Origin of the sequence: Sphingobacterium sp. xlx-96 (assembly GCF_011007365.1) — a bacterium.
Classification (GTDB): domain Bacteria; phylum Bacteroidota; class Bacteroidia; order Sphingobacteriales; family Sphingobacteriaceae; genus Sphingobacterium; species Sphingobacterium luzhongxinii.
The window spans coordinates 1-115,343 of the sequence record NZ_WFKM01000001.1; the positions used below are offsets into that span (position 1 = coordinate 1).

General features: G+C 39.2%; 101 protein-coding genes and 3 tRNA genes (1 of these 104 running past the window's edge). 44 read left to right on the forward strand and 60 right to left on the reverse strand.

All coding sequences use genetic code 11. The features are described 5' to 3' along the window. Positions 1-117: 117 nt before the first annotated feature. The 4 genes from G7B20_RS00005 (at position 118) to aroQ (ending at position 3,638) form a co-directional block, all read left to right on the forward strand. Positions 118-753 (forward strand): hypothetical protein, encoded by a 636-nt coding sequence (locus tag G7B20_RS00005; protein WP_164107996.1) that lies wholly within the window; start codon positions 118-120, stop codon positions 751-753. Between the two features lie 301 nt (positions 754-1,054). Continuing rightward, positions 1,055-1,441, forward strand: coding sequence for a hypothetical protein (locus G7B20_RS00010; RefSeq protein ID WP_164107997.1), 387 nt, complete (start codon positions 1,055-1,057; stop codon positions 1,439-1,441). Between the two features lie 136 nt (positions 1,442-1,577). Further along, positions 1,578-3,197 (forward strand): gliding motility protein RemB, encoded by a 1,620-nt coding sequence (locus G7B20_RS00015; protein ID WP_164107998.1) that lies wholly within the window; start codon positions 1,578-1,580, stop codon positions 3,195-3,197. A 27-nt stretch (positions 3,198-3,224) separates the two neighbouring features. Further along, on the forward strand, positions 3,225-3,638 hold the full coding sequence (aroQ, locus tag G7B20_RS00020) for a type II 3-dehydroquinate dehydratase (RefSeq protein WP_205600168.1): 414 nt from the start codon (positions 3,225-3,227) through the stop codon (positions 3,636-3,638). A 76-nt stretch (positions 3,639-3,714) separates the two neighbouring features. Here the strand turns inward: aroQ and G7B20_RS00025 are convergent, their stop codons facing one another. After that, the gene (locus G7B20_RS00025) at positions 3,715-4,893 is read right to left on the reverse strand and encodes a multidrug effflux MFS transporter (RefSeq protein ID WP_164108000.1); all 1,179 of its coding nucleotides are present in this window, start codon (positions 4,891-4,893) and stop codon (positions 3,715-3,717) included. Positions 4,894-4,934: 41 nt separating this feature from the next. After that, a complete protein-coding gene (gene lgt / locus G7B20_RS00030; RefSeq protein ID WP_164108001.1) occupies positions 4,935-5,792 on the reverse strand; it encodes a prolipoprotein diacylglyceryl transferase in 858 nt (285 codons plus the stop codon). A 114-nt stretch (positions 5,793-5,906) separates the two neighbouring features. Between lgt and G7B20_RS00035 the strand changes: the two genes are divergently transcribed. From G7B20_RS00035 to G7B20_RS00045, 3 genes are all read left to right on the forward strand, one after another. Then, positions 5,907-7,022 carry a M42 family metallopeptidase gene (locus tag G7B20_RS00035; protein WP_164108002.1) on the forward strand — a complete coding sequence of 372 codons (1,116 nt, stop codon included), beginning with the start codon at positions 5,907-5,909 and terminating at the stop codon, positions 7,020-7,022. 125 nt (positions 7,023-7,147) lie between these two features. Continuing rightward, the gene (locus G7B20_RS00040) at positions 7,148-7,471 is read left to right on the forward strand and encodes a DUF3467 domain-containing protein (protein ID WP_164108003.1); all 324 of its coding nucleotides are present in this window, start codon (positions 7,148-7,150) and stop codon (positions 7,469-7,471) included. Between the two features lie 139 nt (positions 7,472-7,610). After that, on the forward strand, positions 7,611-9,119 hold the full coding sequence (locus G7B20_RS00045) for a bifunctional GNAT family N-acetyltransferase/carbon-nitrogen hydrolase family protein (protein ID WP_164108538.1): 1,509 nt from the start codon (positions 7,611-7,613) through the stop codon (positions 9,117-9,119). Between the two features lie 35 nt (positions 9,120-9,154). Here G7B20_RS00045 and asnA read toward each other — a convergent pair whose 3' ends face one another. From asnA to G7B20_RS00060, 3 genes are all read right to left on the reverse strand, one after another. Beyond that, positions 9,155-10,159 (reverse strand): aspartate--ammonia ligase, encoded by a 1,005-nt coding sequence (asnA, locus tag G7B20_RS00050; protein ID WP_164108004.1) that lies wholly within the window; start codon positions 10,157-10,159, stop codon positions 9,155-9,157. A gap of 276 nt (positions 10,160-10,435) precedes the next feature. Then, positions 10,436-10,762 (reverse strand): HesB/IscA family protein, encoded by a 327-nt coding sequence (locus G7B20_RS00055; RefSeq protein WP_164108005.1) that lies wholly within the window; start codon positions 10,760-10,762, stop codon positions 10,436-10,438. A 76-nt stretch (positions 10,763-10,838) separates the two neighbouring features. After that, positions 10,839-12,011 (reverse strand): cysteine desulfurase family protein, encoded by a 1,173-nt coding sequence (locus tag G7B20_RS00060; protein ID WP_164108006.1) that lies wholly within the window; start codon positions 12,009-12,011, stop codon positions 10,839-10,841. A gap of 294 nt (positions 12,012-12,305) precedes the next feature. Between G7B20_RS00060 and G7B20_RS00065 the strand changes: the two genes are divergently transcribed. After that, positions 12,306-13,169, forward strand: a complete 864-nt coding sequence (locus G7B20_RS00065; RefSeq protein WP_164108007.1) for a mechanosensitive ion channel family protein — start codon at positions 12,306-12,308, stop codon at positions 13,167-13,169. 219 nt (positions 13,170-13,388) lie between these two features. On the opposite strand, the gene glpT is transcribed toward G7B20_RS00065, so the two are convergent. From glpT to G7B20_RS00105, 8 genes are all read right to left on the reverse strand, one after another. Next, on the reverse strand, positions 13,389-14,729 hold the full coding sequence (gene glpT / locus G7B20_RS00070) for a glycerol-3-phosphate transporter (protein ID WP_164108008.1): 1,341 nt from the start codon (positions 14,727-14,729) through the stop codon (positions 13,389-13,391). Between the two features lie 12 nt (positions 14,730-14,741). Continuing rightward, complete coding sequence (locus G7B20_RS00075; RefSeq protein ID WP_164108009.1) at positions 14,742-15,656, reverse strand: glycerophosphodiester phosphodiesterase family protein; 915 nt, start codon at positions 15,654-15,656, stop codon at positions 14,742-14,744. Between the two features lie 64 nt (positions 15,657-15,720). Then, positions 15,721-16,977, reverse strand: a complete 1,257-nt coding sequence (locus tag G7B20_RS00080) for a DUF5689 domain-containing protein (protein ID WP_164108010.1) — start codon at positions 16,975-16,977, stop codon at positions 15,721-15,723. A gap of 7 nt (positions 16,978-16,984) precedes the next feature. Continuing rightward, positions 16,985-18,469 carry a SusD/RagB family nutrient-binding outer membrane lipoprotein gene (locus G7B20_RS00085; protein ID WP_164108011.1) on the reverse strand — a complete coding sequence of 495 codons (1,485 nt, stop codon included), beginning with the start codon at positions 18,467-18,469 and terminating at the stop codon, positions 16,985-16,987. A gap of 10 nt (positions 18,470-18,479) precedes the next feature. Continuing rightward, entirely contained in the window at positions 18,480-21,725 is a 3,246-nt protein-coding gene (locus G7B20_RS00090; protein WP_164108012.1) for a SusC/RagA family TonB-linked outer membrane protein, read from the reverse strand. 77 nt (positions 21,726-21,802) lie between these two features. Next, a complete protein-coding gene (locus G7B20_RS00095) occupies positions 21,803-22,528 on the reverse strand; it encodes an MIP/aquaporin family protein (RefSeq protein WP_164108013.1) in 726 nt (241 codons plus the stop codon). A gap of 35 nt (positions 22,529-22,563) precedes the next feature. Further along, positions 22,564-24,063 carry a glycerol kinase GlpK gene (gene glpK, locus G7B20_RS00100; RefSeq protein WP_205600164.1) on the reverse strand — a complete coding sequence of 500 codons (1,500 nt, stop codon included), beginning with the start codon at positions 24,061-24,063 and terminating at the stop codon, positions 22,564-22,566. A gap of 33 nt (positions 24,064-24,096) precedes the next feature. Next, the gene (locus G7B20_RS00105) at positions 24,097-25,662 is read right to left on the reverse strand and encodes a glycerol-3-phosphate dehydrogenase/oxidase (RefSeq protein WP_164108014.1); all 1,566 of its coding nucleotides are present in this window, start codon (positions 25,660-25,662) and stop codon (positions 24,097-24,099) included. A 236-nt stretch (positions 25,663-25,898) separates the two neighbouring features. On the opposite strand from G7B20_RS00105, the gene G7B20_RS00110 reads away from it, so the two are divergent. Further along, positions 25,899-26,660 carry a DeoR/GlpR family DNA-binding transcription regulator gene (locus G7B20_RS00110; protein ID WP_164108015.1) on the forward strand — a complete coding sequence of 254 codons (762 nt, stop codon included), beginning with the start codon at positions 25,899-25,901 and terminating at the stop codon, positions 26,658-26,660. A gap of 98 nt (positions 26,661-26,758) precedes the next feature. Here the strand turns inward: G7B20_RS00110 and G7B20_RS00115 are convergent, their stop codons facing one another. The 13 genes from G7B20_RS00115 to G7B20_RS00175 all read right to left on the reverse strand — a co-directional run bounded on the left by G7B20_RS00115 (position 26,759) and on the right by G7B20_RS00175 (position 34,128). Then, the gene (locus tag G7B20_RS00115; RefSeq protein WP_164108016.1) at positions 26,759-27,514 is read right to left on the reverse strand and encodes a hypothetical protein; all 756 of its coding nucleotides are present in this window, start codon (positions 27,512-27,514) and stop codon (positions 26,759-26,761) included. 20 nt (positions 27,515-27,534) lie between these two features. After that, positions 27,535-27,939: a hypothetical protein gene (locus tag G7B20_RS00120; RefSeq protein ID WP_164108017.1), complete on the reverse strand. Its 405-nt coding sequence runs from the start codon at positions 27,937-27,939 to the stop codon at positions 27,535-27,537. A 17-nt stretch (positions 27,940-27,956) separates the two neighbouring features. Next, positions 27,957-28,892, reverse strand: a complete 936-nt coding sequence (locus G7B20_RS00125; RefSeq protein WP_164108018.1) for a hypothetical protein — start codon at positions 28,890-28,892, stop codon at positions 27,957-27,959. Positions 28,893-28,971: 79 nt separating this feature from the next. Further along, positions 28,972-29,604, reverse strand: a complete 633-nt coding sequence (locus G7B20_RS00130; RefSeq protein ID WP_164108019.1) for a WG repeat-containing protein — start codon at positions 29,602-29,604, stop codon at positions 28,972-28,974. 7 nt (positions 29,605-29,611) lie between these two features. Continuing rightward, complete coding sequence (locus G7B20_RS00135; protein WP_164108020.1) at positions 29,612-30,022, reverse strand: T6SS effector amidase Tae4 family protein; 411 nt, start codon at positions 30,020-30,022, stop codon at positions 29,612-29,614. 63 nt (positions 30,023-30,085) lie between these two features. Continuing rightward, positions 30,086-30,403: a hypothetical protein gene (locus G7B20_RS00140; protein WP_164108021.1), complete on the reverse strand. Its 318-nt coding sequence runs from the start codon at positions 30,401-30,403 to the stop codon at positions 30,086-30,088. A 34-nt stretch (positions 30,404-30,437) separates the two neighbouring features. Next, positions 30,438-31,070, reverse strand: coding sequence for a WG repeat-containing protein (locus G7B20_RS19270; protein WP_205600163.1), 633 nt, complete (start codon positions 31,068-31,070; stop codon positions 30,438-30,440). Positions 31,071-31,087: 17 nt separating this feature from the next. Further along, positions 31,088-31,651: a hypothetical protein gene (locus tag G7B20_RS00150; RefSeq protein ID WP_164108022.1), complete on the reverse strand. Its 564-nt coding sequence runs from the start codon at positions 31,649-31,651 to the stop codon at positions 31,088-31,090. A gap of 256 nt (positions 31,652-31,907) precedes the next feature. After that, positions 31,908-32,216 carry a hypothetical protein gene (locus G7B20_RS19705; RefSeq protein ID WP_410528433.1) on the reverse strand — a complete coding sequence of 103 codons (309 nt, stop codon included), beginning with the start codon at positions 32,214-32,216 and terminating at the stop codon, positions 31,908-31,910. After that, entirely contained in the window at positions 32,156-32,647 is a 492-nt protein-coding gene (locus G7B20_RS00160) for a hypothetical protein (protein WP_164108024.1), read from the reverse strand. Before G7B20_RS00160 ends, G7B20_RS19705 begins: the two co-directional genes overlap by 61 nt. 173 nt (positions 32,648-32,820) lie before the next feature. Further along, positions 32,821-33,507: a DDE-type integrase/transposase/recombinase gene (locus G7B20_RS00165; protein ID WP_164108025.1), complete on the reverse strand. Its 687-nt coding sequence runs from the start codon at positions 33,505-33,507 to the stop codon at positions 32,821-32,823. A 91-nt stretch (positions 33,508-33,598) separates the two neighbouring features. Then, positions 33,599-33,757 carry a helix-turn-helix domain-containing protein gene (locus G7B20_RS00170; RefSeq protein WP_164108026.1) on the reverse strand — a complete coding sequence of 53 codons (159 nt, stop codon included), beginning with the start codon at positions 33,755-33,757 and terminating at the stop codon, positions 33,599-33,601. Positions 33,758-33,912: 155 nt separating this feature from the next. Beyond that, positions 33,913-34,128, reverse strand: a complete 216-nt coding sequence (locus tag G7B20_RS00175; RefSeq protein WP_164108027.1) for a transposase — start codon at positions 34,126-34,128, stop codon at positions 33,913-33,915. 64 nt (positions 34,129-34,192) lie between these two features. Here G7B20_RS00175 and G7B20_RS00180 point away from each other — a divergent pair, with 64 nt between their 5' ends. The 3 genes from G7B20_RS00180 to G7B20_RS00190 all read left to right on the forward strand — a co-directional run bounded on the left by G7B20_RS00180 (position 34,193) and on the right by G7B20_RS00190 (position 36,555). Further along, entirely contained in the window at positions 34,193-34,477 is a 285-nt protein-coding gene (locus G7B20_RS00180) for a hypothetical protein (RefSeq protein ID WP_164108028.1), read from the forward strand. A gap of 642 nt (positions 34,478-35,119) precedes the next feature. Next, positions 35,120-36,148, forward strand: a complete 1,029-nt coding sequence (locus G7B20_RS00185) for a TolC family protein (protein ID WP_164108029.1) — start codon at positions 35,120-35,122, stop codon at positions 36,146-36,148. Between the two features lie 92 nt (positions 36,149-36,240). Then, a complete protein-coding gene (locus G7B20_RS00190) occupies positions 36,241-36,555 on the forward strand; it encodes a hypothetical protein (RefSeq protein ID WP_164108030.1) in 315 nt (104 codons plus the stop codon). Positions 36,556-36,612: 57 nt separating this feature from the next. Here G7B20_RS00190 and G7B20_RS00195 read toward each other — a convergent pair whose 3' ends face one another. Both G7B20_RS00195 and G7B20_RS00200 read right to left on the reverse strand, forming a co-directional pair. Then, the gene (locus G7B20_RS00195) at positions 36,613-38,163 is read right to left on the reverse strand and encodes an OmpP1/FadL family transporter (protein WP_164108031.1); all 1,551 of its coding nucleotides are present in this window, start codon (positions 38,161-38,163) and stop codon (positions 36,613-36,615) included. Between the two features lie 166 nt (positions 38,164-38,329). Further along, a complete protein-coding gene (locus G7B20_RS00200; protein ID WP_240452773.1) occupies positions 38,330-39,496 on the reverse strand; it encodes a hypothetical protein in 1,167 nt (388 codons plus the stop codon). Positions 39,497-39,832: 336 nt separating this feature from the next. Here G7B20_RS00200 and proS point away from each other — a divergent pair, with 336 nt between their 5' ends. From proS to G7B20_RS00220, 4 genes are all read left to right on the forward strand, one after another. Then, positions 39,833-41,305: a proline--tRNA ligase gene (gene proS / locus G7B20_RS00205; protein ID WP_164108033.1), complete on the forward strand. Its 1,473-nt coding sequence runs from the start codon at positions 39,833-39,835 to the stop codon at positions 41,303-41,305. Positions 41,306-41,479: 174 nt separating this feature from the next. Continuing rightward, on the forward strand, positions 41,480-42,295 hold the full coding sequence (locus G7B20_RS00210) for a GDP-L-fucose synthase (RefSeq protein WP_164108034.1): 816 nt from the start codon (positions 41,480-41,482) through the stop codon (positions 42,293-42,295). Between the two features lie 32 nt (positions 42,296-42,327). Next, positions 42,328-43,473: a cystathionine gamma-synthase gene (locus G7B20_RS00215; protein ID WP_164108035.1), complete on the forward strand. Its 1,146-nt coding sequence runs from the start codon at positions 42,328-42,330 to the stop codon at positions 43,471-43,473. A 5-nt stretch (positions 43,474-43,478) separates the two neighbouring features. Continuing rightward, the gene (locus tag G7B20_RS00220) at positions 43,479-44,255 is read left to right on the forward strand and encodes a TIGR02757 family protein (RefSeq protein WP_164108036.1); all 777 of its coding nucleotides are present in this window, start codon (positions 43,479-43,481) and stop codon (positions 44,253-44,255) included. 21 nt (positions 44,256-44,276) lie between these two features. Here G7B20_RS00220 and G7B20_RS00225 read toward each other — a convergent pair whose 3' ends face one another. From G7B20_RS00225 to G7B20_RS00245, 5 genes are all read right to left on the reverse strand, one after another. Next, on the reverse strand, positions 44,277-44,708 hold the full coding sequence (locus G7B20_RS00225) for a GNAT family N-acetyltransferase (protein ID WP_164108037.1): 432 nt from the start codon (positions 44,706-44,708) through the stop codon (positions 44,277-44,279). Then, a complete protein-coding gene (gene gap / locus G7B20_RS00230) occupies positions 44,705-45,703 on the reverse strand; it encodes a type I glyceraldehyde-3-phosphate dehydrogenase (RefSeq protein WP_164108038.1) in 999 nt (332 codons plus the stop codon). Before gap ends, G7B20_RS00225 begins: the two co-directional genes overlap by 4 nt. 26 nt (positions 45,704-45,729) lie before the next feature. Further along, positions 45,730-46,365 carry a peroxiredoxin family protein gene (locus G7B20_RS00235; protein WP_164108039.1) on the reverse strand — a complete coding sequence of 212 codons (636 nt, stop codon included), beginning with the start codon at positions 46,363-46,365 and terminating at the stop codon, positions 45,730-45,732. 168 nt (positions 46,366-46,533) lie between these two features. Beyond that, positions 46,534-49,530, reverse strand: a complete 2,997-nt coding sequence (secDF, locus tag G7B20_RS00240; RefSeq protein ID WP_164108040.1) for a protein translocase subunit SecDF — start codon at positions 49,528-49,530, stop codon at positions 46,534-46,536. Between the two features lie 368 nt (positions 49,531-49,898). Next, positions 49,899-50,399 (reverse strand): porin family protein, encoded by a 501-nt coding sequence (locus tag G7B20_RS00245; RefSeq protein ID WP_164108041.1) that lies wholly within the window; start codon positions 50,397-50,399, stop codon positions 49,899-49,901. A 213-nt stretch (positions 50,400-50,612) separates the two neighbouring features. Here G7B20_RS00245 and guaB point away from each other — a divergent pair, with 213 nt between their 5' ends. From guaB to G7B20_RS00275, 6 genes are all read left to right on the forward strand, one after another. Continuing rightward, positions 50,613-52,088: an IMP dehydrogenase gene (guaB, locus tag G7B20_RS00250; protein ID WP_164108042.1), complete on the forward strand. Its 1,476-nt coding sequence runs from the start codon at positions 50,613-50,615 to the stop codon at positions 52,086-52,088. Between the two features lie 119 nt (positions 52,089-52,207). Beyond that, entirely contained in the window at positions 52,208-52,330 is a 123-nt protein-coding gene (locus tag G7B20_RS00255) for a 30S ribosomal protein THX (RefSeq protein WP_164108043.1), read from the forward strand. Between the two features lie 380 nt (positions 52,331-52,710). Further along, on the forward strand, positions 52,711-55,287 hold the full coding sequence (locus G7B20_RS00260) for a phosphoenolpyruvate carboxylase (RefSeq protein WP_164108044.1): 2,577 nt from the start codon (positions 52,711-52,713) through the stop codon (positions 55,285-55,287). A 71-nt stretch (positions 55,288-55,358) separates the two neighbouring features. Beyond that, complete coding sequence (locus G7B20_RS00265) at positions 55,359-55,901, forward strand: hypothetical protein (RefSeq protein ID WP_164108045.1); 543 nt, start codon at positions 55,359-55,361, stop codon at positions 55,899-55,901. A gap of 225 nt (positions 55,902-56,126) precedes the next feature. Then, positions 56,127-57,017: an exopolyphosphatase gene (locus G7B20_RS00270; protein ID WP_164108046.1), complete on the forward strand. Its 891-nt coding sequence runs from the start codon at positions 56,127-56,129 to the stop codon at positions 57,015-57,017. Between the two features lie 41 nt (positions 57,018-57,058). Further along, positions 57,059-57,142, forward strand: a tRNA-Leu gene (locus G7B20_RS00275). A 51-nt stretch (positions 57,143-57,193) separates the two neighbouring features. Here G7B20_RS00275 and G7B20_RS00280 read toward each other — a convergent pair. The 9 genes from G7B20_RS00280 to G7B20_RS00320 all read right to left on the reverse strand — a co-directional run bounded on the left by G7B20_RS00280 (position 57,194) and on the right by G7B20_RS00320 (position 66,638). Continuing rightward, on the reverse strand, positions 57,194-57,988 hold the full coding sequence (locus G7B20_RS00280) for a (Fe-S)-binding protein (RefSeq protein WP_164108047.1): 795 nt from the start codon (positions 57,986-57,988) through the stop codon (positions 57,194-57,196). Between the two features lie 11 nt (positions 57,989-57,999). Then, on the reverse strand, positions 58,000-59,292 hold the full coding sequence (locus tag G7B20_RS00285; protein ID WP_164108048.1) for a (Fe-S)-binding protein: 1,293 nt from the start codon (positions 59,290-59,292) through the stop codon (positions 58,000-58,002). Positions 59,293-59,440: 148 nt separating this feature from the next. Then, positions 59,441-59,974 carry an OmpH family outer membrane protein gene (locus G7B20_RS00290; protein WP_164108049.1) on the reverse strand — a complete coding sequence of 178 codons (534 nt, stop codon included), beginning with the start codon at positions 59,972-59,974 and terminating at the stop codon, positions 59,441-59,443. 73 nt (positions 59,975-60,047) lie between these two features. Next, positions 60,048-60,590, reverse strand: a complete 543-nt coding sequence (locus G7B20_RS00295; protein ID WP_164108050.1) for an OmpH family outer membrane protein — start codon at positions 60,588-60,590, stop codon at positions 60,048-60,050. 90 nt (positions 60,591-60,680) lie between these two features. Further along, complete coding sequence (gene bamA, locus G7B20_RS00300; protein WP_164108051.1) at positions 60,681-63,263, reverse strand: outer membrane protein assembly factor BamA; 2,583 nt, start codon at positions 63,261-63,263, stop codon at positions 60,681-60,683. Between the two features lie 112 nt (positions 63,264-63,375). Continuing rightward, the gene (locus G7B20_RS00305) at positions 63,376-64,113 is read right to left on the reverse strand and encodes an isoprenyl transferase (RefSeq protein WP_164108052.1); all 738 of its coding nucleotides are present in this window, start codon (positions 64,111-64,113) and stop codon (positions 63,376-63,378) included. A gap of 17 nt (positions 64,114-64,130) precedes the next feature. Then, positions 64,131-64,967, reverse strand: a complete 837-nt coding sequence (locus tag G7B20_RS00310) for a porin family protein (protein ID WP_262886552.1) — start codon at positions 64,965-64,967, stop codon at positions 64,131-64,133. Positions 64,968-65,039: 72 nt separating this feature from the next. Continuing rightward, positions 65,040-65,933 (reverse strand): NAD kinase, encoded by an 894-nt coding sequence (locus G7B20_RS00315; RefSeq protein WP_164108054.1) that lies wholly within the window; start codon positions 65,931-65,933, stop codon positions 65,040-65,042. 45 nt (positions 65,934-65,978) lie between these two features. Continuing rightward, on the reverse strand, positions 65,979-66,638 hold the full coding sequence (locus tag G7B20_RS00320; protein ID WP_164108055.1) for a CBS domain-containing protein: 660 nt from the start codon (positions 66,636-66,638) through the stop codon (positions 65,979-65,981). 176 nt (positions 66,639-66,814) lie between these two features. Here G7B20_RS00320 and G7B20_RS00325 point away from each other — a divergent pair, with 176 nt between their 5' ends. Together G7B20_RS00325 and G7B20_RS00330 are read left to right on the forward strand one after the other, a co-directional pair. Then, a complete protein-coding gene (locus G7B20_RS00325; RefSeq protein WP_164108056.1) occupies positions 66,815-67,642 on the forward strand; it encodes a 1-acyl-sn-glycerol-3-phosphate acyltransferase in 828 nt (275 codons plus the stop codon). 4 nt (positions 67,643-67,646) lie between these two features. Beyond that, positions 67,647-68,615 carry a GNAT family N-acetyltransferase gene (locus G7B20_RS00330; RefSeq protein ID WP_164108057.1) on the forward strand — a complete coding sequence of 323 codons (969 nt, stop codon included), beginning with the start codon at positions 67,647-67,649 and terminating at the stop codon, positions 68,613-68,615. Between the two features lie 38 nt (positions 68,616-68,653). Here the strand turns inward: G7B20_RS00330 and G7B20_RS00335 are convergent, their stop codons facing one another. From G7B20_RS00335 to ubiE, 4 genes are read right to left on the reverse strand one after another with little or no spacing between them, the layout of a single operon-like run. Beyond that, positions 68,654-69,103 (reverse strand): GatB/YqeY domain-containing protein, encoded by a 450-nt coding sequence (locus G7B20_RS00335; RefSeq protein WP_164108058.1) that lies wholly within the window; start codon positions 69,101-69,103, stop codon positions 68,654-68,656. Between the two features lie 59 nt (positions 69,104-69,162). After that, positions 69,163-69,924, reverse strand: a complete 762-nt coding sequence (locus G7B20_RS00340; RefSeq protein ID WP_164108059.1) for an SDR family NAD(P)-dependent oxidoreductase — start codon at positions 69,922-69,924, stop codon at positions 69,163-69,165. Between the two features lie 52 nt (positions 69,925-69,976). Continuing rightward, complete coding sequence (locus tag G7B20_RS00345) at positions 69,977-70,846, reverse strand: PorT (protein ID WP_164108060.1); 870 nt, start codon at positions 70,844-70,846, stop codon at positions 69,977-69,979. 11 nt (positions 70,847-70,857) lie between these two features. Then, on the reverse strand, positions 70,858-71,598 hold the full coding sequence (ubiE, locus tag G7B20_RS00350; protein ID WP_164108061.1) for a bifunctional demethylmenaquinone methyltransferase/2-methoxy-6-polyprenyl-1,4-benzoquinol methylase UbiE: 741 nt from the start codon (positions 71,596-71,598) through the stop codon (positions 70,858-70,860). Between the two features lie 561 nt (positions 71,599-72,159). On the opposite strand from ubiE, the gene dnaB reads away from it, so the two are divergent. Then, positions 72,160-73,749 carry a replicative DNA helicase gene (gene dnaB, locus G7B20_RS00355; protein WP_164108062.1) on the forward strand — a complete coding sequence of 530 codons (1,590 nt, stop codon included), beginning with the start codon at positions 72,160-72,162 and terminating at the stop codon, positions 73,747-73,749. Between the two features lie 9 nt (positions 73,750-73,758). Here the strand turns inward: dnaB and G7B20_RS00360 are convergent, their stop codons facing one another. Beyond that, positions 73,759-74,442: a M15 family metallopeptidase gene (locus G7B20_RS00360; RefSeq protein ID WP_164108063.1), complete on the reverse strand. Its 684-nt coding sequence runs from the start codon at positions 74,440-74,442 to the stop codon at positions 73,759-73,761. A gap of 123 nt (positions 74,443-74,565) precedes the next feature. Between G7B20_RS00360 and G7B20_RS00365 the strand changes: the two genes are divergently transcribed. The 4 genes from G7B20_RS00365 to G7B20_RS00380 all read left to right on the forward strand — a co-directional run bounded on the left by G7B20_RS00365 (position 74,566) and on the right by G7B20_RS00380 (position 79,978). Then, entirely contained in the window at positions 74,566-76,836 is a 2,271-nt protein-coding gene (locus tag G7B20_RS00365) for an ATP-dependent helicase (RefSeq protein WP_164108541.1), read from the forward strand. 57 nt (positions 76,837-76,893) lie between these two features. After that, a complete protein-coding gene (locus tag G7B20_RS00370) occupies positions 76,894-77,655 on the forward strand; it encodes a DUF4290 domain-containing protein (RefSeq protein ID WP_164108064.1) in 762 nt (253 codons plus the stop codon). A gap of 264 nt (positions 77,656-77,919) precedes the next feature. After that, positions 77,920-79,245, forward strand: a complete 1,326-nt coding sequence (murA, locus tag G7B20_RS00375; RefSeq protein WP_164108065.1) for a UDP-N-acetylglucosamine 1-carboxyvinyltransferase — start codon at positions 77,920-77,922, stop codon at positions 79,243-79,245. Between the two features lie 103 nt (positions 79,246-79,348). Beyond that, positions 79,349-79,978, forward strand: a complete 630-nt coding sequence (locus G7B20_RS00380) for a YceI family protein (protein WP_164108066.1) — start codon at positions 79,349-79,351, stop codon at positions 79,976-79,978. A 109-nt stretch (positions 79,979-80,087) separates the two neighbouring features. Here the strand turns inward: G7B20_RS00380 and G7B20_RS00385 are convergent. From G7B20_RS00385 to G7B20_RS00395, 3 genes are all read right to left on the reverse strand, one after another. Continuing rightward, positions 80,088-80,172, reverse strand: a tRNA-Leu gene (locus G7B20_RS00385). Between the two features lie 5 nt (positions 80,173-80,177). Next, positions 80,178-80,250, reverse strand: a tRNA-Gly gene (locus tag G7B20_RS00390). Positions 80,251-80,321: 71 nt separating this feature from the next. Next, positions 80,322-80,798, reverse strand: a complete 477-nt coding sequence (locus G7B20_RS00395) for a regulatory protein RecX (protein WP_164108067.1) — start codon at positions 80,796-80,798, stop codon at positions 80,322-80,324. Positions 80,799-80,926: 128 nt separating this feature from the next. On the opposite strand from G7B20_RS00395, the gene G7B20_RS00400 reads away from it, so the two are divergent. From G7B20_RS00400 to G7B20_RS00415, 4 genes are all read left to right on the forward strand, one after another. Next, positions 80,927-83,359, forward strand: a complete 2,433-nt coding sequence (locus G7B20_RS00400) for a bifunctional UDP-N-acetylmuramoyl-tripeptide:D-alanyl-D-alanine ligase/alanine racemase (protein WP_164108068.1) — start codon at positions 80,927-80,929, stop codon at positions 83,357-83,359. Between the two features lie 2 nt (positions 83,360-83,361). Further along, entirely contained in the window at positions 83,362-83,958 is a 597-nt protein-coding gene (locus G7B20_RS00405) for a DUF502 domain-containing protein (protein ID WP_164108069.1), read from the forward strand. A 6-nt stretch (positions 83,959-83,964) separates the two neighbouring features. Next, a complete protein-coding gene (locus tag G7B20_RS00410; RefSeq protein WP_164108070.1) occupies positions 83,965-84,576 on the forward strand; it encodes a hypothetical protein in 612 nt (203 codons plus the stop codon). 109 nt (positions 84,577-84,685) lie between these two features. Beyond that, a complete protein-coding gene (locus G7B20_RS00415; RefSeq protein ID WP_164108071.1) occupies positions 84,686-84,952 on the forward strand; it encodes a hypothetical protein in 267 nt (88 codons plus the stop codon). A 39-nt stretch (positions 84,953-84,991) separates the two neighbouring features. Here G7B20_RS00415 and G7B20_RS00420 read toward each other — a convergent pair whose 3' ends face one another. The 4 genes from G7B20_RS00420 to G7B20_RS00435 all read right to left on the reverse strand — a co-directional run bounded on the left by G7B20_RS00420 (position 84,992) and on the right by G7B20_RS00435 (position 92,293). Then, the gene (locus tag G7B20_RS00420; RefSeq protein WP_164108072.1) at positions 84,992-87,547 is read right to left on the reverse strand and encodes a DUF5686 and carboxypeptidase-like regulatory domain-containing protein; all 2,556 of its coding nucleotides are present in this window, start codon (positions 87,545-87,547) and stop codon (positions 84,992-84,994) included. A gap of 310 nt (positions 87,548-87,857) precedes the next feature. Next, a complete protein-coding gene (locus G7B20_RS00425) occupies positions 87,858-88,607 on the reverse strand; it encodes an isocitrate lyase/phosphoenolpyruvate mutase family protein (protein ID WP_164108073.1) in 750 nt (249 codons plus the stop codon). 63 nt (positions 88,608-88,670) lie between these two features. Beyond that, the gene (locus tag G7B20_RS00430) at positions 88,671-89,552 is read right to left on the reverse strand and encodes a hypothetical protein (RefSeq protein ID WP_164108074.1); all 882 of its coding nucleotides are present in this window, start codon (positions 89,550-89,552) and stop codon (positions 88,671-88,673) included. A 122-nt stretch (positions 89,553-89,674) separates the two neighbouring features. Beyond that, positions 89,675-92,293: a valine--tRNA ligase gene (locus G7B20_RS00435; RefSeq protein ID WP_164108075.1), complete on the reverse strand. Its 2,619-nt coding sequence runs from the start codon at positions 92,291-92,293 to the stop codon at positions 89,675-89,677. 172 nt (positions 92,294-92,465) lie between these two features. Between G7B20_RS00435 and G7B20_RS00440 the strand changes: the two genes are divergently transcribed. Both G7B20_RS00440 and G7B20_RS00445 read left to right on the forward strand, forming a co-directional pair. Next, positions 92,466-94,346, forward strand: a complete 1,881-nt coding sequence (locus G7B20_RS00440) for an LTA synthase family protein (RefSeq protein WP_164108076.1) — start codon at positions 92,466-92,468, stop codon at positions 94,344-94,346. Between the two features lie 10 nt (positions 94,347-94,356). Then, positions 94,357-96,291, forward strand: a complete 1,935-nt coding sequence (locus G7B20_RS00445; protein ID WP_164108077.1) for an LTA synthase family protein — start codon at positions 94,357-94,359, stop codon at positions 96,289-96,291. A 242-nt stretch (positions 96,292-96,533) separates the two neighbouring features. On the opposite strand, the gene G7B20_RS00450 is transcribed toward G7B20_RS00445, so the two are convergent. From G7B20_RS00450 to G7B20_RS00465, 4 genes are all read right to left on the reverse strand, one after another. After that, on the reverse strand, positions 96,534-97,553 hold the full coding sequence (locus G7B20_RS00450; RefSeq protein WP_240452772.1) for a hypothetical protein: 1,020 nt from the start codon (positions 97,551-97,553) through the stop codon (positions 96,534-96,536). Between the two features lie 68 nt (positions 97,554-97,621). Then, a complete protein-coding gene (odhB, locus tag G7B20_RS00455) occupies positions 97,622-98,854 on the reverse strand; it encodes a 2-oxoglutarate dehydrogenase complex dihydrolipoyllysine-residue succinyltransferase (RefSeq protein WP_164108078.1) in 1,233 nt (410 codons plus the stop codon). Positions 98,855-98,922: 68 nt separating this feature from the next. Further along, positions 98,923-101,661 (reverse strand): 2-oxoglutarate dehydrogenase E1 component, encoded by a 2,739-nt coding sequence (locus G7B20_RS00460; protein WP_164108079.1) that lies wholly within the window; start codon positions 101,659-101,661, stop codon positions 98,923-98,925. 152 nt (positions 101,662-101,813) lie between these two features. Continuing rightward, positions 101,814-103,001: a deoxyribodipyrimidine photo-lyase gene (locus G7B20_RS00465; protein WP_164108080.1), complete on the reverse strand. Its 1,188-nt coding sequence runs from the start codon at positions 102,999-103,001 to the stop codon at positions 101,814-101,816. Positions 103,002-103,241: 240 nt separating this feature from the next. Here G7B20_RS00465 and G7B20_RS00470 point away from each other — a divergent pair, with 240 nt between their 5' ends. The 8 genes from G7B20_RS00470 (at position 103,242) to G7B20_RS00505 (ending at position 112,534) form a co-directional block, all read left to right on the forward strand. Then, positions 103,242-104,105, forward strand: a complete 864-nt coding sequence (locus G7B20_RS00470) for a hypothetical protein (protein ID WP_164108081.1) — start codon at positions 103,242-103,244, stop codon at positions 104,103-104,105. Positions 104,106-104,253: 148 nt separating this feature from the next. Next, positions 104,254-106,092 carry a UbiD family decarboxylase gene (locus G7B20_RS00475; protein WP_164108082.1) on the forward strand — a complete coding sequence of 613 codons (1,839 nt, stop codon included), beginning with the start codon at positions 104,254-104,256 and terminating at the stop codon, positions 106,090-106,092. Between the two features lie 74 nt (positions 106,093-106,166). After that, complete coding sequence (locus G7B20_RS00480) at positions 106,167-106,502, forward strand: hypothetical protein (RefSeq protein ID WP_164108083.1); 336 nt, start codon at positions 106,167-106,169, stop codon at positions 106,500-106,502. Further along, positions 106,493-107,179: an ATP-binding cassette domain-containing protein gene (locus G7B20_RS00485; RefSeq protein WP_164108084.1), complete on the forward strand. Its 687-nt coding sequence runs from the start codon at positions 106,493-106,495 to the stop codon at positions 107,177-107,179. The genes G7B20_RS00480 and G7B20_RS00485 overlap by 10 nt, the downstream gene beginning before the upstream one ends. A 65-nt stretch (positions 107,180-107,244) precedes the next feature. Beyond that, entirely contained in the window at positions 107,245-108,579 is a 1,335-nt protein-coding gene (locus G7B20_RS00490; protein WP_164108085.1) for a dihydroorotase, read from the forward strand. A gap of 126 nt (positions 108,580-108,705) precedes the next feature. Next, positions 108,706-109,752 carry an LD-carboxypeptidase gene (locus G7B20_RS00495; RefSeq protein ID WP_164108086.1) on the forward strand — a complete coding sequence of 349 codons (1,047 nt, stop codon included), beginning with the start codon at positions 108,706-108,708 and terminating at the stop codon, positions 109,750-109,752. 86 nt (positions 109,753-109,838) lie between these two features. Next, entirely contained in the window at positions 109,839-111,341 is a 1,503-nt protein-coding gene (locus tag G7B20_RS00500) for a M14 family zinc carboxypeptidase (RefSeq protein WP_240465966.1), read from the forward strand. 14 nt (positions 111,342-111,355) lie between these two features. Next, positions 111,356-112,534 (forward strand): NAD(P)/FAD-dependent oxidoreductase, encoded by a 1,179-nt coding sequence (locus G7B20_RS00505; RefSeq protein WP_164108087.1) that lies wholly within the window; start codon positions 111,356-111,358, stop codon positions 112,532-112,534. A 64-nt stretch (positions 112,535-112,598) separates the two neighbouring features. On the opposite strand, the gene G7B20_RS00510 is transcribed toward G7B20_RS00505, so the two are convergent. After that, positions 112,599-113,807 carry an MFS transporter gene (locus tag G7B20_RS00510; RefSeq protein ID WP_240452770.1) on the reverse strand — a complete coding sequence of 403 codons (1,209 nt, stop codon included), beginning with the start codon at positions 113,805-113,807 and terminating at the stop codon, positions 112,599-112,601. A gap of 187 nt (positions 113,808-113,994) precedes the next feature. Further along, entirely contained in the window at positions 113,995-114,666 is a 672-nt protein-coding gene (locus G7B20_RS00515) for a DUF937 domain-containing protein (RefSeq protein WP_164108088.1), read from the reverse strand. Between the two features lie 67 nt (positions 114,667-114,733). Here G7B20_RS00515 and G7B20_RS00520 point away from each other — a divergent pair, with 67 nt between their 5' ends. Beyond that, a protein-coding gene (locus G7B20_RS00520) for a DUF2891 domain-containing protein (protein ID WP_164108089.1) crosses the window boundary here: on the forward strand, positions 114,734-115,343 show its 5' portion. It continues 509 nt past the right edge of the window; 610 of the gene's 1,119 nt are visible here — the first part of the coding sequence; it begins with the start codon at positions 114,734-114,736; its stop codon lies off the right edge, out of view.

A 115,343-nucleotide genomic window follows, 5' to 3' on the forward strand; every position in this document is an offset into this window, starting at 1 on the left:
TACCTTATATTTCAGAAAAGGAGATTAACGAAAACAGAAAAAGGGAGGGGTTACCTCCAATAGTGTTTGATTAGAAGGTGGTCATTTTTTCTCTTTATATAATTCTAATGTGTATCAATGAGAATCTTTAGACTTGGAGCCAATTATAAAATTATTGTTTATGTGCAGGAAGCAAACCCTGGCGATGCTGATGATCATTTTGAAGCTTTTGGTAATGGTGTGGGACATGCTGCTATTGGTTTAACAAAAATCGGTTCTAATGGACAGTCTGTTATTCAAGTGGTGGGGTTTTATCCGGAAGGTGCTAATATTTTTAAGGAGTTTTCGGGGCCATCAAAATTGGTGGATAATGGGAATTTAAGTAAACCTTTGCAATACACTGTCAAGATGGAATTAAATATAGGCAATGATGGCAATAAGTTTAGGCAGGTCAGGGATTATATAAAGATTCCACCTGCTTCGTATCCTGCGTTTGACAATAACTGTGTAAAGTTTGTGAAGGATGCATGTGCAGCTGGAGGAATAACGGTCCCTTTTGAAATGAAATCGGTTGTAATACTAAATATTAGTCCGAGTCCTGCTCCTCCTGATTATGTAGTTATAGACGCCTATACTCCTGCTGGCCTTGCCGGGCCTATGCGCCAATTAATGAGTGCTGGTGATACCAGAATAAGTAGGGCCAATAATCAATCTGTACCCAATAGCCATGGTCCCCTGTTAAAAAAAGAAAAAATATATGAAATATCCATGTAGCGCAGACTGCACAAACACGAATGACCGCGAAGCAGCATGCACACCAATTGCAACAAAATGTGCATAATATAGTTTGGATATTCCATCCCGACAAGTCGGCGCAAACTAATGACAGATGAAAATCAAAACCGATCCGCCAGCTGGCGGATCATAAAATAATTATACACCTATGAAATATCCATGTAGAACAGACTGCACAAACACGAATGACCGCGAAGCAGCATGGACACCAATTGCAACAAAATGTGCATAATATACTTTGGATATTCCATATGACCATTGGAAATAAAATTAAACACATATGAAAAAAAAGAATATAATACGGTTACTAACTTTCCTTAGTTTATTTGGATTATTGGTTTATTTTTTGAATGTCACGGTGATTGGCTATTTTTTAAAACGGAATTATTTTTATTCGAATCACAATGGTGCATTCTTTTATTCAGAGGATAAATTAAAAGGCAAATCTTACGAAGGAAGAGATAGAGTGTTCGGTAGCTATTTGAAGAATCATCCTGATACAAAAGACAAGCAATTATACCGTAGATTTAGAATGGATCTATGGCGGTTTTGGGAATGGGGTGAGTTGTGGTATCATCCAGATCGGTATGATTTACCTTATATTTCAGAAAAGGAGATTAACGAAAACAGAAAAAGGGAGGGGTTACCTCCATTAAAATTTGATTAAATTATAAGCAAAGCGAAGTTGTATTTTATTCCTTAAAATCTTATATAATCAAATCTTTCCAAAAAAAGTTACCTTTGCCTCGGGTTTTGGGAATAGATTTTGATAATAGGAAGCAAATATTTTAAAGATTTGAAATATGACGAAGTATGTATTGGCGGCTTTATTTATGTCGGGAGGGGCAATTGCCTTAAAAGCTCAGGTAAGTAATCTGCCCTATTCATTTCAACACACTCAAAAATATAGCGACATTTTGTACAGTCCTGATACAAGGTTGCATAGCGCATCAAAACCGTTCTTGTTTAAAGGAAGACTTTTGGAACGTAAGGATTCGCTTGGATCTGCAAATGGTACGACTTCTGATAATTGGTTTATGCGCAAGCTATTTAGTGAACATCTGGTGCAGGTGGAAAAGGAAGACCATACGTTTTACATGGATTTTTTGCCTGATTTTCAAATCGGATCGGAATTGATTGATACTGATAAACGTACTACATGGTTAAATACGAGAGGTTTTCAGGCTGGTCTTACGATTGGAGATAAGCTTACTTTTTATACCAATTTTTTCGAAAATCAAGGTGTGTTTCCGAAATATATTGATGATTACGCACAGGCTAATGGGGTGATGCCGGGCCATGGTACAGTAAAAAACCAATCAAAAAATGTAAAGGACTGGATGTATGCGACGGCAAGTCTTACCTATGATTTTAGCCCCTATTTTCAAACAACGATAGCTTATGATAAAAATCATATCGGTGATGGTTATCGTTCGATGCTGTTGTCTGATTTTTCTTCAAATTACAGCCACCTAAAACTAACCGGTAACATTGGTAATGTACAGTATACATCGGTATGGGCTTATATGTTGGATCAAAAGAATCCTAGGGTCGACCTTAATAATCCAGGGGCTCGATTGGGTGATGGAATTAAATGGGGTGCTTTTCAATACTTGGATTATAATGCGACAAATCGTTTGTCGGTGGGCTTTTTTCAGGCAATTACCTGGGCTAATGAAAATGAAGGGGGACACCGTGGTTTCGACTTTAATTACCTCAATCCCGTTATCTTTTTACGTCCTGTCGAATCGAATAACTCTTCTTCACCGGATAAAATGTTTTTAGGCTTGAATGCGAAGTATAAAGTATTGAATAAAGTGTCGGTATATGGACAATTCTTGCTGGGTGAATTTACCGCTAAAGAGTTTTTTGCAAATAATGGTTATGCGCACAACAAATGGGGAGCGCAGATCGGTGTGAGAGGATTTGACGCCTTTGGTGTTAAAAATCTGAACTTTCTGGGCGAATACAATCTTGCTAGACCCTATACCTACCAACATTTTTCTTCAACGTCTAATTATAGCAATCACGGCGAGCCTTTGGCACATCCCCGTGGTGCAAACTTTAGAGAATTGGTCGGAATTGCCAATTATTCCTGGGAGCGATTTGATTTTTCTTTACAGGGATTGTATAGTTTGTATGGTACTGACCCTGCCGATGGTACAAATATGGGCGGTGATATCTTCCAGTCTTATACAACCATCCCCAATATGTACGGCAATAAAATCGGACAGGGGGTAAAGAATAATCTGTATTATGCAGATGCGAAGGCTTCTTACGTATTGAATCCTAAATATAACTTACGCTTTGAGTTGGGATATACGCAGCGGTATCGTAAGATAGCGGATCAGGCTACCCAGAAATCAGGCGTGATATCGTTTGGACTTCGTTCGTCGTTCCGTAGTTTTTATGGTGATATTTAATATCTTTAGTAATTATTTTTACGCATGATGAAGATATTAATAATGAATGGTCCGAATCTCAACCTTTTAGGGGTTAGAGAGAGAAGCATATACGGCGATCAATCTTTTGAAGTCTATTTTGAAACGTTGAGAGCAAAGTATCCGACGGTGGATTTGTATTACTTTCAAAATAACTCAGAGGGAGCTCTGATTGATAAGCTGCATGAAGTAGGATTCGAATTTGATGGGGTGGTGATCAATGCCGGTGCTTATACCCATACATCGCTAGCTTTAGCGGATGCTATAGCTGCTATAAATACACCTGTTGTCGAGGTGCATATTTCTAACGTACATCAACGGGAGACTTTTAGACATCACTCTTATCTTTCCAAGAATTGCAAAGGTGTTATCCTAGGGTTTGGTTTAGATAGCTACCGGTTGGCTATAGAGAGTCTAATCTAAGTCTATTAAACTTAGTTGGATTATTATTGCTATTATTGCATTAATCGAACTCCAGGTTATTTGGCCTTTTTCCTTTTTATGAAGGTACAGCAAAAAGATGGATAAGTAGTGCTATACAGGCACAGCTGCACATGACAAGTAGCATAGGTGTTTCTGTGCCATCGTGAAAGAGACTTACTATACCTGAGGAAAGTGCACCCAATCCCATCTGTAAACAGCCAAGAAGGGCTGAAGCACTACCTGCAGTATCTTTGAAAGGAGAGAGTGCCATTGCTGACGTGTTGGGGAAAATAAATCCTTGGCATAACAGGTATCCAAAAACCAGTGCAATCAATATCTGTAGGTCTAAGGTTTGTGTCCAAAGACATAAGAGCATAGCGAGTCCTACCAAGGCTTGACCCATATTAGCAATCTTACTGATTTCGGACATTGTCCAGCGTTTTAGTAACCAACGATTGAGTTGTGTAGCTAGAATCAGCGCGGAAGCCACAAAAGCGAATACTAATCCATATTCTTTCTTTGAAAGACCATATAGTTCTTGTATAATGAAGGAAGATCCTGCTAAATAAGCATATAGTCCTGCCGAAGCGATAGCCCCAATCAAACAATAACTGATAAATGTTCTATTTATAAATACACTCCAATATTGACGGATAATAGCGGGAGGAAGGAGTGAAAAGTCTGGATTTCCTTTATAGCTCTCTGGAAGGAAGAAAACGGTGCCTGTGATAATCAATGTGCCAATAGCGCAGAGTGTGATGAATATATAGTGCCAATCGAGGTGTTCCATTAAGAAAGCTCCTGCGGAAGGAGCTAGTATGGGAGATATGGCTACTACTAGCATAAGTAAACTGAATACTCTGGCGGCTTCTCTAGGTTCGTAATAGTCCTGGACCATTGCTCGAGAAGCCACCATTCCTGCACAGCTGCCTAGGGCTTGTAGGAAGCGAAGAAGGATCAGGCTTTCTATGTCTTTTGTAAAGACACAGAATACCGAGGCAATAATATATATGATGAGACCGATAATCATTGGCTTCTTTCTACCGAATCGATCTAGAAGGGGACCATATATAATCTGACCTACTGCAATTCCGATAAAAAAGGCTGTTAACGATAGCTGGACTTTGTCTATGGATGTCTCGAAATCCTGGGCTATGGTTTCGAAAGCAGGAAGATACATGTCTATCGAAAACGGACCTATAGCCGATAAAAGGCCTAATACGAGAAGGATTACTTTGTCATTTCTTTTGTGCATGTCTAATTCAAAATAAAAGCCCCTTGCGGGGCTTTTCATTATTATTTTACGGTATTGCTTTTTTGTTTTCTGAAAATCAGGTATATACCAGCTATAATAAATGGAATACTAAGCAACTGTCCCATATTGAATAGCATACCTGCTTCAAATTCTTCTTGATTTTCTTTGTAAAATTCGACAAAGAAACGAATACCAAATAAGATGACGAGAAATATACCAAATAACAGACCTGGTTTGGGATCTTTGTTTTTTTGGTACATAGACCAAAGTATAAAGAATAAAATGACGTATCCAATCGCTTCGTATAACTGAGCCGGATGCCGAGGTAACATGTTTAATTCGGCGGGGGTCAAGCCTGCATTTTCAAATATTACGGCCCACGGAAGGCTGCTATCTGCCGGTTTACCGACGATTTCGGAATTGAAAAAATTCCCTAGACGTACGAAAGCCCCAGCCAATGGTACGACTAAGACTAATCGGTCCGCAATCCATACAAAACCAGTTTTTGTTTTTCTAGCATACAAGTAAAGTGCAGTAAGTATCCCTACCGCAGCACCGTGGGAGGCTAAACCTTGAAAACCTGTAAAATGCCATTCCCCAGTGGCGTCTACCTGGAAAGGAAGAAATATCATCCAGGGCTTGGTGATATACACGTCAAACTCATAGAATAAACAATGTCCGACACGTGCTCCGATCAATGTGCCTAAGAAGATATAAATACTGAGCTTGTCCAGATCTTCTTGAGTTCTGCCTTCTCGCTTGTATACTTTAAGCATTAATATATAGGAAACAGCGAAAGCCAATAGCCAACAAAGGGAATAATATCGGATTCCGAATGAACCGATTTTAAATAATTCTTGATCTATATTCCAGTGAATAGCATTAAAAATAAAATCCATATAGTAATTTTTAGCGGAGTAAACTTAGATAAAATGCTTGGCATTCGCCAATTGTTAGGATAGAATTTTTGGATTAGCATAATTATTTTTAATTTGGGAGCAAAGTAACTAGATATGGCAAAGAAGAGTAGTAAAGAAGTCAAACATCAATCTGTTGTGACCAAAGAGTCACTAGCATTTTTTGAGAAATATATAAATAATCCTTCACCTACGGGGTTTGAGTGGGCTGGGCAACGCTTATGGTTGGATTACCTAAAGCCTTATGTTGACGAAACTTATATCGATAATTATGGTACAGCGGTCGGGATCATAAATCCGAAAGCAAAGTATAAAGTGGTAATCGAAGCGCATGCGGATGAAATATCTTGGTTTGTCAACTACATTACGAAGGATGGTTTGATCTATGTGATTCGTAATGGTGGTTCTGATCATCAAATAGCACCGTCTAAACGCGTAAATATCCATACCGACAAAGGTATTGTAAAAGCTGTTTTCGGTTGGCCGGCTATTCATACACGCTCCGGTGAAAAGGAAGAAGCTCCTACGTTAAAGAATATTTTTTTAGATTGCGGGTGTACTTCAAAAGAAGAAGTTGAGGCGCTAGGTATACATGTAGGTTCTGTGGTGACTTATGAGGACGAATTTATGGTGCTTAACGACCGGTATTATGTAGGTCGGGCATTGGACAATCGTGCCGGTGGTTTTATGATAGCAGAGGTAGCACGATTGTTGAAAGAGAATAAGAAGAAACTGCCTTTTGGTCTGTATATCGTAAACTCTGTTCAAGAAGAGATTGGTTTACGTGGAGCGGAAATGATTGCCGACTATATCAAGCCTAATGTAGCGATCGTTACCGATGTAACACATGATACGCAAACTCCCATGATCAATAAGATCACTCAGGGGGATTTGGCTTGTGGTAAGGGGCCTGTAGTATCGTATGCTCCTGCCGTGCAGATTAACTTGAATCGTCTTTTGGTAGAGGTAGCCGAGAAAAATGAAATTCCTTTCCAAAGACAGGCCTCTTCTAGGTATACGGGTACGGATACGGATGCATTTGCTTATTCTAATGGTGGGGTGCCGTCTGCTTTGATATCGCTGCCATTACGGTATATGCATACGACGGTAGAGATGATCCATAAAGAAGATGTGGATAATGTGATCCGTCTGATTTATGAGATGGTTTTAACCGTTACTGACGGTCAGGATTTTAGAAGCTTTACGAAATAGGTAATAAGGTTATCAAGTTAAGAAGTTAACAAGGTTAAAAAGTTATCAAGTTACGAGGTGATAGGGTTGTAGGATATTAACGTCCTAAACTTTATTAACCTTCTAAACAAAAAAAACATAAAAAAATGAATAACGATAATAATACGCCAAATGGCGATAATAACGAAATTAGTATTGAATTGAGCGAAGAAATTGCTGAGGGGATTTACTCGAATCTAGCTATTATAACGCATTCGAACACCGAGTTTGTTTTGGATTTTGTGCGTATCATGCCTGGTATTCCAAAGGCTAAGGTAAAGTCTAGGATAATATTGACACCTGAACATGCTAAACGCTTATTGGTCGCTTTACAGGATAATGTCAACCGTTTTGAAGGTCAGAATGGTGCGATATCCTCAAAAGATGTTCCCTTTCCTTTAAACTTTGGAGGAACTAAAGGCGAAGCTTAGTTCTATTCAATTTGGGGTGCTGTAGCGTCTTGTTGGGCTGTATTTTTTATAATACGAGCTGAACAAGACGCTTTTTGATATAAGTGGTATCACTTTTGAATGTAGATTAGTATTGAAAATTGTTAACATTTAAGATATGATGGATATTAAAGTAAGATCGTTATCAAAGAAGGATTATAATGATCTTAAAAAATCTATGTCTGAGGCTTATCAGGGGGTAGGGGAGCTGTGGACCCGTGAGAATATAGTAGATCTGATTGATGTTTTTCCTGAAGGACAGCTGTGTGTCGAAGTAAATGGACATGTTGTCGCCTGTGCACTTTCTATTATTCTTAATTCCAAGAAAAGTAATATCTACGATAGTTATTATGAGATTATTGATGATGGTAAATTCTCTAAGCACGACTATGAAGGTGATACCTTGTATGGCATTGAAGTATTTGTACATCCTGATTATAGGTCTTTACGTCTGGGAAGAAGATTGTATGATTCAAGGAAGGAACTGTGCGAGGAGTTGAATTTAAAGAGTATTGTCGCTGGAGGACGTATCCCTAATTACTTTAATTTTGCGGAAGAGATGAGCCCTCGTGTGTATATCGAGAAGGTGAAACGTAAGGAGATCTTCGATCCTACACTTACTTTTCAGCTGTCCAATGATTTTCATGTAAAAAAAATACTTAAGAACTATCTTCCTGAGGACAGTGAATCCATGGAGTTTGCTACGCTGTTGGAATGGAATAACATCTATTATGAACCGGATGCACGATCCAATTCTGCGTCTAAGCAGACCATTCGTTTGGGATTGATTCAATGGCAGATGCGATTGTTTACGGATCTGAATGAATTTTACGATCAAGTCGAGTTCTTTGTGGATGCAGTCAGTGATTATGGTGCTGATTTCGCTTTGTTTCCGGAGTTTTTCAATACGCCATTGATGCGTTATTATAATGATCTTCCTGAACGAGAAGCGATGGAAAAGTTGGCCGGACAAACGAAGGAGATCGCTAATAAAATACAACAGCTTGCAGTCTCTTATAATGTTAACATTATAGCAGGCTCAATGCCGTTGTATGAAAGGAATAAATTGTATAATGTATCTTACCTTTGTCACCGTAGCGGGAAAATGGACTCTTTCCGCAAAGTCCATATTACGCCTAATGAATTTAAATACTACGGTATGGCTGGAGGGAATGAGGTTAAAGTATTTGATACGGACTGTGGTAAGGTAGGTCTTTTGATCTGTTATGATGTGGAGTTCCCGGAACTGGGCCGTATATTGGCTGATCAAGGGATGCAGATTCTTTTTGTTCCTTTTATGACGGATACACAAAATGGTTATATGCGTGTACGACATTGTGCACAGGCCCGCGCGATCGAAAATGAGTGTTATGTCGCGATAGCGGGGTCGGTTGGTAATCTCCCACGGGTAAATAATATGGATATACAGTACTCTCAGTCGGCAGTGTTTACACCATCAGATTTTGCCTTTCCCAATAATGCGATCAAGGCTGAAGCAACTCCGAATACGGAAATGGTATTAATCGCTGATGTCGATCTGTATGCACTGAGGGATCTGCACGAGTATGGTACAGTTAAAACTTTGAAAGATAGACGTAAGGATCTTTATGCGGTGAATCTGTTGAAATAATGCAAAAGGTCGGATTTAAAATCCGACCTTTTGCATTAGAGTAGAAATATATCTTCGTTGGCTAGTTTTTCTTTGCGCTCAGGATCCCAAATGCTGACCTGGACCTCACCTATATGTGCTAGCTTTAACATAAACATACATACGCGAGACTGCCCTATACCTCCTCCAATAGATTCCGGTAAGAGATCACTCAAGAGCATCTGATGAAAGGATAGTTTACTTCGCTCTATACAGTTACGAATCTCAAGTTGTCGGAGTAAAGCCGTTTTATCAACACGGATACCCATAGATGATAATTCGAAAGCGCTATTAATTAAAGGGTTCCACACAAGGATGTCTCCATTTAATCCTTTGTAACCGGCATCATTGTATGTGCTCCAGTCGTCATAATCTGCTGCGCGACCGTCGTGTGCAAATCCGTTGGATAACTCTGCACCGATACCGTAGATAAATACTGCACCATAGGATTTGGCAATTGCATTTTCTCTTTCTTTGGGGGTGTAGTCCGGATATCTCGCCAATAGCTCTTCGGAAGAAATGAAATAAATTTCATCAGGAAGTATTGCTTTGCGTTCCGGGTATTGATGTTCGACCGCGTTTTCTGTGGCTAGTAATGCCGAATATATTTTCTTGACGGTTTCTTTTAAATAATTAAGATTTCTGTCTTTGGTATGTATGGCTTTCTCCCAATCCCATTGGTCTACGTAGATAGAATGTATGGGGGAATAGTCTTCATCGGGACGCAAAGCCCGCATATCTGTAATTAGTCCTTCTTCGGGTTCGAGTTCGAGTTCCTTTAAACGTACTCTTTTCCACTTGGCAAGAGAGTGTACTACGACTGCTCTTTCTTCGTTTAATGATTTTATAGGAAAAGAAACGGGTCGTTCTATTCCATTGAGATCGTCATTAATCCCTGTACCGTCCAAAACAATCAAGGGAGACGATATCGGTATTAAGTTTAACGCTTGTCTCAGATGTGTTGAAAATGTTTCCTTAACAAAGGTTATCGCTTGTTCTCTTTTTAATAAGTTGCGTCCCATATATCAATTAAATTTGACTTTCGTTTAAATGCTATCTGTGTTTAGTGTGTGAATATAGCAATATTAATATGCAAATGTAATTAAAATGATAATAGATACACTGTTTTTGTTGTAATATTATTAATGGTAGCGAGTTCGGATGGCAGGAGAGTTTTTATTGGAATGGGGCAGAAAGAAGAGGTCGATTATTGTTTTTGAAAGGCTTTACTTCAAGCCATGCCTAGGTGAAATAATACTCTACTTTACCTAGGAATAGCTGATTTGCAGTGTGAAATTCTATACGGAGAAGCTTTCTCCACAAGCGCATGTGCGAGAAGCATTTGGATTATGGAACTCAAACCCCTTTCCTGCCAAACCGTCGGAATAGTCTAACTCTGTACCTGCTAAATACAGATACGATTTAATATCTAAGCAGATCTTTATTCCTTTGTCTTCGCAAAATTGATCTCCTTTTTTTTCTTGATTATCAAAATTGAGCTGATAGGATAATCCTGAACAGCCCCCGCTAGTTACAGCAACGCGGACAAAATAGTTTTCATCATACTGTTCGTCCTTTATTATTTGCAAGATACGTTCCTTGGCCTTATCTGTAATCGTTACCATATTGTCGTTATTGTTTACTACAAATTTCGTAAATTATTTGCTAAACGCAAATGCGGTGGGTTAGGAGACTGTCATATTATTCTAGAAGTCCATTTTTGTACATTTGCCAAATGGGTGACTGGTCTCTGATGGACTGAATAGCTGACTTTAGTAACTCAACGGCATGATCTATTTCTGCTAAGGTGTTATAACGCGATAGACTGATACGTATACTGCAAAAAGCGTCTTCGTCGGTGTGCCCCATGGCTTTTAGTACATGAGAGGGGTCTCTAGCCCCAGACACGCAGGCTGAGCCTGAGGCTATTGCGATATTTGGGGTTTTGGTCATTAATTCGCTAGCACGTACGTGCTTGATAGTTATATTGCTGGTGTTGCTTGTCCTATCTGTTTCTTTTCCATTAACTAAGGTGTCTTCAATTTCTGTAAGGATTCGGTGTTCAAGGTGATTACGAAGATTCTCCATAGTTGAAAAATCTTTTTTATGACTCAGACGAATGGCTTCTCCCATCCCTACTATAGCGGGGACATTGTAGGTCCCGCCACGTAATCCCTGCTCTTGGTCGCCGCCAGTATGCAAAGGGGCTATCTGTATAGGTTTCGTTTTTCGACGTATAAAGAGTATTCCTGCTCCTTTTGGCCCGTGAAATTTGTGTGCACTGAAACAGCAGATGTCGATTGACAGTGCCGCTAAGTCGAAGGCTTGTTTACCTAGAGATTGTGTGCTATCACAAAAGAATATAACTTCTTTTTCGCGACATAGCTCAGCAATCTCTTTGATGGGATGTAAGATTCCTGTTTCGTTATTAGCAGACATTAGGCAGACGAGAATCGTATGCGCTGTAATGGCTGATTTTAGGTCTTCTAGTGATACAGTTCCATTCCTGTCGACAGGTAGATAGGTCACTGTAGCACCTTTTCTTTCCAGGGCTCTACAAGTAGTTAATACAGCTTTGTGTTCTGTTTGACAGGTGATTATGTGACTCCCTTTGGTCTGATAGCGGTCGAATACTCCGCGGAGTACTGTATTTATGACTTCTGTCGATCCAGAGGTGAAGAAAATTTCCTTGGACTGTACCTGTAACGTATCTGCGATAAGTTGACGGGCGCTTTCAATAGCTTGATTGGCTTGTCTCCCTAGTTTGTGTTGCAGGCTGGAAGCATTACCGTATTCTTCTTTCAGAAAGGGGAGCATGGCGTCAAAAGCTGCATCATCTAGCCGGGTTGTTGCGTTATTATCTAGATATATCATGCCTTAAATTTAAGGATTATTCATCTGGAGTCCTGCGTCATTTTTTATTTTCCTCTATAAGAAATCTAGGCGGATGTGGAGGGCTAAAAATTCGCTTTTTTATCATGGGTAATTTTTTCTGAAAGTGTATGTTTTCAGGGGCTATCAAGAACTTTTTTCAAAACATTTTACTTTATTGTTGATATTCAAGAGCTCACCCGATACAATCGGGTTCGGTTCATACTTGTTGGTGATCCAAAGGCATCATGAAAGTTTTATTGCCTGTAAAAGTGAATTTATGTAGGTTTGTGTTGTATGGAAAAAAATGTAACCAAAATTGAACAATATCTCGATCGGTTGATCGATGTTGTAGTCGTTAGCTTACCTTCAATATTTGCAGCTATTGTCATCTTGTTTTTGGGGCGATTCGCAATTAAGTTTTTGATTCAATTTATGAATCGTCGTTTTGAGAAGCGAAATGTTGATAAGTCTATTCGTGGATTTGCGGTTAGCTTGGTCAAATTTGTTCTGTATGCATTGTTGTTATTGACGGTCGCAAGTACCATGGGGATCCAGACAACTTCATTTATTGCAGCACTCTCGGCTTTTGGTTTGGCCGTAGGTATGGCGTTGCAGGGGAGTCTTTCAAATTTCGCTGGTGGTGTCCTGATCTTAATGTTTAGGCCTTTTGAAGTGGGTGACTATATTAGCAGTGCTAATGGTTCTAATGGAACGGTAGAGAAGATTGATTTGTTATATACGACTATGATTGATGATAGCGGTATCCGTGTTTTTAGCCCTAATGGCTCATTGGCCAATTCGGTGATTAAAAATTATACAAAAATTTTGTCGAGAAGATTTGAATTTGTGATAGGTATATCATATGATGATAATATTAAGGTTGCTAAAGATACGATTTTAGCTGTTTTGCATCAGGAAACTGAAGTTTTGAAAACGCCCGCACCAGATGTGTTTGCAGGCGATCTAGCAGATAGTTCTGTTAATCTAACTATCCGTGGTTGGGTTAAGCGGGAGAATTTTTGGACTACTAGTAATGGTTTGCGGGAAAAAATTAAGGTTGCGCTTGATGCAAAGGGAATCTCTATACCTTACCCGCAGACTGAGATGCATATCAGGAGTGACGGACAGATCTTAGGGAAGCTATCGGACAAATCCTAGTCTAAAGCTCGTATTAGTATATAATAACGGTAAGCTACAACAGCCTGTTGTAGCTTATTTAGTTTTGAAGGATCTTTGAGATTGTATTTCGGTAGGACAAGCTTGTTTATCTTGTTTAGTATTTTGAATAACATCTTCTTCATCAGTCGTTTTTTTATAAAGATAATCAAAAAAGGCCCGAAATTGTTTTTCGAGCCTTTTCTGTTGTTTACTAGAATTTTACTTCAGACGTAAGAATTCTTTTTCTTTATTCCAGGTGAATGCTGTAAAGAGTATAGCAAGAGCAGATGCGAGTAAGATGACTTCGAATGAGGCATCCCAGCCGCTTTTGTCCACGATTGCACCTAGCGCTGCATTGGCAAGCAGATCTCCGATGAAATAACCGAATAAGCCTGTTAAGCCGGCCGCGGTTCCAGCAGCTTTTTTAGGTACCAGGTCTAGGGCTTGAACACCGATGAGCATAACAGGGCCATATATCAGAAAACCGATAGTCCATAGCGATATGTTGACGATCCATTGATTGTCGCCTGGTGTCAGCCAATATACTGCTACGGCAAGTAGTGTCAGGGTCATGTATATGATTGTTACAGGAGCTCTACGTCCGTTGAACAGCTTGTCACTCATGATGCCACAGAGAATGGTTCCGGGAATTGCCGCCAACTCATATACTGAGGCTGACCAGGTGGCTTCCGATGCGGTGAAATGCTTTGCTTCCTGAAGAAAGGTAGGTGCCCAGTTGATAATTCCGTTTCTCACTAGATAGACAAATGCATTCGCTATGGCGATGTACCATAATAATTTGTTGTTGAGGACATACTTAAGGAAGATTTCTTTTGCACTGAATTCTTTCTCCTGTGAGGACGCGTAGCTTTTCGGATAGTCGTTTTTGTATTCTTCGATCGGCGGTAGTCCACAGGACTGCGGTGTGTCTCTGACGAGGAATATAGAAATGATAGCGACTAATATTGCTGCAAGTCCAGGGAAATAAAGGCGTGCGTGCCAGTCAGCAAATAATTCAACACCTAGAATAGCCAATGGTCCTACTAAGAATCCACCAACATTGTGTGCTAAATTCCAAATAGACATAGCGGTACCGCGTTCTTTTATTGAATACCAATGCACAACGACACGACCGCAAGCTGGCCAGCCCATACCTTGTACCCATCCATTAATGAACAATAATGCAAACATGATGGTGACTGAAGAGGTAGCTAAGGGGGAGAAACCCATAAAGATCATGGTGAGTGATGATAGGATGAGTCCCGTGGCCAGAAAATAACGTGCATTGCTACGATCAGATACATTGCCCATGAAGAATTTACTCAATCCATAGGCGATTGATATCGCGGACATGGCAAAACCTAATTCGGCTTTACTATAACCTAAGGTATCTTGTAGGTCTTTTACCGCAAAAGAAAAGTTCTTCCGTACAAAATAATAGGCCGCATAGCCTAGGAATATACCTAGGAATACTTGCAACCGGAGTTTTTTGTATTCTGGGTCAATGCGGTTTTCGGGCAGCCTCGCTTTGTGCAAGGCTGGTTTAAAAATATCGAACATAAATATTGTATCTTAAAATAGGTTTGGATAGTCGCTGATGATACCATCGACCTTTAATGCTTCTAAAGCAGATATTTCTTCTTTTTTATTGACTGTCCAGGGTATTACTTTTACACCCAAATCGTGGGCTTCTTTTACAATATTAGCATTAACTAGTTTATAGTTTGGACTGATAATAAAAGGTTTGAAGCCTAGGTCAGTAATCAATTCCTTGATGGTCTTTGTGTTCTTTGCATCAATCAGGTAAGAGGTTTTGATCTGAGGGTAGTGCTTGTTGATGTATTGTATTGTTCTTTTATCAAAGGATTGGATCACGGTGCGGGATGCAATTCCTTTTTCGATGACGACTTCTAACACGAGATCCGAAAACTCTTGAGGGGCTGGATGCCACTCGTGATCTTTGCCCTCTCTGCTTTTTGTCTCGATGTTGTAGAACATAGGGGATTGACGTTTTTCTCTCGCGTAGGCTTCAGATTGATCAATGAGATCACTTAAGAGAGCTATGGGAGTAGAAATTTTCTTCTGTTGAGGAAAGTCCACATTTCCTTTTAAGCCTAAGTCGAATGCTTTTAGTTCCTTCCAGTTATAACTGTAGAGGGTACCTTTGATGTCTTTTCCTTTCAGTTCCCTTCCATCAGTATAGGTTACGAATTTTGGATTTAGATAATCATCGTGATAAACGACAACTTTCTTGTCTTTCGTAATATGACAGTCCATTTCCAATGTGGTGACTTTAGGAAGGTCAATAGCGACCTTCATGGCTCCTATAGAATTTTCTGGATATAGTCCGCGTGCACCACGGTGTCCCTCATACGAGAATGAGGGAAAGTCTGAATTTTGCATACTAACTCGTTTTTGCGTGTTGCAGGAAGAGATACTTAGGCTTAGCACAGAGATTGAAGTCAATAGAAAGTTAAACTTTTTCATGTCTTGTTATATAAAATAAAGATAGGAGTAAGATTATTTACTCCTATCAAAAATAGCAACTATATTAATAACTTTGATATATCGCTATATCATCTATTCCCAACCGACCATTATTTATGGTGTTACTACTTGTACCGAGGCCTAATTTATTTATTCTAAAGCGAACGGGTTCTGTGATATTCATTAAGAAAACAGCTTGTTTTGCAACAAGACTTACGGAAGTCGGATGTGCATCACTGATTGGTTTACCTACAATTTTCCAGGTTTTTCCTTGATCGATAGAATATTCCAATTGAAATGTAGAGGATCTGTCGGTGTAGTAAGAACCATACCATAAGGTCACTTTTGATGCACCTTGCGGAACATCAAAATTCATTTGTAGGTAGGCTGGGGTTTTTAAATTTTGCTGAAACCTTACCGCTAGTTTTCCTGATACAATTCTATCTCTGCCGACAGTATTTCCTAACATAGATTGATCAAAAGTCCATTCTCCCGTAGGTAGAATTACCGGCCATTTTGCATAACCTGCTTTCACTGTGTCTGGCTGTTCGAAGGTCTCCGGCCAACCCGAATACAGTTTTCCTGAGGGAAAAGCTAAATCTTCTGCGCTTTGAAGACGGATTTCAAGATCTCCTTGATTGCTGTATAAAATTCCTCTGAACGTTGCAGAGGGGGATAGGGTATTGTTTGCCAAGGGACTTGACTCGTTTACTGCGATTTTTATAGATTTGTTTTCTCCGTCTAATAATTTATGAACCCCTGCAAGTTTTGATCCTTTTGCTGGTTCAGGATCAACATCTGCAGTAACACTGATGAGTGTGCTTTCGAATTGATCTTTTTTCTTCTCTAAGGTACTTACTGCGACAGGTGTGTGTGTTTTAATATTTCCTGATGATATTTTTGAAATTTTAGAGCTCGCTACATTTGTAATCATCAATGACCCCAATCTTGCAGTTAAGGTGCTACCTATCAGATTCATATTAAGAGAATCGCCGAAGGTGTATTGGGAGGCATCTTCAACCTCTAATAATACCCCTCTTGTTTGTCCTCTCCAAGTGCTTTGAATAGCAATGGTGTTTTCTGGAAGGTTTTTACTTTCATTGTTTGAAATCACAACACCTCCGATATGTTTGGCTCCTTCCAGTGTGCTTTCTGATATCGTTAGATTCTGCCCCTTGAAATTGCTTCTTAACACATAAATAGATCCTTGCGGATTCACATGGTCCACTATTTCTTCCTTATATGTTTCACCGCAGTTAGTTAATAACAAACTTGAAACAATGATAGTAAGAAGATATTTATATTTATTTGAACTTTTCATGATTATTTTATTTATTCCACCAAACCTTTGTGTTAATATCATCAGGTCCCATAATTTTTACTGCTTCCAGATAGTTTGCCCTGTTATAGGAAATTGTGGACGGAGGGAAAGGTAGACGTGATGGGTATCTACCTTGGTTTTCAACTCCAGGGCCAATAGGTAATGTAGGATGACCTGTACGGCGGATTTCCGTCCATTGCTGAAAATCGGTAAATAACATTGCATAATAGCGCTGGGTATGGATTTTTTCCATAATATCTTCGAAATTATCTGTCGAAGAGAATTTTATAGCATCTTGTTGGAAATATTCCGCTGTCAAACTTGCTTTCCAATAGTTAAAAGAGGATTGAATACCTCTACCGTAATAAGTTAGGGGAGACCCTGAAATATAGCCCTTAAGAGCTGCTTCTGCTAATATGAACTGCAGCTCAGAATAATTCATGAGATTGCCAAGTCTGATGTCAGTTTTAAGATCTATTAATAGTTTAGAACCTACTTCAGGAACATTTCCTTTCGGATAGCCACTTTGAATACCAGAGTAAACTCCAAGGGTTGCTTGCGTAGCCCATTTTGCTATTCTCGTGTCTTCCATGTCTACTAATGTATTTATGAAAAACTCAGAATAACCTTTATCACCGTTAAAATCAATATCCCTATAATTGTAAAATTCTGTGACAAAAGGGACGACATTGGTAAAGTTAAAGATTGCATTATCCGCATTACTCTCCATGATAGGATATTCTGCAGCTTTAGTATCTACTATTTCCTTGATTTTTGCTATTTGATTCAACTCGTTATTACCGGACGCTCTAAGTAGTAATCGTAAATAAAGCGAATTTCCAAATCTACGCCAATGTTCAGGGCTGCTACGGGTATGTTGATAAATACTTCCATAAAGAGGGTCTGATATCAAGTGGTTTGCGGGTAATTGCGCATTTATTTTTAGCAATTCATTTGCTTTCTCTAGCTTTTCGAAAATCTGTTGATAAACAAATTTTTGTGTATCAAACTTGGGAGAGATTTCAAATTCTCTGCCTTTGGCAGCGTCAGAGTAAGGAACATCACCAAAGACATCTGTCAATAAGGAGCCTAAATAGGCGTCCATTATTAAGGACATGCCTTGCCAAGTTTGGTAACCTTGCTGCTGCGTGGTTTCGGCTGATTTGTATACATCTCTGATATTTGTCAATTCGGTATACCAATTTTGCCAAGAGCTATTCGATTCTGTCGTTTTTATCTCGTAACGGTGAATTTCGCGGCTATCGCTATTGGTTACGGTTACTTGTGCTAGCTCTCCGTTAATTCTGAAACCTCTATTGAGGTTATTATTTACAATGGATAGCACCGAGGGAGCAAATAGCGCTTGGGGGCTTGCAAAAGTTGCTTCATTGGGATTCGTGTTCTTTTCAATGAAATCTTTTGTACAGCTTGTTGCTAGTATGGTTGTCGCAAGCGTGCTATATATAAGTATATTTTTTATTTTATTTTTCATCGGACAAGCATTAGAAATTTAACGTTAAACTAAGACCAAAATTTCTTGTAGAAGGAAACTGCGCAACTTCGGCTCCTTTTTGGATTCCAGCGGATGTAAGGGAACCAAATTCAGGATCAAACGCAGGCCAGTTCGTGAATACAAAAAGGTCACGACCGTACAGGCCTAAATTTGCGCGTTGAAATTTGTATTGTTTCAAGAAGTTAGGACTAAAGGTATAATCAATACGCACTTCTCTAAGCTTAATGTAGTTTGTTGAGAAAGTATTTGCTTCCAGATTGTCACGATTGAAGTGATTGTAATAAAAATCGCGAGCATTTACTAAAGTCGTATTTGGACTAAAGGTGTTATCCCCATTGTCCACTACTCCCTTGCCGACTAATCCGTTATATCTTCCAGGTATTGTTTTGTTTAGTTTTCCTTCCTCCATTAATACGGCATGCGTTAATGAATAACCAACGCCTCCGAATTGCCCGTCGAACAAGAAGTTGAATTTCCAATTTTTGTATTGGAATTCGTTACCCCAGGCAGCTTTCCAAGGTGCAGTAGACCGACCTAAATAAAGTAAATCATTAGATACTTCTGGGTATCCATCCTTGTAGATGATCTGACCGTCCGGAGCTCGCTTATAGCCATAGCCATACATAGCTCCATAGTTTCCTCCAACTCGAGCTTCAATAGTTCCTCTCGAACCATAGATGGTTGATAGGATAATTGAGTTTTCCTCAGATGATTCAGGTAATGAGATGATTATTCCATCATTGTAAGAGAAGTTACCAAACATTTTCCAGTTCAGTTTTTCTTTGTTTTTTAGAATTTGATACGATGTCGCAAATTCTGCACCTCTATTTCTAACCTCTCCGGCATTAATAACCATCCGTGTAAACCCACTTGATGGATCGATGGGTACAGGAAGAATTTGATTGAAGGTATTGTTTTGGTATACTGCTATATCAAATGTTAATCTGTTTTTAAACATTCTTAAATCTGTGCCAAATTCCACAGATCTTGTGGATTCGTACTTGAGCGATTCATTTGGGATTTGTAGGCTGTTAGATAGACCGTCGTTACCAAAACTCGGGACTATAGGGTAGGTATATGAAGTTAAGAATGGTGTCGTCCCGCCACTACCCACATTTGCAAGCGAAGCTCTAAATTTAAAGAAATTGATAGATTTTGGTAAATCTAATAATTGAGAAAGAATAACACTACCGTTGTAGGAATTGTACATAAATCCGTCCCCCTCACCGAATGCAGGGGAGGCAAGTGTACTAGACCAGTCAATTCTACTCGTTACATCAAAAAACAAATAATTTTTGTATTCGATATTGGCCATACCATAAATTGAGTTTACGGCATATTTACTTCTATAAGGTCTTGAGATAATCGGTTCGGCTGTATTATCTAGACTATAAATACCTCTTTCCTTTAGTTTACTCGTTGATAAATCTACTCTTCTGTAGGTGTTAGCCATACGGGCACCACCAACACTTGCTCCCCATTTTATATTGCTGTTTCTTTCGTTTCTATAGCGAGCAAGGAAATCAACGTTTGTTTCCGAATTGAAAATATTTTGCTTTCTGAAATATCCATTAGCAAACTTGTTAGAGTCAAATGGTCTTCGTGAAGTTCTACCGTCGTAGCTAAAATCGATTGATGCGCGACCCATTACACTGAATTCTTTGTTAATGGTATAGTCTACCTGTGCATTACCAAGAAAGCCATCACGGTTTTGACCATTTAACATCTCATAAGCCTGTAGATAAGGATTGTCAAGCAATGAAGACATTGGCGTATTTTGCTCTACATCTTTTTCGATCCAATAATTTTTAAACCAATTTAGATTCATATTAGGGGTAAGTCCCCTGATAAAGTACATGATGGTACCATTGTTATATCCTGAGGTAGGAAGGTTTTTGGAGAATTTATTGTTGTAAGATGCTTTTCCTTGGATATTGATTTTGTCAGTCAGCTTGTGAGACATCTGGACACTAGCAGTTGTTCTATTGAATCCGGTATTAGGAACCATCCATTTGTTAATGGTGTTTCCTATACTGATTCGTGTAGAAGTTTTTTCTGTTGAGTTTGAATAGGAAAGATTGTTCGAGCTATTTACCGTAGTTTCAAAAAAATCCTTTTTATTGTCTTCATAAGGTCTCCATAATGTTCTTTCTGGAGGTGTCTGTCTGTAATATTCAGGGTTGAACTGATAAAATTGCTGACCATTGAATTTTGGGCCCCATGCTGCAGATGTAGAGTAAGTACTGGCACCATCTTCAGACTGACCATAGGAATAGTAAAAATCGTTTCCACCAATTCCAGCACCATATTGGTTTTGATAATCAGGCCATCTATTTATGGTGCCGATAGATGTGTTTGAAGTCAAGCTAAATCCTAAGCCATTATTCTTTTTTCCTTTTTTAGTAGTAATAATAATAGCGCCGTTAGCACCTCTAGCTCCATAGAGTGCTGTCGCGCCCGGGCCTTTTAATACAGAGATACTTTCGATGTCTTCCGGGTTGATGTCAGCTAGACCTGTTCCAAAATCTACAGGTGCATCATCGGACATGTAATTCGAGTTTCCATTGGTAGTCATTCTTCCTGAACTGGAGCTTGTTATGACTCCATCAACGACAATTAGTGCCGAGTTGTCACCTGTTAAGGAATTTTCTCCGCGAAGAATAATCTGATTTGTTCCTGCTGGACCAGCACCTGATTTAGTTAGATTTAAGCCTGCTACTTTACCGGTTAATGCGTCGGTCCAGTTTGCTGATTGTGCGTTAGTCAGTTCTTCTCCGGAAACCGTAGTTACAGAATAACCTAATGACTTTTCCTCTCGTTTAATGCCTAATGCCGTAACTACAACTTCTTCGATCCCCTCCGTATTCTCTGCGAGTTGAATAACAGTATTGGAATTTGTATTGTTAAATATTTGTGCGTAACTATTATAACCTATGAGTTGAAAGCTAATATTCGAACCCGTAGCAATTTCAATAGCGAATGTACCGTTTGTGTTACTTGTCCCAACTGCTTTGCCTTCTACCCGGATTGATACTCCACCTAAGGGCTCATTCGTATTTTTGTCTACTACTTTACCCTGGATCTTAATTTTTTCTTGCCTAGTTGTTTTCTCCAAAGAGAACGGGAGACTGGCGTAAGCCTGTCCTCCAGAATAACAAGCAGTAGCTAAAGCAATCCACAGGAGCTTAGATCCTATACGATGTGGCTTAACTTTGTCTTGATTGTTTGTTAACATATGTCGTGTGATTAAATTGGTTACTAAATTGATATTTTAATATTAACTTAATGTTAATTGCTGCTTTTTCTTTCGTTTTATTTCATAAACAAGAATAATAATGCAGCAAGCGAAGCTCCGAGTAAGGGACCGATGACCGGTACCCATGCGTAGGAGAGATTGAATTTAGCTTTATTTTTTAGGGGTAATAGGGCATGAATAATGCGAGGACCAAGATCACGCGCAGGATTAATCGCATAGCCTGTAGTTCCTCCAAGTGAAAGACCTATTCCCCATACTAACAATGTTACCGGTAGCGCGCCTATAGATCCCAGGCCGATGGGAGATTGGTCGGATAGGCTAGCGTCTTTGAAATGCAAAATGGTGAATATCAGCACAAAAGTTCCGATGACTTCACTAGCTAAATTTATGGGTAGGTTTTTGATGGCTGGTGCAGTGCAAAATACGGCTTGTTTGGTGTCTGGATCCTCTGTTTTATCAAAATGGTCTTTATACACTATCCATACCAATGAAGCACCTATCATGGCTCCGCCAAATTGTGCTGTCATATAGGATAATGCTGTAAGGAGATCGATACGATTCAAGATGTAGTTGGCCAATGTGACCGCACAGTTGAGATGTGCGCCGCTGTAGGGGCCGGCGATAGAGACTCCGACAAAAACCGCAATAGCCCAGGCTGTTGTGATAACTATCCAGCCTGAACTGTTTCCTTTAGTCTGGTTTAATACCACGTTGGCGACTACTCCTCCTCCTAGAAGGATCATCGCAGCGGTTCCTATTAGTTCTGCAATAAAAGGTGTCATAATATGGATTTATTAAAAAGTGGTTACATTATCTTTTAATTCTCGTAGTTTGCCCAGAATTTAGCCGTTTCGATGGCTCTTGTCCATTCCTTCAATTGGACTTCGTAATTGCTATCTGGAGCAGCTTCGAAAACTCTATCTTCTTTCCATAAGTTTTGCAGTTCGGAAATATCTTTCCAAAATCCAACAGCTAGTCCAGCAAGAAAGGCAGCTCCCATAGCCGTCGTTTCTGTAATCGCAGGGCGAATCACTTTTGTTTTTAAGATTTCTGCCTGAAATTGCATTAGGAAGCCATTTTGTGTTACGCCTCCGTCAACCCTGAGTTCTTTTATTTTCGAAGAAGAATCATTTTCCATGGCTTTTAGGATGTCATAGGTTTGATAGGCAATGCTTTCTAAGGAGGCGCGAGCGATATGGGCTGCATTTGCACCTCGTGACAGTCCTACCATTGTCCCCCTAGCTTCGGAGTTCCAGTGGGGAGCTCCTAGCCCTGAAAACGCAGGAATGAGGTAGACACCGTTGCTGTCAGGGACACTGGTTGCTAATTTTTCTACTTCGCTGGAGCTACGAATGACACCTAGCTCATCTCTTAACCACTGGACGACGGCCCCCCCAATAAATACACTTCCTTCCAAAGCATAGTTTATTTCGTTACCTACTTTCCAAGCTACAGTAGTGACCAGTTTGCTTTTCGATATCACTGGTTTGTCTCCGATATTCATTAATAGGAAGCAGCCTGTTCCGTAGGTGTTTTTGACCATGCCTTTTTTTGTGCACAGCTGACCAAATAGAGCGGCTTGTTGATCGCCTGCTATCCCGGCTATAGGAACGCTGACATTTGCTATATGTTCGGATGTATGACCATATATTTCAGAGCTGCTACATACAGTGGGAAGCATGGATGCTGGGATGTCAAATATATCTAGCAATTCCTGGTCCCATTCTAAGGTATGAATATTGAGAAGAAGTGTCCGAGAGGCATTGGATACATCCGTAACATGTTTCTCTCCATTTGTAAGGTTATAAACTAACCAAGAGTCTACGGTTCCAAATGCAAGTTCACCCTGCTCAGCAAGTTGTTTGGCTCCGTCTACATTGTTGAGTATCCAGTTTATTTTAGACGCTGAAAAGTAAGCGTCAATTAATAAACCTGTTTTTTCCTGTATGATGTGTTCGTGTCCCTGTTCGGCTATTTTTTTACAGTAATCTGCTGTTCTACGATCTTGCCATACAATAGCATTATATATGGGTTTACCTGTTTTTTTATGCCAAACGATGGTCGTCTCTCGCTGATTGGTGATACCGATAGCTTTGACTGCGTCTAGTCTTAGCTGTTCTTTGGCTATCGCTTCGGTCATTACCGCTAGTTGTGTCGACCATATCTCCTGAGCGTCATGTTCCACCCAGCCCGATTTAGGGTATATTTGAGTAAACTCTTTTTGTGCTATTGTTACGATTTCACCTTTCTGATTGAAAAGAATAGCTCTAGAGCTAGTTGTACCCTGGTCTAAAGCGAGAATATATTCCTTGTTCATGATCTAATTGGGTTTATAGTAGTTACTTATTTATTATAAGGTGTAATTTTTGACAAGTGCGGTGTAGTCTGCGATTTCCTGTTGAATCCAGTTTTGGTCTTTTCCGAGTTCCTTCGCCATTAATTCAGCTACTTTTGGCGCTGCCTCTAAGGATGCCTTGGCGTCTAACAACAAAAAGCGCACTCTGCGAGCTAAGAAGTCTTCTACTTTCGCGATCATCTCATGACGACATGCCCATACAACTTCGGCTGCTATAAATTCGAAATTCGGGTGTAGGCGTTCGTTGAGTTGCGGAGACTGGGATGCCAAATCAAGAATAGGGGTGACGTCGGTTCCGTATACCTGCCAATGCCCTGGTCTTTTTTCTTCGGAATAGCCGTGAATGGGAAGATGTTGTGTTTTACAGTCCTTAGGTGTTAAGCCCACTGTCTTGATCGCTAAGTCAACGGTTTCTTCAGCCATTTTTCTGTAGGTAGTCCACTTGCCTCCGGTAATGGTAATTAGATTGGATGCGCTTTTGATAAGCTTATGATCTCTTGATATTTCTTTTGTGCTGCCCGAGTCGCCATCTGTGGGAGCGGCTAGGGGTCTAAGTCCCGCAAATACACTTAAAACATCTTTTTCAGTAGGTGAATTTTCAAGGTATTGATTTGCCGTTTTTAAGATAAAATCGATTTCTTCATCCAACGGTCTCGGTTCGATCTGATGTGCATTTAATGGTGTGTCGGTCGTGCCTAATAATACTTTGTCGTGCCAAGGCACTCCAAATAATACGCGCCCGTCACTGGTTTCAGGAATCATCAGGGCATCATCATTGCCCAGGAATTTTTTATCTATTACGATATGGGCTCCTTGGCTTGGTCGTACGAGGTCTTTGTGCGTTGTACTATCCAACTTTAGGATATCATCTACAAATACACCTGTTGCATTAATGACAGCCTTCGCTTTTATCGTATGATCTAGTCCTGAAAGTCTGTCTTTGAAATTAAGACCATTTGTTTTACCTGCTTCATCTTTTGATATCTTATTTACTTCGGCATAGTTGAGAAGTGTTGCGCCATGTTCGGAAGCCGTCTGTCCGAGGTTGATTGCTAATCTGGCATCGTCAAATTGTCCGTCATAATATAATACACCGCCTACTAATCCCTTTGTCTTGATTTTGGGTAGCTTTTGAATGACGTCGTTTTTGCTCAAGAGGGTCGATTTTCCTATGCGAAGTTTACCTGCCATCCAATCGTACATTTTTAGACCGATTAGGAATTTAAGTTTATTGAAGATGGAGTAGGATGGGATTACAAAGCTTTGAACAAAGGAAACATGAGGCGCGTTTTTAAAGAGTAAACCTCTTTCTTTGAGCGCTGATAAAACGAGTTTGATATCTCCATTTGCGAGATACCGGACGCCACCGTGGACCAATTTGGTGCTTTTGCTTGAGGTTCCTTTTGCAAAATCATATTTCTCAATCAGGAGCGTTTTATAGCCCCGAGAAGCTGCATCAACTGCAATTCCCAGACCTGTGGCTCCACCGCCTATGATTGCAATATCCCATACTGTTGTATCTTGAATGCTTTCTAAAGCTTCGTTTCTTGTGAAGTTCATTTTGTTTTACTGTGTTTATGTGTGCTTTGTTTTGTAAAAATAATAAAAAACGTAAACAAACGAAAGTTTGTGAAGTCTTTTAGATAAATGCTACTGTTTTGAAATATCTTAATTATCTTAGGATAATGAAAGATCCATAGGATAGACCTGCTCCGGATGTAAGGGCATATGAGGAGGATGGGCCCTTCACAAGGATCGAGACAAGTATTGACCATCAAAAAGTAAGTAATATACATATGAACAATGTTGAGCGTCATCAATATATCATCAAGCAAATAAACCAAAATGGACATGTTTCTGTTTTGGAATTGTGCGAAGAATTAAATGTTTCTTCTGTAACAATTCGTAAAGATTTACAGTTTTTAGAAGATACGGGGTTGGTGTATCGAACACATGGAGGGGCTACAAGACAAAATCCGTATCAAACGGATAGACCTGTTATTGAGAAAGAAAAAATTCACGAAGAGGAAAAGATAAGAATCGCGCGTGCTGCGTCTCGTTTAGTAATGGCTAATGATTCTATTATTATTGGATCGGGAACGACAACACAGTTTTTAGGGAGAGAGATTTTGCCTCAAGGAAACCTTACTGTAGTTACATCAGCGCTGAATGTGACTTTAGAGTTGCTCAAGCATCAGAATGTCGAGGTTATACAACTCGGAGGATCGGTGCGACGTACCTCGTCGTCTGTAACCGGGCAATATGCTAATAATATTTTAGACCATTTTTTCTGCTCGAAATTGTTTTTAGGGGTAGATGGTATTGATCTGGACTATGGAATATCGACTACTAATGCGCAAGAAGCGATGTTGAATCAGAAAATGATTTCTGTAGCTCAGCAAGTGATTGTACTGGCAGATTCGAGTAAATTTGGTAGAAAGAGCTTTGGGAAGATTGTAGATTTTTCCCAGATCGATGTCGTGATCAGTAATGAAATACCACCGGCATTTCAGGAACTTTTCGAGTCGCTGGGAATAGAAACGATAATAGCGAAATAATAAGAAAAGCGGAGAATCCAATAAACTGAATCTCCGCTTTTTTAGGTCTTAGCATTTCCTTGCGATGGAACCTGAATGGCAATTCTTTTTTTTAACCCTTAATTTTCGAAGGAATCTTTCTTAAGACAAATTATCCCTATTGTGCCACTAGGAGCTTTTTTGCTTTTCTTAAGTTTAATCTCTATCCTGTCGTAAAGAAGGAGAGCGTCGGTAGTTAAACCTGAAAGTTTGCTTTTTTTGTTTTCTACCATGATGTATGCTTCTGTGTCAGGTGTGTAACCGATATCTTTGAGATATAGTTGAATTTCCTTTAGCATATCGTTTATTTGGCGGCTTTCTATTAAATTATTTCTCTGAACGTTTTGAAAAGATCCGGCGACCTTTGTTCTTTTCTTTTTGTAACTCTTCTTTTTCGGGTGAAGCACTATTATACCATATGCTGATGAGCTGCCATAAACAGCTTTTAATCCGATTGATTCTGCATCCAATAGTATGGAAATTGAATTGATTTCGTGAAGATTATAGTCAGATAGCTCAGAAGCAGAAACCCCTCGCCGTTCTCCCTGAAGAAAAATGTTCTTTTGATCCAACTTATAGGTGTCTTTTAATCCACTATTTGGAGACACCGATTCGGCAACAGGTTTAATATCGTTATTTTTGGTTTTATCTCCAATACGTTTAGTTGCCTGTATATTGAAGAGGTTTTTATTGATCAGATTCAGTAGGTTGAACAACGAGCTGTCTGAATTTCTCCGTGCGACATAGCGGTATTCATTCTTCTGGATGACGGTCGTCATTCCATGAGATTGAAATGTAAAACCAAGTAAGAGTATTGCTAACAGTAACTTTTTCATAACAATGCTTTTTTTGATCCTTAATTTTCGAAGGAATCTTTTTTTAGATGTTTATATCTAGGATCGTTTTGAAAAAAATTAAAAAGTTCTTGTTGCCTTTGCGCACTCACTGGCTCAAGTATTATAGCTCTTTTTAACCATTTTTGTTTATAGACCATATCAAACGTAAGTCTGATGTCGTACTCAAGGTGATTGAGTTTGTTGATTTCTTCTAATGTAATGGTCGTTAGCGAATCTTTACCTTGATGTAAAAAGTAAAAAGCTTCATTTGCGCCTATCTTGTATGGACCGGTGTCGCTAGGTCCAACATGCTTCTGCATATTAATAACAGCTTGGGCCAAAGGAGTGTATTTAACACGCTCTTGAGCGAATGTCGGGATTGCTGTTATATAGGATAAGATGAAATAAGATAAGAATTTTCTCATTTGTTTCGTTTTAATAATTATCCATGTATTGGACATGTTTTACCAACGGTTAAATTCTTGTAAGGAGTTACAGAAACTGAATTGCCATTGTCATCTAATATCGGGTTCCCGTTTACATCTTTTAATGGTATTGACATGTTTTTGATGTAATTTTGATCGATCGTTTGAGTGGGAGATCCTGACGTTTCATACATTTGTTGAAATTGAAAGGCTTCTACTTCATCCTCTATGCCATATTTTAGAATATTTTCATTATTATCTATTTCAAAATCGAGCTCTCCGTCCAGAAACTGTGCTACGTGCTTTAATTCATGAACCAATAAACTTAATGCATTACTATTTAAATCTCCTGCTTCATTTACCGTTTGACCAAGTAATACCTGATCTTCTGCATATGTTGTTGTTGTTCTATCTAGTGTTATTACTAACTCGTTGTTGTCTCGCAATGAAGTTGTAGCCCCGGCATCAATCAAATTTCCAAATTCGATAGTGAGTTTAACATTCAAATCATTTACTCTGTCTAGTATGTTGTTGATATTATTTAATCTGGTTAAAAAATCGGCATTAAAGTTTGTTGGATTTGCTAACATCGCGTCAACACCTTGTGTTAGTTTTGATAAAGCGCCAGTATCGTCAACAAATGAAAACCCTCCAATATTAAATTTCGGCATGTTTGTTAGTAAACTTGCAGAACATGTACACTCTTTGTCTTCTTCGTCTGGTGGTGGATTATCTTGCTCTCCTTCCCCTCCATACCAGCTTCCATCGTCTGGATCTTCATCGTCAAAAGGGTCCTCATAATCATAAGGATATTCTTCCTCTTCTTCCTCTGGATAGTCGTCTTCGTTGTCATCTGGTGGAGGGATGTCGATCGGATCTAGTTCATTTTCCCAAGCAATATCGCTGTTCCCACCTTTAATTTTAAATAATTCGTTCTCGGGAAGTATCTCCAAATCGTTGGAGATATCGAAAAAGTTTAATACAGTATTTCTTTTAATTTTACAAAATATGTTTTAGTTGTTTTTAGAATTATTATTTTATCTCATTCCCTTTTTTGTCAATATAGTACTCTCTGCCATTTTTCCACACTTTGCATCTTCCATTTTTAAAATAAGAAACCAGATCAAATTGCGGCTCAATTACTATATTCCCTTTTTTGTCAATAAATCCAAATGCACCTTTGAGGAGTTTTGTAAATATTTTCGGATTCTCGTGTTTTTCGGATTCACAGTCTATACATACCGCCGATAATTCCTCATGAAATGGATCTACCCATTTAAACTTTGGCGGAATCACTACATTTCCATCCATATCAGCAAATCCAATCAACCCCTTCTCATTCTCTATCCTAAATAATCCATTGCTCACATAATCTGGCCCATTGTCATAATTGACCACCCTAAATAATTCTTCTCCCTTTGTGTTAATTGCCCATATTCCTTCACCTCTTTTAACGACAAATCCGATAGTTTTGATGGTGTCTGTATACGCAATGGGGTAGCGGTCGTCAGGTATAATGACCACTCCTTTGGCATTTTTATAACTATATTTCTCTGGTCCTGTAGTGTCCATATGCCGATATAGTTCATACCCATGTTTTTTAAGTCCTTGTGCGCAGGATCCCAATGCTAGAAGAGTAAGGCTTAGAAATAGTATTTTGCGCATAGTGTCATTAATTAGTTCTGATAAAATAAACTTTTACTTCATCAGCAGAACTGTAATCATATCCGCCTAGAACCGTGTTGCCATCCCAATAATCTATATGATCGTATCGTCTATCAGTACCTACAAAATCCTCAAAATATACAAATCCCTCAGCTCCTTGTGGGATACCTGATGTGCCGTTAACCTCTACAGCGTTTCCAAACTCAGAAGTTAAATAGGTTTGCATATCAGCTGCTTTATAGAGGTACCATTCTTTGTTACTGTCATTATTCCAGTCACCACTACCAAATAATAGATTGTTGTGCCCATCCTTTGTGATGGTAAAATCACCACCTAAGGCATTGAGTGCTAATGAAATTCTTAGTGCACAGGTATCCTTAAACGCAGCAGGATTTTGAATGTGATTCTGTTCAACCATTTCGCCGATCATTCTCCATATCGTTTCCGCGTCCTTTGAATAAATGGTTTTTAGTACTTTTTTTTAAGTCTCAACCGGAAGTTTGGTTTCTTGTGTCTCCGTATTAGATCCTGAACTTGAGGAGCCTCCTTCTCTAAGTTCTTCTGCTAATTCCTCCAGATATGCTTCGTACTCTTCATCATACCAATCAGTTTCTTCACTATACTCTTCCTCTGGATAGTCGTCTTCGTTGTCATCTGGTGGAGGGATGTCGATCGGATCTAGTTCATTTTCCCAAGCAATATCGCTGTTCCCACCTTTAATTTTAAATAGCTCATTTTCGGGCAGAATCTCTAAATCACTGGAGATATCGAAAAAGTTTAATACAGTATTTCTTTTCATTTTACAAAATATGTTTTAGTTGTTTTTAGAATTATTATTTTATCTCATTTCCTTTTTTATCAATGTAGTACTCTCTGCCTTTTTTCCATACTTTGGCTTTACCATCTTTAAAGGGTGAAGCTAAATCAAATTGTGGCTCTATTGCTATATTTCCTTTTTTATCTATAAATCCAAATGCACCTTTCAAAAGTCCGGTAAGCATTTTTGGATCGTCATTTTGCTCAGCAATACAATCTACGCAAACAACTGCTAATCCCTCACTGAAGGGATTGACTCTTTTAAATTTTGGTGGTATCACGATATTTCCATTCATATCGGCAAAGCCGAGTAATCCTTTCTCATTCTCTATCCTGAACAGTCCATCGCTTACCACATCGGGTCCGTTGTCAAAGTCGGTAACTTTAAACAATTCCTCTCCTTTTGTATTGATAGCCCAAAAGCCCTGACCTTTTTTGAGGACAAATCCGATAGTTTTGATGGTGTCTGTATACGCAATGGGGTAGCGGTCGTCAGGTATAATGACCACTCCCTTGGCATTTTTATAGCTATATTTCTCTGATCCTGTTGTGTCTATATATCGATATAGTTCGTTGCCATTTTTTTTATTCTCTTGTGCACAGGATACTAATGATAATAGAGAGAGGTTTAGAAATAATATCTTATTCATAATACGGATCTTAGATGTTATAAACTTATAAGAGTCATTTTGGAGTTTAAATCCAAGACATACTTATTCTCTTTGCTGAGACTAAACCTGTAAAATTCAATTTTTTTATCACCATAATGCAATAGTATTTTTTTTTCTACATTTCCTGAAATATCTTGTAACTGGATCAGAAATGAACCCCAATTTTTAAGCGAATTATTTTCCAATACTAAGGAAGATGACAGTATTTTGTAGCTTTTCCATCTCGAGGAAGTAACACTGCCATCAAGGTTGAATATTATTTCTCTATTATCTCCCCATGTTTCAGTATTTACTAAATTCCGTTTTCCTTGTAGCAGTAAATAACCCTCGGCTAAATTAATAGCTATCCCATTTCTTCTTGATATAGGGGCTGTAAACTTGATTGTATCGCTTGATCGGGTCCCTGGAGCTTTTATTAATAATAAAAGTGTGTCGATTTGATGGATTAAAGTAAAAGTGTGATTTTTATACGCTGTCCAAGAGTTAAACTTTCGGTTTATGTTAGACTCTACATTTGTTAACTCCCAAATCCCTTTTCCTTTGGATTTATAATTAGCCATTGTTACCCTACCCAGATAAGTTTTGAAGTAGATTTTTCCATTTCGAAAAGCAAATGCTTCTATCGGAGCGCAATATTTGTCTTTATTTATTAAGGTCTTTTCCTTTTTGATGTTCTCAATATAATCGATGGGTAGCCAGACCTGCTCCTTGTGAGAAGTCTGGGCGACTGCCTGGAAAAAGGAAAAATGTATAATGAAATAAATAATCAGCCTTATATATCTCATTGAATTATCTGTTTCATTAAGTTAACAACCATTATCTTCTATAGTAATGAAAGAATACAATTCTTTCATTACTATAGAATCCCGAACCAGTTCTCCCTTCGCCAGTATAAATATCAATGTGAGCCATGCTATTTCCTTGGGCTATCTGATATATGACTCCTGTTTGATGATAATATTCAGAATTTATAAATTCTGAAAGACTCATCTCGTAAGATTGTAGTCCTTCTTTTCTTAGCCAATTAGCTACATCTCTTGCTCCTCGTGGATAGCCTTCTGAAGTCACATTTCCGTTGTAGTTTGCGGAGTTTGAAAAATCGACCCCATAAGCGTCCATGAACATTGATCCCACACGGATTGCACATTGGTTCTCAGCATATGAATCTTGGGACGGATGTGCAGGAGAGCCGTTGGGGCCGGCAGGGGGGTATTGGTTAAATAATGCTGTAAAACAGAGTTCGTCAGGAAGGTCTGTTTTTTTGTTTCTTCTTCTGTATTAGATCCTGAACTTGAGGTGCCTCCTTCTCTAAGGACTTCTGCTAATTCCTCCAGATATGCTTCGTACTCTTCATCATACCAATCAGTTTCTTCACTATACTCTTCCTCTGGATAGTCGTCTTCATTGTCATCTGGTGGAGGTATGTCGATCGGATCTAGTTCATTTTCCCAAGCAATATCACTGTTCCCACCTTTAATTTTAAATAATTCGTTCTCGGGAAGTATCTTCAAGTCGTTAGAGATATCAAAGAAATCTAATGTGTTACTTTTTCTCATGTTATTTGTAGTTTAAAAATCTTCCTGCTTTATTGATTTAATAGGGATTATTATCTGTTGTATGTTATGTTTTTTGTGTTTATGAGACTGTATGTCTTCAAACAAATCAGGACAAACTGTTAAGGCGTGTTTCTTATTTATAAATATATTAATTTTTGTTTTAGATATTGTGCTTATCTGTTACTAATGGCGATTTTTTTCAATCGTTCTTTCTGTTTTAATATCAGTTCTCCACGACCATAATATACGTCAGCAGGAGTTAGGTTATTTAAGGCCTCGTGATAACGTTCATTATTGTATCTCTCTACAAACTCTTGGAGGGCTTCTTTTAGCTCTTCTGGTGAATAGTAATTGTTCAATTTGACCACATTTTTCATTGTTCTGTTGTATCTTTCAATTTTTCCCTGGGTCTGTGGATGAGCGGGGCTGCCATGGATCTGCTTCATTTCCAGTTCTTCGGTCAGATACCTGCCAAGATCCTTAGAGATATAGCACGATCCATTATCTGACAATAATTTAGGCTTAACCTTTGTCTTTAACTTCGCCTTTTCAATCGCTGTGTCTACATTGCGTATCACGTCCTCATGTTTCATTGATGGACAGAGCTCCCAATGTACAATGTAGGGGCTGTAGTCGTCCAATATGGTGCTTAAATAATAATCTCCCCAGCCTTTTATCCTGAAATAGGTGAAATCTGTCTGCGACATTTCATGTACAATACTGGTCTTACCCTTGAATTCATCGGATGCACTGATCAAAATATGGGATGGAGCGCTTATCAGTCCCTTGTTTTTAAGGATTATGTAGACAGAGGATTCAGAAATAAAAAACTGATGTTCGTCTGTAATGTGACAAGCCAACTCACGCGCCGATAAATCAATCTTATCCAGGGCAACCTCGACAACGAATTCTTTAATCTGCTCGGGAATGCTGTTCCATTGTTGTCCAGAATCACTGTTTTTTTTTCGCTAGACCCTCATAGCCTTTTACGAGATAACGGTCGTACCAGCTGTAAAATGTACTTTTAGGAATTCCAAATTGCTTCACACCGATCTCCGATCGTGTAACCGTCTGAATAATCTCCATTTTTTCTCCTGCTGATAATCGCATATACTTTTTGTATTTATCCGTTAATCCAGCAGATCCAAGCTTTTTTTACGATATCATAGCGCAACCCTAGATCAGCAACCCTTTCTTTCAGTCTAGCATTTTCTTTTCGGAGTTCGGCCACCTCATCTGATGTTGCCTCACGGGTAACATCGCCTTCAAGTCGTTTTTTTGGCCTCTAAAAACTCCTTGTTCCATTTGTAGAACTGAGACTCGTTAATACTGTGCTTACGGCAGATCTCGGCAATAGAATGTTCTGCACATAGAGCTTCCATTACGATCATAATTTTCTGCTCGGCGGTAAAGATTCTGCGGTTACTACGACGTACATCCTTGATAAAATTCTCCGGGGTTGTTTTTTTCGGTCTTCCCATCCTGAATAAAGTTATTTTTTTTAGGAGAACAATCTCTTGGTTTTTAATAAATTATGTCTAAATTATGCTGACGATTTACAATACCGAATCTCCCGCTATTAAAATCGTTAGTAATCATTCTGGTAAAATATTGTTGCTCAAAAAGAGTAATGAATTTGTTCAAAAGGGAGATATCATTGGTTATCTGGAGAATCCAGCAAATATTGTTGATATAGTTACCATAGATAGTATCCTTGATGTCTTCGAAATCAATAATACGGAGCTGGTTGTAAGTACAAAAAATCTGCCGACCCGCGTGTATCTTGGAGGTATTAATGCGAGATATTACCTCTTTTTGGAAGCCCTATAGCAATTTCAGAACTATTATTCAAATAGTCTATATTTCAGTCAATTGGCTATTTATTAGAGTCTTATTGAGCAACAGGGAAACTTGTTGGATATTAGTCATAAGAAAATGCAACTTAGCAGCAATAGCTTAGAACTAACGAAAGAATTTGAGAGAAGAGATTCCATACTATTTGAAAAGCGAATTATCAGCCAATCTGAGTTGGAAAAAAATAAAATGAATTATTTGAATGCTGAACACAATAATAACAGTGGTAAAAATGAAATATCTCAGATCAATTCTGAAATCCTGCGTACGCGAAACATGAAAAATGAGGTAAAGATCAAAAGACAGAGATCGAAGAGATGTTGTTTTTGAAACTTAATTCCGCTTATCATGAATTACGTGTTGCATTGAAACAATTTGAAGAAACGTACCTATTTAGGAGACCTCAGGATGGTAGCCTTCAATATTTGAGTTTCCTGAATAATAATTTGTTTGTTAAGGCTGGGGATGCTTTTTTTTAATTGTTCCTTCTGATAGCAAGATCTTAGCACAGTTTATGTTACCTAATGTTGGTGCCGGAAAAGTCGAACGGGGGCAAGAAGTCATACTTAAACTAGATAATTATCCGGACAATTAATCACGGGTAGCAATTGGACGAGTGTGGCAAATGGTAACTTAGCGTTGCGAGCGTCTGTATTCCAAGGATTCAGTAAGATAAATGGCCTTAAATTGGCCAAGTTGAATTTACAATCAAAAATCCTCGAGTATGATCTTAAAAGACAAACTTTACGGTTAGATCTTCTGTCCAATTATTTTAAGGCATTAGTGAATAGTGAGCTTTCTAAAGTAGCGGAGGCGCAATTAGGCCTTTCTAGAGAGCAGTTGCGGGTTATAAAGACCGAGGTGGATGTTGGAGTCAAGACATTGGTCGATCTTAATTATGTCGAAAATATCGTTGCTAATGACGAATTAAAGATACTCATTAGCAAGACAAATTTTGCTAATGACATTTTATCCTTGAAAAGGGTTTTAAATTTAATGTTTTCGGATAGCCTGATTTTAGGAATTCCAAGTTTTGCAGTAATTGAAAACCTAGATACCTCGACGCGTTCTGTGGAGAATAATAGGTACGTCGCATTATCGGAATTAAATGTTCAGCAGAATGAACTTCTAGTCAAGACAAAAAAGAATAATTTCTATCCTAGTATTATGTTTTCAGGCGGCTATGGATCCAATTATTCATCCGAGAGATATGATAATACATCAGATAAGGATGCGATTCCTTTTCTTTCGCAGGTCAATCAGAATAGATCGTTGAACATCGGTCTTTCCTTATCAATGCCGGTCTTTGATGCTTTTAAAGCTCGTGGAGAGATTCGGCGATCCAAAATTAATTTAGAGATAGCCCAGATCGAAGTGGAAAGGGTGAAGAAAGAGCAAGCGATCATTTTGCAAAGAGCAGTTCAGGAATATGTCAGGACTGTAAAAGAATATGGCGCTTATAATAAACAGTTTGTTAGTTCTAAGACGGCATACGATGCTACACTACAACGTTATGAAATTGGTATGGCCTCACCTTTTGAACTGGCCACGGCTCAGGTCAACTTTAACGTATCAGAATTAAATTTCGTAAAGTCGAGGTACGATGTTTTGTATAGGCAAGAAGTAATTAAAATCTTGGAAAATTAGTTCGAATGATACAGTAGGTAATAGCTAGCTACCCAGCCCTGTACAGCCAGTACTGATGCTAGATTTGTGACTTCTTCGAATTCAAGTTGGAGGTGTTTGATCATAAACATGGGCGGATTGATAGCAGCGGGAGGTATTGGACATTTCGCTCGGATAGTGCATTCTATTACTACCCTGATAGTGGTTTGCTGACAAGGCAAGGTCTACTATCCCTTTGGGAGAATAAGGTGCAAAAGCAGGCTTGGATGGCTGTTATGGATAGCAGCCACACGGAAGCACTGAACAAAGTAAAGCTTAGTATTTGGAAAAGCTATTATCGAAAGGTAAAGGATAGTGAGTGGACTGTTGTTTTTGGTGTCTTGCTAGTTTTGGGGACTGTTGCAATGGCCTATAGGTATCTGCGTTAACAGCAAAGGTTGCCTTGATCTAGGCAACCTTTGCTGTACTTTCGCTTGTTGTTATTTTTAAAACTTAGCACCTATAGTTAGGATGCCACTTGTTCTTTTGTGGTCGATAGAAGCTACTGGGCTGGAAGTTCCCCCAAAAGTTTCATTAATCGAGTAAGGAGCTTGTTTGTATGAGTTTACCTGATGTACTACCGCTAAGTCCATGTAAAGGGTGTTTGTTAGTTTTACGCCTAGACCTAAACTTCCGCTGTAGTTCTCGTCTTCAATTCCACCTTTGTAAGGGTTTCCGAAATAATTAAATCCTGCGCGGCCACTTAGTATATTGGTGAAGAGAAATTCGCCTCCGGCTCTGAAGTTTACAGCGCCTCTGTAGAGGTCTTTGATATCTCTATTGATGTGGTCGTAGTTTGTATTTAGTGAATTATTGGCTGTCGAATAGCGCATAGAATTGTACGTAACATATTCTGCATCTGCAGTCAATAAACCTCTGCTAAAGAATTTTGTAAGACCCAAGCCGAATTTCCAGGGTGTAGTAATATTATAATCCTGTGCGCTGTCGTAGAATTTTGATTCGTAAGTATGGAAGGGATCTTTGGTAGTCTCATTATCGTAAAAACTTACGTCGGTGTAAGACCGCGTATCGTCTTTAATTGTCATCCAGGTTGGTGTATTGATGGTAACGCCTATATTCCAATCTGTAGTCGGCTTGAAGATCATCCCTAATTTCAGATCTACTCCGGAACCTTCTGTAACTTGTCCAAAATTGTCGAATAATTCATAGCTGGCTTCTACGAAGTCGTATTTATCATTTGTAGGATCAGCATATGCTGAGTTTGGATTGTAGGACAGTATCTCACTTCTAGTCTTGGTCCAGCCGTTTTCTATAAACTGCGTGTTTTTTTCATAACGGAACGAAGTTATACCTAAAGTCGCTCCAATGAAAAATTGATTGTTATAATTTGAACCAAAAGCAATGGCAGTTTTACTGCGATTGCCTCTAGTGATTACTTCATTGTATTGGTCTTTTGCTGCTTCCTCCTTGGCTAGAGGGAAGTATCCTTTGTCAGTGTCTCCAAATTGCTCGACTATATTGGATCCTGCAAAGTCAGTACCGAAACTGCCTGACATAATATCTGATAGGGCATTTACAATAGTTGTGTTGTTGTTGATGCCTTCATAGGTAAGTTTATTATTATAGTTTTGAGTTTTGTTATAGCTCAAACCAACATTAAAGTTCAGCCAACCTGAATTGGAACGGTAGTTTGAAGTGGGAAAATGAAAAACTACTCCCGCCTGATCAACTCCAAAGTTGTCTTTCTTGCTGTTCGAATTCATTCCTTCAAATAGTGTTTTATTCTTATTCCCCAGGTAATTGAAGGTAACAGACATATCGGAACGGCTGAAAAAGCCCAAACCTGCAGGGTTACCATTTATAGCTGAGATATCTCCACCTAAAGCAGTCTGTGTATTACCGAGACCTTTCATACGAGCAGCCCCCCCAATATCTTCTCTAGAAAATGTTAAGGCATCGTCTACGGTTTGTGCATGTGTTTGTGTCCAGAAGACGCTGGATACAAAAGCAGAAAGGATAATATGTTTTAAATTCATATGGAATAATCTTTTTTTATCTGTCATATGGAATACTCATGGGTATTTGTGCTTCGCTAAACATGAGTATTTCAGTATGGTATGATTTGTCCAATTAATAAACAGCCAATCTTATCATTGGCTGTTTATTAATTATTATATGTTAACTAAATTCGCTTTATTAAAATTAGCGTCTTGATGAACCTGACGAGCGGGATCCACCACCTGAGCTCGATGCTCCGCCTCCTCTAGACATTGATCCGCCACCACTTGACATGGATGAACCACTGCTACTTCTTGCAGGAGGTGTGTACGTACTCCCTGATGATCTCGAGCTGCCACTATCCGAACGACGGCTTTGTGGTTGTGTCGTAGTCGGACGCGATGAGCCTGAGCGTTCTGTTGTGCTAGGTCTTGTAACAGTGCCGCTATTTGAGGGTTGTCTACGACCGCTTGTCGAATTTCTTACATCAGTGGTCGGTCTGTTACCTTCTGAGACAGTTCCTCTACGTGAAGAACTTACTGATCCTCTCGAACTTTCGCTATTTCCACGTGAGGTACCTACGCGATTTGAAGTACTAGTGCCATCAGTACCTCTACGGCTTGATACGCTAGAACGGGTATCGATACGTCCATTCGCATCACGGCTTATTGTTGTGGATCCACGTCTGCTAGAGGACGTAGCACCAACATCTCTCCGGCTCGAACTTCCTGTTCTAGAATTGAAACGGTCACGATTGTCGGAACGTACCGAAGAATAAGTCGGACGACGACCTGATCCTCCATAATAGTAGTTGTTGTATCCGTGACCATAATAAGGGTGTCCCCACGAGTTGTAGTAGGAGTTGTGGCCCCAATATCCACCACCATAACCGTAATAAGGTCTTCCCCATCCATAACCATAATAAGGAGAACCCCAGCCGTAACCGTAGTATGGAGAACCCCAGCCAAATCCAATAGACCAACTTGATCCCCAACCCCAGTTGGACCAACCTAAACCAAAGCCTCCATAACCATACCAAGGGTCAAACCAAGGATCATAGTATGCCATTCCTGGTGAAGAGTAATAGAAACGATTAATACGGTTGGCATATTCTAGTTCCTGATATTGACCATCGTTATATTCTTCATCTGAATATTCGTCTGCATAATACTCATTCGCTGCGTTCGAATTAGAGTTTTGATTCTCGTCGTAGTAGTAATCTGGACTTTGGTACACCGGAGTTGGTCTGCCTGCGTTCTGGTTGTTATAGACATCGTCTCTATAGGTGATTTGTCTGCTTGTCGAACAAGAACTCAGCGCCGCCACAAGTGCTAAAGCCCATCCGCCGATTAATAATCTATTTGTTTTCATCTGCTTATATTTTTTAAAGTTGATGAAGCTATCAGATTTATTCATTTCCTGGTGTGGATTGGATAGATTCTGATGATTTCATCTGTTTAATTTTTTAGTTTCTAGTTGTCAGATGGAGCGTTTATGACTTTTATGTTAAATCATGTCTGGCTCATACTATCTTTATCGCTAAAGTTGTCTGATAATCCAGTGTCTTTTTATTATCTTAGACGCATATTTTGGCGAAGGTTTAATCGCGGCCTCAAAAATATAAATAAATTTAGTCTCAAAAAAAATATTGATACGGTTTGACCGTAACCTTAATATATTGTTACAAATTAAATAGTTATAAGATCAATGAGTAAAGGAATAACAAGTAGAAGCGAGGATTATTCTCAATGGTATAATGACCTAGTGATTAAGGCTGATTTAGCAGAGAACTCTGCGGTGAGAGGATGTATGGTTATCAAACCCTATGGGTATGCGATTTGGGAGCGTATGCAGGCTATTTTGGATAAGCGTTTTAAGGAGACAGGACACAGTAACGCTTATTTCCCCTTGTTTATTCCCAAGTCTTTTTTCTCTAAAGAAGCTTCTCACGTTGAAGGTTTTGCTACAGAATGTGCCGTAGTAACACATTATCGATTGAAAAATGATGGCAACGGAAATATCATCGTCGATGAAGATGCTAAATTAGAAGAAGAGCTTATTGTACGACCTACTTCCGAAACTATTATCTGGAATACCTATAAAGGATGGATTGAGTCTTATCGTGATCTTCCGATCCTTGTTAACCAGTGGGCAAACGTTGTGCGATGGGAAATGCGTACGCGTCTTTTCTTGCGTACTGCTGAATTCTTATGGCAAGAAGGGCATACGGCGCACGCGACAAGTGAGGAGGCAATTGCTGAGGCTGAACAAATGTTGGACGTGTATGCTGATTTCGCTGAAAATACATTGGCAGTGCCAGTTGTAAGAGGTAGAAAGACAGAAAATGAACGTTTTGCGGGTGCATTGGATACTTTTTGTATTGAGGCGTTAATGCAGGATGGAAAGGCATTGCAAGCGGGTACGTCTCATTTCTTAGGACAGAATTTTGCCAAAGCTTTTGATGTAAAGTTTACGAGCAAAGAAGGAAAGCAAGAATATGTATGGGCTACATCTTGGGGGGTGTCTACCCGTTTGATGGGAGCACTTATCATGGCGCACTCGGATGATCAAGGTTTGGTGTTACCTCCAAAGTTGGCACCTATTCAGGTGGTGATAGTTCCTATTTTTAAAACGGAGGAAGAAAAAGCGGCTATTGATGCTTTCGTAACGACCTTGCAAGCGGAACTGAAAGCCAAAGATATCACTGTAAAATATGATGACAGGGATACACAACGACCTGGTTTTAAATTTGCGGAATGGGAATTGAAAGGTGTGCCAGCGCGTATAGCTGTAGGCGCACGTGATATGCAGAATGGAACAGTGGAATTGGCGCGACGTGATACACAAACGAAAGAAACTGTTTCGCAGGAAGGGCTTGCTGATCGTATCGAAGTGTTGATGGACACTATTCAGAAAAACATCTATCAAAAAGCTTTTGATTTTAGAGCTACGCATACTACGGAAGTGAATTCATATGAAGAGTTCAAACAAGTGATCGAAACGAAAGGAGGCTTTGTGTCCTGTCATTGGGACGGCACTGTGGAGACAGAGAAACGTGTTAAGGAGGAGACTAAAGCAACTATCCGTTGTATACCTTTGGATGCCAAGGATGAAGAGGGTGTTTGTATTTTTACAGGTAAACCTTCGGCGAGAAGAGTGTTGTTTGCAAAGGCGTATTAAGTCTCAGATGTATTTTCCTCTATAAAAGAATCTAAATGGATGAGGAGAGCTACAAAATTCGCTTTTATATTACGCGCAATTATATTGCTTGTAAAGGCGAATTTGTGTAGGTTTGAAAACAAGGGTAGAACCGTAAAATTGTAAAATTTTACGGTTCTACTATTTTAATAAGATATGGATATCGAATCAATAGGTAAATCAGCAACAAATCGCGTACTTATCCTAGGCTGTGGATGGGTTGGTGAGGAATTTGCACATGCAATGAAACTTCGCGGTAATGAAGTTTGGGTTACGACGACCACCGAAGAAAAGAGACTTCGATTAAGTGAGGAAGGATTTCAATCTGTTTTGTTAGACTTTGATTCAGAGGTAGTTATAGGTGGATCCGATATGCCTACTACGTTTGATTTTGTGTTAAATTCAATTCCAGCCAGTTCCCGTAATTCTCAAGAAGTATTACTAGAGCGATTCAACTGTATTAAGCTTCTTTTGGAACAGCTTACTTTTCGAAAGCATATTTATTTGAGTTCCATTGGGATTTATCCCGATGCGGACGGTCTTTTTGATGAAAATTGGCGAGATCATCTCGATGAAAAATTATTGCTTGCCGAACAAACCATGCAGCAAGTAGATAATACCTTGATTTATCGGTTAGGTGGACTTTTCGGAAAAAGCCGTATTTTCGCTAAGTATTTTAGTGGTAAAGTGTGTCGGACTGGTAATCAACCTGCTAATTTTGTCCATCTTGCAGATGTGGTTAAATTATTGGTTTTGGGATTTGAAAAGCTAAAGGTTGGCGAGGTGTTTAATATTGTTGCGCCGGAGCACCCGAAGAAGAAGGCGGTTATTCTGGCATCAGCGGCGAAATACGGATACGCTGGTCCTTCGGCTTTTGAATCGACATTTAATTTTCAAAAAATCGTGTCTGGGCAAAAGATAATAGATGAATTGCAATACCACTATAAGTATCCATCTCCCTTAAAGTTTTAGTAAATTTACCTTGATAATAAACATATACGATTATGGCTTATAAATTCGCCACTCGAGCTATCCATGCAGGGCAGGAGTCTGATCCAACGACTGGTGCTGTAATGACTCCTATATATCAAACTTCAACCTATCAACAGGCCTCACCGGGGGATCATAAAGGGTATGAATATTCTAGAGGTACAAATCCAACGCGTAAGGCTTTAGAGGAGTGTTTGGCTTCTTTAGAAAATGGGAGATATGGTCTGGCATTTTCAAGCGGTATGGCTGCTACGGATTGTGTGCTTCGACTGTTAAAGCCGGGAGATGAGGTTTTGACAGGAGATGATCTTTATGGAGGATCGTATCGTATATTTACAAAAGTGTATGCAGAATATGGGATTAAGTTTGTCTTTGTAGATACGGCTGATATCCATGCTGTTGAACAAGCGATTTCGGAACGGACCAAACTGATTTGGATCGAAACTCCAACAAATCCTACCTTAATGATCGCTGATCTGGAAGCTATAGGGCGGGTTGCAAAGGCCGCATCGATATGGTATGTTGTTGATAATACCTTTGCTTCTCCGTATTTACAAAATCCTTTGGATATGGGTGCGGATATTGTGATGCATTCTGCTACTAAGTATATTAATGGTCATTCTGATTTGGTGCTGGGTGCATTGGTGGTAAATGATGAAACTTTGTATAAAAAGCTCCGTTTCTTTTATAATACGTGTGGAGCTACGCCTGGTCCACAGGATTGCTTTTTAGCTCTTAGAGGGATTAAGACTTTACATTTACGGATGCAGGCACACTGTGATAATGCCAGAGATGTTGCTTTTTTTTTGAAGGGACATCCTAAAATAGAACGTATTTATTGGCCGGGCTTTGAAGATCATCCCGGGCATGTTATAGCCAAAAAGCAGATGCGGGATTTTGGAGGAGTGGTTTCGATCGTGTTAAAAGATGCGGACCTGAAAGAGACTTATCGCATTACGTCCCGTTTTAAGCTCTTTAAGTTAGCGGAGTCTTTGGGAGGCGTAGAGTCTTTAGTAAACCATTCGGTTTCGATGTCGCATGGCTCTGTACCCAAAGAGATAAGGGAGCGGGTAGGAGTAGTAGATAATCTGCTTCGTCTTTCCGTTGGAATTGAGGCTATCGAAGACTTGATTGCAGATTTGGAACAAGCATTGGCTTAATAAATATGAGTGGATTTAACCTTAAGGAGTTTCTTGATGGAAAGGTGGATGAGTATAACCAACCGCAGTTTGTTGATAATGACCCGATTTTAATTCCTCATCTTTTTCAGAACAAGGAGGATATAGAGGTCATGGGCTTCTTTGCGGCGATATTTGCCTGGGGGCAACGTAAAACTATTATCAATAAATGTAAGGAACTGATCGATAGGATGGATGGTGCTCCCTATGATTTTATTCGAAATCACAAGGATGCAGATTTGAAATGTCTTCTCAACTTTAAACATCGCACGTTTAACGATACCGATTTATTGTATTTTGTTTCGTTTTTTAAGTTTCATTATCATACGAATGATTCTCTAGAGGATGCTTTTTTAATCGGGCAGAATGACGAGGTTTCTTTTTCGATTGAAATAGCGTTAAATCGTTTTAAGACTTATTTTTTTTCATTGGCAGATTTCCCTTTACGTACCAAGAAGCATATAAGCTCTCCTTTTCAAAAGTCAACTTGTAAGCGATTGAATATGTTTCTTCGATGGATGGTACGTAAGGATGATAAAGGTGTAGACTTTGGAATATGGAGCCGGATTACTCCAGGCCAATTGATCTGTCCATGTGATGTTCATGTGGAACGGGTAGCACGAAAACTAGGATTGATTACTTTGGATAAAATTAACTGGAAGGCGGCGTTGGAACTCACTGAAAATCTGCGGACATTGGATGCTGATGATCCGGTAAAATACGATTTCGCTTTATTTGGACTAGGGGTAGAACGGGAAATGTAAAAATGACTCTATGAAAATTGATTATAATAGCTTAAACATCTCCCGGTGTAGACCTATTTCTGGTATTTCGAATTCGTCGGACATAAATTCAAACCCTAAGCTCTCGTAAAAAGGAAATGCTATCGCTCTCGCATTAAACCATAGGTAATCAATATGCAGTTGGTCTTTTAAGTGCTCCATCGCGGCAAGCAGTAGTTGAGCGGAATAGCCTTTGCGTCTTGAATTAGGTGCGGTGGCCATTCCGCGCAAACGATAGGCCGATTTTGGTAGTTTGCCGTGATTTTCCTGCATACAGGTAAGTATCGATACTAATTGGTTGTCCTCAAAATACCCCATGTGAAATGTGCTGGGATATAAATCATGATCGAATATACATTTGGATTCTGCTAATCCGTTCCGCAATACTTGAGAACGAAGGGGAAGAGTTTGTTCGGCAGTGATAAAACGTATCATGATTTGCTGATTTTTTCCAAAATATCTACTAATCTATTGGAATAGCCAAATTCATTATCATACCATCCCACCACTTTTACAAGGCCTCCGACGATCGATGTTAGTTGAGCATCAAACACGCAAGAGTAAGGGTTATTGATGATATCTACCGACACAATAGGATCTTCGGTGTAGTAAAGCACTTGCTTGAGTTTTCCGTTAGCGGCTTCTTTGAATTTTTGGTTAATTTCAACAACACTTGTTTTTTTTCGGAGCGTACAGGTGAAGTCTGTTAGTGAACCGTTAAGCACGGGGACACGTATACCGGCACCACCTAGTTTTCCTTCTAGATGTGTGAACACATTGGTTATTGCTTTTGCCGCACCTGTACTCGTTGGTATGATCGATGAGGAGGCTGCCCGTGCTCTGCGCAGGTCTCTATGTGGAGCATCATGAAGATTTTGATCTCCGGTCATCGAGTGTACCGTGGTGATATAACCATCTTCTATTCCCCAGTTTTCATCTAGAATTTTTACCAAGGGTGCTACGTTGTTTGTTGTACAGGATGCATTGGAAAAAATGGGGGTACCCCAATCAAAATCACCGTCATTAATGCCGAGCACCACTGTTGGCACTTCTTTGTCTGAAGAAGGAGCTGAGATCAGTACCTGCTTGGCACCCGCTTGAAGGTGAAGTGCGGCATGTTCTTGAGAAGTGAAAAAACCAGTGGATTCTATCACAAGATCTATCCTTAGGGATGACCATGGGAGATCTGCTGGATTTTTCTCATTCAGAATTAATATTTTTCTACCGTTTACTTGGATAAAGTTTTCGCCATGGGAAACTTCTCCTGGAAATGGACCATGTACAGAATCATATTTTAATAAATGTGCTAAGGTCAATGGACTAGTGAGGTCATTAATCGCTACAATGTCGATGTTTGGAAGCTGACGAACCAAGAGGTTGCGTAAGGTATGTCTACCTATACGACCGAATCCATTTATTGCTATGTTCATGTTTATTATTTCTGAATTCTAATTTCCTACTTGATGTAAGCCGCTATTATTTCATTGATATTCTTGTCACCATCCCAATGTGTCTGAAGCTTGTTGTCGGTTGTATATACATAGTTTGCCGGGAATTGTTTTGGAACATGGAATTTCTGAATGAACTCTTGGTTTTTGTCATAAAGTACTTCAATGTTAGGCTTACCTACAAGTTCTTTGGCGAAGGTTTCTAAAAATGAAGCCATTAATGCAGGATCATTCATGGAAACAAAATAGATGTTTACATTTTTGATACTGTTATAGTTTTTACCTAGTGCCGCAGCTTCTGTCCTACAATGTGAGCAGCCTGGGTCAAAAAGTATGAACACCGTCTTTTTTCCTTTTGGAATATCCGTATTTGTAAATGAAATACCCGATTTTACTTTGTAAAATGTAAATACAGGTATCTGAGCTATAGGCTCGCCTTGTGCTAAGTTTGCAATTGCAGGAGGCTGTTCTTGCTTTGTCGCTGTTTCTTCATGTGTTCCATGATTGTGACCACTATGATCATGACCTTCATGCCCCTTGGATTCTACTTGTTTTTGCTCGGAATTGCTGGTTGTATTGGAACAGCTCGACAGGCCTAGCGATATGCATAACATCAGATACCCTGGTATAATCATTTTCTTCATACGTTTGTGTTTAATAGCTACAAACTTAGATAAAATGCTTTTAATTCATGCATGTCTAGCTCAAAAAGTAAACGAATCTGACGTTTGGATGTTTAAACGAAAAGATGAGCAAAAGAAAAGGCTATCCGTATATTGGATAGCCTTTCGTTATAAGCTTGTATTGTTACCTTACGGTGTCACTACTTTTACTTTTTCTTCTGCAGGTTGAGCTATGCTTTTACCTTTTCCTAAGTCATAAACTGTAGGAGCAGCTAATATAATTGATGAATATGTTCCAACGATTATACCGATCAAGATAGCAAATGAAAAACCTCTGATAACTTCACCACCGAATACGAATAAGACAGCTAATACGAATATGATGGTCAAGGATGTAATAATCGTACGACTCAATGTCGTGTTGATCGCGTGGTTTATCACATCTCCAAAATATCTATTCATTCCTTTCGACTTGTTTACATCTTCCCTGATTCGGTCAAAAACAACTACCGTGTCATTTACGGAGTAACCGAGTACTGTTAGGAAAGCTGCCACAAAATGTTGATCAATATCAAGGGAGAACGGAACGATACCATCTAAAATTGAGAATAACCCTAATAAAATGATACCATCGTGAATCGTAGCCACGGCGGCCCCGACAGAGTATTGCCATTTGTGAAAACGGAGTAATATATATCCAGCGATGATCAAAATACAAAGTAAGCTTGACCATACTGCTCTATCCTTAATATCAGAGGCGATCGACGGACCTACTTTTTGAGATGAAAGAATTTCGTATTTATTGCCTTGTTCTTTAGACAATCCTTCATTCAATTTGGCTAATACTTCTGCATCTGCTTCGTCAGAAGTCTCCGTAACATGGTATGTTGTCGTTACTCGGACTTGATTTTCGCTACCAAATGTTTTTACTTCTGTCGTCGATTGGAATGCCTCATCGAGGTTTTGACGTACTTTCTCCAGGTTCACGGCATTGTCATAGCGAACAGTAAAGGTACGACCACCTTGGAAATCAACGCCTAATGTAAAGCCTTTTGTAAAGATAAAACCAAGAGAAATAGCTACAGCTATTAATGAGACTGTGTAAAATATTTTACGCTTTTTGATAAATTGGTAATTCGCATTCTGAAGCGTTTTCTCCGACCAAGGGAATGAAACTGATATTTTCATATCTCTATCTAGCATAAATTCGAAGATCAAACGCGAAATAAAGATAGAAGTAAATAATGAGGTAATAATACCGATCATTAATGTCGTTGCAAAACCTAAGATTGGACCTGAACCGAAGAAGAATAGAACCAGACCTACTAGGAACGTTGTAATCTGTGAATCTAAGATAGAAGGTAAAGCGTGTTTATAACCATCGGTTATAGCTTGACGAATATTTTTTCCGAGGCGCAACTCTTCACGTATACGCTCATAAATAAGTACGTTAGCATCTACGGCTGTACCCATTGTTAATACGATACCGGCAATACCAGGTAAAGTTAATACTGCGTTTAATGATGCTAAGATTCCTAAAAGGAAAAATACGTTGAATAACACGGCAATGTTGGCTGCCCAGCCCGCTTTGTTATAGTATACTACCATGAATATCATCACGATGACAATACCGATTACAGCGGAGTTAACTCCTGAGTCGATTGCCGCCTGTCCTAGAGAAGGACCTACGATCGCTTCTTCTACAATCTTGGCCGTTGTTGGAAGGCGGCCGGCTTTTAATACGTTTGCTAAATCTTTGGTATCTTCAATAGTAAAATTCCCTGATATAGATGAACTTCCTCCTGGGATTTCATTTTGTACTGTAGGAGCAGAATAAACAACACCATCCAATACGATGGCAATAGATGCCTTTGTTTGTGCAGCTTTAGCCGTAATTCTTCTCCACTCTTTAGCACCGTAGGAATTCATTTGCATGGATACCTCAGGAGCATTTGTTTGTGGATTGAATGCATCTCTGGCATCTGTGATGACTTCTCCTGTTAATACTGAACCATGTTCTCCTGGAGCTGGTTTGATAGCATATAGGGATAAGAGACTAGGTGTACGTTGCTCTGGTTTTACAGCCCACATCAATTTAAGGTTTGAAGGGATCTGTGATTTTATTTCTGGTCTTGCTAAGTACGCATTTACTTTAGCTGTATCTTTTAGATTGGCTATACCTACCTGAGCGCCGGGAGCTAATTGTTGTTGTCCGTTTTCAGCTTGATAAATAGAAGGTATCAATATACTGAAAAGTGGGTTTTCAGAAGAAAGATTAGCAGTAGCAGCGCTAGAGTCTTGATTGCCAGCTTTGTTTGCGCCAAGATTTGCCAAAAGGGTTTCTTCCGATTTTGTACTATCTGCTGCTGAAGTATCTTTTACGGACACCGTTTTAATCGGCTCAGTAGATTTTAGTGAACTAGCCAATGAACGGTTGATGTTCTCTAGTAGCGGATAAACCTGCATATTGTCGTGCGTTTCATAAAACTCCAATTTTGCAGATCCTTGTAATAGTTTACGGACACGACTTTCATCGTTTACACCCGGTAGTTCGATTAAGATACGGTTGGTACCTTGTTGAATTTGGATGTTTGGCGATGCCACACCGAATTTATCAATACGTGTACGTAACACTTTAAAGGAATTCTGTATAGCGTTGTCTGCTTCTTTTTGAAGGAAGCTTTTTACATCAGAATCTGAGCTTGTAGCTTTTATAAATGTAGCATTATCTTTCGTAGCAAAAAAAGAAGCTAAACTTGCGGATGCGCCACTAGTTTTGTAATCTTCGATAAAGTGGTCAACAATCGACTTGTTTGATGACTTGCTTTTTTGAATAGCGGAGTTTAAAGCAGCGTTAAACTTTTCATCTTTTGGATTGTTGGCTAGGTTCTTTATCAACTCATCTAAGGAAATCTCCATAGTGACGTTCATCCCTCCTTTAAGATCGAGTCCTAAAGCGAGTTCATAAGATTTACATTCTCTGTACGTGTATTTGGCAAAACCTAAGTTATAAACCGTTTCGCCCGCAATGGAATCGAGGTATGCTTTTTCCTTTGCGATATCGCCTCCTGCATATGCCTCAGCTTCACGTTCCACTTTTCTAGTTACAAAAGTGAATGATAAAGAATAGAGACAAGCCAATGCCACTATTATTACCAAAAATTTAATCAGCCCTTTACTCTGCATTTTCTGTATTCGTCTATTAGTTTGATATAGTTTATGTTTTTTAATTGCTTTAAATCTCGTGAAAATATACTAAAGTATGTTAATCTTTGGGCTAAAAAAGGACTTATAGGTCACTTTTATTGGCTTGGATCATACCCAATACTCTAATAAAAAATATTTTACCAAGAATCGCAAAGGTATAAAAATTTTGTATAATGAAAACAAAATAAATAGATAACTATTGAAAAGTTTTTGTTATGGAAATGTGAAGAAAAACTCTTAAAAATTATACAGGTTGAAATATTAAGGGTGAATGGAGAGACCCTGATTCACCCTTAATCGATTTTATGGTAAGCCCCAGTTTTTTTATATGAGTCGGAGACTTTGAATTATTTCAATGTGAATTTAAATCCAAGTGTGAACCTGGATGGCTCGAAACTTGAGTTATGCGTCAAATTCCACCAAGGCTTCCAGTCGAAATGAAAAGCTAATGGTGCAGAAGGGATTTTGAACTCAAGTCCTATAGCAGGTCGGATGGCCACATGCGTGTGATTGTCACGATGGTCGTCATCAAACCAGATGTTATCATTGTCCAAAAAAGCAATTTGCGGACCTATGCCCACGTACCAGCTTAATCCTCTGGCACCACGTATGGCTTGATTGTATGAATAGTCGACACCTATCAAAGTTAAATTATCTCCGAATAATACTTGTGCGTTACCCGCATTTTGACTGTCGAAAAAATGCTTAATCTGAGGTCCTCCTAAAGAGGGGCCATCACCAACATCTATACCAACCCCTAGGGAAGTTCTATAGGACTGTGCTTGAACTGCGCTTGACGTACCAATCAATAACGCCGCAGTGGCTACAGGTAATATAAATTTTTTCATGTGGAAACGAAATTTATAATGAATGTTATTGTAAATCTATTTTTGATGCCCTTTGCAAAGAGCTTGCCAAAATGAGTTTCTACATCTTTTTTTTGATAAAAAATAATTTATAATGCGAAGGTCATTAAATAGGGTGAGGTAAATTTTATTTTGCATATTTAGTTAAAATTTGTAATTTTGCCTGGCAAATAGAGAACCCACAAGATATTTGCCATGCAATTAGATCCACAAAAATTCGTAGCTGAAGGTCTTACATATGACGATGTATTATTAATACCAGCTTACTCCGAGATTCTACCGAGAGATGTAGATACAAGCACATTCTTAACAAAGAAAATCAAACTAAATATACCATTGGTTTCGGCTGCTATGGATACGGTTACGGGATCAGACTTAGCTATTGCAATAGCGCAGGCAGGAGGGATAGGGATGTTACATAAAAATATGACTATCGATGAACAGGCTGCGGAGGTACGTAAGGTAAAACGTTCGGAAAGCGGTATGATTCAAGATCCTGTTACATTATTGGAGACTGCTACTGTTGGAGATGCCTTTAGCATTATGAGAGAGCATAAAATTGGCGGTATACCTGTTATTGACATCGAAGGAAAGTTGGTGGGTATCGTTACTAATCGCGATCTACGTTTTCAAAAGAATATGCAGCGTCCTATCCAGGAATTAATGACAAAAGAAAATCTTGTTGTTGCACCAGAGGGAACAGATCTAGTGAAAGCCGAAGAAATTCTTCAAAATCATAAGATAGAGAAGCTGCCTGTAGTGGACCAGAATTATGTCTTAAAAGGATTGATCACATTCAAAGATATTCAAAAATATAAACACTATCCTAATGCGGCTAAAGACGAACATGGCCGTCTCTTGGTTGGTGCTGCAGTTGGAGTTACAGGCGATACGTTAGAGCGGGTAGATGCACTTGTAAAGGCAGGTGTGGATGTGGTAACTATAGATACAGCTCATGGACACTCTTTAGGTGTTATCAATAAATTGAAAGAAGTTAAGGCAAAGCATCCTGATCTACAGGTTATCGTAGGTAATATTGCGACAGGTGCTGCAGCAAAAGCACTGGCTGAGGCTGGTGCAGATGCCGTAAAAGTAGGTATAGGACCAGGTTCAATATGTACTACACGTATTATCGCCGGTGTAGGTGTACCTCAATTGTATGCTGTTTATGAAGTCGCTAAGGCGTTAAAAGGGACAGGGGTGCCGTTAATCGCTGATGGTGGAATAAAGCAGACCGGAGATATCGCTAAAGCTATCGCGGCGGGAGCAGATACAATTATGGCTGGTTCGTTATTTGCCGGAGTAGAGGAAGCACCGGGCGAAACAATCCTATTGGAGGGGCGTAAATTTAAGTCGTACAGAGGTATGGGCTCTATCGAAGCGATGGAAAAAGGATCTAAGGATCGTTACTTTCAGGATGTAGAGGATGATATTAAAAAACTTGTTCCAGAGGGTATCGTTGGACGTGTACCTTATAAAGGTACTTTAGCTGAGGTAGTATACCAGTATATCGGGGGATTACGTGCGTCTATGGGCTACTGTGGTGCAGCTTCTATCAAGAAATTGCAGGAAGCACAGTTTGTACGTATCACAGGGGCTGGATTGAGAGAATCACATCCTCATAATATTCAGATTACAAAAGAAGCGCCGAACTACAATAGTCGAGGCTAAATATTATACTCAGAAGCAAAAGGAGCGCCCAAGTAGAGCGCTCCTTTTGCTTTTCTGCTTTTTAAAATGTAAATTGGGTTTGATTATCAGCTTTATGTATTATTTAAAAAATAAGTGTTATGGGAAAAGGAGATAAAAAAACGAAACGAGGTAAGATTATAATGGGGTCTTATGGCAACCGTAGACCGGGTGCTAAAAAGCCTTCCACGAAAAGTCAACCTGCCACAGAAGATCATAATTAAGCAACCAAAAGGTTGCTTTTTTTGTGTTCAACTGTCACTTAGTCAAAAAAATAGGTTTTATTTTGTTGTTTTTTTATAAAAATACCTTTTTTGGTGTGATATTGTTAAATTTAATGTTGATTTTTTGTGTTTTTAAGTATTTGTTTGTTACATTTGGGCTTGAAGTTACGGGGAAAAATGAATGTGCGTCCTGATAGACCTGGATGAGATAATGGCAGAAAGAAGGTAAACGAGCTAACGAGCTCATCCAATAATTATTTCCATATGAAATATCCATGTGGCTGAACTGCGCAAACACCAGTGAAAATAACCGCGCTTGTGAACACATCTAACATAACCAGGGTATTCTATATGTCCATAAAAAGACAAATTATTTACATATGAAATTAAGTCAAAAACAAGCTGTATTTGAAAATGAGGTGCTTACGCGCTTTGATTTATTTAAAAGTCTATTTTTAACCTTGCCTTTTCAACGTGTAAAACATACTGGGACACTTCTTCCATTTTTTACGACACATTGTGAACAAGGTGTGGAGCGGCATGCAACTCCTGAAGAAATCATCGATAGCTTTTTTCAACAATACGAGCAATACATCCAACATGATGATCAGATAGACTTGCTGTTTAGAATCGTGCAGTATATCGAACGGCAGGTGGTCTTGTTTGATGCGATAGAGGATTCTTCTTTTCAGGCGGTGGGTAAAAGTGATGAAATCGGCGGGCTTAATTCGTTATTTAAGTTAGCGCAAAATGATATGAAGTTGAAAAAGCAACTCGTGGAGAAGTTAAAGGATTTTTCTGTACGATTAGTGCTTACGGCTCACCCCACGCAATTCTACCCAGGTCCTGTATTAGGGATAATTAATGATTTGATCGAAGCTATAAAAGCTAACGACATATCTAATATCCATTTGTTATTACAACAATTGGGAAAAACCCCCTTTATTAAACAACAACGACCTACTCCTGTAGACGAGGCTGTGAGTCTTGCTTGGTACTTAGAAAATGTCTTCTATAAAGTGACTTCAGGAATCCAATCTAAGATAGATGATGAGTTGGAAGTGCCATCAGAAGATGTTAAGCAACTTATTGAACTGGGATTTTGGCCGGGAGGGGACAGGGATGGTAATCCTAATGTAACCGTAGAGAGTACGAAGAAGGTAGCAAGTATGCTTCGAACTATCCTATTTCGCTGTTATTACCGGGATTTCAGAAACGTTAAGAGAAGAATTACTTTCAGAGGGGTAGAGAACTATCTTGAAAATTTACAAGATATTTTTTACAGTAATAGTTTTAATCCTATAGATGACCCCAAAGACGACACATCTGAAATCCTTGATAATCTGAAGGCAATTAAAGAGGTTCTTCATTCTTTACATAATGGTCTATTTGTTGAGTTGGTTGAGGATTTGATTCGCAAAGTAAATACGTTTGGTTGTTATTTTACGACTTTAGATATTAGACAGGATAGTTCTGTATTAAGACAGACTACGAATTACCTCGTAGAAAGGTACAGTGATGTGTTGAATATTTCTTTAGATCAAATTACCGGGGAGGAAAAGGTAAAGCAAAATGCTCTTCCATTTACAGCGAATGAACTGCAGTATTCGGACGATGCGGCGCCATTGATAAAAGATACAATAGGCGTTATCCGGCTTTTGAAGAATATACAACGCTCTGGGGGGGAGCGAGCTGCTCAACGTTTTATTATATCAAATTGTCAGCAGGCTTCCGATATTCTTGGTTTGATGCAGTTGTTCTTATGGCAAGGTTGGCAGAAAGACACTCTTTCGATAGATTTTGTGCCCCTTTTCGAGACAGTTGATGATTTATCCCGGGCATCAGAAGTGATGCAGACATTATATACCAATCCGATATATGCAGCTCACCTTAAACGCCGAGCAAACAAACAGACGATTATGCTGGGGTTTTCGGATAGCACTAAAGATGGAGGTTATTTAATGGCCAATTGGTCTATCTACCATGCCAAGATCGAATTGACTGCTTTAGCTCGAGAGTACGACATCGATTTGGTTTTTTTCGATGGACGTGGCGGTCCTCCCGCTCGTGGCGGAGGCAAGACTCAGCGTTTCTACGCATCGATGGGGACAGAGATTGAGAATAAGCACATTCAGTTAACTATTCAGGGTCAGACGATCAGTAGTCAATACGGTTCGCTAGACACGGCACAATATAATATCGAGCAACTATTACATGCAGGGTTAATATCGGAGATCCGACAAAATCAGGGCGATACCCTTACCGAGAAGCAGAAAAAGATAATTGAAGATATGGCTGAAGTAAGCCATGATAAGTTTCTATCACTACGTAATCATCCCTTGTTTTTAAAGTATTTAGAAGCATTAAGTCCGTTAAAAGTACTTGCTTCTATCAATATCAGCAGTCGACCCGTAAAGCGGACTTCGGATAGAGATCTTCGGTTAGAGGATCTGAGAGCTATTTCATTTGTAACTTCATGGAGCCAGCTTAAGCAGAATATTCCAGGTTTCTTTGGTGTGGGTACAGCCTTGCAATGGGCGGAGGAAAACAATCTGTGGTCGTATGTTCGCAACCTGTATCAGCATTCAGGATTTTTTAATACACTGATCGATAATTGCATGATGTCTATGACCAAGTCTAATTTTGCGATTACAGCCTATATGAGCGATGACAGAACCTTTGGTGAATTCTGGCAAATTCTGCATGACGAGTATGTCAAAACAAAGGCGTATCTGTTAAAGCTAAGTAGCTCGGAAGTTCTTATGGAAAATTATCCGGTCGAGCGTGCATCTATTTTGGAGCGGGAAAAAATAGTTTTGCCACTGTTGATTATCCAACATTATGCAATACGTAAGTTGCAAGACAGTAATCTGTCTTCCGATCGGGAAGACGCTTATAAAAAACTGATCGGTAGGACTATTTATGGTGTTGTAAATGCCGGAAGAAATCTCGCTTAATAGTTAATCTGAAAGTATGGCAGATTGTGATAGATATTTTATATTTTTGTATTCGAAAAAAAAGAATTAAAATGAAATTAAATACTTTGTTTTTTGCCGCGGTTTGCGCTGGTACGTTATTCAGCTCTTGTGTAGATAAAACTGCAAAAGAGAGACAATTGAAATATACGCATACTTCATTGGTAGATGGTGATGCTTTTGCTGTGTTTCAAAAGGTAGGTGAAGCTGCTCAAACAGGTGTGGTGTTGGCTGAGCAAACAGAAGCAAATGGAGATGCAGCATCAAAAGCGGTAGCTTCTAAAGTTAAAGCTTTCTATGCGCAGTTGCTTCCATCTTTAGATACAGTTGCCACAGCACTTCAGGTTGATTTTCCAATTAAAGGTATTCCTGCTACGGAGTCAATGCTTAACGATTCTACAGCGGTAGCTTCTACTGCAAAATCGGATTATGTGCATGATGCAATTCATGAGATTGCTTTTGTAAAAGAGCAGTTTAAACGTTTAAGCCGTAATACCAATGAAGATCTTCGTAAGTTGGGTAAGGAACAATTACATTTAGCAACGGAATTGTATACACAGATAGGTGGTAAAGAAGAAGCACACGCTGGTCACTAATCAAGTCAACAGCTTGTTCAAAATATGGGGAGATATCGATTATCTCCCTTTTTTTTTCGGAAAGTGTCCGTATTTAATGGACATCAAGAACTTTCATCTCTGTTGGTAATTCAGTGGCATCATGAAAGTTTTTTCTTTTATTATTTGTATAATGTTAATTCTAACATTAACTTAATATAGTGTTAATATTAAACCATTATTATTGAAATATTAAAATAAATGTAAGTGAGATACGCAGCTATAGATATAGGATCCAATGCAGTCCGATTGTTGATTGCAGATATTTTAGAGAAAAAAGAGGAAGTTGTTTACACCAAAAATACTTTGCTTAGGGTGCCATTACGTTTGGGGGATGACGCATTTATCGATAAACACATATCTATTACCAAGTTTCAGGATATGGTGAAGACTATGCGCGCATTTCGCAATTTGATGGATGTTTATAAAGTGAGTGATTATATAGCTTGTGCCACTTCGGCAATGCGTGATTCAGATAATGGGGCCGAAGTAGTTAGAGCGTGTCAAGAGGAGGGGATCGATATACAGATTATAGATGGTGGCACTGAAGCAAAAATTATTTATAACTCTTACTTGAGTAGTACGATTGATAAGACTAAGGTTTATTTGTATATCGATGTAGGAGGGGGAAGCACTGAGATTACACTTTTTGCTAACGGTGAACTCGTTGATTCCCGTTCATTTAATTTAGGTACAATTCGGATTTTGGACAATCAGGATCAACCGGAGACTTGGGATAGTATGCGTCGGTGGGTTAAAGAGAAGACGAAAGGTCATAAAAACATATATGGTATCGGAACAGGAGGTAATATTAACAAGCTGTCTCGTATTGCTAACGAAAAGGGAGATAAACCTATGACTTACGCCAAGTTGAAAGCAATCTTTGATCACCTGAACTCCTATTCGCTAAAAGATCGTATTCACGAATTGGGCTTGCGATCGGATAGGGCAGATGTAATCATCCCTGCATCAGAGATCTTCCTGACTATCATGAAGGTAGGGCATTTAAAAAATATTGTGGCGCCAAGAGTGGGGCTTGTCGATGGAATAATTCAGACTTTGATTGATAAAAATTTTAAAAATATTCCTGCAATATAACTTGTAGCTTTGAAAAAAAGCTATATTTTTGTCGTAGTAATACCCAGGTGGCGAAATTGGTAGACGCACCATCTTGAGGGGGTGGCGCTCGCAAGGGCATGGCAGTTCGAATCTGCTTCTGGGTACAAAAAAGGCGATTAGTTTTCTAGTCGCCTTTTTTAGAAACCGGTATTATATTATAGATTGTTAGCCTTAGCCATAATCTCGGCGATATCCAGAACTCGTATTTCTTGCTCTTTTTCTTTTACTTTGACACCGTCACTAAGCATCGTCATGCAGAAAGGACAGGCTGCCGCCACAATACTAGCTTGAGATTCGATAACATCTTCTATACGTTCAATATTGATATCTTTATTTCCAGATTCGGGCTCTTTAAACATTTGAGCACCTCCAGCGCCACAGCATAGACCGTTGCTACGACAGCGTTTTAGTTCAACAAGGTCGGTATCTAATATTTCTAACGCTTTTCTTGGAGCTTCATAAACCTCATTTGCACGACCTAAGTAGCACGGGTCATGGTAAGTGATGCGTTTCCCTACGAAACTATGGCCGTCAGCTGGTTTTAGTTTACCCTGTTCAATGAGTGATTGGATCAATTGTGTATGGTGGATTACCTCATAGTTCCCACCTAGATTGGGGTATTCGTTTTTTAAGGTGTTAAAACAATGGGGACACGCCGTAACAATCTTTTTTATTTCATAACCATCGAGTACCTGTATATTCATCATGGCCTGCATCTGGAACAGAAATTCGTTTCCAGCACGTTTAGCCGGATCTCCGGTACAACTTTCTTCGGCCCCTAGAATAGCATATTTTATGCCTACATGATGCAAGATTTTACAGATATCTTTTGTTACACGTTGTGCTCTCTCGTCAAAAGATCCAGCACAGCCTACCCAAAAAAGTATATCTGGCGTTTCACCCTTAGCAATTAATTCTGCAACAGTGGGGATGTGTAGTTTATTTTCCATGTTAATGATTCTTATTGATTGGCCCAATTAGCCCGGTCAGCTTGAGCATATTTCCAAGGAGCGCCGTTATTTTCCATATTGCTCAACATCGTATTTATACTCGTTGGAGCCTGAGATTCTTCCATAACAGCGTATTGCCTTAGACCTATAATTATTTCCAAAGGATTAATATTCACAGGGCACTGCTCTACACAGGCATTGCAGCTTGTACAAGCCCATATTTCTTCGCGGCTGATGTAGGTGTCGAGCAAGGATTTTCCGTCATCCACGAAGCTTTTATTAGCATCTATATTCTTTCCTATCTCTTCGATACGGTCTCGGGTATCCATCATGATTTTTCGAGGAGATAGGAGCTTACCGGTGATGTTCGCTGGGCAGGCAGAGGTACAACGCCCGCATTCCGTACAGGTGTAAGCGTCCAACAGATTTTTCCATGTCAAATCCTGAGCATCTTTGATTCCAAAGCGAGATATTTCACCAGAAGGAGGAGGAAAGCTAGGATCGAGCATAGCTTTAACCTCGGCAGTTACAGCCGGCATATTTTCAAATTTACCTTTTGGTTCCAGTTTACTAAAATAGGTGTTAGGAAAGGCCAATACAATGTGAAGGTGCTTGGATATAGGGAGGTAGTTTAGAAAAACCAATACGCCGACGATGTGAAACCACCAACAAAAGCGTTCGATGAGAATCAAATTATCTATTGTTGTCGGCAATACCGATAATAAGGCTGTACTAATGGGAAAAGCACCAACGGCGGTATAATGTGGGTGTCCTAGCAGCTGTAGCTTTTGATCCGCGGCATTCATACAAAGGAAAGCCGCCATTAATAATATTTCTGTAAGAAGTATCAGATTAGCATCGGTCTTCGGCCATTTATTTAATTCAGATTGATTCAATCTTCTTATTTTTAAGATGTTACGTCTTAAAAAGAAGATTACACAGGAAGCGAGTACCAAAAAGGCTAATACCTCGAAACTATAAATCAAAAAATTGTAAAATCCTCCCATGAAAGAAAGAACACGATGTGTTCCAAAGATGCCGTCAATCACGATCTCCAACATCTCAATGTTAATGATACAGAATCCAACATACACAAAAAGGTGTAGTATCGCTGGAATGGGACGTTTAAACATTTTTTTCTGTCCGAAAGCAACCAGTAACATGGTCTTTATTCGCTTTCCAGGATTGTCAAAACGGTCTACCGCCTTTCCTAGTCTGATGTTTCTGTAGATCTTTGCTGCGTTTTTATAAAAGAAAAATCCAGCAGCAACAAGTAAGATTGTAAATATCAATTGACCAATCATAGTTTTTATAATCAGGTTCTAAACAAATATAATTAATATCGTAATATTATGCATGCATAATATGCATTTAGAAGGATTAAAAATTGGCGATAATAAAAAAGGGGTAAAATTTAATTTACCCCTTTTTCTATTATTTTTATCTACGAGTCTATTTGATCCCTAGTTTGGTTTTTACATCTGCAGTAACATCTTCACCGCCTTGGTAATATACTGCTGCTCCTGAGCCGATATCAAAGATATAGGCGAAGCCTTTTTCTTTTGCAACAGCATTGATGGCGTTCATCAATTTAGTCTGAATAGGAGCCATTAATTCTTGTTGTTTTTTACCGATGTCTTCTTGAGCGACTTTTTGCACTTCTTGAACACGTTGTTGCATTTGCTGAAACTCTTGTCCTATCGTCTGCAATTTAGTCTGCGTTTCAGTTTTGTTTGCTTCACTTTGATTTAACATGAGTGCGTTTGCCTCGTCTTCTTTTTTCTTAAGCTCAGCATACATTCCTTCCAATTCCTTTTGTTTGGTGTCTCCCAACGTTTTTAATTGCTCTTGCGCAGTTTTAAATTCTGTAGTAGCTTGAAATACCTCATCAGCATTGATATGTCCGATTTTTTGTTGTGCATTCGCTAATTGTACCCCTGCAAACAATCCTACCGCTAATACTGCTCCTTTTACTAAATTTTTCATTCTTTTCATGTTAAACGCTATAATTACAAATGTAATTGTTTTTATAATTCTTTATTGTTAATAAAATTAGTTTCTATTTTTCTTTCTCAGCCAACGATGGATCCGGTTTAAATCCAAGCTTTGTAATTATATCGTTGCTTTTATCAAGTCTAGGACTAGCAAAAAGGAAAGTCACTTCGCTGCCTTTGTCTAAGATGAGGTCTAGTCCCTGCGTATTCGCTATATCCTGGATAGCTTTCGCTACACGTTCTTGAATGGGTTTTACAAGACGGATCCGTGTTTGAAAAAGCTCACCTTCGTAACCGAATTTTTGCTTTTGAAATTCTTTGACCTGCTTCTCTTTGTTTACGATTTCGTCTTCACGTCTTTTACGCATATCGTCATTCAACAACACCTGATCATTCTGATAAGCTTTGTAAAGGCGTTCTATTTCGCCATATTGCTTGTCTACTTCTCCTTGCCATTGAACAGATAGATCATCTAATCGCTTTTGCGCGGATACATACTCTGGAATATGTTTTAAGATGTATTCTGAATCAACATAAGCTATGCGTTGCGCAAAGGAAGCGCTGATGCTACAAGTTATAAAAGCTAAAATTGCGAATATCTTTTTCATTTGTGTATTATTTGTTTATTTAACAATAATGATCTTTATCTATAATCTCCTTTTACTCTATGACAACAATTATACTAAAAAGTTTAAATATTAAAAACCTCCCATGCTCTGCATGATACTAAATGTGAAATTTTGTTTCCATTCGCTTGAACGCATTCCCGGAATAGGATCGAAAGCATGACCGTAGTCAATACCTAACATACCAAATATCGGTAAGAATATCCGTGCACCTACACCTGCCGAACGACGTACTTTGAATGGGTTCACTTCTGAGAATTTATTCCAGGTATTACCTGCTTCTGCAAAAGCCAATGCAAATACTGTGGCCTGATCATTCAACATTATAGGGTGGCGTAATTCAATTTGATACTTAGCGTAGATAGGGCTACCGGAGTTGATCGCAACGCGTTGATCTCCATTTCCAGTCGATGCCGGGATAATGGTACCGTTAGCATAACCACGCATAGCAATGATTTCAGATCCTTGTAAGAAGTCAAATCCTTGCATACCATCGCCACCTAGCTTGAAGCGTTCGAATGTGGAAGTTTCAGTTCTATTTGTATAGTTACCTAAGAAGCCAAATTGAGCCTGAGTCTTCACAACTAATTTGCCAGCTACTTTCATATACCATTGCGAATCAAATTTCCATTTATGATATTCAGTCCATTTGTAGCGTACTGGATCCGGATCTGTCTTGTAATTGATGTTATTCCATGCAGAATATGGCGGGGTCAAACTTACCGAAAAACGGATGTGTGAACCTGATGTTGGATAGATAGGGGCATCTATCGAGTTACGACTGATCTCTTGGGTGAAGTTAATGTTATAAGCGGTTCCATCTGAAAACTTGAAATAGTTTCCGTAGTTCTGTAATTTATAGCGTTGGAAAGATAATGAACTATTAATTTGGAAATAGTTGTCCGGCCATTGTAGTCGCTTGCCCAAAGAAGCTGTTACACCGGTCATCCATATACGTTGTAATTCCGAATCTTTAACCATTTGCTCCCCTGTATAATAGTTGAATCCTCCATAAGACGAGTTAGACGTATAAGCACTCAATCCAAAGTATACCGGCTTTTTACCGCCCAACCATGGTTCAGAGAATGAGAAACTATACGATTGGTAACGCTTTCCTGAAGTTTGCCCACGGATACTCAGTTTCTGTCCATCTCCACGAGGTAGCGGTTTCCAAGCATCTTTCTTGAAGAAATTGCTTGTAGAGAAGTTGTTGAAAGTCAATCCAAGTGTACCGATAATCTGTCCAGCACCATAACCACCGGATAGTTCTACTTGATCAGAAGGTTTTTCAACGACATTAAAGATAACGTCTGTAGTACCATCTTCATGGTTCATCGTTGACGAAGGAATGTCTGGTGTGATTTTTTGTTCGTCAAACATACCCAATTGTGAAATCTCACGGATACTACGCATGATAAGCTCTCGAGAATATTTTTGTCCCGGCTTGGTATATATAGAACGTAGCACAACGCGGTCGTTAGTAACATCGTTACCTTTTACAATTACGTTGTTAATGGTATACTGCTTGCCCTCGCTTATCTGTATTTCAAGGTCTATCGTATCACTGTAAATTTTCTTAATGATGGGATTGATATTGAACGTAAGGTAACCGTCATTCTGATACAGCGCACTGATATCATCACTGTTTCGAGTCGGTCCCATAAGTTTTGCATTTATTTTTTCCTCGCTATATACATCTCCCTTTTGGACACCTAATAGTATATTTAATATAGAATCTTTATAGCGGGTATTTCCAGTCCAATCAATGTTTCCAACATAATATTTAGGGCCTTCGTAGACATTAATATTAATACGTACTTCCTTTTCATTGTAACGGTATACACTATCCGACAATATTTGCGCATCGCGATAACCTTTATCTTGAAGTTTAGCAACTAATTTCTCTTTAGCTTCTTTGTATTTATCATCTTTGAATTTACCTGGTCCAAAGATTCTATACCATTTACGGGGCCTTACACCTTTCAGATATTTTGTAAGGTCCGAATTGCTAAAGGTTTCATTTCCAGTAAAGAGAACTTTATTGACTTTTATTTTTTTATTCTTATCTACATTTACATTTAAGATTTCATTATTCGCTTGCGCAGAATCCTTAAGTGTACTGATTTTAATCTCAGGGTATAGGTAGGATTTTTCTCTTAGAAAACGTTGGATTGTCGATCTGGTAGATTGAATTAGGTTTTCGTTGACAATACGGCCTGAACTAGAGTTCAATCGCTTATTTATCTCTTCTGTTTGTGATTTACTTAATCCATTAATGTCGATACGTGTCAGACGTGGCCTTTCCTGAACACGGATTTCGAAGAAAATGGTTTCACCGTCAATTCGAGTAGCCCACAATTGTACATCTTCGAAAAGATTTTGCGCCATTAGATCTTTAATAACACTAGCAGTAGCTTCTCCTGGTACTTCAATATATTGACCGACGACCAACTTGGAGATAGTAATCAACACATCGGTATCTAGATATTGAGCCCCCTTTACTGTGACTCCGCCAATAACGTAGTCTTTGGGTTGTAAATAGGAAATTTCGTCCGGATCCGAAAGGTTAACAGGTCCACGATTTGCTATTTGGGCAAATGTAGTGGTGATGTTCAACAAAAAAAACGCTGCTGTTAGTATATATAGTTGCTTCATTTACTTGTTATTATGGATGCTAAAGTACATCAAACTCTTGTTAATTTTTGTTAAAAGTATAATTACGCTATCTCTTTGATTTGTAGCTAATTGTCTTGTTTTTTTAGCGTCTTTAAAGCTGCTCACTAGTTTTTCCAAACCTTCTCTCTCTTGTCTGAAAATCATATATGGCTTCAAACAAGTCTTCTCGATTGAATTCCGGCCACATTTTTGGAGAAAAACAAAGTTCTGTATAAGCCAATTGCCACAATAAAAAATTACTTATTCGGTATTCGCCGCTTGTTCGAATCATAAGGTCAGGATCCGGAATATCGGCCGTATATAGATTTTGGGCAAATACTTGCTCACTGATATCTTTTGGCTCCAGCTCTCCCGAAAGCACTTGCTGTGCAATACGTTTACTGGCTTCGACAATTTCTGTCCGGGCCCCATAACTGAGGGCCAGACTTAGTGTGCATTTATCATTATTACTAGTAGCCGCTATAGTCTCCTTCAACGTCTTTTGCGCATTGGTAGGGAGATCGCTTATATTGCCAATAGCATTTAGCTTTACGCCATTTTTATGGAATGTTTTAAGCTCTTTATTCAGCGAATTAATCAGTAATTCCATTAAAGCCTGCACCTCCAATTTTGGACGATTCCAGTTTTCCGAAGAAAAAGCGTACAGTGTCAGGTAAGGAATACCCAGTTCTATAGTCGCCTCCAAAACTTCACGAACGGCAGTGACCCCATTTTTATGGCCAAAAACCCGCAACTTACCAAGACCTTTGGCCCAACGACCATTTCCATCCATGATGATAGCGATGTGGCGAGGAAGCCTGTTACGGTCTATATTATCTTTAACACTCATTGATTATACTAAAACTATTACTGCCACCAATAACATTTTTTACTGATTATTGTATACGTCAGCGTAATTCCGGCAGTCATATACCCATCAAAATTTTTACCATCTCCACGAGACTTTCCCTGGTTTACTAAAAGTTTACCATTACTAGGATCTGCTAAGAACGTGATATCGTCTTTAGTCAGGCCATTTTTATTGTTAGCGGATAGTACTTCATGATCAGGATCCAAATAATACTGACTCACACCATCTATATGATCGCTCAAAACTGTACGGTAGATCACTTCGGCCCCCACGGACCACGGGCCTTTAATATTATATTTAAATCCAGCACCGAGTGGAATAGCCAATGCAAATTTGGAGTAGGTTACCGGCAAACCATCCTTGTCTACCTCTAACTTTAATGGGCGTAATAGCGTTTTTTTTGAGCCATAATTTACATATGGATCATGCATGATGGCGGCGACACCACCCACAAGGTAGGGGGTATATGTATTTAATTGTCCTCCTGGAATATATTTGAAAAAATTAAACTCACCCGTTATTGCGAATTCGGATACCCGGTTGTTGAATTGAAGGTTTCTTTGTTTCTGGTTTGAATTTTTGAAATCTTGATCAGCTCCAAAGAGGCTGAGGTGATTGTATACTAGTTTAACACCCCATGTAGGATTAAAATTGTATTTGGCAAATAATCCTGCACCTAGATTCTTGAAATAAAAAGGATTTGTTGAATTAAGATCTCCCATGTAGCCTGTGCCCACACCAGACACACCAAATTCATACTGTTGTGCATAGACACTAGACAGTATGAAAGACATAATGGTTAATATAACAATACGATTTTTAATCAACTTCACTGATTTTGGTTGTAAAGATAAAGTTTTTGTAATAATTGTATAGTCTTAATTTTTGTTAAATGATATATTGATCTAATAATTCCGGACATCGATGCCCCAAAGTAATTTTTCACGTAATGTTCGAAAGTAACCATCCTTTTCTAATCGAATTAAATTTATGCTAAACGGTGCTTTCTTGATAATTAATTCTGTATCTATGGACAATGTTTCGCTTCGCGAGTCACAGCTTAAAATGAATTTTTCTGTACGACTTTCAATTTTTAAATGTAAGGTCATGTTTTCAGATACGACGATTGGTCTTACATTGAGATTGTGAGGTGATATCGGTGTGATGACAAAATTGCCGCTTCCAGGCATAATGATAGGGCCACCACAGCTCAGTGAATATGCTGTTGATCCTGTAGGGGTAGCAATGATGAGACCATCAGCCCAGTATGAGTTTAAGAGTTCATCGTTTATTTTGGCATCGATTGTAATCATTGACGAGCTGTCATAGCGAAAGACCGTTATGTCATTTAATGCAAAGTTTTCACCGTTAAAGAGCTTCTTGTTGTTGCATTCTACAGAAAGTAAAGCCCGTTGTTGTATGTGGAATTTCTTACTTAGGATTTGATCTATAGCGTCTTCCATTTCGCCTTTTTGAATATTAGCTAGAAAACCCAAACGGCCAAAATTGATACCGGCTATAGGGATGCCCGAGTCTTTGATAACAGAGACTGCAGCTAACATAGTCCCATCGCCACCTAAACTCAGCATAAAGCTAATGTCTTTAGGGAGATCCTCATGGCACGTGAAAGTTTCTAGATTTTGTGGACGAAAGTCGTTCTTATACAAAAAATCACAGAACTCAACATGCACCACAATCTGAATATTTCTTTGGGTCAGATAATCAAATAAATGATCCACATAAAGAATTACTGTTGGATTAAAAATCCTTCCGAAGATCGCAATTTTCGTTTGCTCCATTGCAATTAGTACTGTTTTCTATTTCACAAAGGTGCAAAGAATAGGTTATAAATCTAAATAATTCATCAAAAGGTCATAGCGATCCTGGATATCCGATTGTTCGCCGCCGTCCCGAAATGTAGCTTTCACAACATAATCATTGCGCCACAGGGAGGATACTACAGCCGAAATATTGGTTTTGTTGACTTTAATAGTCATTTCTAGTTTTGACGAGTCTGGCAAACGATGTATAGCTGTACTGAGTATACTTGTGTTTTCTGCTTCGATAATCCGCGCAATATGTGACAGCGCATTATCGCGGATTCCCAATTCTAAAACAATAATAGCACCCTCATCATTGCCAAGCGTTTCATTGAGAGCTATCAATACATCCTGTTTAGTGAGCACACCAAGATATTCATGCTTTCTATTTAATACCGGGATAAAACAATAATCGTATGTCGTAATCAATTGTAGTGCATCATATATGTGTTGATAGTCAAATAGGTATACGGATTTAAAATGCAGTTTAATGGTGTTGATCGGTGCGTCGGCTTCTATTTGATCCAAAAGCAATTCCTCAGAGACTAAACCATGGAAGATTTGACCTTCTACAACGGCAAGAAACTTAGAATGGTTTTCATTCATTTTTTGTAGCACGAATTCTACCGTGTCCGTCAGCAAAACCTCATGATAATCAGTAGATATGTATTGCCCGATAAACATAATTACTATTTTAAATATTAAACACAAAATGTGTTGAAACGTTTAATCTTTACTCAAAAATAGATATAAAACCCAAAAAAACTTGTTTTAAATTGTATTTTGTTAAGGAGATACAGCAATATTTTTTTATTTTTACGCTTCCCGAAATAGAAGGGCGATGCATACTTTCAAAAGCGATGGCGATAGAAAAAGATAAGTTTATACAAGTAAGAGAAGTCATACGAAAGAAAAGTCCCGGACTAGCCAAATGGATACCAAGTCCGCTTGTTAGTTATCTAGAAAGGACTATCCATGAAGATGAGATAAATGACATTATGTTTCGTTTCAGGAATTTACAAGGTTTAGATTTTGTAGATGCATTGATTAACGACTTAGGTGTCGAAGTTGTTCTTGAGGGAGCAGAGAATATTCCAGAAACAGAAGCTGTTATTTTTGCTTCTAACCATCCTTTAGGAGGGCTGGATGGCATAGCTTTTATGCATGCTATAGGGAGGTACCGTAGAGATGTTAAGTTCTTAGTTAACGATATTTTGATGAATGTAAACAATCTGCAGCCACTTTTTGTAGGGGTTAACAAGATTGGGGGACAAGATAAAAGTGCAATATCAGCTATCGAAGAAGCTTACGCTGGTGAACACGCGTTATTAGTGTTTCCAGCTGGATTAGTTTCACGTAAGATTCACGGTAATATTGAGGATCTTGATTGGAAGAAAAGTTTTATTTCAAAAGCAAGAAAATATAATAAAGACATCGTTCCTGTTTATATTGAAGGTAAAAACTCTAATTTTTTCTATAATCTTTCTCGATGGAGAAATAAGATAGGGCTAAAATTTAATGTGGAAATGTTGTATTTGGCCGATGAATTTTTTGCACAGCGCAATCAACGGGTCGTGATAAAAATTGGAAAGAAAATTCCATTTTCATTTTTTGATACTTCAAAAAATGAAAGACAATGGGCTGCGGATGTAAGGCAGCAGGTATATGAATTGAAGACGCAGAAATAATTGTATGGAAGAAATAATTGCCCCTGTAGCTAGGGATTTGATAAAGGCAGAATTAACCGAAGAAGCTTTTCTACGTTATACCAATAATGGGAACAATGAGGTATATTTAGTAAATTACCATACCGCACCTAATATTATGAAGGAGATTGGCCGATTGCGCGAACTGACCTTTCGAGGTGCTGGAGGAGGGACCGGCTTAGCGTTGGATATTGATGAGAATGATACCTGTACGCATAATTATGATCAATTAATAGCTTGGAATCCAGAAGATGAAGAAATTATCGCAGGGTATAGGATTATTCGCTGTGATCAAGCAATAGATAGCGCCGGAAATATTCATCTTTCCACACTTCATTATTTTAAGTTTTCGGACGAATTTGTTATGGATTATCTTCCGTATACTATTGAGTTGGGGCGTTCTTGGGTTCAGCCGAAGTACCAACCCTCTATCGATAATAGAAAGGGGCTTTTCTCGCTAGATAACTTATGGGATGGTCTTGGTGCATTGGTTATTATCAATCCTGATATCAAATATTTGTTCGGAAAGGTTACCATGTACCCGCAGTTTAATGCAAAGGCACGTGATCTATTGCTTTATTTTATGAATTGTTATTTTCCGGATCACAAAGAGATGGTGAGGCCCTATGATAATCTTTTAGTTGGTTATAAAACAGATATTTCACCGTTTTCAGGGATTTTTGACGGATTGCCTTATAAGGAGGGGTATAAAGTGTTAAATAAATATATACGTGAGTTCGGTGAGAATATTCCGCCACTGATCAATACCTACATGAATCTTTCTCCGACGATGATGACTTTTGGTACAGCTATGAATGATGAGTTTGGAGAGGTAGAAGAGACAGGTATCTTAATTACATTGGACGATATATATCAGGCTAAAAAGGAAAGGCATATTTCTTCTTTTGAAAGAGATAAAGTCTACGGAAGTCGTGAAAAAATAAGGGAGAACTAGTTCTCCCTTATTTTTTTGCATCTTACCTATGTATTCCGTTAAGATAGACAACTCTTTACAAGTTCAGAAATAGTTTTTCCATCGGCTTGTCCCGCTAATTTTTGGTTTGCTTGTCCCATCACTTTTCCCATGTCTTTCATTCCAGAAGCACCAGTTTCTGCGATGATGGCTTTTATTATAGATTCGACCTCGGCACGGTCCAATTGTTTGGGAAGGTATTCTTCGATTACTTGTTGCTCTTCTAATTCAATTTGGAATAGATCTTCACGTCCCTGACCTTTATAGATTTCTCCCGATTCTTTACGTTGTTTTACCAACTTTTGTAAGACTTTGATCTCTGTATCCTGATCTAGCTCATCTACGCCTGCTTTCTCCGTTTTAGAGAGCAACACAGCAGCTTTGATAGCTCTTAATCCTCGTAAGCGAACAGCATCTTTAGCGATCATTGCTGTTTTGATATCTTGATTTATTTGTTGTTCTAATGACATTGTTTAAAAATTTGTTGTAATGATGAGCTCGTTAAAGCTCGGTTAAAAATTCAAAAAAGTTATTTCCTGTTTACGATACTACCAGTAGCCTGATCTGTAGGCATTATTAATAAGTCATTGATGTTGACATGAGCTGGACGTGATAAAACAAAACTAATTGTATCTGCTATATCGGTACCTGATAAAGGCACTACCCCATGGTATACATTTTTAGCTTTTTCTTTATCGCCCTTGAATCGGACCTCAGAGAATTCGGTTTCAACCATCCCTGGGTTTATAGCCGTTACTTTGATGCCGAAGGGTAATAAGTCTATCCGCATTGCTTTGTTTAAGGCGTCTACAGCATGTTTCGTGGCGCAGTATACATTACCATTGGGGTAGACTTCCTTTCCAGCAATCGACCCTATGTTAATGATATGTGCGTGTGTACTTTGTTTTAATAAAGGAATTACGGCCTTGCTGACATATAGAAGACCCTTTACATTCGTATCGATCATGCGGTCCCAGTCGTTGGTATCACCATCTTGTAACGCGTCAAGGCCTTGACTTAGCCCAGCATTGTTAATTAAGATGTCTATATTCTGCCATTCTGGTGGAAGGGCGGTTATAGCTTCCTTGACTTTTGCATTGTCACGTACATCCAGCATGAAAATGTGTGTGTCGATAGTTGGGTGCTGTGCTTGGATTTCGTTACGAAGTGCTTCTAGCCGGTCTGTCCTACGGGCACATAAAATCAGTCTATAGTTACCTTCCTTGGCCAATACTTGAGCACATGCCGCACCAATGCCTGAGCTTGCTCCTGTTATTAATACTGTTCTCATTTTTTATAGTTTTGCAAGTTTGTTCCGATTGTCCGTATTAGGCAAAAAACTTTTATTGGAAGATCAGACTCACATATATATTACGTATCAGCCCCCTGTCTATAGGAGCCATGAATTTATTGTCGTTCGCTAAGGGATGGCTGGAGTCAAATACATTACTAAAACTTTGATTGAATTTTATTTCGGGGGACATTTTAAAATACGCGAAGAAAATGTCAGCACCAAAGCCTACTTCCCAAGATAAATAACCCGGTTTCATAATCAAGGAATGGGGAGCATTATTGACTAAACTTGTGTTGAGCGCTTGCAGCCCGTCGTATTCCCCATTGATGCCAATCCATCTCGTGTAGCGTGCACCTCCTATTAGGTAGCCTCTATATCTATTAAATTTGTTCTTCAGTGTTTTTTCGTCCGAACGAAATTTGATGGATAATGGAAATTCAAAAGCATTGAAATTAGATCCATCACTACTTCCCTTGACATGTCTTTGGCGTCTAGAGAGGTGTGTTTTAGGGAGTAAAATTCCATTTTCAACCTTAGGGAATTCATTGGGGTCTACTGGCATATATTCTATGTCTAATCCGTTGAAAAACAAAAAGGAAGGGTTGAAGGTGAAATACAGGTTTTCATTAGCACGTATATCTATCGGAATCCCCACAGAAAAGCCTATACTCGGTTTAGATTGTATTCCCTTTAACTCCCCGAGGTTATTGTCATCATCGGGGCTAAAATAGATGTTGTGCTTTTGCCAGTCCTTTTCTAATTGCAATTGATAGCTTTGGCTTACCATGTTGTACTGTATACCAAGAAGAACCATTGCATCTTCATTATAGGCAGAAGAAAACGGTAACGAAAATTTTCGTTGCCCAAAACTGTTTAGACAAAAAAGAAAACCTGCTATTACAAGTACAGTGTTTTTCATGCGAGTAGCTTTTACTTTATAGCCTCGTATATAGTACAGAATCCAAATGTCTGCGGGCTTACCTTGGTCTCTTTAAAACCAACTTTGGCTGTTATAGCTGCAAATCGCTCCCCATCCGGAAATTTTGAAACGGATTCTGGTAGGTAAGAGTACGCACTGGAATCTTTAGAAATTAATCTACCTATTGCAGGGATGAACTTGTGGAAATACAGTTGATAAAACTGTTTTATCGGAAACATTGTAGGATTAGATAGTTCCAATATTACGGCTTTACCACCTGGTTTAAGTACACGATTTATTTCAGCAAGACCTTGGTCCAGGTTTTCGAAATTACGCACACCAAAAGCTACGGTGACCGCGTCAAAGGTGTTGTCCTCAAAAGGGAGGTTTTCCGAGTCAGCCAGTTTTACTTCCAACTGGTTCGCTAGACCTTTTTTAGCTATTTTTTCTTTGGCTACATTCAACATACCCTGAGATATGTCAATACCAATGATTTTTTTCGGTTTCAGTATGCGAAGGGATTCGATTGCAAAATCTCCTGTTCCTGTAGCAACATCTAAAATCAGTTGTGGTCGAATGGGCTGCAAAGAGCGTATTGCTTTTTTGCGCCAGATTACGTCGATACGCATGGTCATTATTCGGTTCAACAAATCATATTTGTGCGATATGTTATTAAACATGTCTGCGACCTGTTCTTTCTTGCCGCCGTCTTTCGATTTGTAGGGTTTTAATGTGGATGCTCCATTTGACATAGAGCAAAGATACTATAATATTTTCATATGTATTTGATTTGATTTTTATCTGCAAATAATGTGATTCTTAATGGTCATCCGCCAGACGGCAGATCTAAAACTGTATACATTTGTGTGGTTATTTTGTGTAGTTATAGCTACTTGGATATTTTATTATAGTATAATTATCTCGAGTGAAATTTAATCGCTTTTTTCGGAGTGGTTATGCTGGTGCTATTTGTTAATCGGCTGAAAATGAAATTTTAATGCTATGTAGCTTATTGAACGCTTTATGAAGACAGCTGCGATAGGTTCTTAACAATATAAAAAGTTATCCACATGTTGTTAAGTTTTTGATAGTGAGTGTTTGAAGTTTTTTATTAACAAATTATTAACAACCATTGTTAATAACAACAGTCTGTGTGATAGGTAAGGTGTAATACTTGCTAGGGCGATATTTTTTGGATGTGTAGAACTAAAAAAGTGGAGAGCAAGTATTTTTGTTACCTTTGTTTAACGATATTTTTAGGTATTGATGGGGTATTATCTTTTATATTGTTGAACGGTAAGATTAATCAAAAAATGGATCAAGAAAACACAGGACAGTCATCAAATGCAGGTCGGACAGGGTTTAGTAAAAAGCGGACAGGATTAAATAATCTTGTAAGTGGACTTGGCAAGCTACCTCCACAGGCGTTGGATCTAGAGGAAGCTGTGTTAGGAGCGCTAATGTTGGAAAAAAATGCGCTGAGTGAAGTAATTGATATTCTTAAAGCAGAGTCTTTTTATAAAGAAGCTCACCAGAAGATTTTTGAGGCAATTTTTAGCTTATTTCAAAAAACTTCTCCGATTGATATTCTAACAGTTACTACAGAGTTGAGGCAGATGGGGGCGTTGGAGATGGTAGGTGGGGCATTTTACATCACACAACTCACGGACCGTGTTGTTTCAGCAGCCAATATCGAGTATCATGCCCGCATTATTTCTCAAAAATATATTCAGCGCGAATTAATTAAAGTTTCTTCGGAAATTATTAATTCGTCATACGATGAGACCAGTGATATCTTTGACTTATTAGATCACGCTGAAAAGAGTCTTTTTGATATTGCGCAGAACAACTTGCGTAGGGATTCCCGAAAGATGGATGATATTATGCGTGAGGCGATCAGTAATCTGGAGTTGTTGCGAGACCGTACGGACGGTTTGACTGGAGTCCCATCCGGATTGACAGCATTAGATCGGATGACTTCCGGTTGGCAACCTTCGGATTTGGTGATTATCGCAGCACGTCCTGCGATGGGAAAGACGGCTTTCGTCTTGTCCGTAGCACGTAATGCTGCTGTAGATCACCAAAAAGCTGTAGCGGTATTCTCGCTGGAGATGTCATCTGTACAGTTGGTCAACCGTCTTATTGCTGGAGAAACAGAAATTGAACAAGAAAAGCTAAAAAAAGGAAATTTAGCGGATCATGAATGGCAGCAGTTACATTCGCGGATAGGTAGATTGACTGAGGCTCCGCTTATTATTGATGACACACCAGCGTTGAATGTTTTTGAGTTCCGAGCGAAGTGTAGGCGTCTTAAGGCACAGCATGATATACAGATGGTTATTGTCGATTATCTTCAATTGATGCATGGTAAGTCTGAAGGTAAAGGAGGTGGTAACCGCGAGCAGGAGATTGGTAGTATTTCGAGAGCGCTTAAATCCGTTGCAAAGGAGCTCAATATCCCTGTATTGGCATTATCTCAGCTGAGTCGTGCGGTAGAGTCCCGTCCTGGTAACGCTAAACGTCCCATGTTATCCGATTTACGTGAGTCGGGTTCTATTGAACAAGATGCCGATATGGTATTGTTCTTGTACCGCCCAGAATATTATGGTCTTACGGAAGATGAAGAAGGGCGACCTACTGCAGGTGTTGGAGAGGTTATTATTGCGAAACACCGTAACGGTGAAACGGGTATTGTACCATTGAAGTTTGTCGGAAAATTTGTGAAGTTTGTCGACTTAGAGGATGACTTTTCGGGTATGGGAGGTGATTCATTTGGAGGTGGTGGTGATGCTCCCTTTGGTGCTTCTGCAATGATGCCTTCACCCTCGTTTGATGATTTTGGTGGAGGAGGAATCACAATGCCTTCACGTATGAATGATATGCCAGACGATGCTCCTTTTTAGGGAGCATTTTTATTGCACGGGGAAGTCGAAGTACTTGTCCTTAAAAGGTTCTTCTTTTAAGGTGTAGTGCCACCATTCTTTATCGTACGCTCGAAACCCATATTTCTCCATTACTGACTTAAGTAACTTTCTATTCCTCTGTTGGTCAGCATTGAGTTTGGTGTATGCATGCGCTGAAATTTCTCCTAGGAAGTCAAAAGCGCTACCCATATCCAATTCTTGTTTGTTAGTTATGTTGATGATTGTGAGGTCGACGGTACTACCTCTGCTATGGCCTGATTTCGAGGCAATATAACCTTTCTCGAATAAGAGTCTTTTATCTTCCGTTGGATAAAATTCGAGCTTTCCTAAGGTGTCTCTGCTGTCTTTTGTCCAACGGATAAAATGATTTACCGCTGTTTGAGGACGGTATGCATCGAATATTTTTAAGGCCATATTGTTTTTGTTTAGCTCTTTCTCTACCTTTGCCAATGCTTCTGCAGCTTTTTTTGTAAGAATGGTTTTAGGTTCCAAATAACCTTGTATAGGTTTTCCAATAAAATTGTGATGACCACAGTATCGTAAGTCTACTTCTAGGTGTGGTATGATATCCTTCACATATACGAAACCATTGGGCAGTTGACTCTTTGCTTGTTGGATAGGAGCGAGGGACGGAATAAAGGATAGCGAAGCAAGAAATACGAATTTTATCATAATGAGGCCTTTTATCGTGTAAAGGTAGCTATTTCTCGTAATAAATAGCGGTGTGTGCAGGTCGTATTTGACAGTAATTTAGTAACTTTACAATCTATTTCTAACGGAAAAACTCTTTTTATTTTGGATTATTTAGCAGGATTAAATTCCACGCAGCGGGCGGCCGTAGAGCAGACAGAAGGTCCAGTGATGATAGTGGCGGGTGCAGGCTCTGGAAAAACTCGTGTTATTACCTATCGAGTAGCACATCTTATTCGTAAAGGCGTAGACCCTTTCAATATTTTGGTACTTACCTTTACCAATAAAGCGGCAAAGGAAATGCGGGAACGTATCATGAAAGTGGTAGGATCAGAAGCCAAAAATATTTGGATGGGGACTTTTCACTCTATTTTTGCCCGGATTTTAAGGGTGGAAGCCGAATTGATTGGTTACCCCAAAAACTTTACTATTTATGATACTGACGATACAAAAAGTCTTTTGAGATCTATTTTGAAAGAAATGAATCTGGATGATAAGTTGTATAACGTCAATCAAGTATATGGACGTATATCATCAGCGAAGAATAACCTCATTTCTCCACAGGAATACAACAAAAATGAGGTAATCCTTGCCGAGGACAGAGAGAATGGTCGGCCGCAGATGGGACAGGTATATTTTACCTATGCCCAGCGCTGTTACCGAGCCGGAGCTATGGACTTTGATGATTTATTGTTCAAAACCAATGTTTTGTTGAATAAACATCCGGAGACTCTACATAAATATCAGCATCAGTTTCGTTACCTCATGGTCGATGAGTATCAGGATACGAATTTTTCCCAGTATCTAATCGTTAAGCGATTAGCTGCTGTCAATGAGAACATATGTGTAGTTGGGGACGATGCGCAGAGTATTTATGCATTTCGTGGAGCTAACATTCAAAACATCCTAAATTTCCAAAAGGATTATCCAGATGTGAGTGTCTTCAAATTGGAGCAGAACTATCGGTCCACAAAAATGATCGTCAATGCTGCAAATAGTATTATAGCGAACAATAAGAATCAGTTGGAAAAAAATGTTTTTTCCGATAATGAAGACGGGGATAAAATAAAGGTAGCACGGGCATTTTCGGACAATGAAGAAGGGAAAATTGTTGCCGAGGCGATTTTGCAAGATAAATCCTTGGACTCCTTACAATTTAAGGACTTCGCTATTTTATACCGTACCAATGCACAGTCTCGGGCGATGGAGGAATCCCTGCGTAAGCTGAATATTCCGTATAAAATATATGGAGGGACCTCTTTTTACCAACGCAAGGAAATAAAGGATCTGATCGCTTATTTTCGATTGACATACAACCCTAATGATGAAGAAGCCTTAAAAAGAGTCATCAACTATCCACGTAGAGGAATTGGTGATACGACGATAGATAAGATTATTGTTGCGGCAGATAAGCATCAATATAGATTATGGGATATTGTATCCAATGCGCAGATGTTTTTGGATGGTCGTAGTGCGACAGCTGTTTCTACTTTCGGAACTATGATACAAAGTTTTCAAGCAATAGGCAATCAGGGCAATGCTTTTGATACGGCGATGCATATAGCGCAGCATTCGGGAATATTGAAAGATCTCTACGAAGACAAATCTGTAGAAGGTTTGAGTCGTTATGAAAATATACAGGAGTTGTTGAATGGTATTAAAGAGTTTTCTGAGCGGGAAGATATTGAAGAGAAAAGCTTAGATGTCTTTTTACAGGATGTAGCGTTACTTACCAATGATGATAATGACAAAGATCCAAATGCCGATACAGTGTCTTTAATGACGATACACTCGTCCAAAGGGCTTGAGTTTCGTAATGTATTTATTGTTGGTTTAGAAGAAAATTTGTTTCCTTCGCAATTATCTGTAAATTCACGTACAGAATTAGAAGAAGAAAGGCGACTATTTTACGTAGCGGTGACCCGTGCTGAAACAAAACTCCACATTTCATACGCTACATCAAGATATCGGTGGGGTACATTGAATAACTGCGAACCGAGTCGTTTTCTAGATGAATTAAATCCTGCTTGTCTAGATTTAGACTTCAAGCCAAGAATGGGGAGCTTAAGCGGTGATTCGGGCATGAAGACAGATAAAGTTGCGTGGCAGCAAAAGGATTCTTTTTCTAAACCCAAGCCAAAAGTAGTAAAGACTACTTCGATTCTACCCAAAGCCCACGTACCTACAGAAGGGTTTGCTCCTTCAGATACTTCGGGACTACAGGTAGGTATGGACGTTGAACACGAAAGATTTGGATTTGGAAAGGTTGTCAATCTGGAAGGGAATAAGCCCGATTTGAAAGCAACTATTTTTTTCAAAGAGTTGGGGCAGAAACAATTGTTGCTTAAATTTGCAAAATTAAGAATTGTCCAATAGCAGTTGGACAGAATAATAAATAAAAAATAACGTTATCATTACGTTTAATTTCACTATATGAATTTTGATTATAACAGTACACGTTCTAAGCTAATCTTAGCCGAATATGGAAGGAATGTACAAAATATGGTAGACCATATTTGTACGGTGCCTTCTAAAGAAGAACGCAACAGATTAGCGCAGGTCGTTATCGATATGATGGGAGTGTTAAATCCGCACTTACGTGACGTTTCGGATTTCAAACATAAACTTTGGGATCATTTGTATATCATTTCAGATTTTAAGATAGATGTGGATTCACCCTATCCCATCCCTTCCAAAGAAGAGATCCGTCACAAGCCTCAACCGCTACCTTATCCACAACATCGGATCCGTTTCAAACATTATGGCCATATCGTTGAGTCTATGATTGAAAAGGCGATGGCGGTGCCGCACGAAGAGACAAGACAAAAAATGACACTAGGTATTGCCAACTTTATGAAAATGGCTTACATCACTTGGAATAAAGATTCCGTAAATGATCAGCAGATTATTCAGGACCTAAAGGAATTGTCCGGTTTTGTTTTAACCTTACCAGAAGACACCGTATTGACCAAGTTAGATTTTCGTACCCCGCCTCCGGGTAACCGTGTAAAATCACAGACCTCCGTAGGAAATAACAATCATAAGCAGTCTTCTAGTTCGAATAATAATAACAACAAGAAAACATACCAGAATAACAACAATAATAACAATGGTGGTCGCAAAAGACAGAGTAGTAATACAGGAGGGAAGAGACCATACCAAAGTAACAACAACAGTAATAATTACAAGAAGTAATAGAAATTGTTTGTCTGCTTCGAGGTAAGAGGCTGTCTGAAATTTCGAAATACAAATACAATATTGTGGGGGCATTAAGGAACCTGCGTATTTTAAAGCGTATTTCCGTATGAGACATCCTCTTATTTTATTTTGGAATATCAGCTATTTTAGAAGCGACCTACAATAACTAAAAGCCTGTAAGGAGTATATATTGCGGATAATGTAAGTATAGTTTTTAAGGTTTTATAATTGACTACAATCTATTTTATAATAAGTTAGTATATGAACGCATTTGAAATTCACGGTGGGAAACCGTTAAAAGGAGAAATTATACCTCAGGGAGCTAAAAATGAGGCCTTACAGATTTTATCAGCAGTTTTATTAACAGCAGAAAAAATAACAATCAGTAATATTCCCGATATTAAAGATGTAAACAAGCTGATTGATCTGCTAGGTTCTTTGGGGGTGTCTGTTAACCAGTTGAATAAAGATACGTACGAGTTTCAGGCTAAAGATATTGATATAGATTACTTTACTTCAGAAGAATTTAAACAAAAAGGAGGTGGATTAAGAGGGTCGATTATGATTGTTGGGCCTTTATTGGCCCGCTTTGGTAAGGCGGCAATTCCTAAGCCAGGTGGTGATAAAATAGGGCGTAGAAGATTGGATACACACTTTCTAGGCTTCGAAAAATTAGGTGCAAAGTTTATCTATGATGCTGAAAACCATTTTTTCAATGTTGATGCTACGGAACTAAAAGGAGCAAATATCTTATTGGATGAAGCATCGGTAACGGGTACAGCTAATATTGTCATGGCTGCCGTATTAGCAAAAGGTACTACGACGATCTATAATGCGGCATGTGAACCTTATTTACAGCAGTTGTGTAAGATGTTGAACCGTATGGGAGCTAAGATTTCAGGTATAGGCTCCAATCTGTTGACTATTGAGGGAGTGAACATGTTGGGTGGTACAGAGCATCGTATGTTGCCAGATATGATTGAAATCGGTTCTTTCATCGGTTTGGCTGCTATGACCGGTTCGGAAATTACAATTAAAGATGTGGCTTATAGTGAATTAGGTGTTATTCCTTCGGTATTTGCCCGCTTAGGAATAAAATTGGAACTTAGAGGGGACGATATTTTTATTCCTGCGCAGGATAATTACGAAATAGAGACATTCATTGATGGGTCTATTTTGACAATCGCGGATGCACCTTGGCCTGGGTTTACTCCGGATCTTTTGAGTATAGTCCTTGTCACGGCTATTCAGGCTAAAGGGAATGTTTTGATTCATCAAAAGATGTTCGAGAGTAGATTATTCTTCGTTGATAAATTAATTGATATGGGCGCACAGATTATCTTATGTGATCCGCACCGTGCCGTAGTGATGGGGCTGAACAAGCAAACCAAGCTTAGAGGTATACAAATGTCTTCTCCAGATATCCGTGCAGGGGTCTCTTTGTTGATTGCAGCCTTGTCCGCGCAAGGTAAGTCAACAATCTTCAATATCGAACAGATTGAAAGAGGGTATCAGGATATAGAAGAGCGTCTGAAAGCCTTAGGTGCTGATATAAAACGTGTTGAAGCGCAGCCACTAGGGCATTAATAAATTGTCTGAATAGTGTTAATAAATTAAAATTGGCTTTGTTTTTCAAAATGCTATTTTAATATTTGTGAAACATCAACGTTTAAACATATATTATTAGAAAATGAAAAAACTAGTTTTATTTTCAGCAGCAGCAGCAATGGTTCTTGCTTCTTGCGCTGGTAATCCAGAAGGAAAAAAAGCTGAAACAAAAGATTCAGTGGCAGCAGTTGACCAAGTCGTAGGCACAGCTTATACTGTGGATACTGCAGCAAGCAAGGTTATGTGGAAAGGAACGAAAGTTTCCGGATTCCACGAAGGTGTTGTAAGCGTGAAATCAGGAACGTTAAATGTAGATAGTGGTGCTATCACCGGAGGACACTTTACCTTGGATATGAACACAATTTCTGCTACAGATTTGGAGGGCGAGTATAAAGATAAGCTAGATAGTCACTTAAAAGCTGACGATTTCTTTGGTGTAGCTACACATCCTGAAGCTTCTTTTACAATCACTGAGGTTAAAGCAGGTGCTACTCCAAACGATGTTAAAATTTCTGGTAATCTGGTTATAAAAGGTACTTCTAAAAATATTACGTTTGACTCGAAAGTAGAGGAGATTACAGATACCACTTTAAAAGCTTCTGCTGACTTTAACATCTTGCGTGAAGATTGGGGGGTAAGTTATGAGGGGAAAAAAGATGATTTGATTTCTAAAGAAATTAACTTTCGCGTTAGTATCGTAGCGAAGAAATAAGATGATCTTATAATCCATTGAAAACGCTAGCATTTACTGCTGGCGTTTTTTTGTACATAAGGAGTTATGGCACAAAAAAAAGACCAATCGAAAGATTGATCTTTTATCGTACCTAGGGCGGGAATCGAACCCGCACTCCCTTAACGGGAACAGGATTTTAAGTCCTGCGTGTCTACCAGTTCCACCACCTAGGCAACTGAGCGAAAGACGAGATTCGAACTCGCGACCCCAACCTTGGCAAGGTTGTGCTCTACCAACTGAGCTACTTTCGCTTGACGTGCTGCAAAGATAGCGTAATAATACTATTCTGCAAAATAAAAGTAAAAAAAATGCTTTGTAAGAGCTATTCTTTTATCTTTTCAAAAATGAGCGAATTCTCGTATCCCTTACTTTGCAGGTAGCGTACCAACTTAGCCCTTTCAGCTAGAGATAGTTGACTTAGATTGTCGCCTACCTTTCTTTGGATAAGGTCTGTCAACTTTTGTTCATAGTCATCCAGGTCAATTTGTTGGAGGGCTATTTTGATCAGCGGGGCAGATACACGTTTAACCTTTAAATGTTGTTGTATTTTGATTTTCCCCCAACCTTTAATCCTAAACTTTCCCTGGGTAAAAGCCTTCGCAAAGCGCTCCTCATTCAAGAAGTTCGTTGAAATAAGATCACTGATTATCTGTTCAACATCTTCTATGTGCAAACCCCAGTTATGCAATTTATCCCTAACTTCCTGTTGGGAGCGTTCTTGATAGGCACAGTAAGCCTCAGCTCTTAACTTCGCCTGATTAGGTGTCAGTGTCTTTTTTCTTTCTTGGTACTCCTCCATAATACAAACTTATAGAAAACCGCTATATATTAAAGAGTAAATCCCTTTTACTTGTTGAAAATAATGATGAAATTTGTGCCTATCCAAAAGCTGCATTAGCGTCCTTTTGTCAGTTTTAATTCTTAGCTATGTACACATTAGATACCATCCTTTCTCATATTGATTATCATAAGAGTTTGTTGCCCTATCCCAAAGCTAGTTTCTCCGTATTAGCTTACGATACGCGTAAGATCAGAGTTGGGGGGGACTGTCTTTTTTTTGCCTTAGTACAGCAACGTGATGGACATCGTTATATTTCGGAAGCCTACCAGAAAGGTGTTCGCTCCTTTGTCGTATCCGATCTAGATTTTGATACAACAAACTATATAGACGCAAACTTTGTTTGGGTAGATGATAGCATGCGGGCCATACAACAGCTAGCAGCTTATCATAGGAGTCGTTTTTCAATACCAGTTATAGGCATTACCGGAAGCAATGGGAAGACTATCGTCAAGTCTTGGTTGCATCAATTACTCACTCCAGAGTACAATTGTTATCAAAGCCCGAAGAGTTATAATTCACAGCTTGGTGTAGCGCTGTCATTATGGAACCTCACCGCCGAACACAACCTTGCTATTATCGAGGCCGGTGTCAGCAAGGTAGGCGAGATGGATTCCCTACGGCAGATGATACGTCCCACGTTTGGTATATTCACCAGCTTGGGAACAGCACATCGAGAAGGTTTTGAATCCAAAGAGCAGAAGTTGGCCGAAAAGTGGAAGCTATTTGTAGATGTATCTCCCATTATAGCACCTTCATCTGCAATCCCTGATGTGTACTCTTCGTCCTTCAATTGTATTACCTGGGGCCGTGAGCCAGCGAATAAGCTACAACTATTGGGATTAAGCCCGGAAAAGGATCATACAATTTTACAGCTGCGATATAAAGAAGAATCCTTCGTGATACGCGCTCCGTTTGTCGACAAAGCCTCTTTAGATAATGTTATGACCTGTATCTTAGTGATGCTGACTATGGAATATAGTGTCGATACGATCGGGAAAAGAATAGGTTTATTACGTCCGCTCGAAATGAGGCTGCAACTGAAAAAGGGAAAAAATAATAACAGTATCATCGATGACACCTACTCCAATGATTTGGCATCCCTACAGATTGCATTAGACTTTCTAGGACAACAGAATCAAAGTGCCAGTAAGAAGTTAATCCTGAGTGATTTGGAAGGTGAGGAATGGACGCCCAAAACCATTCGTAAATTTGCGCAGTTACTTAATATGCAGTCTTTAACCGAGGTGATACTCGTCGGTGAGCGGATGGAAGCATTACGAAGTCATTTGGAGATGCCCTCTTTACTGTTTAATTCTACAGATGAATTGTTGATAGCTTTTGCGGATCTTGGATGGAAGAACAGCGTTCTGCTTTTAAAAGGAGCACGTAAATTTGAATTAGAAAGAGTCGGGCGGTTATTAGTAGCGCAGTCGCATGACACAATTCTCGAAATCAATCTTAAGGCAATAGAAAATAATCTTTCACAATATCGTTCTTGCCTGTCCAAAGGTGTCCGAATGATGGCTATGGTAAAAGCGTTTTCTTATGGTAGCGGAAGCTTTGAGGTAGCAAATGTCTTGCAATTTAATAAATTGGATTACCTCACGGTGGCTTTTGTGGATGAAGGCGCTGAGCTCCGTCGTGCCGGTATTACTATCCCTATTATGGTACTTAGTCCACATGAAGGCACCTTCGAGGATATATTACTGTACGATCTGGAGCCTGAGATATACTCGATTCGCATCTTGAATGCATTTATAGCTTTCTTAAAGATGCGAGCCATTACCTCGTACCCTGTACATCTTAAATTAGATACAGGTATGCATCGTCTTGGCTTTATGCCAGATGAAATCGGAGCAGCATTGGATATCATCCGTGTGAGCCCACAAGTTAAAATAGTTACAGTATTCTCTCATTTGGTGGGAGCGGGGAGTAAAGAATTAGAGCCGTTTTCAATTCAACAGATACAGCTCTTTAAGCAGATGGTATCTCAGATCGAACTTAGTATAGGTTATTCGGTTATAAAGCATATTTGTAATACTTCTGGAATCGTATATCATCCAGAAGCGCATATGGATATGGTACGGTTGGGAATAGGTTTGTACGGATTTGATATGGCCCCCAATACGTTGGATTTGGAAGAAGTCGGTACTTTGAAAACGACAATTACACAGATAAAGAACTTATTCAAGACTGAGACAGTAGGGTACGATCGTAAAGGAGTGTTGCAGCGGGATTCCACCATTGCAACAGTTAAGATCGGTTATGCCGATGGATATGACCGACGTTTGGGAAATGGGGTGGGGAAGATGTCAATCAATGGCAACATAGTTTCTACCATCGGCAATATTTGTATGGATATGTGTATGTTAGATATTACCGATATTAACGCAAGCGAAGGGGATGAGGTATTGGTTTTTCCAGATCTCAGCCAGATAGCAAAAAATATAGGGACGATCCCATATGAATTGTTGACAGGTATTTCATCTCGAGTAAAAAGAGTGTATTTTTACGAGTAAATATGATAAAGAAAATTTTTCAACGGCTATTATATTACCTTATCAAAGGTACATTGGTTATTGTGCCGGTTGCCGGTGCTATTTTCCTGATTGTGTGGATTGTTGCTTCGTTGGACAATGCGCTGAATATCACGCAACATTTTTTGCAGGATGAACACGGACATCCCTTGTATATTCCAGGTATAGGTATCCTCACGGTGATATTACTGCTGATTATCGTGGGCCTTATCTTCACATCCTTGGTTACAGAACCCATTAAACAATGGCTTAACCGGACTGTTAATAGAATTCCTTTGTTTAATACGTTGTATTCTTCGATCAAGGATTTTACAGAAGCATTTGTGGGGGATGCCAAAAAATTTAACGAACCTGTATTAGTAGAAGTTAATGAGACAGGATTAAAGAAAATAGGTTTTCTCACCCAGAAAGATCTGAGTAAGCTGGGCCTTCCTGATGAAGTCATTGTATACTTTCCTTACTCCTACTCTTTTGCAGGGCAGGTGGTTGTCGTCAAGTCCTCACGGGTTACTAAATTAAATATGAGTGCCACAGACGCGATGAAGCTCGTTGTTTCGGGAGGCGTATCAGGTATTGAGTAAAATGAAATGTATAAAATTATAACACGTTTCTTTCACAAAGAAAAGTCAATCGATACCACTCATTTAGCAGCAGAGGCGAGACTCTCCTTCGAGTATAGCCGTGCGGATAGAAAGTTACTATCGGTCAGCCTACAGCAAAGTACAGAATCACCCACGGAGCTGAATCTATTTATGCAAGAAGCATTGTCCTGTGCAGATAGGGGGAGGATATCGCTGGATGAAGAGTGTTTGCTTTTAGAAAAATACGTTAAACTTTTTGAAACTTATGTAGGAAGTGAGATCTTGGTTTCTTTCGATTTTCCCGTGAAACCGAATGATCTGCTAATTCCAATTTTCCTTCTGCTTCCATTGGTTCAGAATGCTTTTCATTACGGTTATCACGCCGCAAAAAAATATCCGGTTCGTATAAAAGGGAAAATAATAGCAGACACCTTGGTGCTCGAAGTGAGCAATCGGGTTAACCACAACATCACGGATCAAAGTCAAACTGAATTGATTCAATTTTTCAGATCACGGTTAGATTATGAGTATCCGAATCAGTACGATCTTATCTTGAACAGCAACAGTCATACCTTTAAAGCTACACTCCGGTTGAAACTAGAGTGTGTAAAGACGTAAAGTTGTGTTAATGTAATTATTTTATAACAATTGATTTTTAAAATCTCATTTCGCTATATTTATGTGGGAGTTTTTTAATAACTAGTTGTCGGATTTAAATACGTAAAAAATGATAGGTACATTAATAGAAAAGGAAAGCATCAGCAACTACAAGATTATTGCTGCAGAGGGAAATAAAGTTGAAGAGTTATGTCGTAAATTGAATGATGCACAACGTTTGGGGAATGAGTTTAAGTCTAAAGTGACCATTGCATTTAATACAGAAGAAGGACCTATGCGTATCGAAACTACTGTGTGGTCCCTTACAGAAAAATACATACAGATCAAAAGTGGCGTACTGATACCATTATCAGCTATTATATCTGTCGAATATTAAAATTAAAAAGTCCAACATCAGTTGGACTTTATTTTTGTATTAAAAGTCAAATTTAATTCGGGCTCGGACTCCCCATTTCGATACATAGGGTTGGTCTAAATAGTTTAATCTTTTGACAAGATCTACCCGTAATATCTTGAAGATATTTGAGAGTCCCACACTCGCCTCCATATAAGGTTTGGAGCCAAAAGTGAAAGACGAGATTTCGCCATTAGAATTGGTTTGCCAAGCGTATACTTTGTTATTTAAAGTCGGATTATTTTCATCTCTCAATCCACCATATAGGGCTTTAAAACTAAATACTTCACGTAATTGAAGTCGTTTTATTAGAGGTATTTTATTCAAGATAAACCCATTCATATAGTACTGAACATTCATGGCGGCATGGTGATCCGATATAAATTCCATAAAGTTCATTAAGTTGTATGACTGCAATTGGTACGCGTAAGTCTGGTTGGCACGGTGTATTGTCAGTAGCGGGTAAGGAATATCTTTGCCCAGTGTATATCCTCCGTCCAACGTTACATCGGCATAGCCAAGCTGGGATAGGTATAGTCGTTTGAATGCAGTAGCGGTAAAATTGTGATAATTGTACTCCCCGTCCAGTAATCCTTTTATACCAGCTGTATAATTTAGAGTAAAAATAGGATACTTGTTGAAAATAGGTGTACGGTACAATTTACCTTGATAATATTGTTCATTTGGTGCCCAACGGATTCCTACGGACACTTCGGTAGTGTTTAATTCATTGATTAAATAAGGATCTCCTTGTTCAGGGCGCATTTCGTACCGGATCACACCTGCTGGCTGTTGTTTCCATTTACTTAAGCCTGCTGTGATCGAAAAATTATTCTGAAATTCGGCTTTATAGTCCAGCCGATAGATATCATTATAAAGGTAGCTCTCATTCTCACCACGTTTAAAAGATAACAATACATTATCTTCTTGGATAAACTCTAGGTTTTGTCCCGGGATTTTGGTGTCGTGCTGCACCGAAGCGCGAATATAATGTTGCGGAAACTTGTATACCGATTTATTATTTAAAGAATATGTTCCACTGACAAAATATTTCCATTTTTTATCGTTAAAACCATAAGCTGCATATGCCTCCGAATAAAAGCGGGTACTTAGACTCTCGGTTGTTCGGCCTCCTACACGTAACCTTAATCCTTCTACGGGATTGTAGCTGTAAAAAGTATTCACCGGACCTATCTCAACGGGCCCTGCCTGTTTATAACCAGACAATAGCAACGCCCCAATATCCATTATTCGTCGGAAGGAAGACATTAGCTGCAGGCTATCGATATTGTGGTATATGTTCATTTCCGAATTGCTCAGGGGTTCATGACGTAAACCAGCCCAATAGCTTTCTCTTACTTTTTCCGTCTGTGGTGGCGCAGGCACCCGCACGACGTCATCGCCAGCATAAATACTATCCGGTTGTTCTCTACCATTCACAAAGTCCTTGTAGTATACAATTCTGTTGCCCCGGATACCTTTACCTTTCTCTGTCAAGGCAAAATCAATTCCCAAGCTACTTTTATTCAAGAAATATTTATTTCTATTGTCTTTTTCAAAAGCTAATTCAATATTCAGATCCCGCACGAAGTTGAGATTAATATCATCACTCACTTTCATCTTAGCCCCCCGTACCGCATATTGTCCATCCAAAGTGATATATAGTTTACCTTGAAATAAAAAATCACTTTTGTTTCTCGGGAAAAAACTTAATTCAACAAGCCAAGGCTGATCCGATTTGATCGTATCCGTAATGTAAAAACGGTAAAATGTAGGTGAGCTATTTGCTATGGGACTTAAAAACTGATTCGTTAGCAAACTGATATTACTGTCGTAGATGTCTACCTTTTCATAGAGTTTGTTGAAGTAGTTAGAAAGTCCTTCGTTATCTATAAATTTAGGATCGAATTCGGCTTTTTGTTCAGCGATGATATATTGCTTCGTTTTCTTAGGATCGTTTCTATAATATACTTTGGAGACCTTCTCCTCTATAAAAGCCGGAAGGACATAACGGTCCGTGGCGGTCGAATCATCTTTTTGGAAAAGGAACTGATAGTTTTTGAAAACCTTTTTGTTAACAAATTTTGGGGAGAGGTTACTCAGTCCCAGAGATATTTTTTCATACTGTTCATATTCAACAAATTCTTGCCCAATCATTCTATTCTGATCCCTATGTGCGATTACCTGACGAATCAATTCGACAGCAGGATTATTCTTGTTGGAATACTTTAATTTGGGTCTTTTCACGACGACCTCATCGATGAGATTTTCAGGATCAAGCAGAATATCAAAATTTGTTTGATTATTACTTAAATCGAGTAAATGATCGTGATAACCTACATAAGAAATCCGTACCTTAACCTCCCGGCTAGGGAGTGTAAGATTAAAAATACCGTTATCATCTGAATATGTTTTTTGTTTTCCGGCTATCACTGCAACGGTAGCAAAAGAAATTGGCTCTTTGGATTGTTTATCCAAAATACGTCCACGTATTTGGAATTCCTGAGCATACCCTAAGCTGATAAAAAAAATACTTGTGATAAGGAGGGATATACCTTTATTGATTAGCGCCTTCATGTCTAAACATCTATGTTTTTACTTTTGACTTTAATACCTTTTAATTCAAAAGTTGTGATGCAAATTACGAGCATATTTTTCATATTTGAAAGTATTGCAAATGAGTTTGACCTTTTTATGATAAAAGTCTAATTGACTAACTTTTGCACTACGAAAAAGCTATGCTTGTTTATGTACCGCAGTTGAGACTTTATTTGTTCTTAGCGAGTTGAGCTTGATGAGGAGAGATAGGCTTGGTAGAGAAAGAGAGTCCGATTGAAGGAATTATTAATATATCCCGATATTCGAACTCTCCTGTGTTTAGCTATTTTTATTTTGGTAATGCCGGATTATTAATGAACTTTTCAAAAGTCTTTTTATTTTGATTTACCAACCATTCGTAAATTTTGGCCCCGTGACTCAGACGTTTTACACCCCATTGGGATAGATCATCGATGCTTGCCAGCTTAGGCGTCAAAAATAAATTTAACGGCAATTTACTCCCGCTTACTAAGGTTAAGATATCTGATTTCTTTTCAGCAAGTGGGATAAACAGACCATCCGCTCCAGCTTCTTGATAAGCTTTTGCGCGCTTGACAGATTCATCCAATGCAGTAGGATGTCCCGTCGTGTAGGTGTCAGCTCTTGCATTGATAAAGATGCTTTTATGGATCGATTTGATAGCTTGAATTTTTTCAACCAAAAGCTCTTGCTTACCGAGTTTTCTACTACCCTTTACGACTTTTCCATCTTCGAGATTGATACCTACAACGCCCGCATCAATCAGACGCTTCACGTTATTCGCGACTTCCTGTGGATTATCTGAGTATCCCGATTCAAAATCAACTGACACTGGAATAGAGACAGACTTGACGATTCGTTCGACCATGAATAGTATTTCATCTACAGATATTTTTTCTCCATCGGAATAGCCTAGTAGATTTGCCATGGCATGACTGGATGTTCCAAGTGTCTGAAAACCGGAATCTTGCGCGATTTTAGCAGATTGCGCATCCCATACATTACCCAATATTAATATACGATCCTGCTGGTGTAGTTTCTTGAATTTTGTATATGACATATTCCTCTCTATTGTTTTATTGGTAGAACAATAGAGAGGAATATTTGTTTGATTTTTTGCCTACTAATTTATTGCTCTCATTTCCATCAACTGAGAAGCGACCTTTCCATCCCAAATATATTTCTCGCGTTTACGTTTTTTCTTGTACTGGTATTCTTCGGCATTTTCGTCGATCACTTCTCCTTCCTCAATATCCTTGATGATTAGATTTGGATCTAGGTTATGCTCCGATGGGAAGAGAATTTTTTCTTCATAATAATAGATTCCAGCATCGCCCACTGTATATCGGCTAAACATTGGGAGGATTTCTCGTCCGTTCCAGCTGAAATAATAGTAATAACTCGGTACACCACAGGCTTCGCCCAAAAAGCCGATTCGAAAGATATTTTGCAAGCCAGATAATCCCATACTAGGCAAGAGCTTATACTCTGAGTAGCGTTGCTCGTCTAATTCAGCAGGGTAGTAGTCCTTACTTTTAAGATTCCTGTTCCTATCAAAGCATTTGACTTGTAGCATATAGGCCGCGGGGCTGTAGGATGTTTCTTTTTCGTACCTTAAAAAGCCAAAACTGAATATATTGCCTTCTTCGCTAACCAGTCGTCCCAAAGCCAGTAATCCAGACCAAATAAAGCCCTCTTTACGTTGACCGTCCTTAAAATAGGAAACTCTGCGCCAAGGGGCCTCAAACCCTCTGGCCATAGCGTTATTATAACTTTCCGATTTAATGAGAAGAGCTGTCTCCTGAGGCAAAGAGTCTAATAGACGGCCACGTGTACTTGGATAGTCTCTGATATAGGCAACGTCTGCAAAAACATAGGCCGTATCACCCACTTGTTTTTGCCAGAAACCATAATCATCCTCAGCGATATAAGCAGCAGCATCTTCCTGTGCATACAACGGAGCGGCACACACCAGCATCATCAAGCTAAAAAGTAAAGTTCTCATTTTATTATTCTCTGTTTTATTATTTACTGCTAAATACCGTAAAAATAAGTGAATACACAATCACTGAAAATAGGGATAATGCAAAAAGCCCCAAAAGGGGCTTTCGGTAAGGGGTTAAAAACTTATCCTAAACTAGCCAAACTCTCTTCTAGGATTTGAATTTTAGCTTCAGCATCAGTTTTTTTATTTCTTTCATTCTGGATGATCTCTGGTTTCGCATTTTGTACAAACCGTTCATTCGATAGTTTTTTGTCTACTGAAACCAAGAAACCTTTAAGGTATTCGATTTCCTTACTGATACGTTCCTTCTCAGCTTCTACATCAATATTATCAGCCGCCAATTTTACATAACACTCGCTTTTTCCGGCAAGGAAACTCAATGCCCCTGTTACCTTTTCCTGTACAAAAGTCAGTTTAGAGATATTTGCTAGCTTAATAATGCTATCCTGATATTTAGAAAAATCCATATCAGAAGCATTGATGGCCAAAGGCAATGCCGTTTTAGGTGACATCCCTTTCGAATTACGTATATTACGTACTTCAGATATTATTTGCTGTACAGCTGCAAATTCTTTAATGATCTGTTCATCAAAAGCCGTTATCTTTGGAAATTCAGCTACTATAACACAGTCTTTGGCATCGCGTACGCCGAATAGCTCGTCGTGCCACAATTCTTCTGTCAAAAACGGCATGAATGGATGTGCTAGCGTAAGTACCTTTTGAAACAATGATTTTACCGTTTCCAAAGTTTCAGCCTCAATAGGAGTTTGATACGCAGGTTTGATCAGTTCAAGGTACCAAGCACAAAAATCATCCCAGATCAATTTATACGTTGTCATCAATGCATCCGACAATCTATAGTTTGCAAAATGCTCGTCAATCTCTGCTAGTGCTTGATTAAAACGGTTTTCAAACCAAAAGGCTGCTGTTTTTTGTGCATCTGTTGCTGGCGAATCCGTAGTTTCTAAACCTTTTACTAGTCGAAAGGCATTCCATATCTTATTCGCAAAATTACGTCCTTGTTCACAGTAAGAAACATCAAACATTAGATCATTTCCTGCAGGAGAAGACAATAACATACCTACACGGACACCATCCGTACCATATTGAGCCATTAATTCAATAGGATCCGGTGAGTTACCTAAAGATTTAGACATTTTTCGGCCCAATTTATCACGTACGATACCAGTCAGGTATACATTTCGGAAAGGAGGTTTTTGCGTGTAGTCGTGTCCCATGATGATCATACGGGCTACCCAGAAGAAAAGAATTTCCGGTGCTGTCACTAGATCATTGGTCGGGTAGTAGTAGTTGAACTCCTCATTTTCAGGATTGCGTACACCATCGAAAACAGACATAGGCCATAGTCCCGAAGAGAACCAAGTATCCAAAACATCCTCCTCTTGGCAAATACCAGCAGCTGATTTACCCTGTGCTTCAAATTCTTTGATCGCATCCATTTCAGACTTAGCGACGACCCATTCGTTTTTGTCGTTGTACCAAGCAGGAATGCGTTGTCCCCACCATAATTGACGGGAGATACACCAATCTTTCACATTTTCCATCCAGTGCTTATACGAAGCAAAGAATTTTTCTGGGATCAATTTAATCGTGCCGTTCTCTACATATTCCAAAGCTGGTTTAGACAGTTCCTCCATCTTACACCACCACTGCATAGAAAGCTTAGGTTCGATAACAGCATCAGTACGCTCCGAAAAACCTACTTGAGATTTGTAGTCTTCAATTTTTTCGATCTGTTCGACCTCTTCTAAAAGCTTCGCTATTTTCTTACGGGCGATAAAGCGGTCTTCTCCGATTAAAATTTCCGCTTTGTCATTAAGGGTACCATCATCATTTAAGATGTCGATTACAGGCAAGTTATGCTTTTGTCCCAGTTGGTAATCATTTAAATCATGGGCAGGTGTCACCTTAAGACAACCCGTACCAAATTCAATGTCCACATATTCATCTTCAATGATGGGGATTTCTCGGTTTACTAAGGGCACTAATAGCGTTTTCCCTTTTAGATGTGTATATCGTTCATCATTTGGGTTGATACACACCGCAGAGTCGGCCATGATCGTCTCTGGCCTAGTTGTCGCTATAATAACATATTCGTCGCTATCTTTTACATTATAGCGGATATAGTATAATTTTTGATTGATTTCTTTCCGTATTACTTCTTCATCCGATAAGGCTGTTTTACCTTGCGGATCCCAGTTGACCATGCGCACACCACGGTAGATATAACCTTCCTTGTAAAACTTGATGAAGGTGTCTATAACAGATTCTGAAAGATCAGGATCCATGGTAAATTTGGTACGGTCCCAGTCACAAGAAGCCCCCAGTTTCTCCAACTGTTTTAGAATAATACCTCCGTATTTTTCTTTCCATTCCCAGGCATGCGTCAAGAAAACCTCACGTGTCAAGGATTTCTTATCAATACCCTGCTCTTTTAACATAGCGACGACTTTAGCCTCAGTAGCGATGGATGCGTGATCAGTACCCGGTACCCAACACGCGTTTTTACCTTGCATGCGTGCACGACGAATCAATACATCCTGAATTGTATTATTCAACATATGCCCCATGTGCAATACGCCAGTGACGTTTGGCGGAGGCATTACGATTGTGTAGGGTTCACGTTCGTCTGGTGTTGAACGGAAAAAACCATTTTCCATCCAATAGGAATACCATTTATCTTCTGCTTCTTTCGGATTATAAGTTTTTGCTATGCTCATTGCTATTAATATGGCGTAAAAAGTGTACAAAAATAAGGATTTAAGCTGTCAAATCCCACTTTCTTATATCAAATAAAGACAAGAAGATATACATACTGTTAAATATATGTTAATATCTAATTAAGAGATTGATAATTAAGTGTAAATTTGCTCGTTTTTAGATGGAAATAGGATGCAGAACTTTGTTAATGAGTTAAAGGCATTAGCTCGTTATTTTTTATTTTGGTTGGTTGTATGTTTTATTGACCGCTTTATCTTTATAATTTCTTTTTTTGAAAAAGTTAAAGATAAGCCGCTAACCGATGTATTAAACATTTTTTACCATGGATTGTTTTTAGACTTTTCGGCCGTTGCGTATATTTGTGTAATTCCTTTTCTACTTTATAGTGTATTGAGCTTTTTTTCAGAGGTTAAGTTTAAGCGTAAGGTTTTAGATGTTTATACCCTAGTCGTCCTGCTGCTGTATTTTGGAGTATCTTTCATCAATATCAATATCTACCGAGAATGGGGCGACAAGATATCAAAGCGGGCAATAGATGCATTTTGGGCTTCACCTTCGGGAGCAGTAGCTTCTGCTGAATCTACACCTATATTTGTTCCGATTGTGGGGATTATTGCAGGAATCGTTCTGGGGTATTATCTCTATAGGTATCTTTTCAAATCCGTTTGGTTTTTTAATATCAAAAAGCCGTTAGCCAATAGTTTAAAGTTACTTCTAGGGATTTTTATTCTGTTTACTTTCATCCGTGGAGGTTATGGTAGGGCTCCACTTAATCCCAGTAAAGCTTATTTCTCAGAAAATACGTTTTACAATCACGCTGCCGTGAATACCCAATGGTCCTTGCTGCGGGATTATTTCACACGGAGTACCTTATTACGTAATCCTTATGCATTTTATGATAATGACACGCTTCTCAAATCTAAACTAGAACCCGTTTTTACCAATAATCCAGATTCTAGCGTGCAGATTTTGACGATGAACCGACCTAATGTAGTGTTGATTATGATGGAAAGCTTCGTTGGTGATTTAATAGCTTCTTTGGGCGGCGAAAAAGGAGTCACACCCAATTTGGAGAAGTTAATTCAGGAGGGAGTTCTTTTTGACCATATCTATGCGGCGTCAGATCGTTCCGACAAAGGAATGATTGGCGTATTGAGTGGTTTTCCAGCACAAGGTCCAGAAAGTATTATTAAGTATATTCCCAAACATGAAAATATACCGGCAATAGGTGAGGATCTGGATCAAAATGGATACAGTAATTCATTTTATCATGGCGGTCAGAGCGAGTTTTACAACTTCAAATCCTATATGTTGACACATGGTGTCGACAAAGTCGTTGATCAGGCCAATTTTGGGCTTCATGAAGATAGAGCCTCATGGGGTGTATACGATCATGTGATTTTTAGTCAGATGCTGAAAGATTTTAAAAAGGAAAAACAGCCATTTTTCTCGACTATGTTTACCTTGATTAATCATGAGCCCTTTGAACTTAAAGGCGAATACAAGTTCGGCAAAGACAGTAATCCAAATAAATTTAGAAGCACAGCATATTATACCGATTCCGTTATTTTCGACTTTATAGAAAAGGCCAAGAAGGAAGATTGGTATGAAAATACCCTGTTTGTATTGGTTGCCGATCATGGACATCGCTTTCCCACTGAAAAATGGGACCTGTCACATCCCAAGCGATTCCATATACCATTGGTGTTTTTTGGAGATGTCATTAAAAAAGAGTTTCGAGGAAAAGTAATATCAAGAATTGGTAATCAGACCGATCTTGCTGCGACCTTATTGCATCAATTAGGAATTTCTACGGTGAGATATCCTTGGAGTAGGGATCTTTTTAATTCTGCAACTACTGATGTGGCATTCTATAATTCGAAAGATGCTTTTGGCATTATTACTCCTCAACAGACTGTATCTTTTGAAAATGTAGGTAAATCGATCAATTATCAGGCTAATCTCGACTATCCAAAGGTCAAGACAGATAGCTTGCTGGATATAGCAAAAGCCTATTATCAAGGCGTGTATAACGAATTTTTAGCGTATTAATTTACATCGTATGAAGAAAGCATTAACTGTAAAGGGAAATTGGAACACACTTTTATTGCTCCTTGTTGTTTTTCTTTTTTTACTTTTTATGTATGCCTTATTGCGATTGGGTTTCTACATGGTCAATAGTTCATTGTTTCCACATGTCGATAGCTTTTCTTTGATGACTATGTTAGTTGGCGGTGTCAAATTTGATATTGTGGCTATTCTGTATGTCAATATTCTTTTTATTTTATTGCAGGTGATACCTTTTCCATTCAAGTATAATATCGTGTACCAAAAGGTATGCAAATGGATCTTTGTGCTTACGAACAGTCTGGCCGCAGCATTGAGTTTGATAGATTACGCCTATTATCCGTTTACATTAAAGCGTACTACCGGAACAGTATTCAGCCAATTTTCCAACGAACAAAATCTCGGTAAACTCAGTGTTGATTTTATGATGGATTATTGGTACTTAGTTTTTGTCTTTGTAGGATTAGTTCTTTTGTTGGCTTATTGTTATGATCGGATTCGAATTCAACGCCCGGTAAGGACGGGGTGGGCTTTTTATATGATCCAATCTTTGTCTTTCCTTGCGATCATATTTCTATTTGTTGGCGGAGTGCGTGGCGGTTGGGCGCATAGCACAAGACCGATTACCCTAAGTAATGCTGGAGATTACGTGAAGAACCCTGAGGAGATGAGTATCGTATTGAATACTCCTTTTAGTATCTTGAAAACACTCAAAGCAATACAGCTGAAAGAACAGCATTACTTTTCTGAACAAGAATTAAATACTGTATATCCCGTAATCCATCGGCCCGATTCTTCAACCGGATTTCGTAAGCTGAATGTGGTCTTCTTGATCATGGAGAGTTTTGGTAAAGAGTATATCGGTGCTTTAAACAAGCATATAGATAATGGAAATTACAAAGGTTATACGCCATTTCTAGACTCTTTAATCGGCAATTCATTTACCTTCAATCGTTCCTATGCCAATGGACGGAAATCCATAGACGCATTACCTTCAGTTATCACGGGAGTTCCTTCCGTAGGTGAACCCTTTGTTTTGTCCATATATTCCGGTAATAAAACGACAAGTATAGCCAAGCTATTGGGAGATGAGGGCTATGAAACAGCCTTTTTTCATGGAGCACCAAATGGTAGTATGGGGTTTTCAGCTTATACACAATTGGCTGGAATCAAAAACTATTACGGCAAAAACGAGTACAATAACGATACTGATTTTGATGGCATATGGGGGATATGGGATGAGCCTTTTATGCAGTTCATGGTAAAAAAAATGAACGCCATGCGACAACCTTTTTTTGCAGGCTTTTTTTCACTCTCTTCGCATCACCCTTTTAAAGTACCGGAGCTGTATAAGGATGTATTCCCAAAAGGACCGCTTGCATTGCATGAGCCTATAGGCTATGCAGACAATGCATTACGTCAATTTTTTAATACTGCATCAAAGACCAATTGGTACAATAATACGTTATTCGTATTGTGTGCAGATCATACTAGCCTGAGTCACCTGCCAGAATATCAGACCCTACCAAATAGCTTTGCGATTCCTATTGTGTTTTATTATCCGGGAGGTAATTTGAAAGGGACATCAGACAAGCTGATACAGCAGATAGATATTATGCCTACAGTATTGAATTATTTACAATACCCAAAACCCTATTTTGCCTTCGGTTTCGATGCTTTTGATAAGAAACAGGATAATTTTGTCGTGAATACGATCGGTGAAACATACAATCTTTTTAAAGATGATTATTTTATGACTTATGATGGGGAAAAGCCTACCTCCTTGTACAATGTTAAGAAAGATGCTATGCTTAAAGATAATCTGGTCGATCGCTATCCTGTTGTCAAAGACAGTTTACAACGAAAAGTTCGAGCCTTTATTCAGCAATACAACTATGGTATGATCCACAATAAGTTGACTGCAGATTAAAAAAAATACACAATCAATAATTGTTCTATTTTAAATTGCTGTTTGCATGTTAATGGGCCAACTTGTTCGAAGTTTACTTTTATTTCATGGAATCAGCAACTCATTGTCTTGCGCATCAATGGAGGCAGCGTTCGTGCAAAAATAGGATAGCAATTAGATATCGGCGCAATTTGGCGTAAATATATCAGGGAATATTTTATGAAATTGGTACTTGAAATTATATATATCTATTTGCGTGAGCATTATTTACGCCATAAGGGTTGCTCAAAATTATAACGTAATGTAAAAGCTTGTTGGTTATCCACCCGTCCCTTTGAAAAGTGAAACGAAGCGGTCAATTTGCCTTCAATAGCACCGGTTTTGAAAGGACTCCATCCCAAATCTAAACGATCATATTGGGCACGGTGATAAAATGAATCCCCGTTAGGTAGGTTTTGTGCTTCGCCGATATAAATGGTATTGGTCAAGGCAAAGTTTTTATAACCGATGTGTTGTGTCGAAATCAAACCCTTGGCCGTACGCATTTCATATTCGGTACGTACACGATCAAAGCCAATAACTCCTCCTGCATCAAGAGTTAACGAATCAAACACGGTTCTATGGCTGAAGTCCAGCCCCACTTTTGCAGTTATCACCGCATTATCTTGTATATGTTCTTCGATCGCATCATTACTGGTCAATGCATTGTGATATAATATGCCTGCATGCTCGATATAAAATAAGCCTTGTTGGTAGCCACCTGATATACCCGCGACAAACTGCTCGCGATAATTGTAACTTTGTTTACTCAGCCAATCTATAAAAATACGTTGTTTAAATCGACCTTTACTGTATTGAAAATACATGCCTTCGAGATTTGGACGATCATACATCAATGTATCTGCCATGACCAATCGTGGTATATCCTTAAGACGTTCATAACGAGGGATAAAGCCTATCGCAAAATCAATGGTAGATGAGTTGTAATTGTAATAAGCGATTGGATTAAGTCGTTGTTTGTTTTCCGGATGCTTTCCAAAATCCTGGTTGTAATGAATTCCTCCATATAGGCGGTGTCCACCATCGATTTTAAAATAAATTTGAGGAGAGACGATCGTCCCAAAAATAGTTTTTGGCTCTGTATAACTGGCTCCAAACTCTCGGTTATCGGCATACCCGAAAAAATCTAATTTGAATCCCACTTCCTGAGCACGTACACATTGGCAGCCCACAAAAAATAAAGCTAGAAATAAACATGTAATAGGTGAAAGCAAATGATGCATGGTAATTTTTTTAGAATAGAAAAGGTCGCCTACTAAAGACGACCTTTTAATGATATGTTTATTTTAGATTATACTTCTAATAATAGACGGGCTGGATCTTCCAATAATTGTTTTACGCGAACTAAGAAACTTACCGATTCTCGTCCGTCAATGATACGGTGGTCATAAGAAAGAGCCACATACATCATAGGGCGGATAACAACTTGACCATTTTCTGCGATAGGACGTTGTACGATATTGTGCATACCCAAGATCGCAGACTGCGGTGCGTTGATGATAGGAGTAGACATCATTGACCCAAATACACCGCCGTTTGTGATTGTAAATGTGCCACCAGTCATTTCTTCTATTGTCAATTTGCCATCTCTAGCTTTAGTAGCTAAGTTGATCACTTCTTTTTCTACTTGGTATAAGCTCATTGACTCTGCATTTCTGATAACAGGGACAACCAGTCCTTTTGGAGCAGATACCGCGATAGATATGTCCGCAAAATCAGAATAAACGATTTCATTTTCTTCGATACGTGCATTTACTGCAGGCCATTCTTTTAACGCTGTAGTTACTGCTTTTGTAAAGAAAGACATAAAACCAAGACCTACACCATGTTTTTCTTTAAACATGTCTTTGTATTTAGCTCTTAAGTCCATGATCGGCTGCATGTTTACCTCGTTGAAGGTCGTCAACATAGCTGTCTCATTTTTAACAGTTACCAGACGTTTGGCAATAGTTTTACGAAGAGAACTCATTTTTTCACGACGCTCATTGCGAGCACCAGTTATTACAGGAGCAGGAGTAGAAACTGCTGCGGCTGGCTTAGATTCAGCCTTAGGAGCTGCTGGTTTAGCTTGCGCTTTTTCAGCATCTTCTTTTGTGATACGACCATCTTTTCCTGTACCTTTTATCGTCGAAGGGTCTATTCCTTTTTCTCTCAATATTTTAGCCGCTGCCGGTGAAGCCGTACCAGCTGCATATGAATCTGGATTCTCAGATGCTTCAGTAGCTTGTGCTACAGGTGCTGATGCTTGAGCTGCAGGTGCGTCAGCTTTTTTATCCGCTGCAGGCGCGTCACCATCTTCGATAGTACATACTACTGCACCTATCTCTAAAGTATCGCCTTCTTGTGCGATGATGCGAAGAATACCGGCTTTTTCGGCAGGTAATTCAAATGTAGCTTTGTCTGATTCCAGTTCGGCAATGTTTTCGTCCATTTCGACGTAGTCGCCATCTTCTTTTAGCCATTGTGCTAAGGTTACTTCGGTAATTGATTCACCAACCGTAGGGACTTTGATTTCTAAGCTCATATGTGTTCTTTTTAAAACCAACGTTGTATATATCTTATTATATACAACGTTTAGCTTTTATAAATTGTTTATGCGAATGCTTTATTAATGATTGCCTCTTGTTGAGCGATATGTTGTTTCATATAGCCTGTAGCCGGACTTCCGCTCTCTTTCCTTGCGATTACATCAGTAAATTCAATTTCAGACCTGCGGAATTTACGGCAGTAATATGGCCATGCGCCCATGTTTTCGTTTTCTTCCTGAACCCATATGAACTCCGTAGCTTTACTATATTTCTTACGAATAGCCGACAATTGGTCTATCGGTGCAGGGTATAATTGTTCGATACGCACGATAGCAACATCATTATGCTTATCCGATTGCTGTTTCTCCAATAAGTCGTAATATACTTTACCTGAACAGAAAAGTACACGTTTTACAGAAGCTGCTTTAACGGCATTGTCATCAATCACCTCTTGGAAGTTTACTTTTGTAAAATCTTCTAGTTTAGAAACAACCTTTGGATGACGTAATAAACTCTTAGGTGTAAATACAACCAGCGGTTTACGGAAATCGCGGACCAATTGGCGACGTAGTAAGTGGAAGTAGTTTGCTGGTGTAGTACAGTTGGTAACGATTAAGTTATCATTTGCACACAACTCCAAGAATCTTTCAATACGTCCGGAAGAGTGTTCTGGACCCTGTCCCTCCATACCGTGAGGTAATAGCATAACCAAACCGTTAGAACGCTTCCATTTCGTTTCGGCACTACTTAAGTACTGATCGACAATGATCTGAGCACCATTGTAGAAATCACCAAACTGCGCTTCCCATATCGTAAGGGCTTGTGGATTTGCCGAAGCATAGCCATATTCAAAACCTAAAACACCGTATTCCGAAAGAAGGGAGTTGTATATGCTAAATTTATCGCCGCCTTTAACATTGGCCAATGGTACGTATTTCTCTTCCGAATCCTCTAATGTCAATACAGCATGACGATGCGAAAATGTACCACGTTGTACATCCTGCCCAGAGATACGGACACGCTTTCCTTCATTTAGTAAAGTCGCGTATGCCATCAATTCGCCCATCGCCCAATCGTAAGCATCTTTGTCAATCATAGAAGCACGATCTTCAAATAGCTTAGATATTTTACGGAAGAATTTCTTGTCTTTAGGCAATGTTGTAATCTGCGTAGCCAACTCTTTAAACGTTTTCGTCGAAACCTTAGTCTCTGTAGGTTGGAAGATATCCGCGCGCTTAGCTGGGCGTAAACCTTTCCACGCACCACCAAACATAGGTACCTCTTCTTCTAAGCTTTCTACTGCTTTCGAAGCATCGAGTTGAGTTTGTAGATAGTCCTTGAATTCTTTCTCTACTTCTTTAGCATAAGAAGCCTCGATAGAACCTTCGTCTATTAGTTTTTTTGCATACACCTCTTTTGGATTAGCATGCTTTTCTATCAATTTGTACAACAAAGGTTGTGTAAACTTAGGTTCATCAGCTTCGTTGTGTCCGTAACGACGGTAGCATAACAAATCGATGAAAACATCAGTTTTATATTTTTGACGGTATTCAACTGCTAGATTGATCGCGTAGACTACAGCCTCAGCGTCGTCCCCATTTACATGGAATACAGGTGAAGAAGTGATTTTTGCGACATCCGTACAGTATGTACCCGAACGTGCATCTTTATAGTTTGTCGTGAAACCTACTTGGTTATTGATCACGATATGGATTGTACCGCCGGTTTTGTAACCATCCAACTTGGACATTTGAGTTACTTCAAAAACGACCCCTTGTCCAGCGATAGCTGCATCTCCATGGATTAAAATCGGAGCGATCTTCGATGAATCGCCGTCATATTTCATGTCTATTTTTGAACGTACCATACCTTCGACAATAGGGTCTACCGTCTCAAGATGTGATGGATTGGGTGCTAGAGACAGGTGGATATGTTTACCTTTGTCTGTTGTGATATCTGATGAATAGCCTAAGTGGTATTTTACGTCACCACCAAATTGCAATTCAGGATCTTCCTCTTTGTACATCTTACCCTCGAATTCCGAAAGGATAGTTTTGTACGGTTTACCCATGATATTGGCCAATACATTAAGACGACCGCGGTGTGCCATACCGATCATAAATTCCTGTATGCCCAGATCAGCACCTTTCTCCATTACAGAATCCAGAGCCGCTATTAAACTTTCAGCACCTTCTAGAGAAAAACGCTTTTGACCCAAAAACTTTGTTCCCAAGAAGCTTTCGAAAACTACAGCTCTATTAATTTTTTGTAAAATGCGTTTCTTTTGCTCTGTCGTGTATTTGGGCATGTTACGATCCGCTTCCATACGGTCTTGCAACCATTTTATTTTTTCCGGATTACGTATATATTTAAATTCAGCGCCTATAGAACGACAGTAAGTGTCTTCGATAAGTTGACGGATGTCACGTAGCTTAGCAGGACCTAGGCCGATTTCAACACCTGCATTGAATACAGTGTCCATGTCAGCTTCAGAAAGACCGAAAGTCTCCAACTCTTTACCCGGATAGTATTTGCGACGTTCACGGACCGGATTGGTGTGTGTAAACAAATGACCACGGTCTCTATAGCCGTGAATCATGTTCAATACATTAATTTCTTTCAGCGCATGCTCTGAAACATTTTCAGTGTCGATACTGACACCTTCAGCACCTTGACCAAATTCAAAACCTTCAAAAAATTTTTGCCATCCAAAATCTACCGAATTTGGATCTTGCTTGTACGCTTGATATAACCCATCGATATAGCTCGAATCGGCGTTACTCAAATATGTCAATTTATCCATTTACTTTTGATATAATCAATAAGAATTTGCCAAATTTAGGAATTAAATAGGAGTTTCGAGTATTGAAGTTTAAGTTTTTGCAGTTAAATAGTGTCAATTTTAACACTAAAAATTTAAATGGCATATTTGGATAAATAAAGCCTTGTAAGAGTTTAAATTACTTCCCTTAAAACGTCATTTTTCACCTTGTACCAGTCGGCTATACTTCTGTTGTTTTTAAGACTAGTTCCTTGGTTGGCCATGTGCGCCCAAAAACCATAAATCGTTGCTGGAGCATAATCAATAAGCTGTTGCTCGAACCATGCAGCACCTGCAAGCCAGTTTTCATTAAGTTCGTAGATGAGATATAAGGCTGTTATCTCCCTCTCCTTACGTGTTAATCTACCTGTTTTATTCAATTTTAACATTAAATTGTTTACCGTTTGACTATCCGTAAGGCCTTGAGTCCATAGCGAAAGACTATTATTTTCCGAGGGTTCTTGTTTATTTTTAAAATAGCAATTAGGGTATTTTTTTAACATAAAGCGAAAATAGTCCCGCATCATTAAGCTCTCTATAAAGGCATTCATCCCCTTTTTGTTCTTCGAATTGATGTTTTTGTTCAAATAATGAAAGGTAAATGCAGGGGATAGTACCCCCAAGGCGAGGTAGGGAGATAGATCCGTATAACTTTCCATGTTTATCTCCGTGTCTTTGACCAGTCTTGTCAAAGCGTCAAAAGCAGCAGATTCACCAAATTGATCGGTGGGTTTTGTTGAACTTAGTTTAAAAGGAAAATTAGTTTTCTCAAGATGCGGAGGGGTACTCACCTTTTGTATATCCGCTACACACTCCCTCACGAAACTCTCTTTGACAACCTTTTTACGGAATGTATTGAAATCATTGGGAATGTCTCTGATAGGGAAGGCCAGGTCTTCTTTGTGGTATAAGGTGTGGCCGATAAAATGGCGAAGGTTACGTTTTACTTTCCATAATGACTCCTCTACAAGTTCCGAAATGGTTGTTTCTCGTTGTGCTACTTCACGATGGTGATATACCTCGTCGACATCGTATTTTTGTACCAATTGCGGGATAATCTCTTCGGGATATCCTTGATACGTCAATAAATCACCACCAAGTGATTCTAGCTTGTCTTTTAAGGAAAGTACGGTTTGGGCAATGTAATCTGCTCGGGATTTCCCGGTGTTTTGAAAACCGAATTTGTTTTCTTCATAATAACGAGGGTCGAAAATATAAACCGGAATAATAAAATCTGCTTTCAGAACAGCATTCTGGAGTACCTCATTGTCATGGGTACGAAGATCATTCCTAAACCAAACTAAAATAACCTTTTTGCTCATTTACCTACCACGTACTATTATTTAGATTAATTTCAAGTGGTGTAAAGATATTACATTTAAGGTATTATGCCGTGCGAGATATTGAATATTTACAATATTTAAACAAATCATCTTTAATAAGTCAAAATGTGTTAATTTCCTACTTATTTTTTAGATAAAATGAATAAACCGTTACTTTTGCGAAAACAAATTAATGGTAAGTACACTTATTGTAGGTATGAAAGCTAAAATAAGTATAGCGTGATGAATTTATTATTGTGTGGGTTGAATTCCTATCTTGGCCGTGCTGCTTTGTCTTTTTTACCTGATTCGGCGCATAAAGTTTTTGGTATAGTTAGAGATGTCGATCTTTTAAAACGAAAGATGAGCGCTGATCTCAATGTTACAATTTTTCCAGTGGATCTTATAAAAAAAGGAAAATCCTTTGATGATTTTCACATAGAATCATTGGATTTGTCTATTTATTTTGCGCAGAGAAAAAATCAAAAAGATGGACTCGGTATACAGTATGAGCTTTTGTCATTACGTAATTTTATTTTTCTTTCAAAGCGCGCAGGATGCAACCGTGTTGTATATGTAGCGAGAGCCTATGATACTGGGTGCCTGATGGCGGTCGAAGATCTCTTTCAAGAGTTGGGTGTACAGTATACTATTCTATTAAAAGATCTCGCTGTTGGAAGTGGTAGTTCTTTTGAACGGCTTATGGACGAGATGTTGAAAAACAGGTTGATCTATCTTTATTCCGAATTGGGGAATATAAAATTCAAACCTATACTGTTGTCTGATCTTTTTTCTTTTATAAAAAAGGTGAACTGGCAAGATAGCTTTATTTGTCAATGGATCGAGTTTGGTGGTGAGCGAATTATGGATATGAATGAGCTAGTACAGTGTTATATCACTCAACGCGGTGTTCAGATGGGTTATAGAGTGTTTTCTCTGCCCAGTAAGAAGCTTGCAGTATGGTTTAATAAATTGTTGTATGGCATAGATAGCCAGTTGTACGATGATTATCTGTTGGGGATGATTGGAGCCCAGATTACCGATAATACCCTTTGGAAGGAACAAGTAGACTTTGCAACCATACCTATAGAGCGCGGACTATAAGACGCAATGTCAAACTGACTTTTTTCTACAAGAAACTGTTTACTATGAACATGAGGAACTTTTACGATTGTCAAAGTAATCCTGATGCTATGAAAGTTTTTTTAGCAGAAATATTCTATTATTTTTGCTATTCAACTTATAAAAAGATATGGGATACCCTAGTTTAGCGGCTTGTGTTGCCGATTTGGAACAGCATGGACATTTAGTACGGATAAAGGAAGAAGTTGATCCATATTTGGAAATGGCCGCTATTCATATGCGTGTTTTTGATGTAGAGGGGCCAGCATTGCTATTTGAAAATGTAAAGGGATCCAAGTTCCCGGCTGTGTCCAATTTGTTCGGTACATTGGATCGATCCAAGTTCATGTTTCGGGACACGTTGACACATATCAAGAAGCTTGTAGATGTCAAGATGGATCCTTCAGCTGTACTGAGAAATCCCTTTCAGTACATTGGTTCCTCTGCAGTGGCTTTAGGTGCTTTGCCCTGGAAAAAAAAATCAAATGCTCCCATCAGCTATGGTAAAACCCAAATCAGCAAACTGCCACAGATCGTAAACTGGCCTATGGATGGTGGTGCCTTTGTGACTATGCCGCAGGTATATACCGAAGACATTGCACAGCCTGGCATTATGAAGGCCAATCTGGGAATGTACCGCATTCAACTTTCAGGCAATGATTATATTCAGGATCAAGAAATCGGGCTTCATTACCAGCTGCATCGCGGTATCGGTGTACATCAGCAAAAGGCCAATGCGTTAGGCAAGCCTTTAAAAGTGAGTATATTCGTCGGAGGTCCTCCTTCGCATCCCTTGTCGGCAGTCATGCCGTTACCAGAAGGGCTGTCAGAGATGATATTTGCCGGAGCGTTAGGTAATCGTAGGTTTAGATATTTCTATGATGATGAAGGTTTTTGTATTTCTGCCGATGCTGATTTTGTGATCACAGGTACCGTCTATCCGAACGAAAACAAACCTGAAGGTCCATTTGGTGATCATATCGGTTACTACAGTTTGACCCATCCCTTCCCATTGATGCGCGTACATAATGTATACCATAAAAAAGACCCTATTTGGTCATTTACTGTAGTAGGGCGGCCACCACAAGAAGATACTAGTTTTGGAGCATTGATCCATGAGATTACAGGGAGTGCTATTCCTAAAGAAATAGCAGGATTAAAAGCCGTTCATGCAGTCGATCCAGCGGGTGTACATCCTTTGCTATTCGCTATCGGTCGAGAGAGTTATACCCCCTATCAGAAGGTTGATCGTCCTCAAGAGATCTTAACTATTGCCAATCAGATCTTAGGTAAAAATCAATTGAGTCTCGCTAAATACTTATTTATTACAGCCGATGAGGACAATCCTCAGCTCGATATCCATGATATTCCAGGTTATTTAAGCCATCTTCTTGAGCGTATAGACCCAACGCGCGATTTGCACTTTCATACCAATACTACAATAGATACATTAGATTATTCCGGTGATGGCCTGAATGCAGGTTCTAAGGTGGTGTTTGCAGCGGCAGGATCCAAGAAACGTACGCTAATCACACAGATGCCAGCAAATATGGATTTGCCAAGACCTTTTAATAATGCCAAATTGGCTTTGCCAGGGGTGCTCATTTTGGATGGGGCCACATTCACGTCTTACGAAGAGGAACAGGCTATTTTAGCGTCTTGGTGTGAAGCTGCTAAAGAGGTAGATTTCGAGGGTATTCCGATGTTGGTCATCGCAGATGATGCAGGATTTACCGCCGATAGCATCAACAACTTTGTCTGGGTTACATTTACCAAGTCCAACCCCGCTTTCGATATTTATGGCATCCGTTCATTTACCAAGTTTAAACATTGGGGTTGCGAAGGGCCAGTTATTATCGATGCGCGCCGTAAGCCGCACCATGCCCCAGATCTGATTAAAGACGAAACGGTAGAACGTCATATCGATCGATTGGGGGCAAAAGGAGGATCTTTGTACGGTGTTATTTAATAATATGTTAAAAACTATTAAATACTAGGAGTAGCGGGTGGTTAATTGCTATCTTAGAACTGAAAATCTAAATAATGAAGGTTTATTGGTTCTATTATAAGCAAATCTTTCTGGCGAATTTGGGGATATCCCTTGTGCTGAGTGTAATCCCGTTGAAAATGGAACTGGGCAATATGATGGCTGTAACGCCAGTATTTACAGTAGAGTCTACGATCGAGGGGATCAGAAAGCTACCCTTTGTTTTTGCTACCGTTGGTTTTCTTATTGCAGTAGGTGTGGATATGTTCTTTAGTAAGCACACCAACTACCTATATTATAATCTAGGTTTTTCGAAAAGAAAGGTTGTTGCAGTCGCTTTTCTGATTAATATCATTTTCACTTTACTCTTATTCCCTCTTGTATGGATATGACAGTCGAAGGGGAGCTTTATGCCGATTCCATAGAGTTTTCCTATAACTCTAATTACCAACTGTTGAGTGGCGTATACCTTAGTTGTAAAGTGGGGGAGGTCGTAGCGCTATTAGGACGGAATGGTTGTGGTAAGACCACCTTGATGAAAATTATCTTCGGAGCTTTGCGTGCTAAAAATGCGTATATCAAATTGGATGGAGTACGGATGGAGGCCGTTTTCAAGACGAATAAAGTTTGTTACCTTCCGCAGCAGCATTATTTGCCCACCTATATTTCTGTCAGGAATGCCATTAAACTCATGATTGCAAGCGCAGAAACTGTTGAGTCGATCCAAAAGGACGAGGTAATAGCAAAAGTTCTCCATCAAAAAGTAGCCGAGCTGTCGGTGGGTGAGCAGCGTTATCTTGAATTGCTGTTGCTCATACATCAGCCAGCGACCTATTACCTATTGGATGAACCTTTCTCAGGGGTATCTCCTTATCTTAAAGAGCGGATACAGGAAGTAATCCTCCAATACAAGCATTGCAAAGGTTTTGTGATTTCAGATCACCATTATAACTCTGTATTGGATATCAGTACGCGGATTCTATTGCTTCAAAATGGAGGATGTAGGTCTATCGAGAATAAAAAAGACCTGGAATATTTTTATGTTCCCGAAGGAACTTTTGATGATTAAAATAGGTGTAGAACGTTTTGTTTAGTAAGTTTGTGTTTCATTTTAATCTTACTCACAATCACGATATGTCATCTCTTTTAATAAAAAATGCACAGGTAGTCAACGAAGGAAAAATTGAAGCACTGGATCTGTTTGTAAAAAACGGTCGAATCGAAAAGATAGGTAAGCAAATTGATCTGCCGGCCGATCGCGAGATCAATGCCGAAGGATTACACCTTTTACCGGGTTTGATCGATGATCAAGTGCATTTCCGCGAACCGGGATTAACCTATAAAGCGAATATTTTTACAGAGAGTCGAGCAGCAGTAGCCGGAGGTACCACGTCCTTTATGGAGATGCCCAATACCGTACCTAATACCCTTACCCAACGTTTATTGCAGGATAAATACGACATCGGACAAGATAGCTCGTTGGCCAATTATTCCTTCTTTATGGGAGCAGGTAATGACAATCTGAGTGAGGTTCTTAAAACTAATCCGCGTGATGTCTGTGGTATCAAGGTATTTATGGGCTCTTCTACAGGGAATATGTTAGTCGATAATGAAATAGCCTTAGAGCAGATTTTTAAAAATGCACCGACACTAATTGCGACACACTGCGAGGATGAAGCCACGATTAAATCAAATTTAGCACATTATAAAGAATTGTATGGTGAAGGTATCACTATTGATATGCATCCTTTGATCCGTTCGGAAGAAGCTTGTTATCTGTCCTCCTCCAAAGCCGTTGAACTTGCAAAAAAGAATAATACAAGACTCCATATTTTACACATTTCCACAGGTAAAGAAACAGCTTTGTTTACGAATAACATTCCTTTGAAACAAAAGCGAATCACTGCCGAAGCCTGTATTCACCATCTTTGGTTTTCAGATGCGGATTACAAGACAAAGGGTAACTATATCAAATGGAATCCCGCAGTGAAAACTGCTACGGATAGAGATCAGATTTTAGCTGCAGTTTTGGATGGACATATTGATGTAATCGCTACGGATCATGCGCCACATACGATCGAAGAAAAAGAACAACCTTATCTTCAGGCTCCTTCCGGAGGACCTTTGGTACAGCACGCATTGCAAGCACTGTTGGACCTTGTAAAACAAGAAAAGATGACGCTTGAACAACTGGTTCAAAAGACTGCACATAATACTGCTATTTGTTTTGAAATTGAGCAGCGTGGGTTTATTCGTGAAGGTTATTGGGCAGATTTAGTTTTAGTAGATCTGAATAAGGGATACACAGTCACTAAAGACAATGTTCTTTCCAAATGTGGCTGGTCACCTTATGAAGGACATACTTTTTCTTCTAGTATCGTGCATACCCTTGTTTCCGGAAATCTGGCATACAGTGAAGGCAAGATTATTGAGGTAGGATCCGGACATCGGTTGCTGTTTAATAGGTAAAGGAGGTTATAAAGTTATGTAGTTAACAAGTTATCTAGTTATCCAGTTCAATCGATAGCAGGATAACAGGATAAAAAGTTTACTCGATAACACGATAACAAGTTCACTCGATAACAGGATAATAGAATGAACAAAAGAGATTTTTTAAAAAGTCTGGGGCTTGGCGCGGGTGCACTTACCTTGTCAAAGTTTACCAAGGCAGGTCCTTATTTTTCTAGTGCCAAGACCCTATTAAAAGGGAATGTGCTGAAAGAAGGAGATACCATTGGGCTTATCGCGCCGGCAGGTGCTGTTGAAGATGAAGAATCAATAACAATGGCCAAAGAAGTATTTACCTACTTTGGTTTTTCGGTCAAAGAAGGGAAAAATATTCGTGCACGTTACGGCAATCTCGCGGGGACAGACGAACAGCGGTTAGAAGATCTGCATAAGATGTTTGCAGATGAGTCGGTGCAGGCTATTGTCTGTATACGGGGGGGAAATGGCACATCACGACTATTAAGCCGTATAGACTATGATTTGGTCGCGCGCAATCCAAAAATATTGTTGGGTTATAGCGATGTGACAGCGTTACTACTGGCATTTTACACTAAGGTAGGACTAGTTTCATTCCATGGCGTGGTAGGTATCAGTACTTGGAGTAATTATGTTGCTCAGCTGTTCAAAGACCAGTTTTTCGATAACAAATTAGCCTGCTTTGAAAATCCTAAGAAATCCGATACACAGATCATACAATATAAAGATCGTATTCAGACTATTACTCCTGGTATTGTAGAAGGAACTATTATCGGTGGCAATCTTACATTGTTAGCAGGGTTATGTGGTAGTCCTTATTTACCTGATTTTAAGGATAAGATATTGTTTGTAGAGGAGATTGATGAAAAATCGGATCGTTTAGATCGGATGTTTTGTCAATTGATGAATGCGGGTATTCTGTCGCAAATCACAGGATTTATATTCGGCAAATGTACCAATTGTGGCCCCTCTGGTGGATATGGAGCGCTTACTGTCGAGCAGATGCTCAACGATTATATCAAACCCTTGGGGATTCCTGCATATTCTGGCGCGATGATTGGTCATATCTCCGATCAATTCCTTATGCCTGTAGGCGTACTGGCCCGTATGGATGCTAGTTTAGGAAAGATTGAATATTTAGAGAAATCATTGTTATGAAATATCCATATAGCATAAGCTGTACAAACAGGGATAACTGCAGTTAGGATATTCCATATGACAGATGAAAATCAAATGAATTACATATGAAGCTTTTTGCCCTAATTTTAACTATCGGTGCCATTACAACCTGTGAAGGCACAAAAACACCTGCTTCGGATTATTCTTCAGCTATGAATTTGGATACCACCACTTACAATACCCTACATAATACCTATAAAGAGTCTGTTTTACAGCATCGTCGTTTCAAGCATGCAGATGTAGACTCCTTAGTACAAAAACATAAAGAAAGAGCTGTGCTGGAAGTTACTCCTATCGGCAAATCCTTTGAAGGAAGAGCTATTTATGAGCTGCAATACGGTGTTGGAGATAAAGTCGTCATGCTTTGGTCGCAGATGCACGGAGATGAACCCACTGCGACAATGGCCTTGTTTGATTTGTTTAATTTCCTGGAAGGGAAAGCAGATGGACAAGATGCAGTCCGAGACTTGTTAAAAACAAAGTTGAATCTTCACTTTATCCCGATGTTAAATCCAGATGGTGCCGAACGGTTTACCCGACGCACTGCCCAAAGTATCGATATGAACAGAGATGCCCGTGCAGGGCAGACGGTAGAGGGCGCTTTACTAAAAGAACGGGCTAAGATTGTGAAACCGAGGTACGGTTTTAACCTACATGACCAAAATATTTACTATAATGTTCCGGAAAAAAGCAATCCAGTACAGATCTCTTTGTTGGCTCCTGCATATAATTACGAAAGGGAAATCAACGAGGTGAGGGGAGATGCTATGAAAATAATTGTTGGGATGAATAGTCTACTTCAACAGTATATACCTGATGCTGTAGCCAAATACGATGACGCACATACGCCAAGAGGTTTTGGAGACAATTTTCAGTCCTGGGGGGCAAGTACAGTTCTGATTGAATCTGGTGGGCGTAAAGATGACGTTGAAAAGCAAGAAATACGAAAGTTGAATTTTATCATTATTCTCAATGCCTTAGTTCAAATTGCGGAAGGTTCATATGGACAATATGAAGTCCAAGACTACGAAAAGATACCCTTTAATGCTTCGCAACTACACGATGTCGTCATTCGTAATTTATCTATAAACACAGACTCTACAGAATTTCGGACAGATATAGCTATCCGTAGAGGAGAGACAACGGTCGATCGGGATTATTTTGTGCGTGGTCGTATCGAAGACATAGGCGATCTCCAGGAATCTTTTGGTTACGATGAAGTCGATGTCAAAGGTTTGCAGTTTATCCCGGCCAAGTCTTCGACTTTGGTATTGGATAGCGCCTCTGTGCTTTCTCAGAAAGATGCCTTTGATTTGCTGAAAAAAGGAATCATGGCAGTCCCTGTCAAGACGATCGGAAGTAGTAAGGCGAGTAGTCTGCATAACTACCCGATTCATTTCTTTACACAGAAGCAATTTTTCCCCACTACGAGCATGGATCTAGGAGGTACTGCCAATTTTTATATAGGCGATGCGACAGGAAAGCTGCACTATGCTGTATTTAATGGTTACCTGATAGACCTATCCAAGGATATTAAGGGCAAACTATTTAAAAGTAGAGTACACTAATAGCAGAAGTTTCGATGAGTCGTAATCCCATTATCATTATTGGTGCAGGGCCCGCAGGACTGATGGCGGCTCAACAGTTGGCGATCCAAGGCTATAAAGTACATGTCTATGAACAGAACAAAGCGGCGGCACGAAAGTTTTTGGTAGCAGGAGATGGCGGTTTTAACCTTACACATAGCGAACCTATAGATGCCTTTGTAGAGAAATATGCTACAGCTTTTGTTCGAGACATCGTTAGGTCTTTCGATAATAAAGCAACTGTAACCTGGCTTTCTAAAATAGGTATTCCTACCTACGTGGGGAGCTCGGGTAAAATATTTCCTGAAAGGCACATCAAGCCTATTCAGGTATTGCAGGCTTGGCTCGTCTACCTTAAAGAATTGGAGGTATCCGTGTTCTATCAATTTCAACTGGTAGATTTTGATGTGAACAATGTATATCTGCGTCATAAAGGCGAAATTTTAGCCTTTAAGTATGAAAAGCTTATTTTGGGATTAGGAGGTGCTTCTTGGAAAAAGACTGGGTCTGATGCCTCTTGGGTGTCGATGTTGGAGCAAAAGGGAATTAATGTAACACCCCTCGAATCGGCTAATTCGGGGTATAACACAGAAGAAGATTGGAGTGATATCGAAGGGCAGGCGTTGAAGAACATACAAATTCGCTATAAAAGCTATACTAAGCTTGGTGAAATTGTATTTACAAGTTATGGAGTAGAAGGGGGGCCTCTTTATCACATGAATAGATTTACCAGAAAAGATATTTTCCCCTTAGAGTTGGAGATTGATCTAAAGCCCAATATGTCGGTAGATAGTATCATGGACAAGCTTACAGGAGTCGGAAGTGTGGTATCTCTATTGAAAACCAAAGTAAAGCTGTCGAAAACAGCTATTGCCCTTTTGAAAAGATTGGACAAAGATGTGTTTATAGATTCCAGGTCACTCGCTATGGCGATCAAGCGATACCCGATTCATGTTACAGGCTTAAGGCCTATTGAAGAAGTAATCTCTACCGCAGGCGGGGTTTCTTTTGAAGAGCTTGACGAGAATCTCGCTTTATATAGATTTCCGAAAGTTCACTGTGTAGGGGAGATGATTGATTGGGAAGCGCCAACGGGGGGCTATTTGTTGCAAGGCTGTTTTAGTACCGGAGCATGGGTAGCCAAAGCAATATCCTACCCTCATGATGCTCTATAGAACATAAATGTAAGATTCTAAAAAAGCAGGTTAGGATAGAGATGTCCCCTCTTTAATTCTTAGTCTAATGGCTTTTCATTAACTCCTCTAAGTTCTCGAATTTTTTACCTCGAACGGTTTGCTTTTTCTCTACTTTTAGATAGAATAGTAGGGCTAGTACTGCGCCAGTTGAAGCCATAACCACCCCGATTAAAGAAGGGTAGTTGTAAGTTAGGCCATAAGCTATGGGGACAGCACCAAAATAGGCTCCTAGTGAGTTACCAATGTTAAACGAGGCCTGTCCACCTGCGGCAGCGAAGGTTTCTGCTCCTTTTGCGTTATTGATCAGCATCATCTGTAGTGGAGAGCCAATACTGAATGCTATCATTCCGGTGATGAAAGCCATAGGGTAAGCTAATACGGTAATATGCGCGATAAAGAAGAGAATCAGTAGACAGCATGCCATTGCAGAAAAACTTGCAATAGCAGCTTTGCTAGGAGAGATGCGGTCTGCTAATCTGCCCCCGACAATATTTCCGACAAACATACCTGCACCGATGAGCACCATAATGATAGATACCTGGTCCGGAGATAGACCAGATACGGTAGTAACTAGTTTTGAAATATAGCTGATCCATGCAAAGAGACCTCCTGTCCCGATCGCGATAACAGCTACCATTAGCCATGCATCCCAGCGTTTGAAATAGCTTATTTGTTGAATGACGTTATTGTTCTTATTGGCTGGGATAATAGGCATCCAAAAGTAAATAGCTAGAAACGTAATTAACCCTAAAAGAGATATAACAGCATAGGTTATCCGCCATGAATAATGGTGTCCAATATAGGTGCCTAATGGTACACCTGCAAGATTGGCAATTGTCATACCTGTAAACATCATGGAGATGGCCTGTGCTTCCTTACCAGGCTTAGCGAGCTTAGCGGCTACAACGGAACCTATTCCAAAAAATGCTCCATGGGGCAGACCTGATATAAAACGTGAGATGAAGAGACTCCAATGATTGGGTGCTATGGTAAAAAGCGCATTGAAGACAAAGAAAAGCAACATTAAGAAGAGAAGTACTTTTTTTGCAGGGTACTTGGATGTGGCAGCAACTAATGTGGGAGCACCGACAACTACCCCCAAGGCGTATAATCCTATCAAATTGCTGGCTGTAGGAATATCGATATTAATATCTGAGGCGATGTCAGGTAATATACCCATCATCGTAAATTCAGTCATTCCGATGGCGAGACCACCAAAAGCTAAAGCAACTAACCCTTTATTTATAGACATTTAAAACCTGTTTAGGAAAAGAACTCATCTATATGATGAATACTTTGATACCTCCGGAGAAGGAGGTTCAAGGCTACAAAAATAAGGTTTTATATATAATGAAAAAGTAAAAATGTAAAACCGTAAGATTGGAAAAATAGTCTTACGGTTTTACCGTGTCAAAAGTTTATCATTCTGGTGAGGTTTTTTACTTGCCAAACATGCTGGCTAAGGAATCCAGTACTGATCCTTTCTGGTCATTGCCTTTATCCTTATTGAAGAATTCGCCTGCTAGATCACCTAATCCGCCGAAGCTTGCAGATCCTTGTTGTGTGTTGTCTTCCTTTCCAGCCTCCCCACCAAGTACTGATCCTAAGATACTGCCTAAGATTCCTCCACCTGAGGAACTGCCTGATTGGCCACCAATCAGCCCTCCCAATAGATCACCAAGGCCTCCTCCAGAGAATTGTTCTTGTTTTTGCTTGCCCAGATAGCCCATGACAATAGGAGCCAAGATGGCCAGCACATTGCCGATTTTGTCCGTTGATATCCCTGTCTTAGCGGCAAGGTTGTCCTTTACCATTTCGGTATTATTACCAAACATATGGTTGACAATTTTATTGTCATCATCAGAAGGTTCTTGTCCGAGCAATCCACCCAGTTGGTCCAGTATATCTCCACTATGTTGATCTAATGCTTTATTGATTCCCGCTTCTTTGGAAGGGTCTTTTTTTGCATTATAGTTTAATGCAGCAATCATTAAAGGTACGGCAGCAGCGACGAGCCATTTTGCCTTGCTTTCTTCAATATTCAATAAATTTGCGATTGAAGAAATGGCTTTCGAGCCGATGCCTCCTGTGACTAAGTCTGTTATGTTCATGACTTGATAGTTTAATGTAATTATGATAATTTTAGAACAATCTATTAAAGCTAAATAAAAATACGAAATGAAAATCAAACTATGGATGCCTTTGGCTCTTGTCTGCAGTATTTCTTTTTCGAATTGTAGTAATAATTCTGCAAGGAAGGAACCAATGGATACGAAGGAGGAGGCAGCACACATTAGCCTGACGAAAGAACAGGCTGCTCAAATTTTTTTATTGCCTATCCACTGTCTTGAAGTGGAGTACCCGAATAAGCTAGGACAGGTATTGGGGTCTAGCGACGACTTAAAATCGCCTAAGCAGCTGCGTCCAATATTTTATGGCTGTTTTGACTGGCATTCGTCGGTACATGGCTATTGGTCTATTGTGGAGCTCCTGCAAAAATACCCAGATCTGGATAAGGACGGAAAAATCCGTTCTATTTTGAATCAACATATCACTCCGGAAAATGTAGCCGTGGAATTGGCTTTTTTTAAGGATAAAAACAATACCAGTTTCGAACGTACATATGGATGGGCTTGGTTGTTTAAACTCCAGGAAAGCCTGTCGCAATGGAAAGAGAATACCGACGCGCAGCGATGGAAATCAAATTTACAGCCTTTGGTAGACCTATTGGTCGATAGGTACAAAGAGTACCTGCCTAAATTGGTCTATCCTATCCGTGCCGGACAGC

Bases quoted from the DNA above. Each gene is read 5' to 3' on its own strand.
- G7B20_RS00005 (WP_164107996.1), top strand. From the start codon at position 118: ATGAGAATCTTTAGACTTGGAGCCAATTATAAAATTATTGTTTATGTG.
- G7B20_RS00010 (WP_164107997.1), top strand. From the start codon at position 1,055: ATGAAAAAAAAGAATATAATACGGTTACTAACTTTCCTTAGTTTATTT.
- G7B20_RS00015 (WP_164107998.1), top strand. From the start codon at position 1,578: ATGACGAAGTATGTATTGGCGGCTTTATTTATGTCGGGAGGGGCAATT.
- aroQ (WP_205600168.1), top strand. From the start codon at position 3,225: ATGAAGATATTAATAATGAATGGTCCGAATCTCAACCTTTTAGGGGTT.
- G7B20_RS00025 (WP_164108000.1), bottom strand. From the start codon at position 4,893: ATGCACAAAAGAAATGACAAAGTAATCCTTCTCGTATTAGGCCTTTTA.
- lgt (WP_164108001.1), bottom strand. From the start codon at position 5,792: ATGGATTTTATTTTTAATGCTATTCACTGGAATATAGATCAAGAATTA.
- G7B20_RS00035 (WP_164108002.1), top strand. From the start codon at position 5,907: ATGGCAAAGAAGAGTAGTAAAGAAGTCAAACATCAATCTGTTGTGACC.
- G7B20_RS00040 (WP_164108003.1), top strand. From the start codon at position 7,148: ATGAATAACGATAATAATACGCCAAATGGCGATAATAACGAAATTAGT.
- G7B20_RS00045 (WP_164108538.1), top strand. From the start codon at position 7,611: ATGGATATTAAAGTAAGATCGTTATCAAAGAAGGATTATAATGATCTT.
- asnA (WP_164108004.1), bottom strand. From the start codon at position 10,159: ATGGGACGCAACTTATTAAAAAGAGAACAAGCGATAACCTTTGTTAAG.
- G7B20_RS00055 (WP_164108005.1), bottom strand. From the start codon at position 10,762: ATGGTAACGATTACAGATAAGGCCAAGGAACGTATCTTGCAAATAATA.
- G7B20_RS00060 (WP_164108006.1), bottom strand. From the start codon at position 12,011: ATGATATATCTAGATAATAACGCAACAACCCGGCTAGATGATGCAGCT.
- G7B20_RS00065 (WP_164108007.1), top strand. From the start codon at position 12,306: ATGGAAAAAAATGTAACCAAAATTGAACAATATCTCGATCGGTTGATC.
- glpT (WP_164108008.1), bottom strand. From the start codon at position 14,729: ATGTTCGATATTTTTAAACCAGCCTTGCACAAAGCGAGGCTGCCCGAA.
- G7B20_RS00075 (WP_164108009.1), bottom strand. From the start codon at position 15,656: ATGAAAAAGTTTAACTTTCTATTGACTTCAATCTCTGTGCTAAGCCTA.
- G7B20_RS00080 (WP_164108010.1), bottom strand. From the start codon at position 16,977: ATGAAAAGTTCAAATAAATATAAATATCTTCTTACTATCATTGTTTCA.
- G7B20_RS00085 (WP_164108011.1), bottom strand. From the start codon at position 18,469: ATGAAAAATAAAATAAAAAATATACTTATATATAGCACGCTTGCGACA.
- G7B20_RS00090 (WP_164108012.1), bottom strand. From the start codon at position 21,725: ATGTTAACAAACAATCAAGACAAAGTTAAGCCACATCGTATAGGATCT.
- G7B20_RS00095 (WP_164108013.1), bottom strand. From the start codon at position 22,528: ATGACACCTTTTATTGCAGAACTAATAGGAACCGCTGCGATGATCCTT.
- glpK (WP_205600164.1), bottom strand. From the start codon at position 24,063: ATGAACAAGGAATATATTCTCGCTTTAGACCAGGGTACAACTAGCTCT.
- G7B20_RS00105 (WP_164108014.1), bottom strand. From the start codon at position 25,662: ATGAACTTCACAAGAAACGAAGCTTTAGAAAGCATTCAAGATACAACA.
- G7B20_RS00110 (WP_164108015.1), top strand. From the start codon at position 25,899: ATGAACAATGTTGAGCGTCATCAATATATCATCAAGCAAATAAACCAA.
- G7B20_RS00115 (WP_164108016.1), bottom strand. From the start codon at position 27,514: ATGAAAAAGTTACTGTTAGCAATACTCTTACTTGGTTTTACATTTCAA.
- G7B20_RS00120 (WP_164108017.1), bottom strand. From the start codon at position 27,939: ATGAGAAAATTCTTATCTTATTTCATCTTATCCTATATAACAGCAATC.
- G7B20_RS00130 (WP_164108019.1), bottom strand. From the start codon at position 29,604: ATGCGCAAAATACTATTTCTAAGCCTTACTCTTCTAGCATTGGGATCC.
- G7B20_RS00135 (WP_164108020.1), bottom strand. From the start codon at position 30,022: ATGGTTGAACAGAATCACATTCAAAATCCTGCTGCGTTTAAGGATACC.
- G7B20_RS00140 (WP_164108021.1), bottom strand. From the start codon at position 30,403: ATGAAAAGAAATACTGTATTAAACTTTTTCGATATCTCCAGTGATTTA.
- G7B20_RS19270 (WP_205600163.1), bottom strand. From the start codon at position 31,070: ATGAATAAGATATTATTTCTAAACCTCTCTCTATTATCATTAGTATCC.
- G7B20_RS00150 (WP_164108022.1), bottom strand. From the start codon at position 31,651: ATGGCTAATTATAAATCCAAAGGAAAAGGGATTTGGGAGTTAACAAAT.
- G7B20_RS19705 (WP_410528433.1), bottom strand. From the start codon at position 32,216: ATGTTCATGGACGCTTATGGGGTCGATTTTTCAAACTCCGCAAACTAC.
- G7B20_RS00160 (WP_164108024.1), bottom strand. From the start codon at position 32,647: ATGAGAAAAAGTAACACATTAGATTTCTTTGATATCTCTAACGACTTG.
- G7B20_RS00170 (WP_164108026.1), bottom strand. From the start codon at position 33,757: ATGCGATTATCAGCAGGAGAAAAAATGGAGATTATTCAGACGGTTACA.
- G7B20_RS00175 (WP_164108027.1), bottom strand. From the start codon at position 34,128: ATGGGAAGACCGAAAAAAACAACCCCGGAGAATTTTATCAAGGATGTA.
- G7B20_RS00180 (WP_164108028.1), top strand. From the start codon at position 34,193: ATGCTGACGATTTACAATACCGAATCTCCCGCTATTAAAATCGTTAGT.
- G7B20_RS00195 (WP_164108031.1), bottom strand. From the start codon at position 38,163: ATGAATTTAAAACATATTATCCTTTCTGCTTTTGTATCCAGCGTCTTC.
- G7B20_RS00200 (WP_240452773.1), bottom strand. From the start codon at position 39,496: ATGAAAACAAATAGATTATTAATCGGCGGATGGGCTTTAGCACTTGTG.
- proS (WP_164108033.1), top strand. From the start codon at position 39,833: ATGAGTAAAGGAATAACAAGTAGAAGCGAGGATTATTCTCAATGGTAT.
- G7B20_RS00210 (WP_164108034.1), top strand. From the start codon at position 41,480: ATGGATATCGAATCAATAGGTAAATCAGCAACAAATCGCGTACTTATC.
- G7B20_RS00215 (WP_164108035.1), top strand. From the start codon at position 42,328: ATGGCTTATAAATTCGCCACTCGAGCTATCCATGCAGGGCAGGAGTCT.
- G7B20_RS00220 (WP_164108036.1), top strand. From the start codon at position 43,479: ATGAGTGGATTTAACCTTAAGGAGTTTCTTGATGGAAAGGTGGATGAG.
- G7B20_RS00225 (WP_164108037.1), bottom strand. From the start codon at position 44,708: ATGATACGTTTTATCACTGCCGAACAAACTCTTCCCCTTCGTTCTCAA.
- gap (WP_164108038.1), bottom strand. From the start codon at position 45,703: ATGAACATAGCAATAAATGGATTCGGTCGTATAGGTAGACATACCTTA.
- G7B20_RS00235 (WP_164108039.1), bottom strand. From the start codon at position 46,365: ATGAAGAAAATGATTATACCAGGGTATCTGATGTTATGCATATCGCTA.
- secDF (WP_164108040.1), bottom strand. From the start codon at position 49,530: ATGCAGAGTAAAGGGCTGATTAAATTTTTGGTAATAATAGTGGCATTG.
- G7B20_RS00245 (WP_164108041.1), bottom strand. From the start codon at position 50,399: ATGAAAAAATTTATATTACCTGTAGCCACTGCGGCGTTATTGATTGGT.
- guaB (WP_164108042.1), top strand. From the start codon at position 50,613: ATGCAATTAGATCCACAAAAATTCGTAGCTGAAGGTCTTACATATGAC.
- G7B20_RS00255 (WP_164108043.1), top strand. From the start codon at position 52,208: ATGGGAAAAGGAGATAAAAAAACGAAACGAGGTAAGATTATAATGGGG.
- G7B20_RS00260 (WP_164108044.1), top strand. From the start codon at position 52,711: ATGAAATTAAGTCAAAAACAAGCTGTATTTGAAAATGAGGTGCTTACG.
- G7B20_RS00265 (WP_164108045.1), top strand. From the start codon at position 55,359: ATGAAATTAAATACTTTGTTTTTTGCCGCGGTTTGCGCTGGTACGTTA.
- G7B20_RS00280 (WP_164108047.1), bottom strand. From the start codon at position 57,988: ATGGAAAATAAACTACACATCCCCACTGTTGCAGAATTAATTGCTAAG.
- G7B20_RS00285 (WP_164108048.1), bottom strand. From the start codon at position 59,292: ATGATTGGTCAATTGATATTTACAATCTTACTTGTTGCTGCTGGATTT.
- G7B20_RS00290 (WP_164108049.1), bottom strand. From the start codon at position 59,974: ATGAAAAATTTAGTAAAAGGAGCAGTATTAGCGGTAGGATTGTTTGCA.
- G7B20_RS00295 (WP_164108050.1), bottom strand. From the start codon at position 60,590: ATGAAAAAGATATTCGCAATTTTAGCTTTTATAACTTGTAGCATCAGC.
- bamA (WP_164108051.1), bottom strand. From the start codon at position 63,263: ATGAAGCAACTATATATACTAACAGCAGCGTTTTTTTTGTTGAACATC.
- G7B20_RS00305 (WP_164108052.1), bottom strand. From the start codon at position 64,113: ATGAGTGTTAAAGATAATATAGACCGTAACAGGCTTCCTCGCCACATC.
- G7B20_RS00315 (WP_164108054.1), bottom strand. From the start codon at position 65,933: ATGGAGCAAACGAAAATTGCGATCTTCGGAAGGATTTTTAATCCAACA.
- G7B20_RS00320 (WP_164108055.1), bottom strand. From the start codon at position 66,638: ATGTTTATCGGGCAATACATATCTACTGATTATCATGAGGTTTTGCTG.
- G7B20_RS00325 (WP_164108056.1), top strand. From the start codon at position 66,815: ATGGCGATAGAAAAAGATAAGTTTATACAAGTAAGAGAAGTCATACGA.
- G7B20_RS00330 (WP_164108057.1), top strand. From the start codon at position 67,647: ATGGAAGAAATAATTGCCCCTGTAGCTAGGGATTTGATAAAGGCAGAA.
- G7B20_RS00335 (WP_164108058.1), bottom strand. From the start codon at position 69,103: ATGTCATTAGAACAACAAATAAATCAAGATATCAAAACAGCAATGATC.
- G7B20_RS00340 (WP_164108059.1), bottom strand. From the start codon at position 69,924: ATGAGAACAGTATTAATAACAGGAGCAAGCTCAGGCATTGGTGCGGCA.
- G7B20_RS00345 (WP_164108060.1), bottom strand. From the start codon at position 70,846: ATGAAAAACACTGTACTTGTAATAGCAGGTTTTCTTTTTTGTCTAAAC.
- ubiE (WP_164108061.1), bottom strand. From the start codon at position 71,598: ATGTCAAATGGAGCATCCACATTAAAACCCTACAAATCGAAAGACGGC.
- dnaB (WP_164108062.1), top strand. From the start codon at position 72,160: ATGGATCAAGAAAACACAGGACAGTCATCAAATGCAGGTCGGACAGGG.
- G7B20_RS00360 (WP_164108063.1), bottom strand. From the start codon at position 74,442: ATGATAAAATTCGTATTTCTTGCTTCGCTATCCTTTATTCCGTCCCTC.
- G7B20_RS00370 (WP_164108064.1), top strand. From the start codon at position 76,894: ATGAATTTTGATTATAACAGTACACGTTCTAAGCTAATCTTAGCCGAA.
- murA (WP_164108065.1), top strand. From the start codon at position 77,920: ATGAACGCATTTGAAATTCACGGTGGGAAACCGTTAAAAGGAGAAATT.
- G7B20_RS00380 (WP_164108066.1), top strand. From the start codon at position 79,349: ATGAAAAAACTAGTTTTATTTTCAGCAGCAGCAGCAATGGTTCTTGCT.
- G7B20_RS00395 (WP_164108067.1), bottom strand. From the start codon at position 80,798: ATGGAGGAGTACCAAGAAAGAAAAAAGACACTGACACCTAATCAGGCG.
- G7B20_RS00400 (WP_164108068.1), top strand. From the start codon at position 80,927: ATGTACACATTAGATACCATCCTTTCTCATATTGATTATCATAAGAGT.
- G7B20_RS00405 (WP_164108069.1), top strand. From the start codon at position 83,362: ATGATAAAGAAAATTTTTCAACGGCTATTATATTACCTTATCAAAGGT.
- G7B20_RS00410 (WP_164108070.1), top strand. From the start codon at position 83,965: ATGTATAAAATTATAACACGTTTCTTTCACAAAGAAAAGTCAATCGAT.
- G7B20_RS00415 (WP_164108071.1), top strand. From the start codon at position 84,686: ATGATAGGTACATTAATAGAAAAGGAAAGCATCAGCAACTACAAGATT.
- G7B20_RS00420 (WP_164108072.1), bottom strand. From the start codon at position 87,547: ATGAAGGCGCTAATCAATAAAGGTATATCCCTCCTTATCACAAGTATT.
- G7B20_RS00425 (WP_164108073.1), bottom strand. From the start codon at position 88,607: ATGTCATATACAAAATTCAAGAAACTACACCAGCAGGATCGTATATTA.
- G7B20_RS00430 (WP_164108074.1), bottom strand. From the start codon at position 89,552: ATGAGAACTTTACTTTTTAGCTTGATGATGCTGGTGTGTGCCGCTCCG.
- G7B20_RS00435 (WP_164108075.1), bottom strand. From the start codon at position 92,293: ATGAGCATAGCAAAAACTTATAATCCGAAAGAAGCAGAAGATAAATGG.
- G7B20_RS00440 (WP_164108076.1), top strand. From the start codon at position 92,466: ATGCAGAACTTTGTTAATGAGTTAAAGGCATTAGCTCGTTATTTTTTA.
- G7B20_RS00445 (WP_164108077.1), top strand. From the start codon at position 94,357: ATGAAGAAAGCATTAACTGTAAAGGGAAATTGGAACACACTTTTATTG.
- G7B20_RS00450 (WP_240452772.1), bottom strand. From the start codon at position 97,553: ATGCATCATTTGCTTTCACCTATTACATGTTTATTTCTAGCTTTATTT.
- odhB (WP_164108078.1), bottom strand. From the start codon at position 98,854: ATGAGCTTAGAAATCAAAGTCCCTACGGTTGGTGAATCAATTACCGAA.
- G7B20_RS00460 (WP_164108079.1), bottom strand. From the start codon at position 101,661: ATGGATAAATTGACATATTTGAGTAACGCCGATTCGAGCTATATCGAT.
- G7B20_RS00465 (WP_164108080.1), bottom strand. From the start codon at position 103,001: ATGAGCAAAAAGGTTATTTTAGTTTGGTTTAGGAATGATCTTCGTACC.
- G7B20_RS00475 (WP_164108082.1), top strand. From the start codon at position 104,254: ATGGGATACCCTAGTTTAGCGGCTTGTGTTGCCGATTTGGAACAGCAT.
- G7B20_RS00480 (WP_164108083.1), top strand. From the start codon at position 106,167: ATGAAGGTTTATTGGTTCTATTATAAGCAAATCTTTCTGGCGAATTTG.
- G7B20_RS00485 (WP_164108084.1), top strand. From the start codon at position 106,493: ATGGATATGACAGTCGAAGGGGAGCTTTATGCCGATTCCATAGAGTTT.
- G7B20_RS00490 (WP_164108085.1), top strand. From the start codon at position 107,245: ATGTCATCTCTTTTAATAAAAAATGCACAGGTAGTCAACGAAGGAAAA.
- G7B20_RS00495 (WP_164108086.1), top strand. From the start codon at position 108,706: ATGAACAAAAGAGATTTTTTAAAAAGTCTGGGGCTTGGCGCGGGTGCA.
- G7B20_RS00500 (WP_240465966.1), top strand. From the start codon at position 109,839: ATGAAGCTTTTTGCCCTAATTTTAACTATCGGTGCCATTACAACCTGT.
- G7B20_RS00505 (WP_164108087.1), top strand. From the start codon at position 111,356: ATGAGTCGTAATCCCATTATCATTATTGGTGCAGGGCCCGCAGGACTG.
- G7B20_RS00510 (WP_240452770.1), bottom strand. From the start codon at position 113,807: ATGTCTATAAATAAAGGGTTAGTTGCTTTAGCTTTTGGTGGTCTCGCC.
- G7B20_RS00515 (WP_164108088.1), bottom strand. From the start codon at position 114,666: ATGAACATAACAGACTTAGTCACAGGAGGCATCGGCTCGAAAGCCATT.